The following is a 110,837-nucleotide window of genomic DNA, read 5'->3' on the forward strand; positions in this document are numbered from 1 at the left end:
AAAATAACTGAAGTATTAGATCTCAGTTGGATTAAAATAAATGTCTTGTTTAAATGAAGGTAAGGGTATTGTTAAGTTATGGTACTTAATCTACGTTTTGTCCTGAAGAGGTTTAACTTTCAATCTTAGTTTCACTCAAACCTTTATTGAGGTGTACTAAGTGAGAAGGTACTCACACATTCACGCACCCATTAGATAAAGGAATTAGAATGGAAATTGGTGGTTACGATGAATATCGTTATGAACAATTAAGGTCTGTCGGAGTCGGCAATTTAGAAAAGCGACTAAAGTACTTAAAAATCAATGAAGCAGTGGAAAAAGAGTGTCTAGATGCGTTGCACCAAATGGCGTTACAAATCACTCAGACCTCATATGGAGCACATTGCCGTCAGAATGGAAATCCAATGGATTGGATAAATATGATGAGAGGCTTTGTTAACCAATTCAAAGTGGCGCAAAGTATGCGGCACAACTGGGCTCTACCTGACAGCATTAGATCGAAAGTCACTGCTCCCGAAGCTCAAGCATTGGTAGAACAAATGGAAATGGTTACCGCACTTTCTTACTATACGTTTAATTCTAGCGCGCTTAATACCGGAATGACTGGGTACACAACCAAGGGGAAAGCACTTGATACCCGTGCGGTTGACGTCTGGAATTCTTACAAAAAGTGGAGACAACACTCAACGTCACATGTCGATGTTCCTGTGTACCGTCAAATTACGATACCAAACCCGCAGAATTCAGCTTGGTGGAAGTATGCGGATGACATCGTCAACGGTGCTAATCCCAAAGGGCCAGTCGGAACCATTAAAAGTAGCCGTTATTTGTCCTGTAGTTTTCATAAAGGTTTTATCGAAGGAGCTTGTTTTCCCGTTTACAAAAATACAGAGGGAATTCTGAATTTTGTTATTCGTCGGGCTCAAGGTGTCAATATTAGTGCCTTTAGTGGTTACAATAGTACCAACCTTGCTAATCGCTTAGATGAAACTGCCGTTAGGCTTCTGAACTTAAATGATCCCTCTATTAATAGCGTTGCGAGCTATGAAAAGAAATACGTTAACGATGTAATCGAAAAGAGTAAGACTCTATATTTTGAACATCGTCGTAGAAATAAAATGAAGCAAGGGTTTGAGAACATGGCAAAGCTTATGGGGTTTAAGAGCAATGATTCAGCCATTGCTGTTCAAGCCGAGTTTTTATTACCACCTTCAGCTCAACTATCTGTAGACCGTATAGTCAAAAAAACAGCCTACTCAGGCGCAGCCAATGTACCTGTATTAGAAGTACATTGTACCTACGTAAGAAGCACAGAAAAGTCCAATGGCTTACCGCAAGTTCTGGCTCCGAGCGAGCAATCTATGTTCCTTGGTCCGACTAAACTTTACCCCGCAAATAGTTGATTTCATGTAAGCATGACAAGCTAAGTTGGGTAGAGTGTGTCATTGAAGGTCGGTAATTGAATCTCCAATGCTCAATGTCTTCGCAACAGCTTCGTAATAAACAAAAGACCCTAAATAAAAACCTCTGTTCACGCTTAGCGTAATCAGAGGTTTTTGTATAGCAGCCTATAAGCAATTAGCAATTTATCAGCGTTCGAGGTGTGTAGGCTTAATCTAGGCGCAAGGTCACTCCAGAGTAATTTGTGTACCCGCGAAGTAACACGTGATAGGTGACGCCCGGCTGAGCGCTGACACTGCATTGCTCATTATTACCGGTACGATAAGGGCGACAATCATAGCTTGAGGTGCTTGGTTTACTGCCTGCTTTAACATATAGGTCTGCATCGCCAGCTCCACCAGATATTGCGACCGTAACGTTGGATGCAGAATCTACGGAGAATGTGTAGAAGCTTTCAGAGTATTTGTTACCACTCAGGTTCGAGATAGGTGTCCCTTTGGTGAGTACATCGTCACCTGGAACCGTGGGGCCGCAGCTTGCGTTGACGCCAACACTATTAAACGCATCTTCCACGTCGGCAACCGTATAACCCATATCTGCAGCCGCTTTGGCTACACCACATGCACCAGCATCAAAGGTACTGTTTGCCGTCCAATACAGTTGGTTGGCGACCGTGAAGATCTCAAAACCCTTACGCACATCCCAGCCAGACTTGTTCGCTAAAAGGTAAAAGGCGCGGTTATAAACACCGCTAGATAAGTGAACGTTCAGACCGTCGTAGTATTCAGAGGCATGATCAATCGAGCGACCATCTTTTGATGGTTGATCAAAGTAACGCAAACCACCTTCTGATTTGAATATATCGCTACCCACAATCCAATCCACATTGCCACGCAAATAGTATTCAGCCGCTTCGCCCGCAATATCGGAGAAGGCTTCGTTAATACCACCCGACATGTTTCTGTAAACAAGCCCCGAGTTCTGCTCTGTGAATCCGTGGCTGACTTCGTGAGCACTCACGTTAATATCGACCAATGGATAAAAAGTGCTGCCACCATCGCCAAAGGTCATTGATGAACCGTTCCAAAACGCATTCTCGTAATTCGAGCTGTAGTGAACACGCATCGTCAGCTGGAAAGTTAACGGCGAGGTATTCATCCACTCTTTGTACATATCAAACACGACATTACCGAAGTAGTGCGCATCGTTAAGAGGCGAGTAAGCACCGTTAATGTATTTATGATCGGTGTAGTTAGTTCCGTCGGCACAGTTGTAGCTGTAGGCGGTGCTGCCAGATGTTCCGTGGTTCAAGTTGACCGTCTTAACTGAATCGTTTTCTAACTTACACGTGGTGCCTGTTTTGTCGATGGGAAAGCTAGGGAAGTCACTGCCATATTCATATCGAGTGGTTTTGAGGTTACCACCGGGGCCAGTACCAGACGATTTAGCGTGGTTTAATCCATTCCATTTTTGGATTACCTCGCCAGTCATGGCATCAATAAAATAAAAAGGGCGCTCTGGATAAGAGGAAGCGATAAAGAAATCGACCAGATACACCACTTGCGCGGTTTGGTTCTCGTCCAATCTCACCATGAGTTTTGCATTTTTGTTTTCAATCGACTTTTTGCCGACAGTAAACGTGCGGTGAGAGGAGATCGCAGCTTCAATCGCTTGTTCCTGATTCAGTTTTGGCGCGATGCTGGATAAGTCTCCACTGATCCCTTGTGCCATTGAGCCAAATACCTGAGTGGGTTGGTTTTTGGAAAGGGTGGCGACAACGGAGGTATCAAAGACGGGTAAACCTAGGTGAGTTTGCTGATAGCGGACTTTCGTTTTCCCATTGGGCAATACCACCCGTTTTACTTCAGAAAAACCTAATTCTAGTGGGGCAACACTCTTCGACTGCGCGACGAGGCTTTGTTGTAGCAGTGTATCGTTATCGACTCTGACCATTTCTGCAGCGTGTGCAGTAAAGCCGAAAGACGTACCTAGAATGGCTGCTATTTTCCAGCTTAGTTGACGTTGTTGGTTCATTTTTCGTTCCTGATTTTAATATAAACTCCTTCTTCCCAACGGCTCTATAGGAAGTCTATATGCAACACGCTAATGCCATGTGTTGCGAATCAAGATTGGAAGAGCATTTCGGCTTATGACAAGTTTTTATTAGAGATTAAATTTTAGAGTATGTAATTCAAATTTTACAAAAATTCTTATTGATCAAATTGTTTTTATAAAAAATAAGTTTGTTATTTATCGTAAACGTATGATAGGGCGTGATTTATTAAAATCCGTTTTGTTTGAATTGATAGAATAAATTTCTTTAAGTTAATCTCGATATTTTTCTGTTTTTATCTTAATTACAAATGAGTAAGTAACCGAGTTTTTGGAAGTGTAATATTGTCTTTATTATCAATAGTAAACTTGTTTTAACAATACCACTAAATACAGAACTCATCTTTTCTACATTTGATCTTGTTAGACAGAAAAAGATCTACATTTTCTTGTTCAATCACAAACTAAGAACGATAAATCATTGTTATGAAAGAACGGTGTCGCTTAAAATAGGCTGTATAAGAAGTCAGACAGAAAATCGGTATTTAGATACAGAAATGTTCTGGATGATAGCCGTTAAGTAGCTTCAGGAGTATGGTGTAATGACAGATGGAAACTCAATTATAAACCTTGGCGATTTAGCAAAGCCTGCAGCTATATTGATAGAAAAAGTATCAAATGCTGTGGGTGTATTGTACGAACCGAGAAGGATAAAAAAGCAAGCCGCTGCTGAAGTAGAAGCTGAAAAAATCAAAGTACTTGCTAGTATTGAGCTAAGTGACATTCAACAACGTGGAATTGATCGTTTAGTATATCAAGAAGCTAAAAAGCAACAAAACATAGAAGATATTACAGCTCAGGCAGCTAAACAATTAAGTGATGAAGCTGATGTTGAGGGACTTGAAGAAGATTGGGTCTCACATTTCTTTGATAAGTGTGAAAAAGTATCAGATGAGCAAATGCAATCACTTTGGTCTAGTTTATTGTCAAGTGAAGCTACAAAACCTGGTACTTACTCTAAACGAACGGTAGATTTTATCAGCTCTATGGATAAAAAAGACGCTGAACTTTTTACTAAGTTTTGCCAATTTACATGGATGGTCGCAGGACCTATTCCATTAATATTTGATCCATCAAACGAAATATATACTAAACAAGGTATTACGTTTGCAAGCCTTAAACATCTGGACAATATCGGGTTAATATCTTTTGAATCAATGTCAGGTTATAGAAATAGCAGGTTACCAAAGGTGGTTGGTATTTTTTATTTTGGGGAGCCTACGGTACTAGAATTCAAAAAAGATAATGATAATGAATTATCTATAGGTAAAGTTCTATTCACTCAAGTGGGTAAGGAATTAGTTTCAATTTGCCAAGTAAATAAAAATGAAGAGTTCAAAAAATATGTAATTGAACAAGTTGAAAAACAAGGTGTAATTGTGCGTAAGTCTACGTAATAATTCGTTTAAAATGGCAAGGAACAAAAAGTTGGCTCTTGCTATTTTATTGCTAATTTTAGTTAACTATTTATTGCCTATTAACAAGGCGTTATGCTTCTAATTAATATATATTTTAATGTTAGAGGAATCTAAATTGAGTGTTGAAAAACCATATGTAAGTCTTAAAGCTTTTCTCTCAAAACCTGATATTGAATATGATGGTCTTGAAACTTTCCTATCTTCCAGAACTTATCAAAGTTTTGACTTAAATGGAAGTGAATATTTGTCTGGTCGCTATATGTAAAAGAACCAGAAGAAAAACAACCTACTTGGACACCATTTATTAATACGGGTATTACTGGGCATTTAGATTTATCAAATAGGTCAAGTTCAGCGGTTCTATTAATAGAAGTTAATGACCGAGTGGTAGCATATACATTTGGCTATGGGCGATTTATGTTAGACCAAGATCATTTTTTACCTGACCTTGGTATAAGAACAGCTTTAAATACCTTGAGGCATGATAGTTTAAAGAGCGTTGATATTTTTACTGTCGATCGTTCTGCTGTTCAAAAAAGAACGCAGGCAGTTAGAAGTTCTTCTGTAGATGTTTTTGGTATCGATGTATCCAAAGATATATTGAGGGCAGTAACTGGTAATGCTAAAGCGGGTATTTCTTTTCAATCTATTTCTGGTGGTGATTATGTTTATTCATTTGGTGCGTATATTGAGTTTGATGATTTGATTGAAACATCTCAATCTTTAATTTCTTATTACACACAAGAGTCTTACAAGGAACAATTCTCATGGGTGGACAATATTCGAAGATTGAAAAGTGATACTAAAAAGAACGAGCTTGATCAGATTTTAAGGAATGCAGTTGACGCCAAAAATGCAACAAACTTAGCTATCACTGCGCCTGAAGTGGTTTCTTGGGACAATATATCTGGTTTTAGCTTTACTCGTTCTAAAGGTACGATTTATCCTGACTTGATAATTGAGGATTACTTAAATAGCCTTGGTAATGATTCAATTACATTAAGCACACTGAAGAGCCATAAGTTGTTCATTTACGATCTAGATTCAAATGAAGTTCAACACTCATTATACAAGAGTTTATACTTTGAACATTCTGATGCGAATAAAACTTTCATTCTCTTTTCTGGAGATTGGTTTGAAATTGATAATGATTTCGTTGTTGAGCTAGATCGTGCACTTTCCCTAATTCCAATATCAGACTTAGAGTTTCCGACGGTTCATAATTGGACTGATGAAGACAAAGAAAAAATTGAATCTGAGGGTGATTATAATGAGCGAGCTTCAATATTAAAATCATACCATTTACTCGACAAGAAGTTGATAAAAAGTAGAACGACAACATCAGCAATCGAACTTTGCGATTTAATGACAGACGATAAGCAACTAATTCATGTCAAACACAAAAAAGGCGGTTCATCTGGCCTAAGCCACTTATTTGCACAAGGTTATGTAGCTGCTGAAGTAACAATTTCAGATAAAGAGTTCAGAAAAAAAGCAAGAGTAAAGCTAAGAAGTATTCGTTCTGACTTAGATTCGTTAGTTCCATTGGATGGGATTAGTAGCTCAGATTATGAGGTCGTATATCTTGTATTAGGAGATGATAACTCGGCAGTAAAATCAGCGCTACCATTCTTTAGTAAAATAAACTTAGTAAAAGCTTTCGAGAACCTGACTCAAAAAGGTTTCAAGGTAACTATATGTGGTGTCCCTAAAGAAAGAATAGATCCGCCTGCTACCTCTGATGAAAGCGAAGTATAAAAATTTACTTTAGAAGAAAAAACAATTAACTTTTACTCCTTTTTCTTTATTTTTTAGACAACAAATTTTTGCCTCTTAACAAGACGTTAAAAGTATTAGGAATGTGCATTGAAAGATAAAACGGAACATAAGAAAATAAATAATCTGTCTGAGTATATAGATTATGTTGAAAGTCTTAAACTTAGGTCTGAAAATTTAGGTAATAACACTGAACTCTTGTTTAGAGGTCAACGGCAAGACTACAGTTTGCTTCCCAAACTGGCACGGCTCGATTTAAATGGGGATATTAAAAACGTCGAGCGACTTATGCTTGATGAATTTAGGCGGGCATGCTTGCCATTAGCTGAGTTCCAACCGGAAAATAATTGGGATCTTCTTGCTTTAGCTCAGCATCATGGTTTACCTACTAGGTTGTTAGATTGGACTTATAGTGCGTTAATTGCTTTATGGTTTGCAGTACAAAAAGAGCCGAAAGTGAAAGAAAGCGGAGTTGTGTGGGTCCTCAACCCAACCACATCAGACTTCAGAGATACACAACTTCAAGATGATCCTCTTTCTAACAAAGTCACTAAAATATTTAGATCTAGAGTTGTGTCCAAACGCATATCAGCCCAATCGGGAGCCTTTACTATTCACAAAATAAACAGTGGTGGTAAAGGTATCGTTAAGTTTGAAAATCACAGGCAGTTCAAAGATAAATTGATTAAAATTGAAATTCCTGCGTGCTCTTTTGCTGGATTAAGGAGATCTTTAATACTTATGGGTATTAATTATTCTACGGTTTTTCCTGATATTGATGGCTTATGTCAACATTTAGAACGTCGGTTCTCGAAATCGAAAGATGAGTGAACGTACTGCTAACAAATAGCTTAAATTGGTAACTAACCTTTGGCATTTTTTATTTATTTCAGTGATTATGATGCTGATTAATTACAACTTAACAAGGTGCTGGCGGATCCGCTCATAATTTCCCTAGTCCTGCGTTGTATGTGAGCTTTTGATATTCTAATATTCCCCATTGATATTGGGATTCGTTAATTTGATATCGCCGATGGTTTCGAACACCTCTCTCAAGACGAGGTATGGATAGAACTCGGCGGTGTTTAATGCTGTTGGCTTGTATTGCAATTAGGCAGTTCCACTACATCAAGATTTCAGTGAGTAACGCAATTAGAAGTAGGATATCTAATCGCTCAGTACAGCAAGTTCTATTGTGACGGAGTGCGATCTCATTGGTCGCGAGTAACCACGGCTCCTTTGTTCTGCTTTGGTAGAGGTGAGTAGCGAAGTGTATTTGGCTGGTTCTGATATGGTGCTGGGTTTTCTGCCATATTCGAAAACTTGTTCACGAACATTAGATCAATCAACAAGGAAGTTCCCATGAAAAATATTGCTATGGCCGTGGTTGTAACAGAAGGGAAAGTCTTAATCCAAAAGCGTTTTAGACATCGCCAAGGTATGGTATTTGAGTTCCCTGGAGGTTCAGTTGATCCGGGTGAGTCGGGTAGCCAAGCTGCAATTAGAGAGTTGTGGGAAGAAACGGGTCTTAAAGATTTACAACTTCTCGGTACTCATCAAGCTCTGAACAACTTCGGTGGTGAGATTCATTACGTCGTTTTGCGTGCAGATCTAAATAATGAACCGAAAATGGTCGACGCAGAAAGACAGCAAACTTTTTATTGGCTAGAACCCTCAGCGATACCTCTTGGTGATTTTTATCGTGCAGATATCGAGTTTATAGAGAAGCATTTGAGCCACTACACATAGTTTGAGATTGGGTTACGGATTTATAGACGAAAACTCAATTCCTCTTAATCATTACTCTTCGTGAGTTTAACGCCCACTAACTCAACGTATTTTCTGAATTGAACATAATTTGTGGGCGTTTAGCTAACACCATATTTTCTCTTCCATAGCTCAATTAAAACTAATAGTATCAGTGCTTTAATAACGCATGATTTTATGAGAGCAAGAACATGAAACACACTCCAAGTTCTTTTATGGAAATGAAAGGGAAACAACGTATTCCAATGTTGACCGCTTATACATTCCCTGTGGCTGCAAGTATCGAATCTGCTGGGATACCTATTATTCTTGTTGGTGATACTGTCGGCATGGTTGAAATGGGCTTTAGCAGTACGCGAGATGTGACCATTGAGCACATGGAATATCATGTAGGGGCAGTGCGTCGCGGTGCTCCAAATACTCACATTATTGGTGACCTCCCATACTTAACCGATCGTTCTCCTGAAGTAGCGTTAGTTAACGCTAAAAGGCTGATGCAGGCTGGTGCCGACAGCATAAAACTGGAAGGTGCAAAACTCGATGTTATTGCCCACCTTGTCGCAAACAATATCCCAGTTGTTGGTCACACGGGGTTAACTCCGCAAACGGCAACAAACTTCAAGAAAGTAGGGCAATCTGCTGAAGATGCTCAAACCGTAAGCGAAGAAGCAAAAGCGATTCAAGAAGCGGGTGCGTTTATGTTGGTGCTTGAGCACATACCTTCTTCACTTGGCGAATCGATTACTCAAGAGGTAAGTATTCCTACGATTGGGATTGGCGCTGGTGCCGATTGTGATGGTCAGGTATTAGTGATCAATGATGCACTCGGGCTTGGTAACCGATGGCCTCCATTTTCAAAACAGTACGCTCATTGCAGCCAAACTATCTTTGACGCAGCAAATGAGTTTGCTACGGAAGTAAAAACTAACGTATTTCCGAACAACCTGAGCAAATAAGCCACTTAAATAATGAATCGTAATGCATGGCATTTTCCCGTGCATTACGATAAGCATATGATGCGTATTTGGACGTTCGGTGTTGAGCAGTCTTGATTCTCTCATCAAACGTCAGTTTCAAGGAGGAAACATGACAAGCGACCAACTATTGGAAAAGGCACTTTATAGCAGTGCCAGCATCCATCAACCTCATTCTCTAAAAGCTTATTTGGCTGCGAATCACCTTAATGATTATTTCGGCACAATCGACAATGTGTGGCTTAAAACGAGTGAGCTGATAGACCAAACTGAGATTGGAGTTTTAGGTGATGACTCTGCAATGGTGCAAACGCCGAAGTTTACGGATCTCCCACGCAAAGGCGAACGCTTGCCTTTTGTTTCTCAGAATTTAATTTCAACAATAAATGGCATACAAACATTGAGGTAGCGCACAGAAACGAAACTGGGGGTATCGCGATCACGTAATCATTGATCTAGCCGAGAGTGAGATAGTGGCAAGAGTTCGATAATTCGTTGTCGGATCCAAATTAGAACTTTAAATCTAATTTCTAAGTAGTTGTTATCTCAGGAAGAGTTTTTGTGCTATGCGCCCCTATATTAAATACATTATCCCTATTTTAATTCCTTTCATTATCCTCGTAATGCCGCTATCAGCGTTTCCATTTGAAGGCCTCACGATTATTCAACAACGCGTTATCGCGATCTTTTTATTAGCGGCATTGTGCTGGGTGTTCGAGCCTATCCCGATTTATGCGACATCTGTTGTTATTATCGTTCTGCAATTATTGATGTTGTCGGATAAAGGGCTGATCTTTTTAAGGTTTGAGCATGGGGAGGAACATTTTGGTGAGCTGCTAAAATACAGCGATATTATGGCGACATTCGCTAGCCCAATCATCATGCTGTTTTTGGGTGGTTTCTTCTTAGCGATGGCCGCCACTAAGTATCGATTAGACGTAAACTTAGCTCGCGTGTTGTTGAAGCCATTTGGACAAGACCCAAAGTTTGTGATGCTCGGCTTAATGTTGATCACTGGTATCTTTTCGATGTTTATGTCTAACACGGCAACAACGGCAATGATGCTATCTATTTTAACGCCGGTACTGGCTGTGTTTGGTCCGAAAGACCCCGGTCGTGTAGCGTTTGCGCTTTGTATCCCTGTTGCCGCTAACATCGGTGGCATTGGTACCCCGATCGGCACCCCTCCGAACGCTATCGCACTTAAATATTTAGTTGGTGATAACCTCATTACGTTCGGCGAATGGATGGCATTTGGTGTGCCGTTTGTCGTTATTATGATGGCGTTAGCGTGGTTTTTAATCGGCTTTATGTACAAAGCTGACCAAAAGAAAATCGAACTAAGCATCAAAGGTAAATTCCTTAAAACACCCAAAGCCATTGCTGTATACGTCACTTTTGCGCTCACCATCATTCTTTGGTTAATGGGTTCAAGCCATGGTATGAACTCTTATACCGTCGCTCTGATTCCTGTTGCTGTGTTCTCTCTTACTGGGATCATCAATAAAGAAGACCTGAAGAAAATTTCTTGGGACGTATTGTGGCTTGTATCAGGTGGTATTGCGCTTGGTTTAGCGCTCGATAAAACTGGCTTAGCAAAGCTGGTGGTACACAGTATTCCGTTTGATGCTTACTCACCCTATGTGGTGTTGTTCGGAGCGGCGTTCTTGTGTTTGGTAATGGCAAACTTTATGTCTCATACCGCAACGGCTAACTTGTTAATGCCAATTATGGCTGCATTAGGTTCGTCTATGGCTTCACTCACGCCACTAGGCGGTGAGTTAACGTTAATTCTGGTTGTGACTTTTGCCGCTTCATTAGGTATGTCGCTGCCAATCAGTACGCCACCGAATGCGTTGGCTCATGCCACTGGTCATGTGCAAAGTAATCAAATGGCCAGAATCGGTATTATTTTGGGTGTGGTTGGTGTGCTATTGAGCTTTGTTATGGTGTGGCTGCTACATTCAATTGGTCACATAGGATAACGATACGTGTATCAACAAAAGTTAGAAGCACTTATTGAACGCTATTTTAACCACACAGAACGTCGGGTGACGTGCTGTGCCGGTAACACCATTATTGAACAATCAGCGTTAAACACTCGTTTATATTATGTGTTGAGTGGGGAACTGGAAGGGTTTTATTCCGATGCGAATACACCGCAAGTGCGAGTATTTAGCGCGGGTAGTGGGGCTTTTATAGGCGTTCATAGCTTCTTCTCAGGTAATTGGACAGCATCTTCAACGGTTGTTGCTAAAACCGATGTTGAGTTAGCGTGGATCGATAAAGACACGCCTGCAGAAGATGAAGGTAAATTTGGTCCTCTTACCGCACAGTTCACACCTGTGATTGTCAATGAGTTGTCGCGTCGTCAACGCCGCGCAACCCTGGAAGCGATAGCGAAACAAAAAGCGCTAGAGAAGTTACATACTGCTGAGCAAATGACGACCTTGGGTCAATTAGCTGCAGGGATTGCTCATGAACTTAACAACGCTATTGGTGTAGTAAATAGTAAATCTGGCCGACTTGAAACGGTCATCATGGATCTGCTTGAAGAAGTGCATCCAGAAGCCAGTCAATTTTTCGATTTTGGGTTAATGCATGGTCAGAAAACGTCATCGTTAGAAGCACGATCACGTGGGCGACAATTTGAAAGAAAATATGGTTTAGACAAAAACATTGCTCGCTCTCTTGCAAAGGCGATTCCAATTGATGCTTTATCTGCAACAGACGTTATTTCAAAGCATTGGCTGAAAAATCCAGAAGAAGCGATTCGTTTTTGGCAGATGGGCTGTGATTTACATGATTTACGTTTGGCATCTAGACACACTGTCGGCATCGTAAAATCGGTTAAACAACTTGGCAGAGTTGATATCGACACCGAAGAAGCGGTCGATATTAACGACTCCATTAACCATGCCTTATCGTTGTTACAAAGTGAGTTACGTAGAGTGTCTGTGCGATTGAGCCCTGCGGATTTACCGTCTTTTAAAGGTTCGAAAACAGAGCTCGTTCAGATTTGGGTCAACATTGTAAAGAACGCTTGTGATGCGATGTCGAATTCAGACGATGCCGCAATAGAGATTCAAACCAGATTAAGTAAGAAAAGAATATTAGTTACGATCGCGAATAATGGCCCTGAGATAGACGAGGCGACTCGTAGAAAGGTATTTCAGCCCAACTTCACTACTAAAAAAGGTGGTTTATCGTTTGGATTGGGCTTGGGTTTATCAGTAGTTAAGCGGATTGTGGCAGGTTATGGCGGAAGTATCATTGTGAAAAGTGATGCTTCTAAAACTGTATTTAGAATCAAGTTACCAATAGAGGGTGAACATGGAGAAGCTTAATTTAATCTGTGTCGATGACCAGAGAGAAGTACTGAGCGCAGTGATACAAGATTTAGAGCCGCTGGCGAGTTGGCTGAACATTGAAGATTGTGAATCAGCGCAAGAAGTGCTTGATCTCATTGATGAACTTGACGCAGAAGGCGAACACATTACCGTCATCGTGTCTGATCATGTGATGCCAGGGAAAACGGGTGTGGAGTTACTCACTGAAGTGTTCCATGACAGTCGCTTTCCGAATACAAAGAAAATTCTTCTTACGGGGCAGGCCACTCATACTGATACCATCAATGCGATTAATGCAGCTGGCATCGACCGTTACTTTGAAAAGCCTTGGCAAGCAAGCACATTGGTTGAGTGCATTCGTACTCTTGTCACTGAGTACATATTTGATCAAGGGCTTGATTACACGGACTATCAGAATGAGCTCGACCAGCAGGTTGTGTTGAGACGCTTACGCTAGTCTCTTATGTTAGCGACTTACGCTAGTTATCTATGTCAGTCGCTTGAAATTGTATGCACCGAAGGACGCGTTCTGAAGGGTTTTGTCTTTGAAAGATGTAATCTTTCGGTGCCTATATTACCTATCTCTTTGAGGCGTTCAGGTTTTAGTACTCAGTTATTAACACACTGGTTGCTGGCTTAAGTCTAAAACTCATACGCCAACGCCAGACCAAGACCAACGGATGCATTGTGTTTTCTTCACGAACGACTCCCTGAACATGCAGCGGAGCTAAAATGTGTCGCAGAATATCAGCGTCCTTTGTTAGAAAAATAAGTCGAAATTATTCAAAAGTGATTCCTAACGCGTGGGATGTGGAGTTCTAAGTCAGATCGGTACTTGCAACGTAAAGGACTAGGCTTTTCACGGCTTACTGCGTAATAATGCATTCGCCCACAAGTGGGGGTTTATAGTCAGTAGGATTTTAAAATGAGTGAGATTGCTCGCTTTATATCTGGTGAAGCGCCGGATAAATTTGGTCGAAATATAGAACAGTTATTGGCTTACAATCATTTTTGGTTGGAGCATGACCATAAGTACATCCAAGTGTTTTTCCCAATTGATGAAGGGACTAAGTTTAATCAACATGCACCGTTAGTTACTCAAGAAGATAGGGCGACTTTTGCTAACTCAGAAGAGCTTCGCACTGCTCATCTACGAGTGCTTGACCTGATGCTTGAGTTTTGGGGTATGCAGCGCAACGGGAATGAAATATCTTCATCGTTGCCACTTAGCCCGGCAAATCACGTATGGCTTAAAAATCATGACCATAACCAATTGAGGCTAACGCGAGCCATTCGCAGTTTATACTTGTTAGGTAATGAAGAAGTCGCAACTCGCTTATGTGAGTTTCTAGTATCAGCGGCGAGCGAGACAGGCTCGGTGTCGGAGAAAACCGTTCAGTATTGGCGCAATGCCTTGGGAGGTTAGGGCTTCTCTGTGCAGCTCTTTCGGCACTGCCCATAATTGATTCTCAATGCGCGGCATTTTTGTACGATGCCGCTTTCTCTATATTCAACATTTGAATGCAATTTGTGGAATATATCAAGATTAATTAAATTGATGGTAAGTTATTACTTTTCATTATGTTAGTGTTCTTTTCTTAAGGTCAGCGGATTAGGAAGAGGCTAATGAAAAAGGGATTTGTGATAGCGATATCAATCGGCTTTGTCGTCTTCTTCCTCGTTGGTCGTGAACTCCAGTGGTTCGGGTCCAGTAATTCCGAGTCGTTCCCTAAACTTCCTGATAGTCCGCAATTTGTGCCATCTACTGATTTCGACGGCGAGTGGCTAGGCCGTCGCATTAACACCACTGGCAATAATATGTGTGAACGCACAACCATCACCGGAACCATTCGTGAGGGTAAGGCTACTCTAAGGCTTACCTACAACGAAACACCGTTAGAGGGCTGGGTTACGGAAAGCGGCGACTTACGTTTATATGCTAAACATCGCCAATGGGATTATCGTTTTTCCGCACATGGCAGTGGCAATAGATTTGACGGCCGTTGGCACTTAACCAATGGCCCGTGCCAAGGAACTTGGTTTATAGAAAAGGTCGATGCTAAGTCCTAATCGCGAATCAGTGAGAACAGAAAGGGTATTAAATGAAAATTAGAACTGCAGAGTTGTCCGATATAGCCGCAATTACTTGCATCTTCAATTTCTATATTGAGAACACTAACGCGCGCTTTGAAGAAGAGAAGTTTTCGTTGGAAAATCGACAGCAATGGTTCTCTCAATTTTCGAGTGATAGTAAATATCAACTTTATGTCGCAACCGAAAACGACTCGCTACTTGGTTTCGCATGCTCTCAACCGTACAGAGCAACATCAGCATTTGAAGATACAGCCGAAGTCACAATTTATTTAGCTGAAGATGCAAAAGGTAAAGGGATAGGCTCTAAGTTGTATTCTCAGCTCTTCGCATCAATCATTGATTTCGGTGTTCATCGCGTTCTTTCCGGTGTGGCATTACCCAATGAGGCATCGATCGCACTACATAAGCATTTTGGCTTTCGAGAAGTTGGTGTGTTCAATGAATATGCAAAGAAAAATGGCAAATACATCAGTTCAATGTGGTTGGAAAAGGCTTTAGATGCGGATATGCCCCTTAAATCCTCTTAACGTTCTTGATTCAATACTTATAACATTTTTTGATGCAGTATTAGGAAGCAACTTGAAAACAAAGGACACAATATGGAAGTAAAGTTGGTCAAAGGTTCAGACCCTAAGTTCGCTGAATCGATCACCAAAACGAATATGGCGCCTTACTACGATACGCGCGGGATCGTTTGGGGTCATGAGCAGTTTTTACGCAGTTGGGACGAGTTAGATAACTATGAAGTTTATGTAGGTGATATGCGTATTGGTGTTGTCCGCTTTAGTTATACCAGTGACATCACGTTCCTTCGAGATTTACAGATATTAGCCGAATACCAAGGTAAAGGTTTTGGCTCTAAGTGTTTGGATTTAGCGATTGCACATGCGAGCAGTCAGGCATCGAATCAGTTAGTGCTGCGTGTATTCAGTGAGAACCCTGCGATTAAGCTTTACCAATCAAAAGGTTTTACAAAAATTTCTGAAGTGAAGAGGCTTGTTGAAATGGAGCTGCAATTAACTGGACTATAAAGGAAACGAAATGGTTGAACGTATAAATTATCAAGGCTTGCCATCAATTGCTGGGCCTTATGTTCACGCGACAAAGCACAACGGTACGCTCTATGTCTCTGGTTTGACTGCTTACGGCACAAGTTCACAGGATCAAGGAATTGGTGAGCAGACGAACGAGATACTTAGTCAGATCAAGCAAATACTAGAGCATGAACAGCGAGCAGTCAGTGATCTTATTAAGCTGACGATCTTTATCTGTGATATGTCTGAACTAGGCAGTCTTCGAGAATTATTGTTCGACTTTTATGGAGAGTATCTTCCAGCTTGTTCTCTTGTCCAAGTTTCTAGATTGATTCATTCTGATTTAAGGATTGAGATTGAGGCTACCGTGGCCCTATAAGCCGACCTAACAATATAAACGACGATTTGCACATCTTTAGTAATCTTTATTATCACGAGAAACCTATGAACGGCCGTATCCGATTAAATTTTGTTAAATATACTCTGCTTGAGTTCGCACTCGCTGCGTTCTTATTAGTGTATATTTATTTGTTATTTGATGTTAACCCTCAATCACTGTCTACTATCGGGTTGATGTTCAGTTCTGTAGCGGTATTAAAAGTCGTAATGTTGTGGTGGAAGTTTCGTAATCGCTCTTTAGAAATTTCGAACAATCATGTTTGTTTCGATGGCTACGCTTGCGATATTAAGCTTCAGGGAAGTATTCTTCCTTTTGGTATCGGGTCTGTTATTAAGCTTTCCTACACTAAAGGTGCGATGCAAAAACGCAATATCTACCTTTCTAAATGCGCTATGAGCCAAGAAGAATGGCTGCGTGTGTTAGCGTGTCGAACATAGTTGCACTGCTTTAGTTTGTGTTGTGCGCCAGTTTGTATTTTAGGTTCTGTTGGTGTGCTAGTATCCCGTTTTTGCACCGAGCTAGTATATGACTAACGACCATTTCCAAGGTAAATACGAAGTAGAGCTTAAGTATCGACTTAGTTCTAAGTCTGAGTTCTTGAAAACTTTGAGTCTTATTCCCCATGAAGTGATGCTCCAAGATAATCTTGAGTGCGATTGGTATTTCGATAGCCCAGACAGAAGCTTACAGGTTCAAAACAAAAGCTTGTGCATTCGCACTATGGAACCATCGGGTATTAAGCTATGGATTGTAAAAGGCCCAGAGTCCGACCGATGCGAAGCGACAAACATCACCGATGCGTCGAATGCCAAGAGTATGCTTGAAAACTTGGGTTACGAAGTGATTCTAAAAGCGCAGAAAACTCGCAGTATCTACTTTGTTGGAGAATTCCATATCACGGTCGATTGTCTTGCGGATATCGGTGATTTTGCCGAATTTGCAATTATGACGGACGATGAATCTAAGTTGTCTGTGTATAAAAGTGATCTTGAGTTGTTAGCCAATAAATTTGGGTTGACTGAATCGGCACTGCAAACTCAGTCTTACAAACAGATGTTCGAAGAAATGAACGCATAGCACAGCGCTTAAGCGTCAGGGAGAGTTATGGACACCATTATCAAACAAGCCATCGAGTTGCGAAAAGACGCCAAGTACCAAGAGTCGCGTGACTTACTGGCAACGCTACTCACTGATGAAAACTATGCGGCGAAAGCTCATTTACAGATTGCGTGGTCTTACGACAATCAAGGAAAAGAGCAACAGGCGATTGAGCACTATGTATCGTCTCTGTCTGGCGTACTTTCTTCAGTAGAGCGTTTTGATGCGTTGTTCGGCTTGGCGAGCACTTATCGAAGCCTAGGCCTTTATGCAGAGGCTTTAAGCTATTTTGAACAGACGATGGTTGAGTATCCTGATTCCCTTGAAGTTCAGCCTTTCTACGCGATGTGTCTGTATAATTTAGGTCGACACAAAGAGGCGACGTCTCTACTACTTGAGTTGTTGGTTTCTACGACCAATAGCGAGGCGATCAAAGAGTACCAACGAGCGATCTCCTTATACGCTCAAGATTTAGATAAAACTTGGTAAGCTGCTGACAATAAAGCTCATATGTTTGCTTAAACACAATGAGCTTAGCCTTGTTTCGCCTTTTTAGGACGAAACTTTCTGCCGTCCATAATATTTAAAGACATCAGTGTTAGGTTGGTCGCGCCAGCTATCAGTTCTAAAACCTGAACACCATAAAACACAGAGTCGAACTCTCCTAAACTTGCCCACTGATTTAAAAAGTACGCGGCTGGAATCAAAATAACGATCCCGTTGAACGCGATAATTGGCATGCGTTTACTCTTGCGCTCAACTATTTTGCCTTTACGTTGTTTTGCCATAGATGCACCGGTCGCACCAGTGATAGCAATGGCAGGGACAAGAACAAACAAGCCCGGAAAAACGATCATCGATTTGACTAGCTTCACTGATTCCAAAGTGCCAAACAGTTCTACAAGTAATGTGCTGGTAAAGAATGTCGCGATACACAGTGTTGCTGTTAATGCCGCTGTTTTGTGGATTATTGGTTTCATATCATTCCCGCCGTTAATTTGGTAACATGTTGTCAATTTGGTTTGAGTCTAATTTAATGACAGCATATTGTCAAAGTGAGTGTTATGGATACGAATGGAGAAGTTTTCACAAAGATCGCACTAGAGATCTTTAAGGTCAGTGGTCTATTGAATGCTGAGGGTGACAAATTAACCGAAGAATTCGGGTTAAGCAGTGCCAGATGGAAAGTGATGGGGGCGATCGAAAAGTCCGATGAGCTGGTCACGGTTTCTCAAATTGCTCGTATTATGGGGCAAAGTAGACAAGCGACACAGCGTGTTACCGACATCATGGTGAAAGATGGCCTGCTAACTTGGCTTGATAACCCGAATCACAAAAAAGCAAAGTTGGTTAACATGACTGAAAAGGGCAAGGAAGCGTATTCGCTATTAGATAAAAAACAGGAAGTATGGGCAGAAAGTGGCGCAGAAGGCATTGAAAGAGACGAGCTGGATAAGGCACTAATTACTCTGAAGAAGATGGCTACCTTCTTAGATAGATAAGAGATTAGATAAATAGAGAGTGGCAGTTGAGAAGAATACAGAAGCCTAAGCACCATTCGATACTTAGGCTTCAAGATTTAGCTTTTCTATTTAGATTAGTCGTTACGCTGAAAGCTCTTTACGAACTATCTCTGCGCCAGCACTTAGCGCATTGAGCTTCGCTGAGGCAATTTCGCGAGGTAGGGGAGCCATGCCGCAGTTAGTACAAGGATAGAGCTTGTCTGCATCGACATACTTAAGTGTTTCTCTTAGAGTACTAGCCACTTCTTCTGGTGTTTCAATCGAATCGGTTGCCACATCGATCGCACCGACCATGACTTTCTTGCCTCGCACTAGTTCAAGCAGTTCAAGTGGTACATGGGAGTTGTGACACTCTAAAGAGATAATATCGATATTCGATTGCTGCAGCTTAGGAAATACCTCTTCGTACTGGCGCCACTCAGTGCCTAATGTCTTCTTCCAATCTGTGTTTGCTTTGATGCCGTAGCCATAGCAAATGTGTACTGCGGTTTCGCATTTAAGCCCTTCAATGGCCCTTTCTAAACAAGCGATACCCCAATCATTCACTTCATCAAAGAACACGTTAAATGCTGGCTCATCGAACTGAATAATATCAACGCCTGCAGCTTCTAATTCTTTCGCTTCTTCGTTGAGGATCTTCGCAAATTCCCACGCCAGTTTTTCACGGCTTTGGTAATGGGCATCGTAAAGTGTATCTATCATGGTCATAGGCCCTGGCAGAGCCCATTTGATCGGTTGGTCGGTTTGCTGACGTAAGAATTTCGCATCTTCAACAAACACGGATTTCTGACGAGAAACTGGGCCAACCACTGTCGGTACACTTGCATCGTAACGATCTCGGATCTTAACGGTTTCACGCTTTTCAAAATCAACACCATTCAAGTGTTCAATGAAGGTCGTTACAAAGTGTTGGCGGGTTTGTTCGCCATCACTCACGATATCGATGCCTGCTTGCTGTTGTTCATGCAGAGACACACGCAGCGCATCTTGTTTGCCGTCTGTGAGTTCATCGCCTTCCAGTTTCCATGGAGACCAAAGTGTTTCTGGCTGTGCTAGCCAAGACGGCTTAGGCAAGCTGCCTGCTGTTGAAGTCGGTAATAGTGTTTTCATAATAATTCTGCCTGTCCTTAGATTCCAAAAGTGGAGCGTATGTTTCCTATTGCGAGTAAAATCGAACGATTACAGCGCGTAGTTGGCAGACCAGTTTTCTAGTACCGACTGATATGGCTTAATGAAGTTTTCTTCTGCGAACTTACCTTGTTCAACAGCTAGCTTGCTTCGTTCTTCACGGTCATACACGATTTGAGTCAGTGAGTGATCCAAGTTTTTCAAGTTTGGTTGGTAACAGTTACCTGCAACAGCATTCGCGTTGTAGATTTCAGGGCGGTAGATTTTCTGGAACGTACCCATGGTACTGATGGTGCTGATAAGCTCTAGGTTAGAGTAATCGTTCAGCAGATCACCAAAGAAATAGAAAGCCAGAGGAGCAACACTATTTGGCGGCATGAAATAACGAACCTGTAATCCCATCTTCTTGAAATATTGTTCAGTTAAAGAAGACTCGTTAGGTTGGTATTCAAAGCCTAATACAGGGTGTTGATTTTCAGTTCGGTAATAGGTTTTATTATCTGAAACACTCAAACAAATAACAGGTGGTTTCTTAAAGTTCTCTTTGTACGCTTGAGAGTTAACGAAATATTTAAACAGCTTGCCGTGCAAATCACCAAAATCGGCTGGAATACTGAATTTATCTTGGCCTTTATTGTGATCTAAAAGTAATACGCTGAAATCATAATCTCGAACATAAGAAGAGAAGTTATTCCCGATAATACCTTCAATGCGCTCATTCGTTTTGTGGTCCAGAATATTGGTTTTTAGCACTTCAATTGAAGGGAATGCTTCGCCGTTGCTTTCAATGTCCATATCAACAGAAATGATTTCAAGCTCAACAGAGTAGCGGTCGCCCTTAGGGTTATCCCAATGAGCTAAGGCATTGAAGCTATTATCAATCATCTGTAAAGCGTTACGTAAGTTCGCTTGGCGGCTTTCACCGCGAGCCAAGTTAGCAAAGTTTGTTGTGATACGTGTACTGTCTGCGGGTGTGTAGTTTTCGTCGAGGCTGATGCTCTTAATCGTAAAATTAAATTCGTTATTCATACTGTTCTGACTTCCCAATTCGTTGTCTGACTTACTCTCGGTCTTTTATATCACTGCGTTATTTTCGCTTGTAACCGTATTAAGAGTGTTGGCTATTTCGTTTAAGAATTTGTATTAAGTTATTCGCTCAGTATTTTTATACTTGGACAGAGCTTTGATTAACAATGGTATTACTTCACAATCAACATGAGGAATATTCATGATCTATCTGTTTGAAAATCAAAGCTGGTGTCAGTTATATTAATTATCGTGATGGAAATATAACCACATTAATTGTGTGTTATTTAAGACAATTAATTTAATTAAGAGATGGATGAAATGAGTGAATTGCTGTTGTTGATTTTCTACTGTGCGTTATTAGGCAGTGGTGTTGGGTTTCTAGCCGGTTTGTTAGGCATTGGCGGAGGGCTGATCATTGTGCCGGTGCTAAGCAGCATTTTACTGTATTTAGATGTTTTACCATCTGACCAAGTGGTTGTTGCTGCAATTGCCACTTCGCTGGCCTCGATTCTATTTACTTCAACTTCTTCTGCGCTAGCTCACCATAAGAATGGAAATGTGCCTTGGAATATTGCGCCTTGGATCATGCTTGGTGTTGCTCTGGGCGCACTGATTAGTGGCTTTATGGCGGCTCTGTTGCCCGAGAAAGTTGTTCGTATTGTGTTTGCCGTGAGCGTGGTTCTTATTGCGATCAAGATGTTCTTAAGCAGCAAAAATGACGCACCCAAAGAACGAAAGCTACCGAATAAAGGTGTATTAACGGTTCTGACGACCATTACTGGCGGCTTGTCTGCAATGATAGGGATTGGTGGCGGTGCATTGCTGGTCCCGCTATTAACGTTCTTTTCGGTCGATATGAAAAAGGCGATTGGCTGCGCGTCGGCTTGTGGCATTGTGATCGCGCTATTTGGCTCGATAGGTTACATCACTTCGGGTAGCAGCCACTTTGCGCTAACCGACGGTTTTGCTGGCTTTGTTTATCTGCCTGCGCTGCTGGGTATTGTGTGCACGTCTTGGTTCACCGCACCTTTAGGTGCAAAAGCAACAAACCATTTACCCGTTCCAACTATCAAGAAGATCTTCTCAGTACTGTTGGTTGTTATCGCGACAAGTATGGTGGCTCGTTAATTGAAGATCGTTCAAGTATCAATATATAGAGCAAAACCGAATAAATTGATCAACCACCAATAATGAGAAAAGGGCAGTTTCATAACTGCTCTTTTTTTGTTTATCGGTCTATGCTTATACAGCTATGTACATGAGTATATTGATAAAATCATTTGGTTATGACAATCCACTGCTATAGCTAAATGTACTTGTTCAGTTCAAGGGAATGCTAAACGTGGGTGATTTATGGATCCGTTAACGCAGGGCGTGCTAGGCGCTTCTTTGTCACAATCGGCGAGTAAAAAGCAACACTTGGTGGTCGCAGGGCTTCTAGGTTTGCTCTCTGGAATGTCGTCAGATTTAGATGCGTTTATTCGATCGGAAAGTGATCCTTTACTCGCATTGGAGTTCCATCGACAGTTTACCCATTCACTTCTATTTATTCCTATTGGCAGCTTGATTTGCGCTCTGGTTTTGTACCCTTTGATTGCAAAAAGGCGTGGTCTCTCGTTTAAACAGAGTTGGCTGTATTGCGCGTTAGGTTATGGCACACATGCTTTACTCGATTCTTGTACTACGTATGGCACTCAACTGTTCTGGCCGCTCACCAATGAACGTTATGCTTGGAATACCATTTCGATTATCGATCCTGTTTATACACTTCCCATCTTAATATTGCTTGTGTTCGCAACATGTAAGCGAGCCCCTTGGTTAGCGCGTGTTGCGTTTCTATGGGCTTTGATTTATCCGACGTTGGGCATGATACAAAGGGATAGAGCAGAAGCGATAGGATGGCTATTAGCACAAGAACGCCAACATACTCCTATTCGGTTAGAAGCCAAGCCGAGCTTTGCGAATATCTTAGTGTGGAAAGTGGTGTACGAAACAGAATCTCGATACTACGTAGATGCTGTTCGAGTCGGCACCTCCGTTAAAACTTATCCTGGTGATTCGATCGTTAAACTGAATGTTAGTCAGGATTTCCCCTGGCTTGACCTCAATTCACAGCAAGCAAAAGACATTGAGCGTTTTCGCTGGTTCTCAAATGGTTACGTGGCACAAGATCCAATGGATGATCTGCGTGTTATCGATGTTCGATATTCAATTGTACCGAACCAACTCAAAGCGCTTTGGAGTATCAAGTTGTCTCAATCTGCCGATGCAGACACACATATAAAATACGAAACCCACAGGGATAACACACCTGAGTCCAGGCAGACCTTTTTAGATATGTTGAAAGGTAAGTAAAGCTCTGAATCTATAGGATATTATAGATCCATTTTCCTATGAAAAAGGCTGAGTCAGTAGTCTGCTCAACCTTTTTTATTGGTCTATTACTTAGCTTTCTTTGCTAGAACGCTCTTTTTTGAGAATACTAAAGGTAACGACTTCTCAAATGATCTTTGAAGTATTGCGCATTCAAAGTTTCGCCTGTTGCGCCTTTCACCAAATCATCAGTGCTTAGTAGGCTGCCTTTGCTCCAGATGTTCGACTCTAACCAAGTGAAGATAGGGGATAGGTCACCGCTTTCAATCACTGAGTTCACATCAACCGTTTTCTTCATTGAAGCCATGAACTGAGCCGCGTACATCGCACCTAATGTGTAAGATGGGAAGTAACCAAATGCGCCGTCGGTCCAGTGGATGTCTTGCATACAACCGTTAGTGAAGTTGCCTTGAGTGCTTAAACCAAGGTAAGACTGAATTTTAGTGTTCCAAAGTTCAGGAACATCAGTATGTTTGATTTTGCCGTTTATCAGGTCACGCTCAATCTCGTAACGTAAGATCACGTGCGCAGGGTAGGTCAGTTCATCGGCATCAACACGGATGAAGTCTTTCTTCACGCGAGTGTAGATCTTCTGGAAGTTATCTTTCTCAAATTCAGAGCCTGAGAACTGTTGTCCTGCTAGGTTGGCTAAGTGCCCGATGAACGGGTCGCTGCGGCCAACTTGCATCTCGAAGAACAAAGACTGAGATTCATGAATACCCATAGAGCGAGCTTGACCGGCAGGTTGGCCTGCTAGGTATTTAGGTAAGCCTTGCTCATAACGTGCGTGACCTGTTTCGTGGACGATGCCCATTAAGCTTTGAACGAATTCAGCTTCGTCATATCTGGTTGTGATGCGTACGTCGGTAGGAACACCACCACAGAAAGGGTGAACACTTTCATCTAATCGGCCGTGTTCAAAGTCAAACTGAAGTAATTTCATCACTTCTAAACCAAGCGCTTTTTGTTTTTCTGCAGCATAAAAGCCGTTTGGAGCATTAAATTGCTCACTAGACTGCTTTTCGAGTACTTCATCAATAAGGCTTGGCAGCCAAGTTTTCACATCCGCAAATAAGATGTCTAATGATGCTGAACTGGTACCCGGTTCGTAGATATCCAGCATCGCATCATAAGGTGTTAAGTTTGCGGCATCGGCGCGGATCTGTGCTTCTTCACGTGATAGCTCAACCACTTCCCGCCAGTTCTTTTCAAACCCAACCCAATCGTTGTTACCACGTTGGCTGCGCCACGCATGTTCACACTTTGAACCCGCTAACGACTTAGCTTCAACCAACTTTTCAGGAAGTAGGTTGGCTTGCTGCCATTGGCGTTTAATTTCACGAAGCGATGATTGTTGTTCACCATTCAGATCTTCGTTTTCAGCGTCAGAGATCCAATCGGCCAGCTGTGGCTGAGTCATCAAGCCGTGAATATGAACCGAAAGCTCGGCCATCGCTTCGCTACGCGCTTGGTTACCACCGGCAGGCATCATGGAAGCTTGATCCCAGCCACAGATAGAGGCTAGGTGTTGAAAGCGTGAACATTTTTGAGAGTGTTCGACTAGTTTTTTGAATGCGCTCATTTGACTACTCTTAATTTGGTTTCTTTAAATGATCCTTAGGGCCGCGTCAGCGTTAAGTTTCATCTCTCATGTACTTTGATTATGGCTCTGCTTTTTAATGGCGCTGACCTTCGTAGTCGAAGATATAGCGAGAAAAGCGTGAGGCGGTACGATGCCTTGAATTTACTATTTCTTAACAAATTAAACTGTACCATTGTGCACAAAATCAGTGACTTGTATAGCTGGTGGCAATTGTTGCTTGCGAATTTTTCAGATACACGGTATTGATGATAGATCGCTTAACATGAATGACAATAATATGGATATTTTGAACTTTGAGGCATTTCTAATTGCCATCACGATTTTAACGTTAACACCAGGCTTGGATACGGCATTGGTGATTCGTAATACCAGTCGCTCTGGCTTAGCTGACGGTTGTATGACGAGCTTTGGTATCTGTAGTGGCTTATATGTGCACGCCTTTTTCTCTGCTGTGGGTATCTCTGCGATTCTTGCCCAATCCGCTGAGCTATTTCAAGCCGTAAAAATGGTGGGTGCCGTTTATTTAATCTGGCTTGGCTTAAGCAGTTTACGCGCTTTGATGAAAAATGGTGGCGGGCTGAAGGTTGGCGAGCAAACTCATCAAGCCTACAGCGCAAAACGTTCTTTGCGTGAAGGTTTCTTATCTAATGTGCTTAACCCGAAAACAGCGGTTTTCTATTTGGCTTTTCTGCCTCAGTTCGTAAACCCTGAAGGTTCGCCGTTATTACAATCTATGTTGATGGCTTCAGTACACTTCATGATTGCTATGCTGTGGCAATGTGGCTTGGCTGGTGCACTTAACTCGGCTAAAAATTTGCTAAAGAATGCGAGCTTTATGAAGTGGATGGAAGGTGTGACTGGCATAGTGCTGGTGGGGCTGGGCGTTAAGCTTCTCATGGAAAAGCCGGTTTAGTTAGTTCTGCTTCGTGATGAACGTATGAAATCCCGCGCTAGGTTATTGTGACCAATTAGCGTGGGCTTTGTCGTCATACACGGCAGGTGTCCTATTACCGTGTATGTAGATGGGTATATTAGTCAGCTAAACGAACGTTGAACTCAGCGCCTTCAAAGCCTAGATCACTCAGTTCTTGAGCATCAAAGTTGGTCGTTACATCAATGCCACCAAGATGTTCGGTCGTCTGGTTTTCGCCTTCAATACTGCTTCGTGCGCTTCGACCATCAGCACTGATTGGTTTAGCTTGGCCAATTTCGATTGTACCAGCGTATTGAGATTCTGCGTAAAAATCTCCCGACACGTAGGAGTGGAATGGACGTAAGCTATGACTTGTTGCCCATTGCATGTTTGATAGACCGGCTTCTTTAATCGCCCAACCCCAATCCCACCATTTTGTCTCTCCTGGAATGTAGCGGTGGTCCCATTGATAACGAATGTCAGCAGAATGGTCACTCGCACGACCCATAGTGAACGTATGTCCGATAGTCGGGCGGTTTCCAGGGTGCGTATGCCATGCGTTGCCACTATAGCGAAGGAAACCATTGAATTGCACGTCGTAAGCAATATCAGCGTTAAATTGGTATGGGTACGAGATAGTTGAACGGTACAGCTCGACTTTAATTGGGATCTCAGAGTGAGGAGGAACCATTGGACGAGCTTGAAGTGTTACCGTCTCACTTGAAGAGCCGCCATTCGTGTTTGCGAAGCTTTGATTCGCTTCAAACTTGATGGTGAGCTTAGTATCGCCAACTAAAGGCCATTTGAACGTATTCTCAGTGGAAACGCTTTCAGAAAAGCCGTAGCTATTTGTCTTGGACCAATTTGTCGACTCATCGACTTTTAAGTCAACGACAACTTGCTGCGCAATATCGCTATAGTTTCTAGCGGTTGCGAAAACGGTCTTTATGAGTTCACGGTCTGACTCCGTCACCTCACCGTGCGAGAAGTTGTCATCGTTAACTGTGTAGGTAAAGTTATCAACGATGATTTGTGTTTTTTCGCCACAACGGTAGCCACTACAAGAGCCGTTGTTGTTTCCTTGAATAACCCAACGATCGCCAGAACGATTTATGACCATATCTTCGCCGACATAAGTGCCGTTATTGCCGCCAACCCAAGCGTATCCAAGGTTATGAGCTAAGTAACTTAGCGGATATATAAAGTCTGTTCGATCAGTGACTAGGCCATACTCGACGTCAATTTCATCGCCTTCTGGCACCGATTTACCTGAGATGGTTGGAATCTCTGATTGGTCATCATTCGGATAACAGAAGGTTTTATCGTTTGGCGTATCTTGTTTGATTAGCCCGTGATAACCCGGCCCCATAATTACCCAGTTGTCTTTCAGGCCAACAATATCCCAAGTGCCCATGCGCGGTAGTAGTGAGTTTTTATGCTCTTCTGCTTCAAAGTGGTCTAAAGGGCGATAACCTGAGCGACAAACATCATCGCCTAAATTGTCACGCACGATTTGATCTGGGTAGATTTTCGCGTTTACTCCGGTCGATAGTACAGACAGCACTGCCGCTGCCAAGATACTTTTATTTTTACTGATCACTAATAATCCCCTCATTTTCTTTTTTATATTGGTAATGCTGTTTTGCCTTGCTTACACAGGACCATTTCACTTTTCCATAATGATAAAAATAACGATACTGAAAATGATTGAATAAATTTATTGTTATAAATCAATGGCTTGAGATGGCTTTGTTAATATTTTATGAAACTTTGATGCAATGAAGAGAGATTTTCTCGGCACACTTCATAATTAATTTAGAAAAATGAAACTTTTTTAGGATTCGATGTGCGTTAATTTGGTTTTGACGTTAAAGGTGTTTCCGTGGTTTACCATGGATTACCAAATAATAAGCGTCGTTGTGAATGATGGGTCGGCATGGGTGATGAAAATGAACGATGGACGTTATTGACCGATAATTATTCTCAAACATATTATTTGGAAATAATACTAAGTCGTTCCTATGGGTATTTAATTGGGACTAATAATGAGATCTTACTTCAATTTTTTTGCTATATCGTATTGTGACGTGACAATGTATTTCGAATCGAAAAAGTCTAATATAGAGGATTTTTCAATTATGAGACGTGTTAGTTTTAAGGATGGAAAGTTAGCTAAATAAGGGATAGAAGAAGAGGGGAGGATTTCGAACTGAGTCGAAATCCATTTTAATAAAATATGGTTTGAAGAGAATTTATTACGGGTTAACAGTAGAAGTCAGCGTTTAGCTAAAAGCTGGGTACGTCCTGTATTGCAACTCCGAATAATGGCAAATGCTTCATTGGTGCTCAAAATATCAATATTCAATGTCAATGGGTCATTGTTCAACAAAAGATATGGCGATAACAAGTTGTCATTCATTGCCTCATTTATCTTCTGTACAGACAGTAAGTCTATCGTGCCAGCAATCGCAAAACTGAATGACTTAGAGTATCCCACATTTCCCTGGAAGCGAAGAACGATAGGGTTTGGTATTTTGTCGTCTTGAATGGAGACTATATGCAGAACTTTGTTGTCCCTAATTTTAGTGAATCCATCGCTTCGTAATACGTTATCTTCAGCGAGTAAATCGATCATACTATGTTGGTAACTGTGATCTTCAAGTTTGTGAGAATCAGGAATACTCCATACGCTTGCAAACAAGATTAGTGCGGAGAAGACGGCAATAAATGGCATCATAATGACCCCCTTTCTAGGAATAGCTCGATCTCTTTACTGGCTTTGTCCAGTTGTGATGGGTTGTAAAAAATATTCACTGATTTACGAGTTACTTTATTGAGTATCGCAAGTTCAGAATAACCAGGTTCTTCACTGATATAAGCAATACAGTCACATTGATACTTGGTAAGAAGCCTTTTCAACTCTGGGGTTAGCGTCATTTGAGGGTCTTGAAATATTTGTAGTTGGCCTATCCAATACTCGGTCAGTCGGTCTGATGGTTTTACTTCATGGAGACTCTTGTCGTGAAACTTACTGAATGCCAACGCGATTGATGCTGCTAACAGCACGCTAGCAGTAAAATAGCACACAAGATTCTTTGAATAGGCAATTTTACGATAGACGGACAGTGTTTGGGTTCCATTGTGTTTTTCGCCTGAGGTCGCCTTAACTTCACTGTCAGGTAAAGGTAAAGGTAACGGCGGAGTTGTATCTTCAGGCGCAGTAATGCTTGTATCGTCCACAGTAGATTCGATACAAACACAATGGTCTATGAGGCGGTAACCGACCTTTGGAACTGTCACTATTGGTGAATCTTTGGTCCCAAGCTTAACGAACTTTTGCCGCAGCAAGCTGATACTTTTCGCGAGAGAAGTATCCCCTATGAATTCGTTACCCCAAGCGTAGTTAATAATATCTTGCTTACTCACAATATCGGGCGCGTGTTTAAGAAGAAGCTCTAAGACTCGTGTTTCTCGATATCCAATTTTAATGGAACGATCGTCGTTATAAATACGATTTGTTATAGGGTCAAATTTGATCATATAGCCAACGTTTTATTTTTATTATAATTATCTCAACAATGTTAGCGACTATAAACTGACTTATATATGAATAAAAGCCACATGTTGCTTTTTCTTGAATTTTTTTGGTTTCTTGAAAATACATAATATTTAACAATCATTAAATATAAGTAATGACTAATTAAGCTTTCGTTTTATTAGTGCGAGTTGCTATTTAAAAGGTCTTATAATATTTGGGGTAATTATTTTAAGTAATCTTTTAGTTAATTAAATTTTTTATTTACTTAGGTAATAAAAAGCCCACATTTGATTGTGGGCTTTGGCTTTTATTTTGCAATTTATCTCGATTAGGCTTTTACAGTTTTATAATCACTAGAAGAAGATAATGGTTTGAAAAACAGCTTAGTTTCTTCGATAACGACGTGGCGTAGCAAGATAAGGCCGATTAGGTTTGGAATTGCCATCAGGCCGTTCACGATATCTGCCATTATCCAGATCATGTCGAGCTTCAAGAATGCACCAGAAGCCACCAACGCAATGAAGATAATCTTGTAAGGTAGGACTGCTTTAGTACCTAGCAAGAAAACAACACAGCGCTCGCCGTAGTAGTTCCAACCTAAAATCGTAGTAAACGCAAAGAAGATTAGACCAACAGAAACCAGCATAGGGCCGAGCGTGTCTGCATTCAGACCAATAGCAAATGCATGAGTGGTCATTGCAGCACCAGAAAGGTCAGTCTGCCAAGCACCGGTTAAGATAAGCGCCAAACCTGTCATCGTACAAATAATGATGGTGTCGAAGAAGGTACCTGTCATAGAGACAAGACCTTGCTTCACACATGAATCTGTTTTTGCAGCCGCCGCAGCCATGGGTGCGCTACCTAGACCTGATTCATTAGAGAATACACCACGAGCAATACCCGATTGAATAGCAAGCATGATGCTCGCACCAAAGAAACCGCCTGTTGCTGCTGTGTTGGTAAACGCAGAGGTAACAACAAGGGTAATGGCATTCAGTAGTTGGTCTGCATTTGAAACCAGAACGCTCAAACACGCAACGATGTACATAACCGCCATGGTCGGAACCACTTTTCCTGCCACCTTAGCGATAGATTGAATACCACCAAGCGTCACTACTGCTACCAATATCGTTAGGACAACAGCAGACATCTCACGTGAAGCGCCAAATGAGATTTCAGTTGCGTCCAAGATAGCATTGACTTGTGGGAAGGTACCGATACCGAAACAGGCAACACCCAAAGCGAACACAGCGAACATTACCGCCAAAATTCTTGAGCCAACACCGTATTGAAGGTAGTACATAGGGCCGCCAACCATTTCGCCATTGCTATCGGTTCTGCGGTATTTAACGGCAAGTAGACATTCTGCGTATTTGGTCGCCATACCAAATACTGCGGCAAGCCACATCCAGAATAGCGCACCAGGGCCACCAATCTTGATTGCGGTCGCTACACCAACGATGTTACCTGTACCAATGGTTGCTGAAAGTGCAGTACACAAAGCTGCGAAACTCGATACGTCACCCGTACCAGATTTGTCTTTGCTGAATACCATTTTCAGTGCAGTTGGGAGGTGTCTAAACTGGAGTAAGCCTAAGCGAAAAGTAAAGTAGATACCTGTACCCACTAGCAGAATAAGCAGTGGTGGTCCCCAAACGAATTGGTTGATGGTTTGTAGTGTAGCTTGTAGGTGGTTCATAGATTCCCCTTAATAAATTAAAAAATTTAAGGAGAAGAGGGAAGGCAGTGCAGATCACAGGGATCGGTAGCACTACTTAATACATACGGATTTCTAGATAGAATTCTTTTGTTAATTAAGGCTTGTTGCTTTCCACTCCTCTGTCCTTTTGCCTGAGAGTTTCACTTAGCGAATCACTTACAGATAAGTAACGGGCACTAAGCTTGCTCCTTCGGCGACCGATCTAACGGTTCTCTCCAGAGGTTCCTCCAACGACAGTCCTCACTTTTCTGGATTTCTCCAGCATAAAGCACCTGAAAGATTTACTTCTTCGGCGGGTCAATCTAACTAAATGTTAAAGTTTAGTTAAAAACCACTCTCCTGCAGTCTTCATCGGAACAATTACCTAAATAATTAGGTAATCTGTAGGCGTATCCTAGATCATATAAAATGTGATGTCAGCTACAAAATATCTGTTTGCACAAATGTTGTTCAACTAAATGATCAAACAACGAGTCTCTGACGTAACTTGCTTATTTAAATGGTATAAAATAGAGAAACAAGGAGGAGTTATGACTCGACTAATAGCGATTGTTTTTTTATTGGCTTTGGCATTTGTACTATTTCGTTACCGGACAAACGAAAAACTGCAAAAATGGGTAGTGATAGTTATCGTTAGCAGCTTCCTTTTGTATACTGCCAGCTTGATGATTTCGGAGTTAACTCGTTAACCCTGCCTGTAAACAGGTGGGATGAATGTGTTAGCAGAGCTTAAGTGCTTCTGGCTTAAGCGATAGGTTTAACTGAGCCTACACTATCAGTATTGGCATTCGTGTCAGTGACCGCGTAACGTTAAACAAATTTTTGGGAGTACCCGCTAGTGAACCAGCAATCTGGACAAAGCGAACAAGATGAAGTGGTTGTTATTGAAGAACGCGATAAGCGCAGTCAGCTCTATATCGGCATTGCTGCGGTTATAGGTTTAGCACTGGGTGGCTTAATCGGTTCTACAGTTACGGCTTCAAAGTGGGAGTCCACTTATCAGGTACTCGAAACTCGTTATCAAGAACTGCATGACAGCAGAGCACAGTTGATGACATCCGTTGAAACTAAAGTGGCAAAAGTTGATACCGAAATCGATGCGAAAGTAGAAGCTGCTCTAGTGAAACAAACGGAGGAGCATCAAAAAGAACTCCAAGAATTAGCCAAGCAGTCTTCGGTTTTAGAGAAGGCGAACTACTCGTTAGAGCAACAGCTAAATGAACAGAAGCAAACGTTAGAGCAAACTCAGCAAGACAACCAGAAACTTAATCGTCAAGCTGACATGCAATCGACTTTGTTTGAGCGTTCGCGTGAAGTTTTCCGAAAAGAATTACAGATTTCTCAAGAACTTGAAAAACTTGAGAAAGAAAGAGACCAACTCGAGCAGAACCTTGGCTCTCTTAAGAAAGCGTGTGATGTTTACTTAGATGGCACATCATGGGATGCGAAATCTGACGCGTGTGAGAAGCAAGATAACGCTAACTCTCGACTGAGTGATATCAGACAAATGATTGAAGTCCACACCATGGACCTCAAGCAGATCAAAACGCTAACCGAAGAGATGGGTCTATAAGTCGAAGGCTTTACCAGCCTAACGTTAGTTTTACAGTAAATATTGAAACGCCCACATCACACACATGATGTGGGCGTTTTGCGTTTGTCGAGAGCATAGATCCGGTGCTTTCTCATTATTGATTATTTACGTGTTTTCATTGTTTGCTTAGATATTTGTGAAGAGTTACGTATATCGACAATGATATGTCACTTGTTGTCTATTAAATGACTTTGCATACATATTTTCAGATCAGAGTCGCTGCATAATAGTGTTGTTCAGGATGAACACGCAGTCGATTGCTCGCTCGCATTTGGCTGCTTTGACGACAAGGGATGGAGTGATGCCAGAGTATCTTTGTGAGAACTGCACCATAGCTTATTGTTTCGATGATTGTCGCTCTCCATTAGCGCAAAAAGAGATGATCGAAGTAGAAGAGTTGGTTCGTCGTGTCGATGTTGAACACGATGATGAAAAGAGTGAAAAGAGTGAAAAGAGTGAAAAGGGTGAAAAGTGTGAGCAGGGCATCGAGGGTAGTTATTCGCCTAATCATTCAGACATAAAAAATCCCCACAAGCCAAGCTGGTAGGGATTTTGGATAAGTTGCAGTCCTGTTCTCGCTTTCTCAAGCAAAGGGTCTTACAAAAATTTTTAGAACAGTTTCGTTTATAGAGCTGTATCGTTTCTTAGAATCCAGTTAGCTACTAGAGCAAAACCTCATTCCACTAAACGTTATTTCTCATACGTTTTGATTTCACCTGATTTCACACGAGCAACGAATGATTGCAATTCTTTCTTAACAACAGGCATCAAGAAGTATAGACCTAGGATGTTAAAGATAGACATCGCAAAGATAGCTGCATCAGAGAAGTCGATTACCGCACCAAATTGGATTGTTGCACCAATCACAACGAACACACAGAACATCACTTTGAAAACCAGTTCCGTAGCCTTTCCTTCACCGAATAGGTAAGTCCATGCTTTAAGACCGTAGTACGACCAAGAAATCATAGTAGAAAATGCAAACATGATAACGGCTAGTGCTAAGGTGTATTTGAAGAAACCTGCAGTTTCAGTAAACGACGCCGCAGTTAGAGTTACACCTGTTAAACCTGAACCATCGAATGGACCTGTGTTTAGGCCAGCGATAGTGATAACCAATGCTGTCATCGTACATATGATTACGGTATCAACGAACGGTTCTAGTAGTGACACTAAGCCTTCAGTAATTGGCTCTTTTGTTTTTACCGCTGAGTGAGCAATTGCCGCAGAACCAACACCTGCCTCGTTCGAGAAGGTTGCACGCTTCAAGCCTTGAATTAACGCACCAATGAATCCACCAACAACACCTTCGCCAGTAAATGCACCTGTAAAGATTGCGCTGAAAGCAGGGCCAACTTGATCAAGGTTAGAACCGATAACAACTACAGCCATACCGATATATAGCGCAGCCATCCAAGGAACCACTTTTTCTGTTACCGATGCAATAGAAGGCATACCACCAACAATCACAGAGAAAACTAAAGCAGCTAGTACAAGGCCAGTGATAACACCGTACTCACTTGGGATATCAAAGGCATACGTTAGCATTGCATGAGCTTGGTTAGCTTGGAACATGTTACCGCCACCAAGTGAACCCAAGATACACATCAGTGCAAAGCCGATCGCAAGTGCTTTACCCAGTCCACCCAATCCGCGCTCACCTAGGCCTTGGCTCAGGTAGTACATTGGACCACCCGAAACCACACCTGACGGTAAGATAGTTCGGTATTTCACACCTAACGTACACTCACAGAATTTTGAAGCCATACCAAGAAGGCCACACAAAATCATCCAGAATGTTGCACCAGGGCCACCAATGGCGAGTGCAGCACCTACACCTGCGATGTTACCAAGACCGACGGTTCCAGAAAGGGCAGTAGTTAAAGCTTGAAAATGGGAAACTTCGCCGTCTTCTTTTGAGTTAGGGTCTGTGTACTTGCCTCTAATGATATCTACAGCCATACCGACTCGCTTAAATTGGACGAAGCCAAAGTAAACAGTAAAGATCAACGCAGCGAGTAATAACCAGCCAACAATAATAGGGAAGTTGGCTTCGCCAACCGGTACACTTTTAAATATGAGTCCAACGAACCATCCTGTGTAGTCGTTGAAAAATCCATCAACACTTTTGCTTAAGTTACTGATAGCTTGATTAAATGATCCTTCTTCTGCAAATGCACTGGAACTAAACAATAATATAAACCCAAAAAATAATTCTCTTATGTTTTTCATGGTTTTCCCTGTCTTTTTATTAATTTATGTTTGCTTATGTTGTGTTTGTCTTATATTTCAATAGCTTATTTATTTCTTCGATAGCGACAAAATGCTCTGTAGCCAAGTCGAAATGCGAGATAAATATCACTACTAATCACGTTTTATATGGAGATCCTTTTGGCACGTGAACCAATAAGACTATGATATTCGGCTTACCACGTCTTATTGATAACCCTATACATAAAACTAATGCCGTCAAAGAAATTTTTACAATAAATTTACAATAATTCGTGTTTTGTCGTCTTTTGGGTATAAGTCGATGATTTTTGAGTTTGAAAAGGCATATAGATTGGCGGTTAAATTGATAGCTAAAATAGATGAGCTTTGATGTAACGCTTGTTTTAGGGAGGCTTTGAAAAGTCTCTTACAAGGGAAGGAGCAAGTCGGGGGGATTAAAAAAGCCCTTTATCAGAGCTTTTTATGGTTGCGATGAGCTAAACCACTCAAAGGCTATTATCGGTAGTGCGGTTAACGATGCTTTTGCTCGACTTGTGGTAGAGCTTCAGTGCAAGCAACGAACCCCAAAGTACAACTTGTCCCCATAACAGTGTCCATTGAGATGCGACCTCTTGCCACGAAGCGCCCATCTGATTCAGCGCTAAGAAACCTTGGATAGCAGGTGTGCTTGGAAACAGTTGTGATAACAGTACCAACCATTCAGGCATCATTTCAATCGGCCAGATAAAACCTGAAGAGAAGATCAGTGGCATTGAACTGATTAACACCACAACCGTGACTAACTCTCTTCGTGGCACTAACTCACCGATAAAAATGCCAACCAAACAGCTGGCCAATAAGAAGGGCAGTAACAAGGTTAAAATCTGTGAGATTGAGGCGAGTAGGTTAATCCCGTACATCGAAAAGCTGGCGCCGAAGTAGTACATCGATAATAAGTAGTAGATGCCTACTAAGGTGCAACAGCGAGCAAGGATTAGTTTGGTTGGATGAACTCTGCTCCAATAGCCGAATGTGGATTGAGCATTTTGCGTTGCACCAACCAACCCTGATGCCATGGCTAGGGTTTGCTGAAGGATCAATACAAAGACAGCGGGAACGACGTAATCGATATATCCCATTCGACTATTGAAAGTAGGTTTTAAATTTAAGCTAAATGCGCTGTAGCCTTTGGCTGCGGATTCTAAAGGTACACCTTCAACTAACAAGTGACTCACCTTAACTTGTGCGGCTAACGTGCCGCCTGCTTTTGCAAGTCCCTCAACTATGGTGCCATACACTAGGAAGTAAGATGCATCACCCGCATAAGAGAGTGTTGGGCTTTTCCCAAGAAGTAGATCTTTATAGAAGTTTTCAGGAATGACGATGAACCCACCAATTTCTTGATTGAGTACAGCCTGTTTAGCGTCTGCGATAGTGGAGTCACGGCGAACCAAATCAATTTGAGAGGTCGCATCGACCATTCGCTCTAAATGGTAGCTGCTTTGGCTCTTGTCTAGGTTTACAACGGACGCTTTCAATTGTTGGGGTACTTGATTGGCGTAAGGCAAAGGGTACAAGAATGAGTAAAAGACCACACCACCAAACACGGTCAGTAATACTACTGGGTTACGCAGAACCTCTAGGAGTTCTTGCTTCAGCAATTGAGTAAAGCTCATTGATTTACTCCTTTATGCTCTGCTTGTGTTGCTTGCGCTAAGTGCTTTTTAATCAATAAGATCACTACAAAAGCAGGAATAACATACCAAAACATTGAAGTGAGGTTCATCAGCGATTGCGCAGCGCTCACGCCGTAACTGGACTGAGCCGTTTGTATTTCGATGTAATGACTAACAGGCAATAGACTTCTCCAAACTTGGGCTGCCGTGTTCATGTCTGTGACAGGGAAGGTGATCCCCATAAACGCAAAACTTGGCGCTGTGAAAGCACCTGCAAAGCTCATTGCTCTTGCTGGATCAAGCGTCAAAAAGAAGAACAAGCAACCCATAATGATACAACTAATAACCGTTAGTAACTGTGCAATGGTTAATGCCATAAAGCTGCCGTTAAATGGCCACTCTAAAAGTCGATAGAACCAAAAGCTAAACGCAATACCGAACGCTAAAAACAGAACAACATAAGGGGTGAGTGTTAATGCTAGGGACTTAACCGGAGAATGCGATAACCACGCTTTTAGCCCACTAGCTCGCACATTTGCAGTGAGTACTAAAATCGTTCCTACCACTATCATGATTTGCCATAAAGCAGGAATAACCGCAGATACCAAGAATTGAGCATAGCTAGTGTTCTTGTTGAACAGCGGAGTGATCTGGCTTTGAACGGTGACAGCTTGCCCCAAGGCGGATTTTACCGTGGTATCTCCGTGGGAAAGCTGTTTAATCACTTCAAGTTGGGCGTTGAACGTGCCTTGAGCTTGCAACAGAGCCGAGTTCACCAGTTTACCAATCAATATAAATTGGCTGTTGTAGAACACGGAAACCTGCGGGTTTAGCCCAAGATAAAGGTCTCGGTCAAAGTGTCTAGGTATAACAACGTAGCCGTAGATATCACGCTCTATCATGGCCTTTGCGGCTTCACTTGCGGAGCTGTATTTCTGAGTGACCTGCAGGGTAGGTGAGGCATCGACTAAGCGAGTAAACTGCTGCGAAATTTGGCTGTGTTCGAGGTCAACAACTGCAACAGGCAAATCACGAGCGATACCTTGTGAAAAGATCAGCCAGATACTTGCAGCAAGTAGCAAAGGTATCCAAGTTAAGCACGACAACAACCACTTGTCTTTACGGACTATCGCCCACTGTCGAAGTAAGCTGTTTATCGTTTTGTGATGTTCTGGTAAGTGAGAATTAGCAGACATATGTCACCTAAAGCTCAACCACAAGGCTCATACCCATACGCAGTGTTTCGTTTGTATCAACTGGGCGTGCTTCTACTTCAAATGTACGTAAGTCAAAGCCTTGTGCTGCATCTGTTGAACGCCAAGTTGCGAAATCACCCATCACCGCAATGTGCGTCACTTGGAAAGTCAGCGACTTATCTAAAGCGGGCAGGTAAGCTTCAAACTGTGAGCCTTTCTCAAAGTGCTTGAGCATGTCTTCACGTACATTGAGTATCGCCCATGCATCTTTCGTATCGATCACGGTCACGACTGGGAAACCTTGTGGTGCCAGTTCTCCGCTACTAAGCAGCACTTGAGAAACCTCACCGCTGAACCAGCTGTGGATTTGTGTGTCTTTTGCGTAGGCTTCGACTTCAGCTACCGCGCCAGCGGCCATTAATGCTTTTTGAGCTGCAGCCACTTTGGTTTCATCGCGAGCCCCTTCTTGTGCTAGCTGATACATTTGGAAAGCCGCGCTTTCTGTGTATTTAGCAGCTTGCCACTGTGTTTTGGCTTCATCACGTTTTTGTTCTGCAACGACGCCATCGTTGTAAAGGTTGTTTACTCGTTGGTAGGTTTTGTCCATTAAGTCTGCTGCTGCTTTGGCTTTCAACCATTGGTCTTTAGCGGCTTGAATTTGCTGAGTACGAGCACCATTTTCTGCTTCTTGAGCCAGTGCACCAGCGGCTTTTTGACCTGCTTTTGCTTGCTCTAACTTTGCGTCAATCTCTGGGCTTAGAAGGGAGAAGATCAATTCACCTTTCTCAACAGAGTCGCCTTTGCGCACAAATACCTCGTCAATACGGCCGGGTACTTTCGAAGAGATGCTGTATTGCTGTGCATCAATTTGACCTTGAAGCTTAACTGGTTGAGGTTGGTACGCTTGGTAAAAACTGTATCCGACCCAGCCAACAATGCCGATACCAACTATAGATAGAAGAAGAGGCTTAATAGGTTTCATGAATTATCCTTTTGACTGGCTAGCGGTGTCTGTTTTTGAGTCGAAATCAGACGTAACAGAAGAAGTTAAGTAACTCGAGTAAGCGTTCATTTCGCTGGTTAGCGCTAATAGCTTGTTGAGAGAGATAAGGTATTTGAATCGCGCAGCAGATTGCTGTGTTTTGATGCTCGCAAGGTATAACTCTGCATCAACCACTTCTAACGAGTTAGAAAGCCCTTGAGTGAACGCTTTTTTACGAAGTAGTAGATTTTCTTGAGCTAATGACAAGCTAGAATTAAGGCCTTGAACCTCTTCAATCGCTTGGTTTGCTTCGAGGTAGGTCTTTTGTACCAATACGGTTAAGTCTTGTTTGGCTTGTGACTTTAGGAATTTAACTTGAGATACCGCACTGTGCGCAGCAGCCACTTTGTCTGAACGACCAGAGGTGTCGAGTAGCGGTACGTTGACACCAATGCCGACTAACCAGTCGGGCTTCATTTCACTGGCGAGTGAATCGTCTTCATAGAGACTGTAATCTCCGTAAAGATAAACCTCTGGGTAATATTTGCCTTTTTCAGCTTTGATTAAACTGCTTGCTTGTTTCTCTTTCGCATCCAGAATCTTAAGACCAGGGTAGGTCATGAGTGTTTGATCAATGAACACATCCATATGGGGCAGGCTCTTGTTGATAAACAGTTGCTCTGAAGGTTCAACTCTTTGGCTTTGACCTAGAATTTGGGTAAGAGCTAATTGAGCAATTTTAAGATCATTCTCAGCTTTAGTGCGTTCAACTACTGCCTTATCCAGAGAGGCGTCCGCTTGCAGGCGTTCTACTCGTGCAATTTGCCCTTGCTGCTCAAGCTTAATGGCAAAATCACGATGTTGAGTTAGGCCTGCTTCTACGGCTTGGCGAGTTTTCACCACATCTTCCGCTAAGATCACGGAGAAGTAATATTTGCTTAAGTCTTCGTAACGAGCCTGTTTTTCCATTAGCAGTTGGCTTTGCGCTTCTTCGCTTTTACCTTCAGCTGCAGTTTGTGCTGCGGTAATTCGACCACCTGTAAAAATTGGCCACACTGCACGAATGGAAGAGCTGAAGATATCTTGCTCAGTAATCGTTGAGGTAATGCCACCAAGCGCACTGATAATTTGAGGAGGAACAGGAAGACCAATAGATGGTACACCACTCAGGCTATCAGCGAACTGTTCACCATTGATGGTCACATCACTATCAAGGTGAGTGTAGTTAGCACCTAGCGTCACTGAAGGCAGGTTGAGGCTTCCTGTTGCATTTTGGAGATGTTGATAACGCTCAACGTTAGCTTGTTGAGCCGCAAGAGAGTTGTTGTTCTCTTGGAGTATTTGCCACGCCTCAGAAAAAGTGAGCGGGGCAGCATAGCTTGGCGAACTGATAGTACTGATAAGAATACTGGCAATCGCAAGGCATCGGAATGTCGGTTTGGTCATCTGCATTAATTACCAAATTAGAGTATTAGCTCTAATGTTAACAGGGGGATCATCATTTGTCTTGAACAGATTACCTCATATGAGCAAATAGCATAATCATTCGTTAACATAATGTGAATGCTATTAAGGATTTAGCGGCTATAGACAAAGAAACGAAAAGAGCACGACGAATCGTGCTCCTTAAGTTCAGTATAGAAGAAGTTACTACAAATGGACTGGTGCTATTTAAAGCTTGGGCAATGGTGATCGGCACGCCACACCAATTGTTTTGAACCTTGCATGGTTTGTAATAAATCTCTACCTGACATTTGCGGGAAAGCTAACAACACTTTTAGATCGAGCGGGGATGTCTCGTTCTTCTCATATGCTCTGACATGAGTAAAAGTAGATTGTAAGTTTTTGAACAGCATAGCCTTTGTAAGGCAGATTCCAAAAGTATCGCGTTTCATTGCCTGGTTTCCTTTTCAACAATGTTAATACGTTATGTTTTTTATCCTGTTTCTGTCGGACGTTGCCACTGCTCGATACTTCCTGCTCATCAATGCTTTATTCTTGGGTGCTGCTTTTGTCAGTCACCTCTTCGTTGTCTGGCCTGCCGAGTGTGAAATAGCGAGATGAATAGGGGAGAATACTTAATCCGTTTGTTCATCATTCGTAACGGCGAGCACGCAACTTTTATTTATCGATACGTCCAGTGGGTGAAGAGTTGTTGCCTTTCTGTTAACCAAAATTCCGGTTTAAAGCGTTGTCTTAAAATTGCAACGTATAGCTTGGCAATAATAAACTCCCTCATATGCAACCATTATAATTGTATTTATTTTAAACAACCTAAAAAACACCTAAAAGCTTAGTGATCCAGCTCAATATTTATTCGATTTTTTGGTTTTTTTAACTAATCCGTTCTAAAAATGAACGATTGTTCGAGGCGAGCAACGTAAAGGAATATCAATTAATAATCTGGTTAATTATTTAGTTGAGCAATAGTCACAAATTCGTATAGGCGGAAAGGTGCTCTGGTTAACTTAGTGTTAACATTGCCTGCTGAGCACTAGGGACGGGTTTATATGAGATGGAGTAGCATCAGCTTCCGAAAAAGGTTGCTGATTATCATGACGGTAACTGGCCTTGTCGAGCTGTTGATCCTTTCAGCGGCGGGTTTTGCTTATATCAAACAATCTCAAGAGCAAGAAATGGGGTTGAAAGCGTTGGGTGTGGCTGAGTTTCTTTCGGAATCTCCCCTTGTAACGCGCATTATTGAAGAAAAAGGAACACTGAATCCCGAAGGCGTCCCACATACACTTCCTGAAGAAACCCAAGCCAAATTCCGAAACCTCACTCAATTGATTGGCGCGGCGTTTATTGTTGTTGGTGACGAAAAAGGTGTTCGTTTGATTCACCCATACGACGACAGGCTCGGTAAACCAATGCGCGGCGGAGACAATCAAAAAGCATTGGTGTTCGGGGAGTCTTATGTTTCAACAGCGAAAGGCTCATTAGGTTTTTCGGTTCGTGGTAAATCGGCCGTTAAGGACGCTAATGGGAAGATAATTGGCGTCGTGTCAGTTGGTTACCTATTGGATTCTTTGCAAGATCGAATCGAACCTTACTTAGCCTTTTTGATTGTGATGGCGTTGCTGGTGGTTGCGGTCAACGCTTTGATTTCGAGTTATGTATCTCGCCGTTTTCAGCGCGCTATTTTAGGCTTTGAGCCTGAAGAGATAGGCCGACTGTATGTTGAGTTAGATGTCACCATGAGCACTGTTAAAGAGGGCATTTTAAGTATCGATAAGAACGGTATCTTACGCTCAATAAACAAAAGTGCCTGCGATATTTTATCCATCGATAGAGATAAAGCACTCAATCAGCAGCGCCTTTCTGATGTGTTAGCAGGCAGTGATTTAGAACTGCTGTTATCAACAGGCGACATCGACCACGATGTTGAGTTGTATTTAAACAATAAGCGGATCATTGCCAACCGCAGTCCGATTATTGTTGCTGGTGAAGTGGTTGGGGCGGTGTCGAGTTTCCGACTCCGCGATGAGATTAACGACTTAACGGATCAGCTTTCGCAAACCAAAGAGTACGCGGATTTGTTGCGCTCGCAAACACATGAACACCAGAACAAGTTGAATACTATCAGTGGCTTGATTCAAATGGGTGAGTTGGATTCAGTTCAGCAACTGATCGGTCAAGAAACCGCACATTATCAAAGCCTTATTGAGTTCTTGAGAGAAACGGTTAAAGACCCATTGATCGCTGGCATGTTGTTAGGCAAAACCGAACGCGCACGTGAAATAGGCTTAGAGCTGAGAGTTGAGGAGGGGTCTAGGCTAGAAACACTACCAAGTTGGTTGAATGCCGATGACGTTGTCACCATTCTTGGCAACCTGATTGATAATGCGTTTGATGCAACGATGTCGGCGATCAAGCAAGAGGGGCAAATAGCCCCAGCGCGCCGTGTGATTGAAGTGTCTATCAGTGATTTTGGCAATGAGATTATCGTCGAAGTGGAAGATAAAGGATGTGGTTTACCTAAGCACTTGGCAACCGATGCGCTGACCGAAAAAGGCATATCGAGCAAAGCGAAACAAAACCGCGGTGTTGGCTTATATCTGATTAAGCAGCTTACCGACCGTTATCAAGGGCAGCTAGAAATGGTCGATAACAACGATTTTGGTTCACGTATGACAGTGTATTTACCAAAAGAAGAACAATAGAGCACGAGTGATCATATGAAGATCAGCTTGACGGAAAAAAAATGGTTAAAGGAAGAACATAAATGAACGCAATCACGAGAGTCATGGTCATTGAAGATGATATTGCGATTGCAGAGCTTCACCATCGTTATCTAGAACAGATGGGAGGCTTTGACGTGGTTGGCATTGCCACCACACAGTCTGAAGCGCTCATGCAATTGGACATCTTAAAACCAGATTTGGTGCTTTTAGATGTGTATCTGCCAGATGGTAGTGGGATCGATATTCTTAATCACGTTCGAGGTAATAACCAAGGGTGTGATGTGATTTTGATTACTGCAGCGCGTGATGTAGACACCTTACAGACAGCGATGCGTGGCGGCGTGGTGGATTACCTATTAAAACCAGTCATGTTTCCTCGTTTGGAAGCCGCGCTGAAGAAGTATCAGTCACAGTTACAAGAGTTCGAAAGCGTGTCTGATTTGAACCAAGGTTTGGTTGATAAGATGCTGCAAGCCAATGCCAAAGCGGATTCAGGAAAAGTATCAACCTTGCCCAAAGGAATCGATGGCGTAACGTTGGATAAGATCAGAGCTATTTTTCAACAAGCTGATGCCGTTAATATTACCGCCGATGAAGCTGGCGAACGTATTGGTGCAAGCCGTACAACTGCTAGACGTTATTTAGAGTTCCTGATCACTACTGGTGAACTAACAGCAGATTTGAACTACGGTACGGTTGGGCGCCCTGAACGCTGTTATAACAAAGCCAAAAGATAAGGCAGTGCTAACAACGTCCTTTCTATTTAAGTAAAATGTAAAACCAGTTGAATAATCTGGTTTTACGCTCCTCACGCTTCATTAAACTACACTCCGCAGACCAGATGCCATTCTTTCTCGACTACAATGTTCGAGAACGCCGATTTGCTTCTTTTTCAGTCTTCGTGAAACCAATGGTCGATTATATTTTGTTCGAAATGAGTCAATATTTAATCGATTGCCTTCACAGTGGTTGATGTAAATCAAATACTCATAGACAATACTGTCCCGAATAGAGGTGATAGCATTCACCCTCGTTTACCAAACGCATTCTCAAGTGTAATAGGCACTCGCTATTGATGTAATAGCCAAGACCTATTATCTATTTTCGTATGTCGCTGATACCTTTAGCGAATACTAAAAACCTTGTTTTTATAGGAAAGATGATGGTAATACCTGAAAACAGCAGCATCGTTATTTTTGGTGCGTCGGGAGATCTAACTTACCGTAAGTTAATTCCTGCTTTGTACCACCTGTATGCTAGCAATCAACTACCAGAATCCTTTGCGATTCTTGGAGTGAGCCGTACTGAGTACAGCGATGAGTCTTACCGTGAGAAGCTGAAGAAGTCTCTTCAGGAAATGGAACAAACTGAACCAGAGACGCTGAATGCATTTATTGAACATTTGCATTACCAAGCGATCAACACTTCAGATGTAGACGATTACGCTCGTTTAGCACAACGTCTAGACAAACTTGAGCAAGACTACCAATTCGAAAACCACAATACTCTGTTCTACTTGGCAACGCCGCCAAGCTTGTACGGTGTTATCCCAGCAAACCTTGCTGCGCATGGCCTAAACGATGAAACGAACGGCTGGCGTCGTCTGATCATCGAAAAGCCATTTGGTTACGACTTAGCTTCTGCTCAAGCGTTAGATGAAGAGATCCATCATCACTTCCAAGAACACCAGATCTACCGTATCGACCATTACCTTGGTAAAGAAACGGTTCAAAACCTTCTAGTGCTTCGTTTCTCAAACGCGATGTTTGAACCACTGTGGAACCGTAACTTCATTGATTACGTTGAAATCACAGGTGCTGAGTTCCTTGGCGTTGAAGAACGTGGCGGATACTACGACGGTTCTGGCGCAGTTCGCGACATGTTCCAAAACCACCTGCTACAAGTGCTAGCAATGGTGGGTATGGAGCCGCCTGCACAAATTAACGCTGATTCTATTCGTGATGAAGTGGTTAAAGTGCTTCAGTGTCTTAAGCCATTAGAAGAAGATGATCTGCGTAAAGATTTAGTATTAGGTCAGTACACAGCATCAGATGTTCGTGGTCAGCACCTACTAGGTTACCGTGAAGAGCATGGTGTAGCGGATGATTCTCGTACCGAGACTTACATCGGTTTGAAAGCTCACATCAATAACTGGCGTTGGAATGGCGTTCCTTTCTACGTACGTACCGGTAAACGCTTACCGACACGTGTGACTGAAATCGTGATTCACTTTAAGAACACGCCACACCCAGTATTTGGTCAAGACGCACCAGAGAACAAACTGATTATCCGTATCCAACCGGACGAAGGTATTCAGATGAGCTTTGGCTTGAAAGAGCCGGGCGCAGGCTTCAAAGCAAAAGAAGTGAAAATGAACTTCTCTTACTCTGACTTGCCTGAAACTCAAATGCTAACGGCTTACGAACGTCTTCTTCTTGATGCACTGAACGGCGATGCAACTCTGTTTGCACGTACCGATGCAGTAGAAGCGTGTTGGAAGTACGTTCAACCAATCTTAGACTTCAAGCAAGATCCTCAAGCACTGTTTGGCTATGCTTGTGGTACTTGGGGCCCACAGGAAGCGGATGAACTTCTGCAACGTGATGGCCGCGCATGGCGTTTCCCATGCAAAAACTTAACAGACACGGATTACTGCGAACTATGATCAATCACAAGATCTTTGCAACGCCAGAATTGGTTGTTGAAACTCTAGCAAACGAAATGAAAGCGTACAGCGAGCAGGGCAAACCTGTTCACATTTCATTGTCTGGTGGCAGCACACCAAAAATGCTTTTCAAGCTTTTAGCTCAAGCACCATACGCAGAAGGCATTCAATGGAATAACCTTCACTTCTGGTGGGGCGACGAGCGTTGCGTTGCACCAGACGACGCTGAAAGCAACTTCGGTGAAGCGAATGCATTGTTGTTTACTCAAGTAAACCTTCCTGCTGAAAACATCCACCGCATTCGTGGTGAAGATGAACCGAAAGCAGAAGCAGAGCGTTTCGCAAAAGAGATGGCAGACGTAATCCCAACAGAAAACGGCACGCCAGTTTTCGATTGGATTCTGCTAGGTGTTGGCGCAGATGGCCACACAGCATCACTGTTCCCGGGTGTTACTAACTACCAAGATGAGAACCTGTCTGTACTGGCTTCTCACCCTGAGTCGGGTCAAATCCGTGTTTCTAAAACAGCAAAAGTTTTAGAAGCAGCAAAACGAATCAGCTACCTAGTACTGGGTGCAGGTAAAGTTGAGATCGTTAAAGAAATTCATACTACTCCTGCTTCAGAGTTGCCTTACCCGGCAGCGAAAATCCAGTCTAAAACTGGCGAGACAGAGTGGTTCCTAGATTCAAATGCAGCAAGTGCTATCGCATAAGTGCGACTAGCCGCAAGGAGATATAAATAATGAAAGGTGATATCGGTGTAATTGGCCTAGCAGTAATGGGTCAGAACCTTATCCTAAACATGAACGACCACGGCTTCAAAGTTGTGGCTCATAACCGTACTGCTGCGAAAGTAGACGAGTTCCTAGAAGGTCCAGCTAAAGGCACTAACATTGTTGGTGCTTACTCTCTAGAAGAGCTAGTTGAGAAGCTAGAAGCACCACGTAAAGTGATGCTTATGGTTCGTGCTGGTGACGTTGTAGACACGTTCATCGAAAACCTAATCCCACTTCTAGACGAAGGCGACATCATCATTGATGGTGGTAACACTAACTACCCAGACACTAACCGTCGCGTAGCGCATTGTCGTGAGAAAGGTATCCACTTCATCGGTACTGGTGTATCTGGTGGTGAAGAAGGTGCTCGTTTCGGTCCTTCAATCATGCCAGGCGGCGCGGCTGAAGCTTGGGAAGCGGTTAAGCCAATCTTCCAAGGTATCTCTGCAAAAACTGACGCTGGTGAGCCTTGTTGTGACTGGGTTGGTAACGACGGTGCTGGTCACTTCGTTAAGATGGTACACAACGGCATCGAATACGGTGACATGCAGCTTATCACTGAAGCATACCAGTTCATGAAAGACGGCCTAGGTATGTCTGCTGACGAGATGCAAGCAGTATTCGCTGACTGGAACAAAACTGAGCTAGATAGCTACCTAGTTGAAATCACTGCTGACATCCTTGGTTACAAAGATGAAGACGGTGAAGCGCTAGTTGAGAAGATCCTAGACACTGCAGGCCAAAAAGGTACTGGTAAGTGGACTGGTATCAACGCACTAGACCTGGGTATCCCACTAACTCTAATCTCTGAGTCTGTATTCTCTCGTTGCCTGTCTGCTCTTAAAGACCAACGTGTTGAAGCTGAAGCTTTGTTTGAGAAAACAATCACTCCAGTTGAAGGCGACAAGCAAGAGTGGGTTGATGCACTACGTCAAGCTCTACTGGCTTCTAAGATCATCTCTTACGCTCAAGGTTTCATGCTAATGCGTGAAGCGTCGAACGAAAACGGCTGGGACCTAAACTACGGTAACGTAGCTCTTATGTGGCGTGGTGGTTGTATCATCCGTTCTGCATTCCTAGGCAACATCCGTGATGCGTACGAAGCAAACCCAGACATCGCGTTCCTAGGTTCTGACGAGTACTTCAAAAACATCCTACAAGGCAGCCTAGTAGCATGGCGCAAAGTAGCAGCGAAATCTCTAGAGTCTGGTATCCCAATGCCATGTACGATTTCTGCGCTATCTTTCCTAGACGGTTACACAACAGCACGTCTACCAGCGAACCTGCTTCAAGCTCAACGTGACTACTTCGGTGCTCACACTTACGAGCGTACTGACCGTCCACGTGGTGAATTCTTCCACACAAACTGGACTGGTACAGGCGGCGACACTGCTTCTACAACTTACGACGTATAATCGTTAGTTAGAATCAGTAAGAACACGTTTGTTCTTTCAGCTGAAAACTAGAAAATAAAAGGATGCCAATTGGCATCCTTTTTTGTTGGCTCGCGTTTTCTTTGGTCTACACAACCAAAGCGTTACAGTTCAAGGCGTCACAGTTCAAGCCATCATGGCTTGGGGTTTTACATCGTCGTTGTATTGCTCCCGAATTGCCATAAAGCCGTCTAGGTTCTGTTTAAGCGCCTCAACACATTCTGGATCGAACATCGAACCATTGTGCGTTTCAATGTATTCCATGACTTCACTCAGTGACCATGCGTGCTTGTAAGCTCTTTTACTCATCAGCGCATCAAACACATCCGCGAGCGTTACAATTCGTGCTTCAAGTGGAATCGCAGTATGACTCAACCTATCGGGTAATCCCGAACCATCAAATCGCTCGTGGTGATGACGCACAATATTCTTAATAAACTGAATTTCATCGGAACACATAGAGCAATGATGGGAGAGGGACACCACATCGTTAATCATCTCTTCACCATACAAAGTGTGATTGTTCATGATGGCTCTTTCTTCTGCTGAGAAACGTCCCGTGCTGAACAACACGTTATCTGGGATTCGATACTTGCCTATGTCGTGGAAAGGGGCGTATAAACGAATACGATGAATGAACTGGTGTGTGATTTCATTATTACTTTGGGACATCGTTCTAGCGATCTGTTCACTGTATTTTCCCATGCGAATCAGATGCTCTTTGGTTTCAGGGTCGCGAGCATGTCCCATGTTTAAGGCGATCGCTAATGACGACTGAAAGTGTCGTTGCCTCTCAAACAGTTGAACAAACAAACTCGAGATAAGCTGAGAGATGTAGGCAATATCACTCTGGATATATTCCTTAGCAAAAAAGCCCGTTGATGATGCATTGATAAACACAAATCCAAGGTTACTTTCTTGATAGTGAATAGGCGTTGTATAACTGCTTTGGTGTCCAAGCTGAAGTAAGTGTGAAATTTGCTTGGTCGGTTTGATCGAGGTGAGATCGTGGATGATTCGTGTATCGAGAGATTCAGCCATTCGCGATAAAGTTGATTCTGGTTTTAGTTCTTGTTCTACGTAGCGATGTTCTGCTTCTTGGCACAGCGTGTCTGAAACAAAGTAATTCGATGCCCTGTTTTCGCTGCATAGTACAACGGAAAGCCGAGATAATATGGGGTAATGTTCACGAGCTAGCCGGAAAAGGTCATCAACAATGGCGATAATGTCCTTATCTTGAGCGGCTACTCTGTTGAGCTGGGAGTAGTCAAACATGTTACAAGCCAACCTTTATTTATAGTTATATCATTGTTTATTCGAGTTATTTGTTATTTTTAGTATCGATTAAAACATAGCATTGCGTTCTGATAAAATGCAATATCATTACGAGATAAATGGTTATTTCATTGCATTACCCTCATTTTTGTTAACTGGTACTTTTATCGGTTTTTGGATCTGAAAAAAGGGAAAGAGGTTGATGGTAATTCAGGCGTTAAGTGACCATTTTGAAATTAAATGAAAAGATAAATAGGATAACGAACATGCTTTATGCCATCATAAAGGCATAAATAAGGGCAATGGATGTAATGCCTAAGTGATTGAGCTAGAAGCGGTCAGTGATGACGGTGTTCTAGAGTATATTCAAGGCCGTGAGCTGCCTTGAAAAAGGTAATGTTATGACTGAAGAAGAAAGAATCGAACTGCAACAAAATAACCCTCTACACGGCTTAAAGCTTGAGACCATGATTACTGAGTTAGTGGATCACTATGGTTGGGAAATTTTGGATGCAGCAATGCGCATGAACTGCTTTAACACTAAGCCGACTGTAGCAAGCGCGGTGAAATATCTGAAGAAGACGGAATGGGCTCGTGAGAAGGTTGAAAACTTCTACCTTTACCGTTTTAAGCGCATGCCTAAAGCTTCAGACATCGAATACCAGATGCCTCCGCGTTCACGTACATTCCGTCACGGGTTAGAGCCTCGTGAGCCAATGGAATTAACGGTTGAGTCTATCCAGGCTTCTCAAGCTAAAGCAGCATCGGCATTTAAAGCTCGTCGTGGTGGCAACGGTCGTAACTTTCGTCGTTAATAAGAAGGCGTCGTTAGAAAGAGAAGTCGTTGATAACGCCGTCTAATCAGCCAAAAGCGATAAGCATAAAAGACAAAAGGAGCCTAAGTGCTCCTTTTTTAACGTGTGTACTTTATTCAAGCGTGTAAAGCTTGTTGTACTTGAGTCTTAAGCTTCGCGGTTCTTTCTTTGATTCTTCCAAAGATCGGTGACATAAACGATGGCACTGATAAGCAAGAAGAGCGCTGACACAGAAAACAGAGCGGGCATTTTGAGAATCCACGCGAATGTTGCAGCGAGAAAAGCGACAAAGCAAATGAGTCGACTTGATGACATGACATGACCGAGTTTAATGTTCATAACGCCTCCTAATGAAGTCTCACTTTCGACGGGAGAATTATCCCACTTTCCGTAAAAGAAAGGCTAAAAAACAGTCTAAATTGTTATCAAATTTACTAATTAAACGACTGCTCTCACATATTTTAGGGTGGTTATTTTATAATCAATAAAATAGCCGTGTGGTGGGTTAGAGGTGAAATTTTATCGGTGGTGCTGATAGTTATTAGCCTCAATGATCTTGTGCTTAATTGGCACCAATTTAACTATCATAAAAGAAGTAGGCAGTGATTAGAAAACTCGCAATGATCACTGTGTTTCGAACATATTGTTGTGGAATGCGGCGAGAGATCTTCGCTGAGTAATAACCTCCAACCAATGTCCCCATTAAAACCGCCATTCCAGATGGCCAATCAATCGACCCATTGACGATAAAAAACACAATTGCTGCAAGCGAGGCACAAGCTGAAACCAGCAGTTTGATCCCATTCATTACATTGATATTGGTGTAACCAGCAAGAGCCAAATAGCTTAATGTCACTATGCCTAATCCTGCGTTGAAATAGCCGCCGTAGATACACACAACGAGTAGTAATAGTGCTGAAAAAAAAGCCCCAGCGCTGGTGGCGTGTTTGTGTTTTTCTGTGGCGCGCTTAAGCCATTTGTTTAGTGTTCCGCCAAAAGTGAAAAGCAACGCTGCAAAAAGCAGTAACCAAGGTACGGACTGAGTAAATAAAGCTTCGGGTGTGCGTAATAACAAGAAAGCACCAATACCACCACCTATTACGCACAAAGCAATGGTAAGCTTTAGCTGCTTGGTACCCGATTGGACCTCATGACGCAGTGCATAAGAGCCACTGATGTAGCCTGCACATGATGCAAAGGTATTGGTCGCGTTTGCGGCTATTGGTGGGACACCAGCAAATAATAAGGCAGGGAAGGTGATAAAGCTTCCGCCTCCTGCAATAGAGTTAAGCACACCGCCAATCACGCCTGAGAGAAATAGAATCAACCAATCCATAGTTTTGAGTCCAATGCGTTAAATGACTGGTTACCTTACTTTATTTTGTTAAGAATATCAGAGCTGAGCGTGTTGAAGGTGCTAGTTTGTGAGTTTGCTACCATCTTTAACTGCTGGTTCGTATTGAAAGTCCAAATGAAAAAAGGAGCCAATGGCTCCTTTCGTTGAGGTTTAATTGATTTGGTAGAGCTTTAAACTTCCACTGGTTTTGCTCTAAAGCTCTTAAATAGTTTCACTAGGATCGGGCTAGATAGAACCAATACCGCAAGGATAGTGAATGTCATCGTGATTGGGCGCTCCCACAGGAAGCTTAGTTCACCATCGCTGATCATCAGCGCACGTCTTAGATTCTCTTCCATCAAACCACCTAAGATAAAGCCAAGTAGTAGCGGCGCTAGAGGGAAGTTAGCCAACCTCAACGCAATGGCGGCCATCGCAATAATCAACATTACAAATACATCCATGGTGTTGAAAGAGACCAAGTAAACACCTGTTATTGAGAAGAACAAAATCATTGGTAGTAATACGGTTCTCGGTACAGCCAGCAGTTTAGAGATGTACGGGATAAGCGGTAGGTTCAAGATAACCAGTACGATGTTACCAAAGTACATAGAGATGATTACCGACCAGAATACATCTGGATGCTCGACAAACAGACGAGGACCAGGCTGAATACCGTAAGCGATTAATGCACCTAGCATGATAGCGGTGGTACCAGAGCCCGGGATACCCAGCGTCAGTAGAGGAACGAATGAACCACTTGATGCTGCGTTGTTTGCCGATTCTGGAGCAACAAGACCACGAATGCTGCCTTTACCAAACTCTTTTTGTTTGTCTTTTGGTGCAAGGCTACGTTCCATACCATAGCTAAGGAAAGCGGCGATGGTTGCGCCGGCGCCAGGTAGTACACCAGTAAAGAAGCCAAGGATTGAAGAGCGGATTGAAACCGGAGCCACTTCTTTGATCTCTTCTTTGGTCACTTTCATGCTGCCGATGTCGGACATCTTTTGGCTTTCTTCAGCGCTGGTGTCTTTTTCTGGCTTAAGAATACCCATTAAGGTTTCACCCAGTGCAAACGTTGCCATTGCTAATAATAAGAAGCTGAAGCCATCCATCAGATCCGTTAAGCCGAATGTGAAACGCTCAACACCAACGCCTTTGTCGATACCGACAGTTGACAGCATCAAACCTAAGATAGTCATCATCCACGCTTTGATAACCTGACCAGGGCCCGCAAACGCTGCCACAGCCGATAGACCTAATAGCATCAGTGCAAAGTAGTCAGAAGACTGGAAGCTCAATGACACGCTTGCTAGCGCCGGAGCTGCAATCAAAAGCATGATCGCTGAAAGCGTACCGCCAGTAAAAGAGGAGTATGCAGCAAGGGCTAGTGCTTTACCTGCTTGGCCTTTTTGTGCCATTGGGTAGCCATCGAATGCTGTTACAACCGTAGAAGAACAGCCCGGTGCATTGATTAGGATTGATGACGTCGAGCCGCCAAATACCGCACCGTAGTAAACACCTGCCATCAAGATAAGACCTGACGATGGGTCTAAGCCGTAAGTGATAGGGATCATCAGAGCAATCGCTGAGATTGGACCTAACCCCGGAAGCATCCCGATAAAGGTACCTACGAAACAGCCCACAATTACCATCATGATGTTCATTGGCATCACAGCGGTAGAAAGTCCTTGTAAAATTCCGTCTAACATAATGTTATCCCTACCAAAGAGTGAAGATCAAACCAGGCTCTAGGTAGATATCTAAGCCTTGAGTGAGTAGAAGAAAGAACGCGATAACGAAAGGAAACGACGCGCCAAACAAGATAGATTTACGACGCTCACCCAATAGGTAGAAGCCCGCCAATAAGAAGAAGCTTGTTGCTAAAACGAAGCCTAAATATGTCAGTCCAACACCGTAAAACGCCATCAGTACTAAGAAACCGATGAGCAGTTTCCAGTTTAAAGGTGCGGTTTCACACTTAAGCTTTTTGTCTGGCTGACCAGTTACAAGCAGAATCAGCGACAACCCGATACCGATGAAAGTCAGCAGGGTAGGCAATGTTCGTGCGGTAAAGGGTTCGTACTCATCACCGGGAAACAAGGGAATTAGGGTAGTTTGGTAGCCATAGCACAAGCACGCCAACATAAAGATCATTGCGCCGAGACGATCACTCGACAGCAGAGATTCTTTACTAAAAAATTTGGTTGGTAAGTCCGACATATCCAACTCCATTTGGGGTGTATAGAAAGTAAAAAAGCCGTACATGAGCGAGTTAATGAGTAATGTCTGGGATCACTAACCGAAGGTAAGCGAATTACAGTGCTGCTTTAGCCACTTGCGTCTACAACGAATCGGCAAGCTTTGGTAATACGTTACGAATAAACAAAGGAGTTTTAGTAAACTCATGTACGGCGAAACAAGGAAAGAGTAAGAGGGCACTATGACCCTCTATCGTTATTGGTTACTTCAAGAACCCTAGCTCACGCATTAGGTCACCCATCTGTTTTTCTTGATCTTCTAAGAAGGCGTAGAAGTCTTTGTCTGCTTTGTAGTTGTCGATCCAACCGTTACGGTCGCGAACCACTTGCCACTCATCGGTCTTGTACATTTTGCCTAATGCTTCATTCCATTCGTCGATCTTCGCTTGGCTAGTGCCTGGTGCTGCGAAGAAACCACGCCAGTTGGCAAATACTGTCTCGTTACCGTATTCAGTCAGTGTTGGGATATTAGGCGCTGCTTCAAGACGTTTCGGAGCTGTTACTGCCAGTACTTTTACTTGTCCTGACTTAGACATCTCTAGTACTTCACCAAGACCAGTTGAAAGCAGTTGTGTCTCACCGGAAAGTAGTGCTGCCATCGCTTTACCGCCAGCATCGTAGGCAATGTAACGAACTTTCTTAGCATCAAACCCTTCGCCTTTGAATGCCGCTGCAACCACTAAGTGATCCATGCTACCTCGTGCAGAGCCACCAGCAATTTTTACTTTACGCGGGTTACTTTCGAACTCTTTTACTACGTCTTCCCAAGTGTTGTATTTAGAATCAGCAGACGCAACGATCGCACCATAGTCAGCAATTGTTGCAGCAACCGGTGTTAAGTCGCGGAAAGATTGAGGGAAGATACCCGTTAGTGAGCGAACAACGATAGGAGTTGAGTTCACCATCAATGTGTCTTCTTGACGTTGTGCAGTTTCGATTAGGTGAGCAATAGCTTTACCGCCGCCGCCACCAGATAGGTTTTGGAAAGAGACATTTTCTACGATGTCTGATTTCACCAGTACATCACCAGTACCACGAGCTGTCATATCCCAACCGCCACCAGCGCCGCCAGGGATTAGGAAGTGGATTTTTTCTACGTCTGCAGCAAAAGTGTTGAAAGAAAAGGTTGCTGCGATGATAGAAGCCGCAAGAGTAGGTTTCAGTGCCTTGAACATGGTTCACGTTCCTTATGTAGGGGATCTCTTCAATGGAGAGAAACTTATGTTTATATCCAGCTACTAAACACACGAGTAGGGTGTTGCTTAGTAGATGAAGCTAAAGTTAACGGCGTGTTAACGAATTGTCTCCAATGCGGCGATATTGAGGATAAAGAACATTGGGTGAATAAAGTTCATAAAGTTCACGGCACGGTGAGGGTACCGCTGCTTTTAGATACAGATAAAAAAAGAGAGCCACTTGGGCTCTCTTTAACAGTTTGTAACTTATGACATATTTAGTGTTTTACGATCATGATGAGTTGGCTAGTGTCGAGCTCTGTAGGAGTTCTGTCGCGGTATCGAAGTCAAATTCCTCTAGCGAGCTTTCCAACCTTTTGAACTCAGAAGGTGTTAACCCAACCACCACACCGTCTTCAATGTTAAGAATGATGTTGAGTGCTTCTGTGTCATCATTGGCAACAGCTTTTAACAACTGATGGTACAAATCGGTATCTGGCTGAGTTGTTGCTGAGCCAGTACCCATAACTTGTTCATTGGAGTTCTCGGTTGTGGTTGCTGTTTGGAATAATGCGTTGGAGATCCCCTGACTGATTTCAATCGTGGTTTTGATGACGCTCTGTTTTAGTTCGTCATCGGTAAGTTCGGACTCCAATTTTTCACACAAGCTATGTAAATCGCTCGCACCGAGATTACCAGCCACACCTTTAAGGGTGTGTAAGTAACGCTGCTGAGCAGTGCTTGATAGCTCTGCAGTTAAGGTATCTTCGTCAGAATATGCTTCAACAAATCGCTTCAATAACTTCATGTAGAGCTTGTGATTGTTACTTGCTCGCATCAACCCCATGTTGGTATCGAGACCATTAATGATAGGCAACGCCTCTGGTTCACTCTCTGAACTGTTGTTATCTGGTGGAGTTGCGGACGGCTCTTGCAGTAAAACATTGAATTGCACGGGATTAGAAGGTGAAACCCAGTTGGCTAAGGTTGCGAACATAGAGCCAACATCAATCGGTTTCGCGATGATGTCACTCATACCACAGTTGAGCGCTTTCTCTTTATCTCGTTCCATCACATTTGCGGTCATTGCGATGATAGGGGTTTGAGTGTCTTTTATCTCGTTACGAATATGCTCTGTCGCCTCATATCCGTCCATAATCGGCATTTGGCAATCCATCAAAATACCATCGAAAGGAATCTCGTCAGTGATGGCTTGCTGATAAAGCTCGATGGCTTGTTGTCCATTCTCTGCAATGGTGATTTTAATCTGCTGCCCTTCTAATAGCTCAGTAGCTAGCTCTTGGTTTATCTCGTTGTCTTCAACCAACAAGATGTTAGCGCCTGCCAGTTGTTGAACATTAGCAAGCTGGTTCTGTTGTTCCAATTCGCTGCGAGATACACGATCTGAGTCCAGTCCATAAAGGGATACGATAGAGTCATACAGGTGAGATGAAGTAATCGGCTTATCCAAAATACTTGGGACGTCGAATCCTCTCTGGGTAATCGCCTCGGCTAACTCTTCACGACCATAAGCGGTGAGCATCATTATTTTCGGCTCTTTACTCAATGATAAGCCGTGATTGAGCGCTTCTAACAGGTCAACACCATCACGTTTCGGCATTTTCCAATCTGAGATAATCAGATCAAAGGGCTCGTTGTTAGCATCTGCAGTGTGGAGTTCAACTAAAGCTTCATCAACAGAGGCACTTAACGTTGGAGTTAACTTGAGAGACTCGAGAATATCGCCAACGATCAAGCGCGCACTGGAGTTGTCATCAACAACCAGCACTTTCAAATGATTGATCGAAGCGGGAACCACTACTCGGTTTTGGGTAATTGAGTGACTAACGCGAGTCGCAATCGTAAATGAGAAGGTTGAGCCTTTACCAAGCTCAGTCGTCACTTGGATGTCTCCGCCCATTAGTTGGCTAAGCTCTTTACTGATTGCCAAACCTAAGCCAGTACCACCATATTTTCGGGTGGTAGAGCTATCAGCTTGAGTGAATTTGTTGAACAGCTTAGCGGCTTGTTCTTGTGTCATACCAATGCCACTATCTGAAACAGCAAAGTTGAGCTTGATGTCATCGCCATTACTTTCTTCAACAGAGATTGAAATCTTGACTTCGCCTTTCTCGGTGAACTTAACGGCATTGTTACTTAAGTTGATCAGTATCTGTCCCAGCCTTAATGGGTCGCCAATCAGATTGGTCGGCACGTCTCGGTCTACTTGGATAAGCAGCTCTAAGCCACGCTCAGAAGCACGTAAACCAACTAGATTGGTGATGTTATCGAGTACGTTCTCAAGGTGGAAATCAACGTTCTCTATGTCTAATTTACCCGCTTCGATTTTGGAGAAATCGAGAATGTCGTTGATGAGGCCGAGTAGGGTGTCTGAAGAGAGTTTCACTTTGTGGATGTAGTTACGCTGCGCTTTAGTCAAATCAGTCTTCAGTGCCAAGTAGCTCATACCAATGATGGCATTCATTGGCGTACGAATTTCATGGCTCATGTTCGCTAAGAAATCCGATTTAGCATGGTTGGCTGCATCGGCTTCATCACGTGCTACGGCTAAGTTTGTGGCAAAGTGCTCAAGGGCTGAGTGAGCTTTATTGGCGAGTAAGCCCATCAACATAATGATAAAGAAGAAGATCAAACCACCAATTGCCAGATGGGAAGAGACACTTGAAGAGTCTTTTACGCTGTCGCTTTCTGCCATGTAAGCTTCGACGACTAAGTCGTGCAGTTGAGTGAAATTAGCGTTCATCTCTTTCAGCACTTGATGGCTGAGCAGTTGAGCTCTGGCTAGGTTGGTAAATTCTTCTTCGTAGAATGTGACGTGTTGATCAAATGCGGTAATTTTCATTTCTGGTGCGTATCGCGTTAGCAATTCACGCGCTTCAAGCGACACCGATTGCATCTCACCAATTAATGTAAAAACTTGCTCAGATATGATGGATTGGTCATCCGATTTAGCTAATGAAAAATCACGATTCAGCTGCTCGGATTGGCTTAATAGCGTTTGAATCACCAATAGGTTTTCACCAATTGACAGCTGAGATGAAAGGCGAGCTTGAGCATGCCCAATCTGTTCGTTGAGGTCAGTTAACAACCCTTGTTGCTGCTCATTAAGAGCCGTTGAAGCGCGCGATAGTTCTATGCCACTGCGAGAAACTTGTTTGGTGATGGATGTTTTGAGTTGTACTGCCGAGCTCGACAAGCCTTGCAGTTGAACCAAGTTGGTGTAGTAACGGTTTTGAGCTTGTTGGACGGTTTGCAGTAATTCAGAGCCTTTAGGATCTTTGACTTCATTTGAAAGCTGCGAGATTAACGAAGCGATCTTCTGAATCTCAATCTTCGTTAATGTGTATATTTTTGGCGATCCGGTTAAAAGAAACTCTTTTTCTAAGTTTTGTACAGTGGCACTGAGTGTTGTCAGTCCGCCGATTTTCATCACTCGGTTAGCTTGTCCCTCACTTAATACTCTAAGCTGCTTCACGTCTTGGCTAACGGTATTAATAGTGTTTTTGTGGGAGCTTTGCATCTCAGTGAGAAGATCGGTCGCTGCCAGTGACTTTCGATTCATGCGGTCGCGAGCTGTGTCACTTAATTCAATTAATTCAGTGTATTGACTGAATTGGTCTAGATATTTATTGAGTGACAGTTGTGCATGCTGATCGTCGTTATGCGCTGCAAAGGTTTCGACTAGCTGTTTCGTCAGCTCGGCTTCTTTGTTAAAGAGCTGCGCCGATTGAGGCTTTCGCTCGTTACTAAAAGAGAGTTCGTGGACGCGAAGCTTATCAAGAGAGGTAAGCAGCTGAGTACTTACGGCGTAGTCCTCGATACCAACAAAGCGATTGTTTAGGTTAAACCACGCAGCAACAGCCACCGAAAACAGCACTATGGTGGCGACGATAAAAGAAATTAGGATCTTTTTAGAATCAGAGGCGAATCTAGAAACAGTATTCATAAAGTACCTGTGTGTATAAAGTACCAGCGTACTTAGTGTTCTTGTTCATCAGTAAAAGAGTCTTTGATGGTGAGCATCTCGTCGAGCTTACTAATGAAGGTAGGGACTAGGTTAGGGTCGAAGTGTTGGCCAGCTTGTTCTTGTATCAGTCCAATCGCTTTTTCAATCGGCCATGCTTCTTTATATGGACGCTCACTGGTTAGGGCATCGAACACGTCTGCAATGGCAACAATGCGAGCACTTAGAGGGATATCTTCGCCTGACAGCTTATGAGGGTAGCCACTGCCATCCCACTTTTCATGGTGGTAAAGGGCGATCTCTTGGGCAAGTTTGAGCAACTTAGAGTCGTTGTCTCCAATAATATCCCCGCCAATGGTGACGTGTGTTTGCATGATTGCCCATTCGTCCGCATCGAGCTTTCCAGGTTTCCCAAGAATAGAGTCGGGAATACCAATTTTACCGATGTCATGCATTGGTGCGGCTTGGAATAATAACTCTACCCATTCTTCACTGACGTCTAACTGCTGAGCAAGAATCTTGGAGTAGTAACTCATTCTTACAACGTGCATACCGGTTTCGTTGTCCTTATATTCAGCAGCGCGACCAAGCTTGCGGATAATCTCAAGGCGGCTCATCGCTAAGGCTTCCGTTCTCTGTCTCACTTTTTGAGAAAGCGCTAAGTTCTGGTCATAGAGCGAAATATGGGTTACCACACGAGCTTTTACGATGGGCGGGCTCACCGGTTTGGTGATGTAATCTACAGCGCCGAGTTCGAAACCTTTTTGTTCATCGACGACATCGGTTTTCGCTGTAACGAAGATTACAGGGATGTCAGATGTGACTGGGTCACTTTTAAGCCGGCGGCAAACTTCATAGCCATCCATTTCTGGCATCATGATATCGAGAAGAATGAGATGGGGCTTTGGCGATGAGGCGGCGATTTTCAATGCCTTTTCACCGGATGTCGCCGCTTTGATTTTGAAGTCGTCGTTCAGGATCCCCGAGAGGGTATGGATGTTATCCGGGATGTCATCAACAACCAGAATAATCGGTTTTTCTGTCGTAATTTGATTCATTTTTCGTCCCTAAAAAATTTAATCAGATTGCTGTATTCCATGCTAATAAAGCGTAGTGGAATTTGGTGGAAATACATGATTTCCGGAGGGTTAATTGTGGTTTTTGGAATCTGAGAGTAAAAAATAGACTTCCTTAATATGAATAGATATTTTATATGTTAACCTTTATTTAACAAAGAATAACTGCATGGATTGTGTCGTAGTGCGATCAGGGTTGAATTGTTCCGTTTGCAGCTTGCCAATCCTGAGTTTTCAATGACTTTATCTATGCTGTTTGAGTAGAACCTGATAACGGCTAGGCATCACCGCTTCATCTAATAACTCTGCCAGTATGACTGTTAGTGCGAACCAATCGTCCAATTTGCTCGTGATAGTATGCGCTCTAGAGTATCGAGGCGTGCAGCTATCAAAGCGAAGCTTTTCTCTCTCCGTTCCTATTTTGGTGATAGACCCAAAGTCGATAAGATGCGCCTGTCCTTGTTCACTCATGACTATATTAGACGGCTTGAGATCACCATGAACGAATCCAAGTTTATGGATTTGGTTTATAGCGGTTTCTAGTGAGCTAATAAATTGAAAAGACGAACACTTGGGTGTGTTTGAGTCGTTTAGTATCTCCCACAGTGTTTGACCACTGATGTGGGAAAGTACGAGAAAGTCGTGTTGGTAGTTAGAGAAGTAGTCGAGATATTTGGGGCAAATGTATTGTGTATCCAAATCAGTGTTGGAATAAAGAAACTCCGCCTCTTGTTTTAGAAAGTGACGATGTTTTAGCTCTTGAGCGTACTTGATAATCACCAGTCCCCAACTAGGATGTTGTGCTCTGAAAACTCGTGAACTTAAACGAGTGAGTTCAGTGTAACCATGATGCTGGAGCACTTTCTGAAATTGTTCATCGTTCAAATTCCTCTGTTTAGAAGAGGCAAGGTCTTCGGAGAATTGAGCTCGCCTCGAAAGGGAAGGCGAGCTATCTGAAGAAGCGTTACTAGATCCCACTTGGCAGAGAAAACCCAGAGAAGAAGCCTGGAACAAATGGATTCGATTGACCTTGAGTTTTAATGGTCAGTTTCACTTTACTGTCTCCATAAACGAATTCAACTTGAGTGTTTTGAGCAGACGTAAAGTTCACGTTTGGCTCAAATAAGCGGAACCAGCTCCATGTACCTTTCACAGTATCTTGGCCTATGGTTGAGTCTTGAGCATTGAGTTGAACACCGAGTTTTTCGATAAATTTCGCGTCACCTTGCCATGATTGTTGGCTCCAAAGCGTTGGGCCGTGTCGGTAAGTGAAGATAGGTTTATCAGATATGATGGAAAACTCCGTTATGTTGGGCGTCATATCGACAGCTTTCAACTGGAAGTTAATCAAGATATTGGATGGATCGGCTAAGAACAGGGCGCTCTTTATATCATCAGCCTTATCCATCATCGTCCAAACGTCAGGTGTGATCGACAAGCCCGTACCCGGAAGTAATCCCGGCAAATAGGGCGCTTCATCATTGTTCTTGATGAAGCCATTGAGGCGAGTCTGCTGGAACTTATCGACAATCCCATTGGTCACGAAGAAGGCTTTAACGTCAGCGACACTCACGTCAGATTTTGATTTTCGATTGAACGGATAAAATGAAGCTAAACGTTGTTGATAAGGCTGATAGATCTCGTTCGACCACGCAGTATTCAGATAGTCATGAGCCAGTGACATGACGGTTTCATTGCTTTGATGGACCACTTTGTTCACGAGTTCTTCAGCGACTTCTAGGTGATTGCTGGACAAGCTCGCGAGTGAAGCAATAGGATTACCAGCCTGTAGAGTCGCAGATAGCGTATCAAAGGCGACCTTCTGGGGCTCCTTGGCCTCGTAAAACTTATCTCCCCACTTATTCGCGTTGATAAACGCTGTAAGTAGGTTGTCTATTGGCTTTTTACCTTGGTCATTAGCGGTAACTTGCTTTTTGTAGGCTTGGAAGCTGAGTGATATCTGACGAGCGGATTCCTTTTTATCAGGATCTTGAATCGGTATGCTTGCAGGTTCTTGTTTTTTGTCATCCTGAGCGGGGATTTCAAGCTCCACATAGGTGTATTTAGCAATCGTTGAATACAAGCTAACGATTGGGTTATTGCTTGCTTCAGATAGGCTAGTTAATGCATTTTTTAACTGTGTCGGGTCGGCAACTTCTTTGACTTCAACATTACGAATTAGGTCACGCCAATAGTTAATGTAGTCGTTTTGGTAAGTCTGCTTGAGTTCTCGGCTAATACGGTGGAGTTCAAGCGCGCTAGGGTACGCGCCCGCCACGCCTTCATAAGATTGCAATGCCGACATTAAAGTCGGGGAGTTCACCGATAAGTCGAGTTCATTAAAGCCGGTTGGTGTATAGATATATGGAACTAGGTAGCCGGCAAAACTTGGTGAGAATTGGAATACCGAATTGAAGTTATCACCCAGTTCACCACGAATATCGACACGTTTTGAGTAATCTGGTGAGCTTTGAATGTGTTCGTACAACAGCGTTTCAATGCCTGTCTGAGTGATGACTTTCTTAGCCAAACTCTCTAAATCATGGTTTGATTTAACTGGGGTCAGATTACGAGCAAAGATGTCATCCAACAGCACTTCGAGTTGAGCAATGTTGACGCTGTCGGCTTCGCCTTGATCTTGCAGCGTACGAATGTAGTAGTTTTTAAGCTCTTGTACGTTGGTTCTGTCTTTGCTGAAGAGTAAGCGGTAGTTATTAAGCAAAGAGAGGGTCTGTGACTGATCTTCTAAGTTCACATAGACGAAGAGATCTTTCTCGAGCGTGTTCTCCATTGAAGGTATCAAGACTTGTTGTAGCTCTGTGAAGTACGCTTCTTCGACCTCTGCCTTGATGCTCGGATTAGGCATAAACGGTAAGGTATACCAAGGTTCTGGTTGATTGTAGAGGTTGTAGATTCTCTGCAGTGAGAACAGGTTGGGGATGTTATCGGCCATGTTCTCAATGTCATAAGGCGATGCGGAAATCGCTTCTTTATAACGCTCAAGCATCACATCAGCTCGAGTCTCACGCTGATTCTGGAAATCAAAATCAAATTTAATCACCAGTAACACGGCGGCGAGCAAACCTATCCAAGAGAGCGTAAACAGCACTTGGTTAACCAGAAGAGTATTCTCTTTACGTTTGTTCACGCCGACCAGTTCGTGTTCAGCCAAGATCACATGTGTCATTAGGTATTGAGCGAACAAAGTTTGGTTTACCGGAATTTGCTCATTCTGCTGATAGTGCTCGTGACCGACAGAATAGGAGACAGTGCTTGCCAGTAAGTCTGATTGTGCTGAGCTTTGACCGTCATGAGTGAAGTAAAAGCCTCTAAACTGAAGCGCATCACTGAGTTGTTCGCCGCGGTATAGGCGGTTCAAGAACAACCACAAATTCTGCTTCAATAAACCAAACTGGAATGGGGCACTCGCGATGGAGTTTCGATAATCTTGATTCAACTGCCCTGCAAGCGCATTGCTCATATTGGCAATCAGCTCACTGATTAAGTGGTCATATTCATCATTAAACCAATCGGCGTCGATACCACCATGTTTAGAGTAAGGGGCTGTCGCGCCAAACACTTCGTCTCTCTTTGATTCGTCAAAAGCAGAGAAGAACTGACAAAAATCGCTGATGCTGCCCATATTGGATATAACGTTATATATCGGCAGGCTGACCCCAAATGCTTGATTAAACGTCTTTATCGTTGATTTGAGTTCATCAGCCTGTTGGGTGATCTGTTCATTGTTTTCCAATAGTGAGGAAACATCTGTGATAAGTAATAAGCCATTGGCTGCTTGTCTTGGACGCCACGCGGACAGGGATTGGCATAGTGTTTTCAAATATTCTGGATGTTGGTCTTCACCCATACTTATAGAGACTAAAATTGAATGCTCACTGACCCAAAACAGGATAGGGAATTCGATGTCATTGCCGAAGTCGTCGAGCTTATACGCCTCATAACCCATTTGCGTAATGATGCTTTTGTCTTTGTTTGGATTTTGGCTCAGCAATAAGTAGATCGGTTGGTCATAACGGCTCGTTAAACGAGTCTTGCGCTTTTGTCCGCTGATCATGCGCTTGAAATGGTTGGCTAGCTGTTTTTGTCGTTTCTGAATCAGCTCTTTGTCTAGTGATTCTTCTTGTGATTTTGCGCTGCGCTTAATGAGCACCCAGTAACAAATAAAACCGATAAGCGTGGATATTATGGCGACAGTCGTCAGTGCCCATACCAAATAAGCATTGAGTGGTGTTAACAGAATGACGCTAGAAGCGACAGTAAAAAAGGCAACAGAGGCTAGAGCGGAGATGCCTACCGTTTTCTTTACGTTACCTGATTTGTTTGGTTTTGCATCCGGCATAATCAGTTAGACTCTTCCTTGTTTAAGTCATGCGCAGAAGTGCGAACGATGATGGCATTTATTTGGTCGTTTTCGACATACCATGCTTTGGTTCTTCTCGCTTCTTCTGAGGTGCTCGCTCTCAATATCACTCGGTAGTATTTCTTGTAAGGCGAGATGATTGGTTCATAAGCTGATGGCGACAGATTGTTGATAAAAGCTTGGGCATTTTTCTTACTAGAGAACGTCGCTAATTGGACCAGCCAATTGGCTGTGCTCGGTGTTAGGTTAGTTCTCTGTGATGTTTCAACCGCTTGGGCTTTACTTGCATGACGAGGTGGTGATTCAAGATCGTTGTCTTGGCTAATAAATACGATGTCTTTGACTTCACCAGACAATACGTAGCGCTCGCTAAAGTTAGGCAAAAAGGTGAAATCGCGAGCTCGCTGGGTATGGGTTTTTGTATACCAAAACTCAGTGAGTCCGATACTGGTTGCTATCAGACAAAAGAAAAACAAACTGGTGATGAAGTATCGCTTACGTCGAGTTGGCTTCCTTACTTCTGGGAGCTTAACTTTAGTTCGGCAGTGAACTCCGCTCACAGTACGATACTGGCTGATGGTCTGCTCTAATTGATGGACAAATGCCTTTAGTTGCTCAGCACCACCTTCACGGTATTGTCCTTTGAACCCGATATTGATGAAGAGATAGATGATCTCAAGAAGATCTATCAATTTGTGAGGCTGTCTTGCGGCTTTTTCGGCAACAGAGAAGAACAGCTCACCACCGTTACGCATACCAAAAAGTTCACTCAGTAGGGTTTTATTTTCCCAGCCTCGTTTCTCTCCCCAATCGGTGTAAATTATGAATTCATCGATAACCACGGCATACAAAAAGCAGAGTTTGTCGATAACGGCTATAGGGTAGGTAAGCTCAGTCGCTTGAGCTTTGATGTCGTTAATGCCCTGAATAAATTGTTCACGGAAAACGGTCAAGTCATCTGGCTCAGATAAGGTTGAGATCTTGAGTGTTTTGGTCAGTAAATCACTGCTGATATTGATCAGTTGATTCTCTGCTTTATCAAAGTGACGCAGAAACTCTTCTTGAGCGCTGGTGGAGTGCACCGCGACTAATTTAGAGAAAGCCTGGTCTGACTCGGTATTGGTAGAGCCTTTTGACGCCTTATCGATGACCAGTGTTTCTTCGTCTAAATAATCCATAGCCATTATCTCAACGCGTAAAGAACAACTTCGAGAGTTGGTATCCGAGCATCAACATGCAGCGCAATGGCATCACGAGTATCAAGCATATCTAGCCAGTTTCTGTCTTTAGTATCGACCTCAAAATACGCGACGCCTTGCATCGGTTTAAGCTCACTTGGCGCAATAGGCAGTGGCGTTAACGAGATACCAGAAAGCGAGCTTCGAACCAGTTCCACAATCTTGTTGTTACTGCTGAGCTTAGCTGAAATAGGGAAAAGCTCATTTAACTCTGTACTGCTGATATCGGATTTCACACTAAGAACGAAGCGACGGTTGTACACGCTGCTAGGATCTTTGATAAGGGTGCGAAGTAAGCGACGTTTTTCAAACAGAGATATGTCCCATTTGAACTCGATGACGGAATCTTGCTGAACTAGTGTTAGTAAGTTTCTTAAGCTCGAAAACAGTGGGTTAAAGTTGTCATAAAGCTTATCGTATTTTAACGGTTGGCACTCATCAGGAATAGCTGGCGTTAACGCCATTACTTGTGCTTCAAACTGTTTCAACTTCGAATACAGTTCGTGCGTCGGATATTTGGTGTTACTAATGGTTAGTTCGAACCACGGTAACCACGTATTGAGCGTTTGCAGCCAAAGGAAGTCTTGCATCATAGACTGCGGACTTTTCTGCCCTTGGCCAGCTTCGATGCGTTTCAAAAGGTTTTGAGCACGATTACTCACCAGTGCATGAATCTCTTTGACTCGTTCGCTAAGCAGCGTCGACGCGCCGTAGTGTAAACAAGCTGGAATAAACGCACGGTCCAACATCACTTCGTCGGAATCGCTGATCTCTAAGATTTTAGCGACGGGAATCAACGTAAAACCAGACGTGTCTTCTCCAGCGAATTTGAGCCCGATATTCAGCTGAGCCACGTCGACTTCGACACTGGCGTTTTCGGAGGTAGAAGTATCGAATACATTGATTGAACGTGTGATGTAACGACTCTGTTCTTGGCCATCTTCGCTGTAGTCATTATTGCCTTGCAAAGAGATTGGCAGGGCAAGATAGACGATGGTTTCAATGGTGCCTTGTGGAATATCGACAACAATCTCTTGCTTGAGGTTGAATTGGGTCCCATCGGGGAACACACCTGAACAGCTCGGTATAGACAGCTTACCGATCTTTAAGAGGTCGTGGTTAAGCACTAGCTCGGTGATGCCAAAGAAAGGGGCAAACCCGGCCAGTGTTTCAATGTTCTGGCGAATGTAGTTTTGCACATAGCGGTCTTGTTGCTGAAAGTGCTGAGGGGCAATAAACATTCCTTCTTGCCACACTACTTTTTTGAAAGCGTCCACGTAAAATCCTTTTCTATTATTTTTATATTGGCTTTTTTATTAAAAGATTTGCCACCAGCTGGAGTCAGGCTGTATCACGGCTAACTCTGCTTTCTTCCCTGTAATCGTTAACTCTAAAGTTTGCTCTGGGTCGGAAGGCATCATCAAAACGCTCTTAGTTGTGCCATTCTGGTAATCAGCGAATTCGACCAGAGCTGCAATGTATTGCGTGTTTTTGTTGATATCTAATGTCAGCTTTTGCTCTGAGTTAGGTAATACAATCGGTAATACCTGTTTTGAAACTAAGTTAGCTGCCAGTAACTGCAAGTCATTGTTGTATAAGTCAATAAATGGCAGCTGTTTGAATAGCTGTTGATCCGTAAGTTGGTAAAGCCTAACCACAACTGGGTTGGCTTGATCGTCGTTGTATTGATTGATTGTCGCATCAGCTTTTACCGTCAGCGAGTATTGAGTAACAACTGGAGCAGGGTCCGATGACGAACATGCTGTGACCAGTAAACAAAGGGATAAGAGCATGAGCCTTTTCATTCTCTCTCCTCACTTTGCTTTTGCATGTTCTCCATAAACAGTGCTTTGAACTGACGTCTGAAATCTCCGTTGTCTTGGCGGTGTTGGAAGTGTTTGCGATAGATCTTCCAATACTTTTTATCTTTATTGCTAAAAATGCCGCTACTTACGTATTCACTAAATTGGCTCTCGAGCTGCTTTGGTGCAAATTCATTTAAGAACTGATCAACGGTTTGCTCTAATGCATCAAACAAGGCTTTTTGCTGTAGCTGCGGGTTTTGTAAATACTGCTGATTTTTCTCGGTTAGAGTAATGAGCTTGTCGATTGACTCTTCAATTCGAGTGTTGTTCTCGACATTGACTGGCAAATACTCTAATTCTGCAGAGGGTAGGGCGCTGGTGTCGCCATGAGCGATTTCATCCACTTCGATGTTGGGAACGACTTGTTCGTCGTCTAGATCCTCAAATGGGTCAGAAGAGAAAGGGTCATCACTCAACACATTCTTTGAAGAGAAGTTTGATGTTTTTTTTGTGGATGTAATTTCTGGTGCCTCATCGAGAAAGTCAGTGTCGCTGTCATCCAGTTTTAAATTGAAAGGTTCTATGAAAGTGTCATCCTGTTTGTTGTTCGTTGACTCAACCTTAGGTGTACTTAATAGGCTAACCAGTAGTGTGTAACCACCTAGTTTGATAATGTCGCCATCGGTAATAACGTACTCTTTCTCTTTTGCCAGTGATTTGTCGTTTAACGAAACACCATTGTTACTGATGTCTTTAATCACGTAACCACGATCTGTTGGGTACAGCTGACAATGAGTACGAGAGATCCATTTCGTTTGATCGGGTAGCGCAATATCACATGATGGGGAACGACCTAAGCTTCCGCCACTTTCTGGCAGATACGACACTCTAGAGGAAACAACCTCTTCAGCAGGTACAGAAATCATGTGGACACTGATGGACAATGGCTACTCCTTGCACTTGGATATGGCTGAATTAAAACTATCTAGGAAACCTGAGTAGGTTTTAAGGAATCGATTCGAAAAATAGACCCCCATATCCTTGGTATCTAAATTCGTCGAATTGAAGTAATCGAGTGGTAAAGAGGCTTTATCCAACTCTCTCTTAAAGACCAACTCATCCTCTAAAACAACATCAATTTCCCTTTGTTTTAAAAGTCTTAGTAATACTTTAGCATCTCGTGGCTGCTTAACGACGTTAAATCCATTACGTTTTAGCCAAAACCATTTGTTTGAGCCAAATTTGGCAGAAAAGTTAAGGTTTAACTTTGACAATTCATCAACCTTCGCCTCCACTCCTGGACCAAAATACCAATTCAAAGTCTGTTTCGCGATTGGAGCTGAAAGCGTTGCATACTCATCACGTTCTGATGTTTGTGTCGCAACGAAAAATCCATGCTGGCTACCACTATGAACACGCAACTGTGCATCAGACCAAGTAGTCATCGTCAGCTGATAAGGCTGTCCCATCATACCTAAGGCGCATTTAACCTTGTCTAAGGCGATTCCTTGCATTGAGGCGTTTTCATAGGTTTGGTACGGTGGCCAATCTTGTGTAGTCAGCATTAGACGAGATGGCCCAATTTTCACTTGCGCAGAGGCGCTCACCGACCAAAACGTCGAGATGAGTAGGGTGACTAACGATAATCTGATGGTAGAGGCTCTAGTTAACATCATTAGAGTTTCCTATCACTTCAGAGATTTTCAATATGGACACTGGCGGGTAATAGTCGAGCTTCTGTGCGGCTTCGATATTCACAATATAAGAATATTGGCTGAGTGACTCTATTGGTATGTCTGAAGCTTTTTGAGTTCCTTTCAAAATGTTCTTCGCTTTGTATCCCGCAAATTGACCAACGTTGTAGTAACGACTCACGATACCAAACAAAGCTTTATGTTTTCTAATCGGGCTCTCAGTGGCCGAGAATGTTGGGATACCCTTCGAATGTAACCCTGATACGACTTCCCCTCCTTGGGTGATGATGTATGAATCAGGGGGTAAGTAAGCCATATCGACACCATCACGTTTCATATTGTTTATCGTGAGGTTAATTAAGTCGCTGTTTGACTTACTTTTATCAATGTTTAATGGGTACAACATAACACGCTTATTATAAATTTCCGACAGCTCCATCATTTTATTTGCGGTGATAATCGAATTATTTTCATCAGCGTTATAGATAACCCCAAGGTTTGAGATGTTATTCAGTTTATCAATGGCTTTAAACTGTATTTCATGAGGGACAATATGTGAGACACCCGTAAAGTTTCTCTCTTTCGAAGATAAATCAGAGATCAAATTAGAACCGACGGGATCGGTAACAATACTGAATACAACAGGCGTGGAGTTATTCAGTCTAAATTCGCTAGGATCGGTGTAGGTCCCTAATAAATTCAAGGTGATAGTGGTGCCGAATGAATAAATTAGATCAGCATCTTTATATTCGAGATCTCTAATGTGTTGTTTGAGTTGCGCTTTATCTCTATTGGCATCAAGAATCGTAAATCTCACATCGATGTGTTGGGATAAATAATCCATGAAGCCTTGTTCGGCATCGGTTACGCCTCGCCATAATAAAAGAATGACGTGTTTTTCGTCACTTTTAGCGAACGAGAGTGGAGTCATTAAAATAAAGCTAAGAACGAACACTATAAATCTCATGATTGAACCCCTAGCTTTTGTTTATCCGACTTTAGAAATATTGAGAAAAAGACAATTAAGCTAAAGGAGCTCGCGAGTAGTGATGCACCGAATATAAGAATGGTTTGGTCGTAACCGAAGATACTCAAACACACCCCGGCTAGCATTGGGCCCGCTATATTACCGATACGTTCAGTCAGTCTGAAAATACCGATGATTTTTCCTTTCTCGATTCCTTGACCGGAAAGCAAGTCGATAACCAAAGGTATTTGTGGAGAGACACAGATGCCGTGAGCAATACCAATAATTATCACGATCAGCAGTAACCCCAATGTGCCTTGGAAGAAATAGAAATTAAGTAAGGCGAGGGATGAAAGTAGTCCACCAATAAAGATAAAGGCCATTTTGTTTTTGAGTTTGTCGACCAGAATGGCACTCAACGGCGAAATTAATATGATGGCGAGACCGTAAGCCATAATCACACGCCCTGAAACAGAGCTGCTTTCACCAAGGAATTGTAGGTAAACAGGGCAGATGTAGTAAAGGAATCCGGTGAGGACGATTTTCGCTGGTATCGCACTGAATATCGTGATCAAGGCAAAATATTTATTGCTCAACAGCAGCTTAAAGTCTTTTAACTTGACGGGCTTACTTGAATTACTGGTGTTCGATTTCTCGAAAAATACATAAACGAGTAACACGCTAAGTGTTGCTAATAATCCTGCAAGCATAAACGTTTCTGAATAGCCGAGCTTCTCCGCGAGAATCCCACCAATCGCGGCACCACATAAAGAGCCAGAAAAGAAGGCTGACAAGAAAGTCGCCATGCCTTTGGTGCGGTTAGTGTCGTTAGTCGTATCGGACACATAGCCTTGTGCTGAAATGAATACGATACCGTAGCCAACGGCGGTAAAAGCGCGAGCAACGAGTAACAGTTCTAGAGATTGAATGAAAGCCGTCGCGACTAAGCCGACACAGGTGATGAGACCACCTGTCATTAGCGAATGTCTTCTGCCTACTTTGTCTGACCAATAGCCCGCGAATGGCAGTGAGATCGCCCAACACAGCATGAATAGAGAAATAGGCAAACTGGTCACAAGGTTTTCAGGAATCCAGCCGGTGGTGTTTTCCAGCGATGAGACAAATCTAGGGAAAAACGCTAGCGAAGACGCTTCTGAGAACACCAGTAAAAACAGTGGCAAGCGAATGAATCGAAAGTCTTGTTTGTCGATATCTTGCGATGGCTGACTCGGGTTGAGCTTAGTGATCGCTTGATTGGTGAGGTTCAGCAGTTTGCCAATTTCATCGCGAGTAGAGATCTTTGCCAAGTGATTCACAATGTCTCGATTCACCAACATGAACACCTTCTTTACTTGGTTCCATGGCGAAATAATCATGAAGTTACACATAAACAGAATGATTTCAGCCACCACAAGGCAAGAGGCAACTAACACGGTAATCATATCCATGACGCTCTCTTTGAGCAGGTTGATGATCAGGTTGTTATCCGTGGTGACGTTTAATTGAATCGTGTGGCTGTTATTGAGCGTGAACGTAGACTCGCGAATAGAAGGGTGCTCCACATAAACCTTTGGGTAGCGATACGTTGTACCAGATTGTCCTTGAAAGTTTATAGAGAGAATTTCGCTATGATGATCAACGAAGAAAGCAAATTCTTCTTCCAAGCCATGCAGCCTGTCATCAGGTACTCCTTTATCGAGTAACCCTTTGATCATTTGATTTAATGAGTCGCCAATTAGGTTAGATTTCTGTTCTAGTTTCACTTCGTAGAGTTGGGAAAACTTGTCTAGAGATTGATACGAAACCCCAAGGTTGGCGACGATCGTTAGAAGGATAGCAAGTGAAATGATAAACACTGGGAAGTGTTTGGTTTTCAGTTTTTCAAACTTAGACAGTGAGCTTGGAGACTGCAGTGCTTTATGAGCTTGTGTAATCGTTGGCAGCAACTCATCTGAACTGGGCGCAGACTCAAAGATGGCGGTTGCACTTTTTACTCTACCAACAATACCTTCTAATAGGTATTTCAAGGCGACAAAAGCGACTAAACACGAAAGCAAAATCCAAATTGCCGAATAGAGAAACTGGAGTTTAAGTAAGAAGGTCTTTTGCTGTTCTAATAGGGTGGTGGAGTAGTACAGCTTAACTTGGCCTTCTACTAATCCAAAAGAGTTGGTGATATCAAGCGATAGTTGACGGTCACTTTCTTGATTTCCTTCTCCGGTACCAAACAGTCGTTCACCTGAAGTTGAGACGACCACCAAAGCGGTAATACCATCGACGATTTTTAAACGGCGGTCCAACATGCTTTGGATGTTTGATATTGCAGAGAGCGGCAAGCCTAAACTGATTGCTTGATTGATGTCGTTATGTGTTTCTTCCAACACAATTTCATAGATGGAATCGGAGGTTTCAGTCAGCCTTTTTTCGAAATTGAAATAGTTTAGTGTTGCATTTAAGGTGATGGAAAACAGCAAAACCGCCATGATGGCCAGCATCAACTTAACCCGAAGAGACAGGTTAAGTAATGAAGGCTTGGTCAAGGTTTGGCTGGCTTTGCTGTTCATTGGTTAAGACCTACTTAATAGATAAATCGAAGTCGGCACTGTTGTTCGTCGCGCTAACAGTAACTTGAGTAATCGGTTCGCTACGGCTGAGTCGACCAATACATTCTTCAGCTAATCTCGGCATCAATGAACGATTAATGATTTGCTCAACGGCACGGCCACCTGTTGTTGGGTCTGTATTGCGATCCACCACAAACTGAATGAAGTCAGCATCCCATGTGAAAGACGCTTGATATTGCTCTGCCAGTTTCTTCTTGATGCGATTGAGCGAGATCTCAGTAATCTTCGCTAGCTCTACATCATTAAGCGGGTAGTAAGGAACAATAGTGGTTCGCCCTAAGAAAGCGGGCTTAAAGTACTGTTGCAAGTCGGGGCGAATCGCTTCCAATAGCTCGTCGTTGTCTATGCGGTCTGTAGTCTTAGCACAGACATCACAGATAGCTTGATCGGCGGCGTTCGAGGTCATAATGATGATGGTATTTTTGAAGTCGACGGTTCGGCCTTCACTGTCTTTGATATGGCCTTTATCAAAAATTTGATAAAACAAGTCATGTACGCCAGGGTGTGCTTTTTCCATTTCATCTAACAGCAGTACTGAGTAAGGATTGCGTCGAATTGCTTCTGTTAACACACCCCCTTCACCAAAGCCGACGTAACCCGCTGGTGAGCCAAGCAACATAGAGATCTTATGTTCCTCTTTAAACTCGGTCATGTTGATCACAGTAAGGTCGTTGCTACCTCCGTAAAGTTGCTCCGCAAGTGCCATAGCGGTTTCGGTCTTACCCACACCACTTGGGCCACACATTAAGAACACGCCAATTGGTTTACGATTATCCGTTAAACCTGCACGGGATATACGAATCGCTTTTGCGAGCTCGTTCTTCGCCACATCTTGGCCAATAACTCGGGTATTGAGCTCGTCCTCTAAGGTAAGCAGTTTAGCGATTTCATCACTCATCATGTTGCCGACTGGAATACCTGTCCAATTGGCAATCACTTGTGCGATGGTGTTGTCGTCAACCATCGCATAAACCAGAGGCTCTTCACCTTGTAAATCGGCTAATTCAGTACGCAGAGTGTCGAGTTGCTTTTGTTTGGTGGCATCGACTGCATCTTGCTCTTGTTCTTCAGTGATCTCTTGCTGAACCGTCTTGATTTGGTCAACTAATTCAATTTCTTTCTCCCAACGCGTGTAATACGCCGCCAATGCTTGTTGGTTTTCTTCGATTGATTGTGTGAGCTCTTTTATCAATTCAGCGCTATTTGAGAACAATGCATCTTCTTTTTCTAACGCCGACTTTTCGTTTTCTTGGTAACGAATGGTTTGCTCTAGCGTTTCCAATACTTCTGGTTTCGCGCCTTGTGTCAGTGCGATTCGCGCACTAGCAGTATCCAGTAGGCTAATGGCTTTGTCTGGCAGTTGGCGACTCGGAAGGTAACGAATCGATAAGTTAACCGCAGCTTCAATCGCAGATTCAGCGATAAATGCGCCATGGTGAGCTTGCAGTGAAGCGGCAACACCACGTAGCATCTGCATTGCGTCTTCAGCGTTAGGTTCTTCAATGGTGACGACTTGGAATCGACGTGTCAGGGCCGGGTCTTTTTCGAAGTACTTCTTGTATTCGGCCCAAGTTGTCGCAGCGATGGTTTTGAATTCACCACGTGCTAGTGCTGGTTTGAGAAGGTTAGCAGCATCGTTTTGTCCGGCAGCGCCGCCAGCACCAATTAGGGTGTGGGCCTCATCAATGAATACGATGATCGGCACCTCAGAGCTTTTTACTTCGTTGATCACATCTTTTAGTCGGTTCTCGAACTCACCCTTAACGCTCGCTCCCGCTTGAAGTAACCCAAGGTCGAGAGAGTGGATTTGTACACCTTGCAATGCGCTTGGTACTTCATCTGCCGCGATTCTTAAAGCTAGCCCTTCGACAACCGCTGTCTTACCTACGCCGGGTTCACCGACCATAATCGGGTTGTTCTGACGCTTACGGCATAAGATATCAATCGCTTTTCTTACTTCAACATTACGGCCTGAAATCGGGTCGATATTTCCGTCGAGTGCTTGTTGCGTTAGGTTAACGGTGTATTTGCTTAATGCGTCGTTACCCGCTGGAGTGGTATCAACAGAGCCACTAGCTGAAGGATCGGCTGTGTTGCGTGCAATCGGAGTTTTCTTGATCAAGCCTTGCAGAGATTCGAGTGACACGCTGCTTAGTGTTTCGAGTTGCAGGGTGCTTACGCCCAAAACATTTTGCTGCATGAGTGCTTGGATTAGATGCAAGCTGACGATCTCTCCGTGACCGTAGTTAACCGATGCAATCATCCAAGCATCTTTGATTAACTCCGTGAGACCATGACTCAATGTAGGCTGACCTTCATTCCCTTTCGCTAACATGGAAACTTTCTTCGTTAGTTCATTAACCAAAGCGTCTAACGAAAGCTTTTGCGATTCACACAAAGCCATTAGCTTGGGATCTTTTTGCGAAATAAGCTGTAGAATCCAGTGTTCAGTCTCTATCGCGCCAACACCTTGATTCATTGCCGCACCCGCAGACGCTTCCAGCGCTTGCTTGAGTTCGGGAGAAAGTTTTCCTACTAAGTTAGTGAGAGTTACTTGTGTCATAGTCAATTCCTTGTATCTCTATAATCTATACATTCCGTATTACGAACTACAAAAGCAAAATCTTTACGGTTTCATTGGGGTTACGTTCAGGCGCTAGGTAGTCAATCTCACCCAAACGAGCAGCCATCGAAACCTTGCTTGATAAACGGGGTCTGGTTAAATATGAACGCTTAACGTTCAGGTAAATCGCAACGGGCGTGCTGTCTTTTAAGTAATGCTGCGTCAAAGACAATACGGCTTTAGCAAATTGGTCATCTTGTTGGATCTCGAGAAACTCAGTGCGGTTTTTCGGGGTCACAAAAATATTCAGATTATTGAAGTGAGCGAGACAGGTTCTCCCGACTAAAAAGCCCTGGCCTAAGCGACTATTAAAATCACGATCTGTACCGATTCGAGTCAATGAATCTGAAGGTAGAAGGCGTCGTTCAAAGGCTTTACATTCAACCTCAATCGAAAATGGGAAATAGTCATTAAGGATCTTCCTCAACGTGGTCAGACTGCGGCTTTGCTGGCTCAAAAGAAGCGAGTATTGCAGATACTCTTTGTGCTCTTTTCCAAGCGCTGCAAAGTGGCTTAACAAGGCAGTTTTTTTGGGGTTTTGCTCGCTTTCTACCAGTAACCAACGCCGTGCATTGGTTCGATAGGTAATCTCATAGTGTCTTTGATTGAACACGTCCAGAAAATCTTGCAGAGAATGATCTTCATTGTGTATTGCCGCTAACAACTCTTCGTAAATGTAATTCGGTATCACGCCTTTAACGCCAGAGAGTGCTTGTTTCGCTAGTCTGAGTTTGGCCTTATTTCCCTTTAACGAGAAATATTGAATCTCCTGAGGGTTACCCGTCGGCATCGCCTCTGACTTCAATTGAATCTGTAACGGCGTGGTACTTTGGGACTGAAGTTGTTCCAACAATCTCATCGCCTGTGAGAAGTCGTATTTCTCAGGCTGAACTGCTAAATCTTCGATGAAGTGCTTCATATCATCTCCCTATGACCATCGCTTTGGCTTATATACGTTGGCGGTGTTACCAATATTCGCTGCGTTATAGGCACAATTGACTACCGTGAATTTTTGGGTACTTTTTGACGATACCGTCTCGTCCGTAAATACGGATCTTGAGTTGGATGTATCGGTCAAAACTACAAAATTGTTGGAAGAAACGGTTTAGCACATCAGCAAATGCCAAGTAGGGGCCTGTTGCATCTAGCGTTAATTCAATCTCAGTGCCGGGCGAGAAGACGTTTTTACCTAGCACACGAATCGCAGAAACTTGCGAATCAAAAGTAACTGAGTGAATCATCTGAATCTCAGCACTTGATACCTGTTCTCGGCTGCACAAACTCAACATGTGTTTGAGGTCGGAGACTGGGTTGCTCGATTGCACCAAAGATGAAAAATTGGTGTTCAACAAGCTGATAAATTCCCAGTGGATATTCTGATCAACCTCTTTAGTGATTGGCGCTGAAGGTGGATAAATCGGTGAAAATTCACCGGGTAAGTCAATACTCTCTAGGCATTCTAAAGTACCACTCACTCCGCAGGCTTGCTTACCATTTGTGCATAATAAGCGCGTACCAAGTAGCTTGCTAAATTCAGTCGTTGGTGTATCTGAAAGTGATATCGCAATGCTCATTTCACCAAAGTGATTGTGCTTACTTTGCCAATAATCGTATCGCTGATTGTGAGCGTATTTCTCTTTAAAAAGAGGGACTAATGGGATTTCTCCATTAGGTGTGATTTCATAGACATCTTGAATCTCTATGATTTCTATATTGTTGTCGCTATGAGCATCGGCATTGACGGGAACTGAAAGGGTTCGATGGTCGTAAGAAATAGGTTCACCGGTTTGCTCAAATAGATTAACCGCAGGCATAACGTTTAGCTTGATAACATCTTTATTGAACAAGCGGATGAATTCAGACGGCAGTGAAGACATAAATAAGTTGATCACGATTTCCGACTCATCAAACTGGCTCGCGTATTTCGCGAAGTTCTTGAGCCTAAAGAACTGACGCTTCTCTTTGAAAAAGAAGAATTCGTTGATCAGTTGGTAGCCAGTGAACTGATTGCCGTGCTCGGGTAGAAATTTAAATTCTAGGTCGCTGATTCGATTCTTTAGCTGGTTGCTATCAAGGGTGACGTGTTGAGTGCATTCACTATCAGAGATTGAAATCGACAAGGTGTTGTTGAGTAGCAATTCAACGAGAGAGTCTGCGTTGTTCTCAAAGCCTTTGACGAAGAAGTCTAGGTCATTGAGCTCCAAGTGACTGAAGTGAGTTTCTGGATCACCAGTGCTGAGTGATATTTGGACAACAGCGTTACTTTGACTGGCTGATTTGGGTCTGTTGAAACTAAATGGGGCACTTAAAGCTTTAATGTTGCTTAGGCTAAACGGCGAGATTTTTAGTTCATCGACGGTCCTGAATAAACACTCGTTTTTGGTGTTGGTGCTCGAAAACAGCGAGCCTTTTGGCAAGGTATTGGATTCAATGGGACCATCCTCTGCTAACAGCTCAAGGTAGGCAACGCTCGGTACCGTTTGAATGTACGAAGGGTATAAAACGCCAAGAATCCCTTCGATGACTTCCGGTAACTGCTCCGAGAGTTTCTTTTCGACTTTCGCATTTAATAGGGCAACACCGTCTAGCAGGCGAGCCATGCTCGGGTCTTCTATTTTACCCTGATGAATATTGAGCTTTTCAGCGTGTGTAGGATACTCCTCACCAAACTGTCCCAATGAACGGCGAACAAAGGCCAGCTCTTGCTCAAAGTAACGCATAATAGGTTCAGTCATAGTTATCTTCTTCCAGAGAGGTCGTTAAGTCGCTTAATGCGATTTTTGAATCAAAGATAAGGTCTTGTTCACCATAGCTGGTTTTTACCTTAGCGATGATGTTGAAGGACAATGAGTTATCGCCTTCTTTTCGCTCGCCAAGTTCGACAGAAATGTTATGTAAGCGCGGCTCAAAGCTCTTGATCCAGTTTTCGATTCTGAGCGTGAGTTGTGTTTTTTCTAATGTCGCACTGAGTAACTGAATGTCTTCAATCCCAAACTTCAAATTGGAGCGGTTTACTTCAATTAACCTGTTGTCAATGTCTGTTAGCGAGGCCTCTGCTTCTAGCAGCTTGGTGAGATGGAACTTGATATCCTCTATCTCTGCATCTTGGTACGGTTTAGAATCGCTAACAAAGGTAGACCAGAAACTCATTACGCCACCTCATTTAGGTCGGTGGTTAACACAACTTCACCACTGAAATAGTCAAACTGGTATTGAGGCACAATACGCAAAGTGCAAGCAAAACTGCCAGCTTGAGCACTCGACTCTGTGACACTGACTTTGGCAAAGCTTAATGGGTATTTCGACAGAGTTTCTTCGTTGGCAAACGACACGTTGCTTGAGAACTTTTCTATCCAGTGCGTTAAGAACAGTTCACACTCTGTTGCGTTATTGAAGCTGCCGATCATTTCTCTTACTTGAACTTTTAAGTAATGAGCGATTCTGCAGGACATCAGTGTAGTTTGAATCTGAGTAAGGACCTTGTCGTTATCACTTTGACCACATTGCCAAATCGAGTTGTTGCCGTTGAAGTAGAATTTGTCGGTTAGGGGGCTTTTAGCGAGTGGAATAAAGCCACTTTGCGCGTAGAAGTTAGAAAGCTGCCCGAACAAGCTAATGTCTGTCACGGGTTTCTGCAGATAGCTATCGAAATAGTGGTTTGCAGGAAGGTTAATCACTGCGCCTTGCAGTTTATCGTTCCAGCGAGATTTCAAAAAACCAAACCAATTCACACGATGGAACTCTCGCATGATAGTCGTCGCCAGAACCATATTGGCTAGACCCCATGAGCCTTTTCCTTGTTCGTTATAAATAAAGCCAGCTCTTCGGTTTTTGTAGGCTTCTCTGATTCGTACTTGAGGTAGCGCCATGCCGATAAAGCGAGAGCTCGGTTTATTACGTAACTCTTGCCAAGCGGTATAATCGGGGCCTGAAAGAATCTTGTTGATACGTTCTATATCTGAGAGCCAATCAGCACCGCTTTCACCGAAAAAAGTGGAGACAGGAGAAAACAGCATGGGGCAGAGTGTCGCTTCCCCTAACTTTCCAAGGAGCTCTAAGGTAAATAAGTCGTCGTATTCAGCATCAAAATCAATATCCATTGAGATAGGGTGACTAAAAGCGATACAGCCAAACGGATGTCCCCCTAAAGTATTCAGCTCGTTGTTGCCTATCTTATTGTACAGGTCACTGGATTTGGTTGAGTATGCTTGGTTAACGTCGCTGGATATCTCTTCCCAGTTCATATCTAAAAGCTTTACATGTGCTCTTTGATAGCTAACGGGGAGGGAGGCAAGTTGTTGTAGGCTAAGCCAATTACGTTCTAGCTTTTGAAACTCAGAGTCATGGATAACTTCATCGAGTTGTAAGCTGAGTGCGTTATCGATTTTAGATATCAGCGTTGATATCAATGAAATTAGTGAGGATTTAGAGCTTAAAGAGTGTTGGTCTAGCTCAGATAACAGAGATAAAGCCTCTTTTAAAAAGGAATTATCTGTGTCATCTAATTGGTTGAATTTGTTCTGCCATTCTGTATTTAACTTCATACAAAATTTTGGCCGGATTGCTCCGGCCAAATCCCTATTAGCCAGGAATCTTAGCAACCATTCGAACTGAAGTGGTCAGTTCTTCAAGTTGTAACCAAGGTCTTAGGTGAGCGACAGCAGAGTAGGCACCTGGCTTACCAGGTTGCTCAACCACTTCGATGCGAGATTCACAAAGAGGGGTTTTTGCACGTTGCTCGTTACCAATTGCACCAGCATTGGTGTATTGGTCGATCCATAGTTGTAGCTCACGCTTAATGTCCGGAGCTTCAAGGTTCGAACCTAGCTTGTCTCGACCCATCACTTTCAGATAGTGGGCGATGCGGCTACTTGCCATGATGTAAGGCAGGCGAGCAGAGATAGCAGCGTTTGCAGTGGCGTCAGGGTCGGTGAAAGTTTTAGGCTTCTGCGTGGTTTGACCGCCAATGAACACGGCGTAGTTAGAACTCTTATAGTGAACCAAAGGAAGGAAACCAAGATCAGAAAGCTCTTTTTCGCGCTCATCCGTTAGGTTTACTTCAGTTGGGCACTGTTGCAGTAGGTCGCCAGCTTCAGACTTGTACGTTAGGTTTGGTAGGTTTTCTACCTTACCGCCATTATCAAGACCACGAATCGAAGTACACCAACCAGAAGCCGTGTAAGCTTGAGTCATTTTAAGACCAAGATCATATGCCGCGTTTGACCAAACTAGCTGATCATTACTCTTAGGTTTAGGGTTTCCATCCATATCTGTGTCGAGCTCTTCGTAAGCAAACACATCGGTACTTAAGCCTTTTCCGCCGTAAGGCAGGCGAGCAAGAGTTCGTGGAAGAGTGAGTGTTACGTAACGCGCATCATCGCTCTCACGGAATGAATTCCATGCTGCATAAGCAGGGGAGTCGAAGCCCGCAGCAACAGGTTTACCTTCAGAGAAGGTTTGGAAATCATTAAACTCGAACATTTCTGCATTTGCAGCAGCAACGAATGGGGCGTGACAGGCAGCAGCAACTTCGCCCATGTAGCGAAGCAGTGCAACATCTTCATCTTTAGCGCTGAACTCGTAGTCACCAATAAAGGTTCCGTAAGGTTCACCACCTGCTGTACCGAATTCACCTTGGTAAACAGCGTTAAACAGCGGGCTACGGTCAATTGCAGGTGCATCTTCAAATTGGTCAAGCAGCTCTTCTTGAGTGAAGTCGACCATTTTGATTTTCAGATCGCGGCCAAGTTCGCTCTCTTTAACCAGCTTTTGTAGACCACGCCAAGAGCCTTCCAGTTTTTGTAGATCTTTTTGCTGCATCACTTCAGACAGCTGCTTGGATAGCTTTTTATCAATCTCAGAAATTGCGTTTTCGATGGTTTTTGTAACGTTTTTATCCCACGTCACTGTACCTGAAAGCGCCTGCTCTGTAAGAACAGAAAACAGCTCTTTGGTGGTGTCTGCGGGAGTTTGAGTGGTAGCTTCAATCGCACGGTCTAGAAAGCTCAGTGAGCCTTCAGCAGCTTCCGGTTGCGCTTGATTTTCAGTTTCAGTACTCATTACTCAGCTCCTTCTTCTTTAATGCCAAGCTCATCAGAAAGAGCATTGATCGTGTCTGCACTTTGTAGAACTTCTTTTAGCAGTTTCTCTAGGTCGCGAGAACGATCGGCTTTAGAAAGAAGTACCTTCAGTTGATTGCGGGTTTCGACAAGTTTCTTAAGCGGTTCAACCTGTTCGATGATCGCTTCAGGTTCGAAGTCTTTCATTGAATCGAACTTAAGGCTCGCTTCAAATTGGCTATCGTCGCCAGCAAGTACATTATCTACTTTTAGAGATAATTCAGGACCAACGCGCTTCATTACTGTGTCGAAGTTGTCTTTATCAACGTTGTAGAAGGTACGATCTTCCACTTCTTCTTTGTCTTGTTTATGGCCTGAGTAGTCACCAATAACCCCAACAACAAAAGGGAGCTCTTTGGTTTCTACAGCGCCATTAGTCTCAACGTCATAGGTAATACTTACGCGGTTCTTACTTACGCGTTTATGTTGGGAATTTAGTGCCACGGTAACTCTCCTTGTTTAATTACTTAGCAGTCGAAGTGACTTTAGCTGTAGTAGCATCGAAGCCAACCTCTGGGCCTTTCTCGATCTTACCGCCGTCTGCTTCAATGTAGTAAGCCTTAGAAATCTCGGTGTAGGTTAAGCTGAAAGATTCGCTTGGAAGAGAACCGTCAGTACCAGACATGTTATAGCTAGACATACGAGCCATTTTTAGCGTTAAAATTAGGTATGGATCAGCACCAGAACCCTCACGGTTTGGTTTTGTCATCACGATTTCAACAGTGCGACCTTCTGGACCAGGCGCGTATAAGAATGTGGTTAGATGTGGTGTTGCACCATCACAGCCACGAGTCATGTTGACCTCACCAAGAGCAACCATGCCTTGGTCCGCATTGTTCGCATTACCTACATCGATACCAACACCACGCACAGCGCTCCAAGAAATACTATCAAGAGCAAAGAAACCATCTTTGCCGCCGATTTTTTCTACGGTTGCTGCACCTTTTGGTGTCGTACCATCAATTCTCATAAAAATAGAAGCCATTACTTTCTCCTTGCTGACGCATTAATGTGCTTTACCACTCAAAATCTTGCAGGCTGCTTGATGATGAGTCGGAAGTAGATTCAGATGTTTGGTTTGTATCTGTGGTGCTATTTGAACTATCGGGAACTGACGTTACATTCGCTGGCTCTTCAATAGTCGGTTTTACTGGCGGAGTTGCCTCCGGAGCAGAAGTCATTACAGGAACCGATTTGCCTGACAAATCCATCTTGTCTAGGTTGTCCATTCCCGTCATTTGATTGATTTGGGCAATCACATTTTGTTCATTGCCAATCATCTCTTGGAGCAACTCAGGAAAACTCATATACCCCCAACGAATAGATCGCTCGAGTAAAAAGGCGATAGGGCTATGAGGTTCGGTCTCTTTAAAGTATTCGGCGATCTTTCTAATTTCTTGGAAGGCATGATCGCGATTTACAATTCCGTTGATGCTCGATACGTTCTGGACGACAGCTTGAGCTTGATTCTGAGTTGCCTGAACATGTGACGTATGAGATTGTGCTTGATTTGTTGGGGCTGCTTGCCCGAAATCTTGGCTGACTGTTGTTGCTGAATTAGTCTCAGTGGCGGTTATATCACCTTGTTCTAGTGCCGCAGGTATTGAATCGCTTTGTATTATTACTTCTGACGAGGCTTGGATCACATGGAAATCGTCATCTAAAGGCCAAGGTGTGAATTTTTCACCCACCAGGAAGTGTATCGCTTTGATGAGGTCACGAACGTTAGTCTTGATGAAGTTAAAACTGATTAGGGTCGCATCTACTGCTTGGCATTTTTCCGCCAAGTTTTTCTCGATCAGTTCTAGCTCGCTGTAAATATTTGCCAGTTGAAAAAGCGTTTCAGAAACGCTTTGATCAAATGCGCCTAAAGCCGATTCTTTCAATTCGTTTATGCTGCCTTTACGTTCAGCAACCAAATAATCGCCATAGGTAACGCCAGCACAGAAGTCGAGCATTTGAAAGGGCACATAAACAGAGCTCGTATCAACGGACTCACCAACGAGTTGTAGTAAGGGCTTGGTTCTGAATTCTGCAATCTCTTTTGCTTTTCCAGCCTCATCTGAAGCTTTTAACTTAGCTTCTGGTGGCATCGGGTTTAGCGTATCCCAAAATTGGTCTACAAATTGGTTTAAAGCAGGAAGAGTGCTAGCAAGGCTTTCGAATGGGCTAGGAGTAAAAAGCTGACTGGTAATATACCAACCTAATATTTCTAAGTCCTTCGACTGAGAAATGAGTGTTTCTTCTGAGACTTTTCGTAACTCCGCCCAGTTATCCGTGTTAGCGTCAACCAGTGCTGGATCAGAGGATGCATCAGGCGTCTCAACCAACTGTCTAAATGACGACTGAGCGCTATTGTAAACGTTTCTTAAGCAGCGATAGGCACTTCGATCTAACTTCAAATAAGAGCCAGAGGGCGCTTCATCCGAGATTGGAACAAGTAGGTCGGCGATTTCTGTCATATACATCCTGTAAAAAATCTATTTGTTATTCCGATCGCACAAAGTGTCACATTTGATACATATTCCTTATGTTTCGTAAACACTTGTTAACATTTACTAATTCTAGAGCTTTTTTGTGAAAAGTCTCATGTAAAATAGATATTTACTTAAAACTATGAACTTCATCTAAAAAAGTGGACCGATGTCACGGTTTTATGAAACCCTATGAAATGTAAGGTGTTTAGCCTCCAATCATCACTGTAGGCATACCCAAGACAATCGAGCCACCGTGGCTTGTGGTATCGCCCATACGAGCGGCAGGCTTGCTCATGATGAGAACTGTCGCGCTGCCTTTGATGATGCTATCAGGGGGACCAACACAGACGCACATGTCGCCGAGTGTCGCAGCGGGCATATTACCAATCAGAACGGTCGGAACACCGGGGCCACTGATTGGTCCACCTACGTGTGGTATAGGGGGGACAGCAGGTGTTTGCATTGGGCATACATGCATGTCGGTTAGTCGTGCGGCTAATGTCATCGGTAACTCCTATGCTTTGCTTCCTTTGGCAAGCTCTAGCGCTATGCCGACGGATTTTTTGTAGTACTCGTCTGTCTTGTCCCAATTTGGTAGTGCTGCCGAGTGGTTAATCGCGCCGGCTACCGCCTTAGAGTATAGAAAAGGATCTGGAAGAACCGTTGGCAAATCTGGTGCAACAATACTGCCGGACCCGTTCCAAAATACCGCTTGCGCCAACCAGGATGGGCCGCAATTTAAATTGAGCTTGTTTGAAAATAGTTCACTCTTGCGCCTTTGCTCTTCTGATGGCGATTTGACCCATGCTTTTGCGGTAGAGATACATTGCTTTTGCATGGTAGACCACACGTCATTCCTTGCATCGAGCGTATGTGCTCCCCACCAAACTGCTTCACGAACGGGAAGTCCATGAGCAAGAAGTTGAACCAAGTCGAAGTAAAGCTCGTTCTCTAACAGAGTTTCTATGGAGTCGTTGATGCTGAGATCTTCATCGATCAGGGCTTGAGCTTCGTCTGAGCTAGAGAACCTGTCGAGTAATTGCCGGCCTGTTTGATACGGAATCTTTTTATACATATTTTCGTTCTACCTAAATTTGTGCTTTGGTCCGGTTTAAGTATTAGCAACTTGGGCCTGTTAATTCACCTTAACAATCGCACCTTTTAGCTCGCCCATAACACCACCATCGAACGTACCTTTTAGTCCAGATTTAAACTCGGCACTCAGTGAGCCCTCAGCGGAAAGGGTGGTATCTGCTTTAATCGCCACACTGAGACCTTTAATACTGTTTGAGCTTGTAGCTTCGAGGGCTGTGGTTACACCAGATATTTTGTTCGCTGATGTTGCTTTGCTGGTCACATTCATCCCTTCGAGATTGAGTGCGCTGCTGGCTTTGATGTCAATGTTGCTGGCTTCAATGCTAATGGAAGAGGAAGACATGGTAATTTTGCTTGATCCAACGGTTAGCTCAATTTTGTCATCGGCTTCCAAAGAGATGGATTTACCTTTTTCACTGATCGCTTTGTCAGAGGTCAGTGTGTAGTTGTCCTCTGTAGAGACTGTCACTTGCTTGGTCGTCTTCTGAAGCAATTCACCTTTGATGGTTTCAGTTAGGTTGTTTTCTACTTCCTTGGTGAAATCTTTGGTGGCATGCATGTACATGAGCTCATTGTCTTTCTTGTCATCAAAATAGAGTTCATTAGCTAATCCATTTAGCTTAGTGCTGATACCTGTTTTGGTTGAGTTTGCTTCTTTGTAAGGCGGCGTATTTTTGCTGTTATAGACACTGCCTGTGATGATGGGTTGGTCTGGATCACCATCGATAAAGCTCACCAAGACTTCTTGTCCCACTCGTGGGATAAATTGAGCACCATAGCCGCTGCCGGCCATCATTTGAGCGACACGTACATAGCAACTGGTTTTGTCACCTGAAGCTTCAGTATCCCAATGAAACTGGATTCGAACTCGACCTTGGTCATCTTGGTTAATTTCACCAGCGGTGCTGCCTGCAACTACCGCACTTTGTAATCCGTGTATTTTGGCTTTGTCTCTCGGTGTCGGGTAATTCGGAATTGAAGTGTCGATGAGTGAGAGGCTTGCTTCACAATGGTTGTCACTGTTGTAATTGATTCGGATCTCAGTGACGAGATAATCGCCGAGCTGAGACTTATCTAGATGTGATGCCAGTGAAAACCAAGTGCCTAACTCGAATGAATCATGCTGTGCTTCTGCGTGAACGGTTTGATAGCTTTGCTCTAACTGTTCAATTCGTCGTTTAACTAGGTTGCTGGCAAGGTCTTCCATTCCACCGGTGATACCAAGGTTTGGATAGTATTGTTTGGTTAATTTGGTGTTGTTCGCGATCTTGTGACTAGATTTTTTCTCTTTACTACTCACCAACTTGCTTTGCGAGTAGTCATAAGCAGTGAGTTCAATACTTGCACCATGAAACTGTCCTTGCGGCATCCATTTATCTATTAAAGGATTGCTGCCGGAAGGAGTCTCAATCATATCCATTTTACTGGCATCTGATTTTTGAAACGGACTCTGTGCGTCTTGGAGCATCATCAAATGATCAGAATCGCTGTGTTGGAAAAAGTAATGAACGCCTTCTTCAGCCAATAAACGAGTGACAAAGTCGAAGTCACTTTCATTGTATTGGACACAATATTCCCGTTTAGAAGAGGGCATAGTTCCTGTTTTAAAGGATCCACTAAAGCCCGCTTGCGTTAATACATCTGACACTATGTCTTTGGTTGATTGGTTTTGATACACACGAAATGAGTGAGTGTGTTTTAGCAACCAGAACCAAGGTCTAAGAGTGACGCGGTAACTTGAGTATTGCAGGTTACTGTCCATACCTAACAGCTGAACTTGCGTAACAATACCGTTGAACACTCGGGTAGCGGTTAGGTTGTCGGTATCATTGACAAATCGCGTAACCACCAGATTTTGTCCAAGCTGGTCATCGATAACAAAGCTTTTAGATATGAGCGTTAATTCTATTTTAAATGGCTTCGATAAATACTCAGAAATAGTCAAATCGCTGACTGCATGCTCATTGCTTTTAGAATCTTTTGCCACAATGGTGCTGGCAGAAGGGGAGAAATTATCCGTCATAGGCTCGCCTGATAATGCTCGAAGGTGTCTCGACATTGGGTAATGTCAATACTAACGAACTGACTAAATGTTAATGTTTTATATCTAAATTTATAGCATAAAGTAAATGATATAATAGCCGCAATAACAAAGGCGTGAGGTCTTTCTATTTTATGAAAACAAATGCCATTAATTTAATTGTGGGATTTGCATGTTGATTTATATTGTTAACTGTCATTTAAATTCAAGAATATTGCGACGTAGAGAGGGAACTAGGGGTATTTAAATTCATATATAGAATAATGTGTTGATAGCGGTGGTATCGCGTAGTAATAATAGAGATATTGCTAGCGTGTTACATCTCTAAGCTAGTGGTTATTCAAGGATAGAATAATGACAAACACAAAAATCTCATTACGGGTGACCGTTGGCGGGATGTTTTTACTTGCAACGGTACTTACGGCAATTGTTGCCGTATCACTCCAATATTACTTCAGTAAAAAAATGGCGACTGAGCATACCCTGTCAAAATTGACGATGGTGTCTCAAGACTTAAGTGACTATATAGGTAACGTCGATTCAGACGCGATCAACACTGCACGCTTGCTTTCTGCTGTGCATCGTTCTATCAGCCATCAAATATCCAGAGAAGAATCGCGTGGGATTCTTTCTGAAGCGATAAAAGATAATCCTCTCTTCTACAGTATTTATATCGGTTCATCTAACGACAACTTCTTCCAAATCATTAATTTGGAGTCTTCACCCCATGTTAGAGATAAGATAGGCGCACAGAATAGCGACCGTTGGGTTGTCATTGAAATCCGCAACCAACATCGAGGTAGAATTCGTACCACCAAATACTATGATTGGGACTTTAATCTTAGAGATTCTAGGACAGAGCCTAGCAACTATTTTCCAACCACAAGACCTTGGTATGTATCTGCCAATACAGAGACTGTCGAGAAAACTCAGCCTTATCTATTTCAACACCTTCAAATCACAGGCCAAACGTATTCATTAGCGTTTGAATCCAAAGCAGCAAGCGACACTCAACATGTGATAGGGATTGATATTGTTCTGTCTTCGTTAGCGAGTAAGTTGTCTGCGAATGCGTTGGATTTAGATGAAGACAGTAAAGTTGAGTCTTTCCTTTATTCAAGGTCAGGCAACATCATCGCGTCTAATCGCAATTATCAGTCGAGTAACACACTACCTCAAGCTAACCAAATTAACTGGTCTTCACAGCAACAAACCATAATAGACAATACATCGCCTCTATTGTTTTCAAATCAAAGTGATTGGGGACCGATGGATTTTTCAGTATCAGGGAAACCACACGGTTATGCGATTGATCTATTGAAAATGATCAGTGAGATGAGTGGAGTTCAGTTCGAATTTGTAAATGGCTTCTCGTGGGCGGAGTTAACTGGCAAGTTCCAAGAGGGAAGTATTGATGGCTTACACTCGGTTCAAAATTACGAAAGTAACGGTATCATCGGCTTATACACTGACCCGATTTATGAACTACCGTTTGCTGTGGTCACGAAACGTGATGCTCCAGCAGTAATTAACTACCAAGAGCTTGATGGAAAGAGCGTAGCCATTTTATCTGGATGGTCAATTACACCGAAATTAAGATCTGATTTCCCAAACATTAATCTTTTGGAGTTTACGGATATTGAGGCAGCGCTAGACGCTGTCGACAACGGAGAGGTTTTTGCGGTAATTGATGTTAAGCCTGTATTGTCATTTTTATTGGATAAGCTCTTCCATCGGAACTTGAAAGTAAGTGAAGCGCTGCTTGATCTAAAAACAGACTATCCTAATCAATTCCATATTGTTTTGCAGAATAAACACCAACAGCTGCTACCTATCATCAACCAAGCCATCAAGTCGCTTACTGATGAGCACAAAAAGGCGTTAGCTCAAAAGTGGTTTGATCATCAGGCTTTCAATGCAGGTACGACGATTCCTTACACGGAGCTCTATGAAAAAACCGCAACAGCGACTGTTGAAGGTGAGATGGTTGAGCTAACCCTCAATGGTGAACTTAAGCACCTATATTTGAAGAAGATCGATACGGGTGGGCATTACTCAGAGTATTTTGCGGTAGCCATCCCTGAAACTGAGATATACAGCGCAGTTAACAAGCGAGTCGCGACCTCAATTGGTGTGACCGTTCTATTAATGAGCCTTACTTTGCCTGTCGCTTGGATTTTTGGTGCGCCGATTGTTCGGCCAATACGTCAGCTAAAAGCTGAAACCAACAAGGTAAAGCAGCGTGACTATGACAATGTGACCGTACTTGATACACGTATAAAAGAGGTATGGGAGCTATCTGTCGCGGTCAAAGACATGTCTGCGGAGATAAAGCAGCACGAACAAACACAGGAAGCTTTTGTCGAATCCTTTATTAAACTTATCGCGCAAGCTATCGATGATAAGTCTGCTTACACCGCAGGTCATTGTAACCGTGTACCTGAGCTCGGATTGATGTTGGCAGAAGCGGCTGAACAGTCTCAATCAGACTACTTTAAAGATTTTAAGTTTGAAAATGACGATGAACGTCGTGAGTTTAGAATTGCAGCGTGGCTACATGATTGCGGTAAGATCACAACACCTGAACATATTGTGGATAAAGGCTCTAAACTAGAAGCGAAATATAACCGTATCCATGAGGTGAGAACTCGATTTGAGGTGCTTTGGCGTGATGCAGAAATTACGGCTTTGCGAAAGCAACTTGAAGGTGAGTTTCCAACGGAACAGATAGCCGAAGAGTTAGCGGCAACCAAGCAAAAGTTACAAGACGATTTTGCATTCATCGCGACATCTAATGTGGGTGGTGAATTTATGAGTGATGATAAGGTCGCCCGTATTCGTTCTATCGCAGAAACGACATGGACGCGTAACTTTGATGATCAATTGGGTTTATCGCCAGTAGAGGCGATGAATCGGGTTCCTAGCTCAAGCTTACCCGCTATAGAGCAGCTTTTAAGTGATAGACCAGAACACATAGTCAAACGAGACCGACCATTAGAGTTTGATCCAAAGCATCAGATAAAAATGGATGTACCTGAACATCTATATAATCTCGGTGAGGTCTACAACCTGTGTATTGCTCGTGGCACTTTAACGGCCGAAGATCGATTCAAAATCAATGAGCATATGATAGGTACCATCAAAATGCTTGAAAGCCTGCCATTCCCGAAAGAGCTTAGACGAGTGCCGCGTTATGCGTCGACCCACCATGAAACGCTAAAAGGTACAGGCTATCCAAGAAAGCTAATTGCAGAGGACCTTTCGATCCCCGAGCGAATTCTTGTGATATCGGACATTTTTGAGGCGCTGACAGCGGCTGATAGACCGTACAAGAAAGCGAAGCCAATCAGTGTTGCCATCGACATCATGCACAAAATGGCTTTGGATGAACATATCGACATAGAGCTGTTTAGGCTGTTCCTAACGAGTGGGACCCACATTCGATACGCGGAAACGTACTTGAAACCGGAGCAAATCGATTTTGTAGATATCAACAAATATCTAGAAGTGACTCGTCAGATAGCCTAGCTGAGTGCTAGATAACTTTATGAAGAAGAGGCGCACATGAGTGCGCCTTTTTTATGTCTGTATTTTGGTGGGCATACTGATATACGCCAACAACGCTTGTTTGCCTATTTGGAGGGTAAATTGTCGACATGTTCTTGCGGCTAGTTTGAGTGTAAGTACAGAAGTAGATTGGTTGTTTTAAGGTTTTATCTATATAAAGCAACTACTTATTGTTAATAGGTGCCTCGTGAATGCCTATTATGGTTGCTTAAATAAAATACTACCTTAGTCTAAATTGTCGACAATTATCTTGATTGTCGACAATTTGATCGTGTATTTTATGTTCATGTTGTTAAATTGTTGACAGTTTGAGGTCAGCAATGAGAAATGAGCAGAGTGAATATGAATACTGCGATAAAAGACCTTACCTTAAGCGCTAACACAAAACCGCGAGTGGGCGACAAAGAAAATACCAAGTCAGAAAGCCTGACGGAATACTTGGTTGAAGCGATAGTCAACGGTGACTTAGCTCCGGGCAGCAAGATCTCAGAACCCGAGTTAGCTAAACGCTTTGAGGTCAGTCGTGGTCCTTTGCGTGAAGCGATTATGCGTGTCGAAGGGCTCGGGCTCATCGAGCGAATCCCACATGTTGGCGCCCGAGTGATTACTTTTTCTGCTGACAAGTTACTTGAGCTTTACGCGGTTCGAGAGGCTCTAGAAGGCATGGCTGCAAGGCTAGCAGCAAGACACATCACACAAGATGAGCTTATCGGGCTTGAAGGATTATTGTCGACACATTCCCAACATATCGATGAAGTCGAGGGTTCTTCCTACTTTCATCAACACGGCGATTTCGACTTCCATTATCGAATCATTAAAGCCAGCCGTAACAGCAAACTCATTTCTTTATTGTGTGATGAGCTTTACCACTTACTGCGAATGTATCGCTATCAATCGCCAAGAGCACAGTCTCGGCCAAAAGAGGCGTTTGATGAACATAAATATATCCTACAAGCAATTCGTAACCGTGATGAAGAGCTAGCAGAAATGCTGATGCGACGACATATCTCTGGTAGTCGTCTGCTTATCGAGCAACAAATTCAATCCAAAGATATGGATTAAAAAAACTGACAAATAAACATTTAACAGGGAGCGTCATTATGAAGTTATCAGCAGGAGCGAAGTTCCGCCAAGCTGTGCAAGACAATGATCCACTGCAGATCGTCGGTACGGTGAATCCGTATTGCGCAATGATGGCAAAGAACTTGGGTCATCAGGCTATCTACTTGTCTGGTGGAGGTATCGCCAATGCGTCTTACGGTTTACCTGACCTGGGTATTACCACATTGAACGATGTGTTAGTGGATGTGGAACGCATTACCAACGCATGTGATTTACCTTTGCTGGTGGATATCGATACGGGATTTGGTGGAGCGTTCAATATCGCACGAACTATTCGAGCGATGGAAAAAGCGGGCGCTGCTGCTATTCATATGGAAGATCAAGTGGCACAGAAACGCTGTGGTCATCGACCAAACAAAGCGATTGTTAGCCAACAGGAAATGGTCGATCGAGTAAAAGCGGCAACCGATGCAAGAACTGATGAGAGCTTTGTGATCATGGCTCGAACCGATGCTCTGGCGGTTGAAGGGATAGATAGTGCAATTGAACGTGCGATTGCGTGTGTCGAAGCGGGTGCGGACATGATTTTCCCCGAAGCGATGAATCAGCTCGACCAATACGTGAAGTTCTCGGCGGCGCTGAAATCAGCAACAGGTAAGCATGTGCCAATCTTGGCTAACATTACCGAGTTTGGACAAACCCCACTCTACAACTGCAAAGAACTGGCGCAATCTCATGTCGACATGGTGCTTTATCCACTCAGTGCATTCCGCGCGATGAACAAAGCGGCAGAGAATGTTTACAAACACTTGTTAGTTGAAGGCAATCAAGAAGCGCTGTTGGATTCAATGCAAACCCGTAAAGAGCTTTACGAACACCTCAATTACCACGACTACGAGAACAAGCTGGATCAATTGTTTTCGAGTGAAGAATAAAACCAGTTTCAAATACTAAAACATCAATTTAATCCAATAACGTGAATGGTTAGTCAGCCACATCGGGTCCGTGAAATCGAGTGAGATAGTCGCGGTCACTGAATATTAATAGTCAGCACCAAAGAGTGCAGGGCGGCTAACCCAGAGAAGGAGTTCATCATGTCTGTATCTTTGAGTGATAAAGCAACTGTCGATAATGTTTCAGCGGTAAACCAACAAGCAAGTGCAGCACCAGCGATTGGTGGTGCTGGCCTACGAGGGCAAAGCGCGGGCTCGACGGCACTATGTACGGTTGGCAAGTCAGGAACGGGTTTAACTTACCGTGGCTATGACATAACCGACCTTGCGAATCATGCTCAATTTGAAGAAGTAGCGCACTTGCTATTAAGAGGTCATTTACCCAGCGAAAAAGAGTTAGATGACTACAAAACATTGTTGATTGGTTTACGTGGCTTGCCTCAACCGTTGAAAGAAGCTTTAGAGCTTATTCCTGCTGACGCTCACCCTATGGATGTAATGAGAACAGGCTGCTCAATGTTGGGTAACTTAGAGCAAGAATCTGACTTTTCGGAGCAACTATCAGCAACAGAGCGTATGCTTGCGCTTTTCCCTGCCATTATCTGCTATTGGTATCGCTTCAGTCATGATGGAGTGCGTATTGATACACAGGACCAAAGCGAAGCATGCTTGGGTGGTTACTTCTTGAAGATGCTAACGGACAAAGCGCCGAGTGAACTGCATAAGAAGGTGATGCACTGTTCGCTAACACTTTATGCAGAGCATGAGTTTAATGCCTCTACTTTTGCGGCTCGGATTTGTGCATCAACACTGTCGGATATCCATTCGTGTGTGACAGCAGCAATTGGCACACTAAGAGGCCCTCTCCATGGTGGTGCGAATGAAGCGGCAATGGAAATGATCCAAGATTGGAAAACCGCCGATGAAGCTGAAGCGAACATCATGAAGATGCTTGCTAATAAAGACAAAATCATGGGCTTCGGTCACGCCATTTATCGCGAGAGCGACCCACGTAACGCGCTAATTAAACGTTGGTCAAAAGAGCTATCGCAAGAAGTTGGCGACGAGCAGCTTTATGCGGTATCTGAGCGCGTTGAAGCGGTTATGAAACGTGAAAAAGGCTTGTTCTGTAATGCGGATTTCTTCCATGCTTCTGCCTATCACTTCATGGATATTCCTACCAAACTGTTTACGCCTATCTTTGTGATGAGTCGCCTTACCGGTTGGACGGCACATATATTCGAGCAAAGAGAGAATAACCGCATCATTCGTCCAAGTGCAGACTACACCGGGCCAGAGCATCAAGACTGGCTACCTATTCATTTACGTTAATCCTTCTGTCTCAAGGCGATTCATATATCGAGTTGTCCTTGAGAGCCAATGAATAGAATTTTAGATAATGGTGTATGTATGTCTGATGTAAAAATTGAGAAAAACCATAGCCTTAATAAAAATATAGGCGTTGAAAATAGCCAATACAGAAAGGTTCTACCGGGAACTAGCTTAGAATATTTCGATGCCCGTGAAGCGGTAGACGCGATATCTCCGGGCAGCTACAAGACCTTGCCATATACTTCGAGAGTATTGGCGGAGCAATTGGTAAGACGCTGTGATCCAGCAGCTCTTGAAGATAGCTTGAAACAAATCATCGAGCGCAAGAGCGACTTAGACTTTCCTTGGTATCCAGCGCGTGTCGTGTGTCATGACATTCTAGGTCAAACCGCTTTAGTTGATTTAGCGGGCTTAAGAGATGCGATTGCTGACCAAGGTGGGGATCCAGCCAAAGTAAACCCTGTGGTCGAAACTCAACTGATTGTGGATCACTCTTTAGCTGTCGAGCATGCAGGATTTGATAGCGAAGCGTTTGATAAAAACCGTGCAATAGAGGAGCGCCGAAACGAAGATCGTTTTCATTTCATTGAATGGTGTAAAACGGCATTTAAAAACGTCAGTGTGATTCCCGCGGGTAACGGAATTATGCACCAGATTAACTTGGAGAAAATGTCTCCGGTTATTCAATCTAAACAAGGTATTGCGTTCCCAGATACCTGTGTTGGTACCGATAGCCATACACCTCATGTTGATGCGCTGGGCGTCATTGCAATTGGTGTCGGTGGATTGGAAGCCGAGACAGTGATGCTTGGTCGCCCTTCGATGATGCGTTTGCCAGATATCGTGGGCGTAAAACTGACTGGTCAGCGACAAGAAGGCATTACAGCAACCGATATTGTGCTTGCTATTACCGAGTTTCTTCGCAATGAAAGGGTGGTTTCAAGTTACTTAGAATTCTTCGGTGAAGGTGCTCGTGCACTGACCATTGGTGATCGTGCGACTATCTCAAACATGACGCCTGAATACGGTGCGACGGCAGGCATGTTCTACATCGATGAGCAGACCATTCAATATCTTAAATTGACAGGTCGTGATCCTGAGCAAGTAGAGTTAGTCGAACTTTACGCAAAGCAGACCGGACTGTGGGCGGATGATCTCGATTCGGCTCAATATGAGCGTGTACTGGAGTTTGATTTGTCGAAAGTTGAGCGAAACCTCGCAGGGCCTTCGAACCCTCATCGCCGTTTACCAACCAGCGAACTTGCCGAGCAAGGTATCAGCCAAGCTTCTTGGAAAGCGCAACACGCGGAACAATATAGCGAAGAGCAAATGCCAGATGGCGCGGTTGTTATCGCGGCGATTACCTCTTGCACCAATACCAGTAACCCAAGAAACGTAGTGGCGGCAGGGCTAGTAGCTAAAAAAGCCAATCAACTTGGTTTGGTTCGTAAGCCATGGGTGAAAACGTCATTTGCTCCGGGTTCTAAAGTTGCCAAGCTCTATTTAGAGTCTGCAGGTTTGCTCCCAGAACTGAAACAGTTGGGGTTTGGCATTGTCGGTTATGCGTGTACGACTTGTAACGGCATGAGCGGAGCTTTAGATCCTAACATCCAACAAGAGATCATTGACCGCGATCTCTATTCCACAGCGGTGTTATCGGGCAACCGAAACTTTGATGGTCGAATCCATCCTTATGCAAAACAAGCCTTTCTAGCCTCACCGCCATTGGTGGTTGCTTATGCCTTAGCGGGTACGATTCGTTTTGATATTGAGAAAGACAGCCTAGGCACGGACAACAACGGTAAACCGATTTATCTAAGCGATTTGTGGCCAAGTGATGCAGAGATCGATGCGGTTGTTGGTGAGCATGTTAAACCACAACAATTCCAACAAATTTACGTGAAAATGTTCCAGCCAGATGATGAGCAGCTAAGCAGTGAGTCGCTTTACGATTGGCGACCTAAGAGTACCTATATTCGCAGGCCTCCTTATTGGGAAGGGGCACTGGCGGGTGAGCGAAGCCTTTCTGGTATGAGACCTTTAGCGATCTTAGGTGACAACATCACCACCGATCACTTATCGCCATCAAATGCGATTCTAGCTTCAAGTGCGGCAGGTGAATACCTTGCCAAAATGGAAGTACCAGAAGAGGACTTTAACTCTTACGCGACTCACCGAGGCGACCATCTAACAGCACAAAGAGCGACCTTTGCAAACCCTAAATTGTTCAATGAAATGGTCACAGAGTCAGGAACCGTGGTCCAAGGTTCATTGGCACGAGTTGAGCCAGAGGGACAAGTAACTCGCATGTGGGAAGCGATAGAAACCTACATGAACCGTAAACAGCCTTTGATTGTTGTGGCTGGCGCAGACTATGGACAAGGTTCATCACGCGACTGGGCGGCTAAAGGAGTGCGCTTAGCGGGTGTTGAAGTAATTGTTGCTGAAGGGTTTGAGCGAATTCACAGAACCAACTTAGTCGGTATGGGCGTCTTGCCTCTGCAATTCAAAGCAGGAACGGATCGCAACACGTTACAACTCGATGGCACAGAGCTTTACGATGTGTATGGCGACATCCAAGCGGGGTCAGATTTGGCATTGGTGATTACTCGTAAAGATGGTCAAAAGCTTGATGTGCCAGTGACCTGTAGATTGGACACGGCAGACGAAGTGAGTGTGTATAGCGCTGGTGGCGTATTACAACGCTTTGCCAAAGACTTTCTCGCGCAATAGGAGCCTGTGATGAACATTAAACAGATAAAAGTCCCAGCAACCTATATGCGCGGAGGGACCAGTAAAGGTGTTTTCTTCTGTTTGAATGACTTACCAGAAGCGGCGCAAGTCGCGGGGACTGCGAGAGACGAGTTACTTCTTCGTGTGATTGGCAGCCCAGATCCTTATGGTAAGCAAACCGATGGTATGGGCGGTGCGACGTCCAGCACCAGCAAAACCGTCATCGTGTCGAAGAGTGGTAAAGCTGGTCACGATGTTGACTACCTCTTTGGGCAGGTAGCTATTGATAAGCCATTTGTCGATTGGAGCGGTAACTGCGGGAACTTGTCTGCGGCGATTGGCCCATTTGCTATTCACAGTGGTTTGGTGGATTCAAGCCGTATTCCGCAAAACGGTGTGGTCGAAGTGCGAGTATGGCAAGTGAACATAGAGAAAACCATTATTGTTCATGTGCCTATCGTGGACGGTGAAGTTCAAGAGTTGGGGGATTTTGAACTTGATGGTGTGACTTTCCCCGCCGCAGAAATTCAGGTCGATTTTCTAGATCCAGCTGACGCGAGTGGGTCGATGTTTCCTACAGGAAATGTGGTCGATTTCTTAGATGTCCCGGAGTTAGGTTGCATCAAAGCGACTTACATCAATGCTGGGATACCGACCATTTTTGTTGATGCTGAATCGGTCGGATATCAAGGCACTGAGCTTCAATCAGATATCAATAGTGATCCAAACGCCTTGGCATTGTTTGAGTCTATCCGAGCTCATGGCGCAGTCGCGATGGGGCTTATTGAGTCGTTAGAACAAGCTGAATCACGCCAACACACTCCCAAGGTTGCGTTTGTTGCTAAGCCTCAAGACTATCAAGCTTCAAGTGGCAAGTCAGTTACTGTGGATGAGACAGACCTGCTGGTACGCGCTCTGTCTATGGGGCAATTGCATCACGCCATGATGGGCACAGCTGCGGTTGCGATTGCTTCAGCTGCGAGTGTTCCGGGCACGCTAGTGAATTTAGCGGCGGGAGTAGGCTCTCGTGACTTTGTGACTTTTGGGCACCCATCAGGAACATTGAAGGTAGGTGCTAAAGCGCTAGAGACAGAAAGCGGATGGACAATTGAGAGGGCGATTATGAGTCGTAGTGCCCGAGTGATCATGGAAGGTGCCATTCGTGTGCCTTTTCCCAAGTAAAGCGATTTTCGTGTTCGGTTAAATGTTCCGAACACAACGCTGAGAAAAGAGCGCAATCAAGTGCTACTGCCAAAGGGCAGGCGCTTGGAAAATGGATGAATCATGGAGGTGGCACTATGTCTGCTACAAATCGAATGACTAGAGAAACGGATTACATCACCGAGTATCAATGGGCGAGGGAAGATCCCAATTCGTTCTGGGAAACACAATCACAAGCCATTGATTGGTTTGAGTCTCCAAAAACAATATTACAAACGGACGATAACGGTATTGAACGTTGGTTTCCTGATGGGGTGATGAATACTTGCTGGTTGGCTTTGGATTATCATTGTGAAAATGGCCGTGGTGACAATACCGCGTTAATTTACGACTCTCCGGTTACCGGATCTCAATCCTCGTACACTTACAATCAATTGCGAAACCAAGTGGCTAAAGTCGCTGGGATGTTAGCCACGCAAGGCGTTACCAAAGGTGATCGTGTGGTGATCTACATGCCAATGATTCCTGAAGCGGCAATGGCAATGTTGGCTTGTGCTCGACTGGGAGCGGTTCACTCGGTTGTGTTTGGCGGATTCGCTCCTCATGAGCTTGCCGTTCGAATTGAGGATGCCGAGCCGAAGGTGTTGATTACTGCATCTTGTGGTGTTGAGATTAACAAGGTGCTGCCATATAAACCGATGGTCGATCGCGCAATCATGGACAGCCGCTGGAAGCCTGAAAAAGTGGTGGTATTCCAAAGAGAGCAGTCACTAGCCGAATTGAACAACGAACGCGATGTACTCTGGCAACAAGCCGTTGAGGATGCCTTGCCACATGTGTGTGTACCTGTTCTTGCAACAGACCCACTATATATACTGTATACCTCTGGAACGACAGGTAAACCAAAAGGGGTTGTACGTGATAATGGTGGTCATGCGGTTGCGTTGAAATACTCGATGAGCACTATCTACGATATGCCGCAAGACGGTGTGTTTTGGGCTGCTTCTGATGTCGGTTGGGTCGTTGGGCATTCCTATATTGTGTATGCGCCATTGATTCATGGTTGTACGACCATTTTGTTTGAAGGTAAGCCAGTACGAACGCCAGATCCCGGTGCATTTTGGCGAGTGTGTGAAGAATACAAAGTCGATGTATTGTTTTCTGCTCCAACCGCATTTCGAGCGATTAAGAAAGAAGATCCGGCAGGCGAGTTACTTAGCAAGTATGACTTATCGTCACTCAAGTCGATTTTCATGGCAGGAGAGCGTTTAGACCCACCAACGTTGGACTGGGTTGAATCTCAGACGAATAAACCAGTTATCGACCATTGGTGGCAAACTGAGACTGGTTGGGCTATCTCAGCTAATCCTACAGGACTTGAGTCTTTACCTGTGAAAGCGGGTTCTTCAACTAAACCTGTGCCGGGTTATCAAGTGGAGATCCTCAACGAGTTGGGTGAGCCTGCACAAGCTAACCAACAAGGTTTCGTGGCATTAAAACGACCACTTCCACCTGGTTGCTTACCGACGGTATGGCGCAACCACGATAGGTTTGAATCGGGTTATTTAAGCCAATTCCCAGGGTACTACGTCTCGGGAGATGGCGGTTACCTTGATGAAGACGGCTATCTATTTATCATGGGCCGAATTGATGATGTGATAAATGTCGCGGGGCATCGTTTGTCTACTGGTGAAATGGAGGAGATTGTTGGTGGTCACCCTGCCATAGCTGAATGTGCCGTGGTTGGTATTCACGATGATTTAAAAGGTCAGCTTCCTCTCGGATTGGTTGTTCTTAAAGATGGAGTGAAAGTGGATGGAGAAGACCTTCAAGCTGAGTTAGTGGGTAAGGTTCGAAATGAGATTGGTGCTGTCGCCTGCTTCAAGCAAGCCTTAGTAGTCGAGAGATTGCCTAAGACGCGTTCTGGTAAAATCTTACGAAGAACCATACGTCAAATTGCAGAAGGTGAACAATACGTAGTACCTTCGACGATTGATGACCCAACAAGCTTAACTGAGATCGCACAAAAGCTCGGAAAATAGGGCGAGGTTCATTTGATACAGGTTAATAGGCGATCCGATGGGATCGCCTTTTTTGTGTCTGGGGAAGAGAACCCTGGCTCACAAAGCACTTAGTATTTCGTTATGCATAAATTGGGTTATACATAGCAGGCCATTATGTTTCATCTAAACTTGCGTTTATTTATCTTGTTCGTTCGTCTGCTTAATATGGCGTCAATCCAAACGAAGAACGAAGCGAGACTCCTATGACATTCACTAAACCTTTTCTTTTAGCGACACTGATTGTGACTCTTTCTGGCTGTGCATCACCGGCAATGGATAACGAAAATGAGAATGCTGCACGAAATCGTGGTGCGGTAGGCGGTGCGTTACTAGGAGCGACAGCGGGTGCACTGACTGGAGATGCAAGCTTGGCCGTTAAAGGTGCTGCGTTGGGTGGTGTTACTGGTGGTGTCGCGGGTTCAATGAAGGATACGGATGATGCGAGAAATGCTCAGCGAACTCAAGTGACTGCTGATGGCTTGTCGCAAGATAACCGCACTGATGCGGAGAAGCGAGTCGCTGAAGTTGAAGCGGAAATTAAGTTAATTGAGCTGGAGCAGCAGCTTGCTGAGCTCAAGGAAGGCAAAGACGAGAAAAAAGGCGACGGTGCATAACGCTCGACTCTTGCCCAATAGGGTTAACAACCATCCCATCTCAACGCGAATGACCACAACAACGTGGTCATTTTTGTATCTAAAATACACGGTTCAAACAACGAATTAATTCAATCACTTGTATAGCTAGTGATGGCAAGTAAACTAGACTCTGTTTAGATAATTAATTGGGCTGAGAACCGTACTCATAATGAACGTCACACTTAGAGCTGCAAAGCACACCGATCTAGAGCAACTTAATGAATTGATGTTTGATCTTCACCATCACCATCATATTGCTTGTCCTGAGCACTTTAAGACGGCTGAAGAGATCGAGCAGGAGAAGAGTATTGCAAGATACTTGGATGACCCTGAATGCTTGGTGTATGTAGCATTAAAAGGTGAGCTGATTGTTGGCTTCATTTCAGGGCATTTCTGCGAGCTTATCTCCACAGTGAGCAAGCCGGTTCAGATGGGGAGTGTCGATGAGCTTTTTGTTTTACCGGAATACCGAAAAGCGGATGTTGCTCAGGCGTTGTTTGAGCGTATCGAATCCACTTTCGAAGACTATGGTGTAACGCAAGTGTTCGTCGAGGTTTGGGATTTTAACTCTCCTGCCAAGGACTTCTATCAAAAAATGGGGTTCACACCTCACATTCAATGGATGAGAAAGGCTTTGCACAAAACATAGACAGCGATTTTGTGTGTGTTTCATTACAATAGTTCAACTGCGATAGCAGTCTCCATTTCTTCTATTATTTGTAGGTAAATTCGTTGGCTATTCGATATCTATTGATTTTTATTATTTCTCTGTTGAGTACTACTCCCGCTTTGGCAAACAACACCTTGCCTGATCATATTGCGGGCGCCTTGTGTGTAGTACGTGCTGACAATCAAATTGTGCTAGTTGATGAGCTGATCACGGGGCAATTGTCTCTCCCAGGAGGCACCGTAGTCGCCGGTGAATCACCTGCTATCGCAGCGCAGCGCGAAACCTGGGAAGAAGCGGGGCTATCCGTAACGGTTGGTGATGTACTTGGTTACACTGACAGCGCTGTTATTTATGATTGTATCTCAGATTCTGAGGTGATCAGTTATCAAGCTCGAAACGAAATAGGTGGCTTTGAGTTACCTATTTGGTTTGCTCCGCATTATGGCGTCGAAGTGAGCAGGGCGATGTTGCTTCCTCCTACTGCGCTACCAGCAAATGAATACCGCTACCCGGAACAGTGGTCTGAGATTAATGAGCTGTTTCTTTCGGCGACAAATCAGCCTGTGACTTATGTGACGGAGCTGGTGGGTGCCGCGCCAAAAGTTCATCAAGTTGAACTAGGTTGGATTGTTTCGCTGCAAAACATGTTCGATAACCTACCTAGTATCTTTTCTAATACGGTTCTATTGACCGATCTACTCGCAAAACCGTGGGCTTTCATTGTGATTTTGCCATTAATCGCTTGGCATTTTGGTCGTAACTTTGCGTTGAAGTTCGGTTTCACCTTGATATCAGTGACACTGCTGACTTTGATAGCGCACCAAGGGTTTGGTTTCCCACGTCCACACGCTTATCTCCCAACATTGAAATTAGTGATGAGCAGTGGTTATAGTTTTCCAAGTTTGTTGGCAGCGCTTTGGGTGAGTTTAACTTTGTTGGTGCTGTGGAAGCTAAAATGTCTTTTTGAGCAGAAGTCGATACTGATTGTACTTGCCGGGCTACTTTGGATTATGCTGTTTAAAGCTTATACGGGCAGTGCATTTTTCAGTGATGTGTTGATGGGCGGTTTGTTAGGCGCCTTAACGACTTGGCATATAGTGAGACTTGATAGTAAACCCGATGTTGATATTAGTGTGCTATTAAGCTCCAAAGGCGTGTGGTGGGGCTTATGCCTACTATCAATCGTACTTACAGTTATCTGGCCACTGCCAACGTTCTCATTCTGGGTCGCTATTTTAATGACCATTGCTTGCCTGGTGACGTTAACGGACTCTAAACCTTTAACCGGCCAGTTCTCATTTAAGATTGTTCTTGGTGTTATGGTGATCTTGTTAGCGGGAAACCTATTGATTAGCTGGGCTGGTAGCTTTGTTTCTTTTAGTGGTATCGCTTCATTTATTGTTGAGACATTACGCTTCCCAATTTTGATTTTGTTTGGTGTTGTGGCATTTCGTTTGCCTTGGGCAAGAAAATAGCGAATGACCTGCTAAATAAAAAAGGCTGTGCACTGCACAGCCTTTTTAGTCTCAATGATTTGGCATCTAATCGTTACGAGTTGAAGATAAACTTTTCAATCGCTACCGCTACACCATGGTCGTCGTTGCTTGCAGTGATATGATCGGCGATTTTTTTGGTTTCTTCCATTGCGTTCTCCATTGCAATGCCAAGGCCCGCGTATTCAAGCATATGGTGGTCATTCTCAGCGTCGCCCATACAGATTACTTCTTCGGCTGTAATGCCTAGGTGTTTGGCAATGGCTTCAATACCGACACCTTTGTTCGAGTTCGGATTTAGGAACTCTAAGAAAAAAGGTGCGCTCTGAACAATAGTAAACTGATTCTTAAGCTGTTGTGGCAATTTACTGATGATGTCTGTCAGTTTCGTTGGCTCAGCAACAATCATGGTTTTAATGATTTCGTGGTCGTCTTCCAACTGAGAAAAATCGAATTCGGTAATATCTAAGCCGTTAATGCGCGCCTCAATGCCGGTGTATTCGTTGTTCTCTGGTGTAATTAAACCATGAACTTTGCTGAATGCATGGACATAGCCACCAAGCTGCTCGGCAAGTGCAGCGATTTCTTTTGCTGCTTTACCATTACTGATCTCGCTATGAATGATCTCTTTTGTTGATACATTCTGAACCATAGAGCCATTGTAGAAGAGTACAAAGTCATCCTCGCCGTTAATTGAAAGCTCATCGAGTTTGCTTTGCATGCCTTCTAAAGGGCGGCCAGAAGCCAGAACGACTTTCACACCCGCAGCGCGAGCTTTAGCAATTGCGTCTTTGTTCTCTTGAGAAATCACTTTGTCACTGTTGAGAAGTGTACCGTCCATATCAAGAGCAATCAGTTTGTACATGTTGTTCCTTACTAAAAATTAAAAGCTAACGAAATCTAATGGGCGAAAGGATAAGGGAACTTGAAACTTCAGGCTAGGGCTTTGATCAACTGATTTATCAGTACTCATTTGTTTGACCAAATGGGGTAAGTGCTTTAAGGTCTGCGGTTGATTAATTTCATCAAATGATTGAGCTGAGGGAAAGTTGTACAAGATTAACGAAATGTTTGAAACCATCCAGGGTGAGGGCGTGTTTACCGGCGTTCCTGCTGTTTTTGTTCGTCTGCAAATTTGCCCTGTAGGCTGTTCTTGGTGTGATACCAAACAGACATGGGAAGCTTTGCCAGAAGACGAGACTAGCCTTGGTGATATCATGGTTAAGACAGAGGATTCACCGACTTGGTCTTCTATTGATGCTCAAGGAATCGTCAATGAATATATCAAGCAAGGTTACACGGCTAAACACATTGTGATTACAGGTGGTGAGCCATGTATTTATGATCTTGTCCCTCTTACTGAAGCATTTGAGAAACACGGCTGTCGCTGCCAAATTGAGACTAGCGGTACATCTGAAGTCAAAGCGACACCTGATACTTGGATTACGGTGTCACCTAAGGTGGCAATGAAAGCGAAACTGGAAATCTTAGACAGCGCTTTACAGCGTGCTAACGAGATTAAGCACCCAGTAGGAACAAGTAAGGACATCGAGCAACTTGATGGTTTACTGGAACGAGCAGAAGTATCTGACGATACTGTTATTGCTCTACAACCAATTAGCCAAAAAGATCGTGCGACGAAGCTTTGTATTGATACCTGCATTGAGCGCAATTGGCGCTTATCAATTCAAACTCATAAGTACTTGAGCATCGCATAGTTTGTGACTTTGTAGAGTACTTACCCGTTGTAGAAAGCTCGTCAGTTTTAGGTAGGAATGGAAATGAAAAAAGCAGTTGTAGTATTTAGTGGTGGTCAAGACTCAACCACGTGTCTAGTTCAAGCATTAAAAGAGTATGATGAAGTTCATGCGATTACGTTTGACTATGGTCAGCGTCATAAACTCGAGATTGAAGTCGCTGAATCACTAGCTAAAGAGTTAGGCGTGAAAGCGCACAAAGTGATGGATGTGACTCTATTAAATGAGCTAGCTATTAGCTCTTTAACTCGTGACGATATTCCGGTTTCTCATGAACTGCAAGAGAACGGTTTGCCAAACTCGTTTGTTCCTGGTCGCAATATTCTTTTCTTAACACTGGCTGGCATTTACGCGTACCAAATTGGCGCTGAAACGGTGATTACCGGTGTGTGTGAAACAGACTTCTCTGGCTACCCTGATTGTCGCAATGACTTTGTAAAAGCGATGAACTCTGCGTTAGTACAAGGTATGGATAAGCAGCTGGACATCAAAACGCCACTAATGTGGCTAAACAAGGCTGAAACTTGGGCCTTAGCCGATCAATACTCAGCACTTGAGCTAGTGCGCAATAAAACTCTGACTTGTTACAACGGCATCATCGGTGATGGTTGTGGCGATTGTCCAGCGTGTGAATTACGTAAAGTCGGTCTCAATGATTACGTCGGTGACCGCGAAAGCATCATGGCTGAGTTGGTTCGCAAACAGGCTGAGAATAAATAACTTCTGGTAAATCAATAGGCTCGTTATAGGCATCGATGATGCAGTTTCGGCCGTTGCTCTTTGCTTGATACAACGCTTGATCAAGAACTGAATACAAGTCATCAAAGTCACTTAATGCGTTTGAGGTTGCTAAGTAAGCAAAACTCGCGGTTACATTAAGTGGCTTTTTACTTTCTGATAAGAAGACCGTGCTTGATATGGCGTAGTGCAACTCTTCAACACGCTCTCGTACTTCAGCAGGTTTTATGTCGGTCAGCATGATCACAAACTCCTCACCACCTAAACGACCAAACAATTCACCATTCATTAAGTGTTTTCTTATTTGCTGACTAACATGAACGAGTGCTCTGTCGCCAGTAGGGTGGCCATGTTGGTCATTTATCTTTTTAAACTTATCTAGGTCGAGCAAAACAAGAACGTGTTGCTTGTCCTTGCCTTGACAGCGTTTTACTCGCTTAATTCTTCGTAATATTTCGGTGCGACCGTACGCTTTTGTCATTGCGTCAATGGCTGCTTTTGCACGAACGGTTCTGTTTACCAATACTGTAAAGCTCGCTGCACATAACAATAGGATCACGGTGATGTTGTACATCCACCTTTGATGTTCCATCTTTTCAATTTGAATGCGGTCGAGTTTCGTCTGATGTGCCAGAAAGGAGCTTTCCAACTCTTGTTCATATTTAGCGTGAGTTAGGTCTAGTGCTTCAAAGGCTAACCGGTTATCAATATCTCGTGCTTCCATCTGTATGGACGAGTAACGTTGGTAAAAGTAAAACGCTTGCTGGTAATCGCCCAGTGATTGATGAATATCAGAAAGCTGAAGAAGGGATTCTGCGATGTACTTATGCCTTGTAACTTGTTCGGCTAGCGCTAGAGCTTGTTGGGCATAATTGAGTGCTTCTTTCATTAACTTCCGATCTTCGAACATATTGCTGATTGCTAAGTAAGCGTTGATTCGAATGACATTATTGTTGAGCTCGCTGGAAGCAGAAAGAGCGTCGACTAAATAGCTTCTTGCTAGATCATACTCATTGGTTTGTGTGTACGCTTTACCCAAACCAAGGTTGGTTAGAGCGATGCCGTAGTTATGATATGAGGTACTCAGTAATACTTTAGCTTGCTTAAAATGGGTAATCGCTAAATCATTTTCCCCTTGATTCAGATATAGGTCAGCTAAGCTGTGGTGTACTTGAGCTTTCATTAAATCTGAAGCATCAGCTCTGAGTGCTAGCGCTTCTTTCAAATACTGCGCCGATTTATCGTATTGCTTTAGTTCTTTGAGCAAATTACCCACATCATTGTAGATTCCAGAAATATCATGCCCTTGTGGAAATACGTTAATCAATGCTAGATAGGTGTTTAGCGCTGCTTGATAGTCACTACGGAAATGGTGATTGTTGGCGATGACTCGATAAGTCCCGAATTTTGGCAATACAGGGTCGGCGATGTTATGCAGATCGGATTGAAGAGCTGAGCAGTAATAGTTCGCTTGATGGTACTTCGCTTGCTCGTTCAGGGATCGGCATAGTTGGTATTTCAGTAGCGCTCTTCCGGTTAAATCGCTGCGCGATTGCATCTTCGCTAACAGGGTCAAAAAGCCTTGCTGTGCCTCTTCATATTGACCTTTGCCGTCTTTCATCAGCGCAGAAAGAAACGCATTTTCAATTGCCTGGTATTCGCTGTCATTGGAAGCTATGCCATAGAAGGGTTGATCGCGATGACTCATGTATTGATAGAGGAGAGATGATAGGTAAAGCTTATCACCGTAAACAGTCGAGCTCGTATAGCGTGTTTGCAGCATGTTTAACGCACGTTCAGGAGAGTGCTTCAAAATTGATAGGTAAAGTGCATTCCAATCAGCGTTTGGAGTGCTTATATCAGATGCGCTTGGCAAAGTGATAGGTGAGTCTAAAGAGAGACTTGGACTAACTGGTTGGCTGTGTGTAACAAAACTAACCAAAAATATAAAGCTAAGGAAAAGAGAACGTGTCACAAGAAGCTATCAATTAGATAAAGAACGATATTCTATGATTAGTTTGATCTTGCTTCAATTTTTGAAGGGTGTTTGTGGCAGGGGTTGCGAACGGGATCTCTAATTTATTTAGTTTTATCAGAGAGATATCGGCCGTACAATTTGCACGGCCGATACTTGAAATTAGATGTATAATTTCGCTAGGTCAGAAGGCTCAAGCTCTTTGCCTTCTAGAGATTCGTTCCAGTTAACACCGACTAGTACGCCATCTTCAGCAAGAGTTAGTAGCCAATCTTCGACAAAGATGTCTAGAGGAATTTCTAGTACTTCAAAGTCAGCCCACTCTTCAACGTTGTGAGTTTGAGCATCTTCTTTTGAAGACCAGAAAGGCATCACTTCGCTGTTTTCGAATTCACTTGAGTCACATGCTAGCCAACCTTCTTCGTTGCGAAGGCCCCATACCAGTTTAGTTTCTTTTGTTTCAGAAACGAAAAGTTCTAGATTTGCTTGAGTATCAGCTGTTAGTTTGCTCATGGATTAATTCTCTATGTTGATAACGTGGCAAGATTAACATTATAGACGGCTTAGGTATATGCTATTCAAGGAATTATAACCATACTGAAACGTGAACTTAAGATAACGTTTCAGTATGGTTAAAGTAGGGAGGGTTACTTCTTAATCTTAGTGAAAATATGCCATTCTTCTTTGATATTGCCTTTAAACCCGGCAACGGAAGCAACGACTTTACGGTGAAGGGCGTGGTTGATTTCAGTGTCATTGCTACTGAACTCAGAATCACCATGACCAACGATATTGACTCTAGAAGGTTGGATACCGTTACTGATAAGTGCGCGTCTAACGTTGGCAGCACGTTCTTTTGACAGCATTAAGTTGTGTTCGGCATTGCCAACCTTACTAGCGTAACCTTGCAGTTCAATGGTGGTGCTTTCGTAACGTTTCAAAAAGGCAGCCATTTGGCGTATCTGATTGAGGAAAGCAGGGTTAATTTCTGTAGAGTTATTGGCGAAGAGTATATGGAGCTCTTTCTTCTCCGACGACTCGAAATATGAACCACAACCGTCGTTATCTATTTCTGCACCAATCTGCGTATCGGCACACAAATCACGCGCATTGATTACGCCATCGTTGTCGTCATCTTGTAGATCGTAAATTTGAGTGACAGGCGGAAGCGCACGATACTCAAATTCATCTTCATTGTTGTCAGCTAAAGCATGGGTAGATACAACCATGAAGCAAAGCGATAAAACTGTGTTTGTTAGCTTCATTAATATTCCACCTTTTCATTCCATTCTTCAGGGATCTCTACTCGTAAGCCAGTAAGTAGATTACCAGTTGCGTTCATAACGCGATATTTTGCGTATTGCTCGTCATACTTGGCATCTAAATAGCCTTTACGAGCTTCAAACAATTCATTCTCTGTATTGAGCAAGTCGAGTAGGGTTCGTTTACCGATGCGGTATTGTTTCTCATATGAAATAACCGTATCTGATGCCGAGTCTACGTGGTCAGATAGGAATTCTTTTTGCTGGACCGTCAAATCCAGAGCACTCCAGGAAAGGCGTAAACTCTCTTCGACATTGCGGTACGTGCTCTCACGAAGATCCTTGGCTTTGTTCAGTTGGTACGCGGCACTTTCAGCGCGGTCTTGATCTGAACCACCATTATAAAGATTGTATCTTAAGCGAACCATCGCGGAGAATTCATCACTACTCCCTTCTGTACCTCCGGCATCATCACGCCAGGTTTGCGCTGCTTCAAAAGACACTGTTGGGTAGTTGGTGCTTTTCGACTGCTTATACTGAAACTTTGCTGAATCAACGTCGGCTTGAGCTATCTTGATCACAGGGTGTTGATTGAAGGCTTTTGCTAGGGCGCCATCAACAGTGTATGGAATAGCACCAGCATCGGCGCGAGGAAAGGTTAGACCTAGCGGAGATTGTCCGACAAGTCGCTTAAATTGAGTGTGAGTGTCAAACAAGTTATTTTGAGCTGCGAGTAAGTTACCATGTGCTTTAGCAATACGAGCTTCTACTTGAGACATATCTGCTGTCGAGCCAATTCCTGACTCCACGCGCTTACGAATATCACTGTATATCTCTTTGTGTGTCGCTAGGTTACTTTCAGAGAGAGAAAGAACTTCATAGGCCTTAACTGCATCAAGGTAGACTTTCGTTACTTCTAATGCGATGTCTTGCGCGTTAGACAGTAATTGATAGCGAACAGACTCAGCGTCTGCTGCAGTACGGTCGATATCATTTGATGTGTTTGAGCCATCCCATATCAATTGGGTTAACGTAATTGTCGCTTCTTTGCGAGTGAGGTCAGTTGTATCGGCGTTCGTGGCAAGGTCCGTGTGCTCATAACCAATACCTCCATCTAAATCGATACTTGGTCGGTAGGCTCCCCCTGATGCATCATTCAAGTAACGTTTACTAATATACTCGTTGTAAGCACTTTTGATTTCAGGGTTACTTTCTAAAGTAAATGCTACAGCCTGCTCTAAGGTTTGTGCGCCAGCCGGCAAACTCAGCGCTATCGCTAATCCTAATGTTGTTGCTTGAATGCAATTCAATTTCCATCTCCCCAAATGGACTGACACCGAAATATGAGCTTTACTTGATAAAGACACAAAATTTAGGTGAACCGCCAAAAAAATAACGTTCGCTCTAGAAGCTGCCGTAAATGGTTGTAAATTTGTTAACCGATCATCGTGCGTTTTATTTTGATTTTGAGCACTGAAATCTTTTATTTGTATTCGAATTATCTTTCGCTAACACAATAACTTATATTGATGTTTTAGGCACCTGAATTGTTACTTGTTGTGAGCATTGTCATTACCTTGCGTCTAAGGTTGTTAAATAATGAAATCATAACTATGAATGATGTGTTTTTAGATGTTATATTCTAACTAATATTATAAAAAGATGTCACTATTTTGACGTTGATGACAAAAGATGGGTTTTAGGGGTTAATATGGACATGACGACTTTGAATTTGGCTGGCGCACTAGCACTGGGCCAGCGCATTGTTATTTCAACAGATGGCGCGATTAAAGTCCTAGAAGAAGGCGAGCCACTTCAGGCGGGAGATGTCATTCTTGAATCTCTAAATGAATCAAATAGCCCTGATGTATCCGTGAAGCGTTTCTCACCAGAAGATGGTGAGATTGAACTCGACCAAGATATTGCTGATATATTCGCAGCCTTAGAAGAAGGTCAAGACCCTGCAGAATTAGGCGAAGAGTTCGCAACCGCTGCTGGTCAAAATGGTTCTAGCTTAGGTACTAGTGGTACAATTGAGCGAGATGGCGAAGAAACGATCCCTGGTACTGATTTCGTCACTACAGGTTTCGAAGCGTTGGGTATGTCTCGTACACAAAGCTTGAGCCTACTTGATGCTTATCGCTCTATCTCAGAATCTTCAACTCAATCAAATAGCGCCCCTCTATTTACAGATTCCAACAATGTCGTTGTTGGAGATACTGTCACGTTCACAACGGATGAAGATACCCCAGTCAGCGGTATATTGAGTGCTTTTGACGGCGATAATGACGCTCTTACGTTTAGCTTGTCACAATCTCCCGACAATGGATCTGTTGTTTTAAATAGTGACGGAAGCTGGACTTATACTCCAAACGATGACTTCAATGGTGATGATAGTTTCTCTGTTGTGGTATCCGATGGCCAAGGTGGTACTGATACTATTACCGTAAATGTTGGTGTGTTGCCTGTTGATGATGCGCC

General features: G+C 43.4%; 93 protein-coding genes, 1 pseudogene and 1 riboswitch. Of the genes and pseudogenes, 44 read left to right on the forward strand and 50 right to left on the reverse strand.

Going from position 1 to position 110,837, the window contains the following annotated elements; translation table 11 throughout:
- Positions 1 to 209: 209 nt before the first annotated feature.
- Positions 210 to 1,403: a hypothetical protein gene (locus OH460_RS19900; protein WP_269999252.1), complete on the forward strand. Its 1,194-nt coding sequence runs from the start codon at positions 210 to 212 to the stop codon at positions 1,401 to 1,403.
- A 208-nt stretch (positions 1,404 to 1,611) separates the two neighbouring features.
- Here the strand turns inward: OH460_RS19900 and OH460_RS19905 are convergent, their stop codons facing one another.
- Entirely contained in the window at positions 1,612 to 3,435 is a 1,824-nt protein-coding gene (locus tag OH460_RS19905) for a M4 family metallopeptidase (protein ID WP_269999253.1), read from the reverse strand.
- Between the two features lie 620 nt (positions 3,436 to 4,055).
- Here OH460_RS19905 and OH460_RS19910 point away from each other — a divergent pair.
- From OH460_RS19910 to OH460_RS19925, 4 genes are all read left to right on the forward strand, one after another.
- Positions 4,056 to 4,910, forward strand: a complete 855-nt coding sequence (locus OH460_RS19910) for a DUF2806 domain-containing protein (protein WP_269999254.1) — start codon at positions 4,056 to 4,058, stop codon at positions 4,908 to 4,910.
- 136 nt (positions 4,911 to 5,046) lie between these two features.
- Positions 5,047 to 5,196, forward strand: coding sequence for a hypothetical protein (locus tag OH460_RS19915; RefSeq protein WP_269999255.1), 150 nt, complete (start codon positions 5,047 to 5,049; stop codon positions 5,194 to 5,196).
- A 38-nt stretch (positions 5,197 to 5,234) separates the two neighbouring features.
- Positions 5,235 to 6,689 carry a DUF6119 family protein gene (locus tag OH460_RS19920; protein WP_269999312.1) on the forward strand — a complete coding sequence of 485 codons (1,455 nt, stop codon included), beginning with the start codon at positions 5,235 to 5,237 and terminating at the stop codon, positions 6,687 to 6,689.
- 108 nt (positions 6,690 to 6,797) lie between these two features.
- A complete protein-coding gene (locus OH460_RS19925) occupies positions 6,798 to 7,538 on the forward strand; it encodes an FRG domain-containing protein (protein WP_269999256.1) in 741 nt (246 codons plus the stop codon).
- Positions 7,539 to 7,918: 380 nt separating this feature from the next.
- On the opposite strand, the gene OH460_RS19930 is transcribed toward OH460_RS19925, so the two are convergent.
- A complete protein-coding gene (locus OH460_RS19930; protein WP_265133099.1) occupies positions 7,919 to 8,059 on the reverse strand; it encodes a hypothetical protein in 141 nt (46 codons plus the stop codon).
- Between the two features lie 10 nt (positions 8,060 to 8,069).
- Here OH460_RS19930 and OH460_RS19935 point away from each other — a divergent pair, with 10 nt between their 5' ends.
- The 14 genes and pseudogenes from OH460_RS19935 (at position 8,070) to OH460_RS20000 (ending at position 17,913) form a co-directional block, all read left to right on the forward strand.
- The gene (locus OH460_RS19935) at positions 8,070 to 8,456 is read left to right on the forward strand and encodes an NUDIX hydrolase (protein WP_269999257.1); all 387 of its coding nucleotides are present in this window, start codon (positions 8,070 to 8,072) and stop codon (positions 8,454 to 8,456) included.
- A gap of 209 nt (positions 8,457 to 8,665) precedes the next feature.
- On the forward strand, positions 8,666 to 9,430 hold the full coding sequence (gene panB, locus OH460_RS19940) for a 3-methyl-2-oxobutanoate hydroxymethyltransferase (RefSeq protein ID WP_269999258.1): 765 nt from the start codon (positions 8,666 to 8,668) through the stop codon (positions 9,428 to 9,430).
- Between the two features lie 130 nt (positions 9,431 to 9,560).
- A pseudogene (locus OH460_RS19945) lies at positions 9,561 to 9,776 on the forward strand (hypothetical protein); the annotation flags it as partial.
- Positions 9,777 to 10,014: 238 nt separating this feature from the next.
- Positions 10,015 to 11,433 (forward strand): SLC13 family permease, encoded by a 1,419-nt coding sequence (locus OH460_RS19950; RefSeq protein ID WP_016791670.1) that lies wholly within the window; start codon positions 10,015 to 10,017, stop codon positions 11,431 to 11,433.
- Between the two features lie 6 nt (positions 11,434 to 11,439).
- Positions 11,440 to 12,795: an ATP-binding protein gene (locus OH460_RS19955; RefSeq protein WP_269999260.1), complete on the forward strand. Its 1,356-nt coding sequence runs from the start codon at positions 11,440 to 11,442 to the stop codon at positions 12,793 to 12,795.
- On the forward strand, positions 12,782 to 13,255 hold the full coding sequence (locus OH460_RS19960; RefSeq protein ID WP_017070648.1) for a response regulator: 474 nt from the start codon (positions 12,782 to 12,784) through the stop codon (positions 13,253 to 13,255). The genes OH460_RS19955 and OH460_RS19960 overlap by 14 nt, the downstream gene beginning before the upstream one ends.
- A gap of 468 nt (positions 13,256 to 13,723) precedes the next feature.
- Positions 13,724 to 14,224 (forward strand): opioid growth factor receptor-related protein, encoded by a 501-nt coding sequence (locus OH460_RS19965; protein ID WP_269999261.1) that lies wholly within the window; start codon positions 13,724 to 13,726, stop codon positions 14,222 to 14,224.
- 200 nt (positions 14,225 to 14,424) lie between these two features.
- Positions 14,425 to 14,868, forward strand: coding sequence for a hypothetical protein (locus OH460_RS19970; RefSeq protein ID WP_269999262.1), 444 nt, complete (start codon positions 14,425 to 14,427; stop codon positions 14,866 to 14,868).
- Between the two features lie 32 nt (positions 14,869 to 14,900).
- Complete coding sequence (locus OH460_RS19975; protein WP_269999263.1) at positions 14,901 to 15,419, forward strand: GNAT family N-acetyltransferase; 519 nt, start codon at positions 14,901 to 14,903, stop codon at positions 15,417 to 15,419.
- A gap of 72 nt (positions 15,420 to 15,491) precedes the next feature.
- A complete protein-coding gene (locus tag OH460_RS19980) occupies positions 15,492 to 15,923 on the forward strand; it encodes a GNAT family N-acetyltransferase (protein ID WP_269999264.1) in 432 nt (143 codons plus the stop codon).
- Positions 15,924 to 15,933: 10 nt separating this feature from the next.
- Positions 15,934 to 16,305, forward strand: a complete 372-nt coding sequence (locus tag OH460_RS19985; protein ID WP_269999265.1) for a RidA family protein — start codon at positions 15,934 to 15,936, stop codon at positions 16,303 to 16,305.
- A 65-nt stretch (positions 16,306 to 16,370) separates the two neighbouring features.
- Positions 16,371 to 16,763, forward strand: a complete 393-nt coding sequence (locus tag OH460_RS19990) for a hypothetical protein (RefSeq protein ID WP_269999266.1) — start codon at positions 16,371 to 16,373, stop codon at positions 16,761 to 16,763.
- Positions 16,764 to 16,851: 88 nt separating this feature from the next.
- Positions 16,852 to 17,403 carry a class IV adenylate cyclase gene (cyaB, locus tag OH460_RS19995; RefSeq protein ID WP_269999267.1) on the forward strand — a complete coding sequence of 184 codons (552 nt, stop codon included), beginning with the start codon at positions 16,852 to 16,854 and terminating at the stop codon, positions 17,401 to 17,403.
- 27 nt (positions 17,404 to 17,430) lie between these two features.
- Complete coding sequence (locus tag OH460_RS20000; RefSeq protein ID WP_269999268.1) at positions 17,431 to 17,913, forward strand: tetratricopeptide repeat protein; 483 nt, start codon at positions 17,431 to 17,433, stop codon at positions 17,911 to 17,913.
- Between the two features lie 44 nt (positions 17,914 to 17,957).
- Here OH460_RS20000 and OH460_RS20005 read toward each other — a convergent pair whose 3' ends face one another.
- Positions 17,958 to 18,404, reverse strand: coding sequence for a hypothetical protein (locus OH460_RS20005; RefSeq protein WP_269999269.1), 447 nt, complete (start codon positions 18,402 to 18,404; stop codon positions 17,958 to 17,960).
- Positions 18,405 to 18,488: 84 nt separating this feature from the next.
- Here OH460_RS20005 and OH460_RS20010 point away from each other — a divergent pair, with 84 nt between their 5' ends.
- Positions 18,489 to 18,926 carry a MarR family winged helix-turn-helix transcriptional regulator gene (locus OH460_RS20010; protein WP_061032661.1) on the forward strand — a complete coding sequence of 146 codons (438 nt, stop codon included), beginning with the start codon at positions 18,489 to 18,491 and terminating at the stop codon, positions 18,924 to 18,926.
- A gap of 102 nt (positions 18,927 to 19,028) precedes the next feature.
- Here OH460_RS20010 and OH460_RS20015 read toward each other — a convergent pair whose 3' ends face one another.
- Both OH460_RS20015 and OH460_RS20020 read right to left on the reverse strand, forming a co-directional pair.
- Positions 19,029 to 20,057, reverse strand: a complete 1,029-nt coding sequence (locus OH460_RS20015) for a methionine synthase (RefSeq protein ID WP_114633623.1) — start codon at positions 20,055 to 20,057, stop codon at positions 19,029 to 19,031.
- Between the two features lie 69 nt (positions 20,058 to 20,126).
- On the reverse strand, positions 20,127 to 21,104 hold the full coding sequence (locus OH460_RS20020) for a DUF1852 domain-containing protein (RefSeq protein WP_061032659.1): 978 nt from the start codon (positions 21,102 to 21,104) through the stop codon (positions 20,127 to 20,129).
- Between the two features lie 318 nt (positions 21,105 to 21,422).
- Between OH460_RS20020 and OH460_RS20025 the strand changes: the two genes are divergently transcribed.
- On the forward strand, positions 21,423 to 22,232 hold the full coding sequence (locus OH460_RS20025; protein ID WP_269999270.1) for a sulfite exporter TauE/SafE family protein: 810 nt from the start codon (positions 21,423 to 21,425) through the stop codon (positions 22,230 to 22,232).
- A 225-nt stretch (positions 22,233 to 22,457) separates the two neighbouring features.
- On the forward strand, positions 22,458 to 23,459 hold the full coding sequence (locus OH460_RS20030; protein WP_269999271.1) for a metal-dependent hydrolase: 1,002 nt from the start codon (positions 22,458 to 22,460) through the stop codon (positions 23,457 to 23,459).
- Positions 23,460 to 23,586: 127 nt separating this feature from the next.
- On the opposite strand, the gene OH460_RS20035 is transcribed toward OH460_RS20030, so the two are convergent.
- A complete protein-coding gene (locus OH460_RS20035) occupies positions 23,587 to 25,059 on the reverse strand; it encodes a carboxypeptidase M32 (protein WP_269999272.1) in 1,473 nt (490 codons plus the stop codon).
- 298 nt (positions 25,060 to 25,357) lie between these two features.
- Between OH460_RS20035 and OH460_RS20040 the strand changes: the two genes are divergently transcribed.
- Positions 25,358 to 25,993, forward strand: coding sequence for a LysE family translocator (locus OH460_RS20040; protein WP_269999313.1), 636 nt, complete (start codon positions 25,358 to 25,360; stop codon positions 25,991 to 25,993).
- 118 nt (positions 25,994 to 26,111) lie between these two features.
- On the opposite strand, the gene OH460_RS20045 is transcribed toward OH460_RS20040, so the two are convergent.
- The 4 genes from OH460_RS20045 to OH460_RS20060 all read right to left on the reverse strand — a co-directional run bounded on the left by OH460_RS20045 (position 26,112) and on the right by OH460_RS20060 (position 31,230).
- Positions 26,112 to 27,593 (reverse strand): aerolysin family beta-barrel pore-forming toxin, encoded by a 1,482-nt coding sequence (locus OH460_RS20045; protein WP_269999273.1) that lies wholly within the window; start codon positions 27,591 to 27,593, stop codon positions 26,112 to 26,114.
- A 675-nt stretch (positions 27,594 to 28,268) separates the two neighbouring features.
- The gene (locus OH460_RS20050) at positions 28,269 to 28,730 is read right to left on the reverse strand and encodes a hypothetical protein (protein WP_061032645.1); all 462 of its coding nucleotides are present in this window, start codon (positions 28,728 to 28,730) and stop codon (positions 28,269 to 28,271) included.
- Complete coding sequence (locus tag OH460_RS20055; RefSeq protein ID WP_269999274.1) at positions 28,727 to 29,533, reverse strand: winged helix-turn-helix domain-containing protein; 807 nt, start codon at positions 29,531 to 29,533, stop codon at positions 28,727 to 28,729. The genes OH460_RS20050 and OH460_RS20055 overlap by 4 nt, the downstream gene beginning before the upstream one ends.
- A 326-nt stretch (positions 29,534 to 29,859) precedes the next feature.
- Positions 29,860 to 31,230 carry an alanine/glycine:cation symporter family protein gene (locus tag OH460_RS20060; protein ID WP_116871972.1) on the reverse strand — a complete coding sequence of 457 codons (1,371 nt, stop codon included), beginning with the start codon at positions 31,228 to 31,230 and terminating at the stop codon, positions 29,860 to 29,862.
- Positions 31,231 to 31,360: 130 nt separating this feature from the next.
- Positions 31,361 to 31,480, reverse strand: a riboswitch (glycine riboswitch).
- A 609-nt stretch (positions 31,481 to 32,089) separates the two neighbouring features.
- Between OH460_RS20060 and OH460_RS20065 the strand changes: the two genes are divergently transcribed.
- Both OH460_RS20065 and OH460_RS20070 read left to right on the forward strand, forming a co-directional pair.
- On the forward strand, positions 32,090 to 32,824 hold the full coding sequence (locus OH460_RS20065; protein ID WP_048606944.1) for a chromosome partitioning protein ParA: 735 nt from the start codon (positions 32,090 to 32,092) through the stop codon (positions 32,822 to 32,824).
- A gap of 322 nt (positions 32,825 to 33,146) precedes the next feature.
- The gene (locus tag OH460_RS20070; RefSeq protein ID WP_269999275.1) at positions 33,147 to 33,392 is read left to right on the forward strand and encodes a hypothetical protein; all 246 of its coding nucleotides are present in this window, start codon (positions 33,147 to 33,149) and stop codon (positions 33,390 to 33,392) included.
- A 143-nt stretch (positions 33,393 to 33,535) separates the two neighbouring features.
- On the opposite strand, the gene OH460_RS20075 is transcribed toward OH460_RS20070, so the two are convergent.
- The 6 genes from OH460_RS20075 to OH460_RS20100 form a co-directional block, all read right to left on the reverse strand.
- On the reverse strand, positions 33,536 to 35,077 hold the full coding sequence (locus OH460_RS20075; protein WP_186170417.1) for an alanine/glycine:cation symporter family protein: 1,542 nt from the start codon (positions 35,075 to 35,077) through the stop codon (positions 33,536 to 33,538).
- Between the two features lie 485 nt (positions 35,078 to 35,562).
- On the reverse strand, positions 35,563 to 36,732 hold the full coding sequence (locus OH460_RS20080) for an ABC transporter permease (RefSeq protein ID WP_269999276.1): 1,170 nt from the start codon (positions 36,730 to 36,732) through the stop codon (positions 35,563 to 35,565).
- On the reverse strand, positions 36,729 to 37,928 hold the full coding sequence (locus OH460_RS20085) for an ABC transporter permease (RefSeq protein WP_269999277.1): 1,200 nt from the start codon (positions 37,926 to 37,928) through the stop codon (positions 36,729 to 36,731). Before OH460_RS20085 ends, OH460_RS20080 begins: the two co-directional genes overlap by 4 nt.
- 7 nt (positions 37,929 to 37,935) lie before the next feature.
- Positions 37,936 to 38,910: an HlyD family secretion protein gene (locus tag OH460_RS20090; RefSeq protein ID WP_186170415.1), complete on the reverse strand. Its 975-nt coding sequence runs from the start codon at positions 38,908 to 38,910 to the stop codon at positions 37,936 to 37,938.
- A gap of 3 nt (positions 38,911 to 38,913) precedes the next feature.
- On the reverse strand, positions 38,914 to 40,362 hold the full coding sequence (locus OH460_RS20095; RefSeq protein ID WP_269999278.1) for a TolC family protein: 1,449 nt from the start codon (positions 40,360 to 40,362) through the stop codon (positions 38,914 to 38,916).
- 215 nt (positions 40,363 to 40,577) lie between these two features.
- Positions 40,578 to 40,805 (reverse strand): hypothetical protein, encoded by a 228-nt coding sequence (locus tag OH460_RS20100; RefSeq protein WP_061033495.1) that lies wholly within the window; start codon positions 40,803 to 40,805, stop codon positions 40,578 to 40,580.
- Between the two features lie 615 nt (positions 40,806 to 41,420).
- Between OH460_RS20100 and OH460_RS20105 the strand changes: the two genes are divergently transcribed.
- The 5 genes from OH460_RS20105 (at position 41,421) to gnd (ending at position 47,950) form a co-directional block, all read left to right on the forward strand.
- Positions 41,421 to 43,073, forward strand: a complete 1,653-nt coding sequence (locus OH460_RS20105) for an ATP-binding protein (protein ID WP_443088691.1) — start codon at positions 41,421 to 41,423, stop codon at positions 43,071 to 43,073.
- 62 nt (positions 43,074 to 43,135) lie between these two features.
- Positions 43,136 to 43,831: a response regulator gene (locus tag OH460_RS20110; protein WP_239936299.1), complete on the forward strand. Its 696-nt coding sequence runs from the start codon at positions 43,136 to 43,138 to the stop codon at positions 43,829 to 43,831.
- Positions 43,832 to 44,256: 425 nt separating this feature from the next.
- Positions 44,257 to 45,759, forward strand: a complete 1,503-nt coding sequence (zwf, locus tag OH460_RS20115) for a glucose-6-phosphate dehydrogenase (protein ID WP_061033492.1) — start codon at positions 44,257 to 44,259, stop codon at positions 45,757 to 45,759.
- Positions 45,756 to 46,472, forward strand: a complete 717-nt coding sequence (gene pgl, locus OH460_RS20120) for a 6-phosphogluconolactonase (RefSeq protein ID WP_269999315.1) — start codon at positions 45,756 to 45,758, stop codon at positions 46,470 to 46,472. Before zwf ends, pgl begins: the two co-directional genes overlap by 4 nt.
- Before the next feature lie 29 nt (positions 46,473 to 46,501).
- Positions 46,502 to 47,950 carry a decarboxylating NADP(+)-dependent phosphogluconate dehydrogenase gene (gnd, locus tag OH460_RS20125; protein WP_017059712.1) on the forward strand — a complete coding sequence of 483 codons (1,449 nt, stop codon included), beginning with the start codon at positions 46,502 to 46,504 and terminating at the stop codon, positions 47,948 to 47,950.
- A 144-nt stretch (positions 47,951 to 48,094) separates the two neighbouring features.
- Here gnd and OH460_RS20130 read toward each other — a convergent pair whose 3' ends face one another.
- A complete protein-coding gene (locus OH460_RS20130) occupies positions 48,095 to 49,255 on the reverse strand; it encodes an HD-GYP domain-containing protein (protein ID WP_269999279.1) in 1,161 nt (386 codons plus the stop codon).
- A gap of 389 nt (positions 49,256 to 49,644) precedes the next feature.
- On the opposite strand from OH460_RS20130, the gene OH460_RS20135 reads away from it, so the two are divergent.
- Positions 49,645 to 50,058: a VF530 family DNA-binding protein gene (locus OH460_RS20135; RefSeq protein WP_102431182.1), complete on the forward strand. Its 414-nt coding sequence runs from the start codon at positions 49,645 to 49,647 to the stop codon at positions 50,056 to 50,058.
- A 147-nt stretch (positions 50,059 to 50,205) separates the two neighbouring features.
- Here OH460_RS20135 and OH460_RS20140 read toward each other — a convergent pair whose 3' ends face one another.
- The 28 genes from OH460_RS20140 to OH460_RS20275 form a co-directional block, all read right to left on the reverse strand.
- Positions 50,206 to 50,397, reverse strand: coding sequence for a hypothetical protein (locus OH460_RS20140; RefSeq protein WP_017066914.1), 192 nt, complete (start codon positions 50,395 to 50,397; stop codon positions 50,206 to 50,208).
- Positions 50,398 to 50,635: 238 nt separating this feature from the next.
- Entirely contained in the window at positions 50,636 to 51,394 is a 759-nt protein-coding gene (locus OH460_RS20145; RefSeq protein WP_269999280.1) for a sulfite exporter TauE/SafE family protein, read from the reverse strand.
- Positions 51,395 to 51,585: 191 nt separating this feature from the next.
- Positions 51,586 to 53,106, reverse strand: coding sequence for a tripartite tricarboxylate transporter permease (locus OH460_RS20150; protein WP_061033486.1), 1,521 nt, complete (start codon positions 53,104 to 53,106; stop codon positions 51,586 to 51,588).
- A gap of 10 nt (positions 53,107 to 53,116) precedes the next feature.
- Positions 53,117 to 53,617 carry a tripartite tricarboxylate transporter TctB family protein gene (locus OH460_RS20155; RefSeq protein ID WP_004738327.1) on the reverse strand — a complete coding sequence of 167 codons (501 nt, stop codon included), beginning with the start codon at positions 53,615 to 53,617 and terminating at the stop codon, positions 53,117 to 53,119.
- Between the two features lie 241 nt (positions 53,618 to 53,858).
- The gene (locus tag OH460_RS20160) at positions 53,859 to 54,830 is read right to left on the reverse strand and encodes a tripartite tricarboxylate transporter substrate binding protein (RefSeq protein WP_105057210.1); all 972 of its coding nucleotides are present in this window, start codon (positions 54,828 to 54,830) and stop codon (positions 53,859 to 53,861) included.
- Positions 54,831 to 55,122: 292 nt separating this feature from the next.
- Positions 55,123 to 58,797 (reverse strand): response regulator, encoded by a 3,675-nt coding sequence (locus tag OH460_RS20165; RefSeq protein ID WP_269999281.1) that lies wholly within the window; start codon positions 58,795 to 58,797, stop codon positions 55,123 to 55,125.
- Positions 58,798 to 58,829: 32 nt separating this feature from the next.
- Positions 58,830 to 59,873: a response regulator gene (locus OH460_RS20170; protein WP_269999282.1), complete on the reverse strand. Its 1,044-nt coding sequence runs from the start codon at positions 59,871 to 59,873 to the stop codon at positions 58,830 to 58,832.
- A gap of 261 nt (positions 59,874 to 60,134) precedes the next feature.
- Entirely contained in the window at positions 60,135 to 60,776 is a 642-nt protein-coding gene (locus OH460_RS20175) for a protein kinase domain-containing protein (protein ID WP_269999283.1), read from the reverse strand.
- An 82-nt stretch (positions 60,777 to 60,858) separates the two neighbouring features.
- Positions 60,859 to 64,251 carry a type VI secretion system membrane subunit TssM gene (gene tssM / locus OH460_RS20180; protein WP_269999284.1) on the reverse strand — a complete coding sequence of 1,131 codons (3,393 nt, stop codon included), beginning with the start codon at positions 64,249 to 64,251 and terminating at the stop codon, positions 60,859 to 60,861.
- 2 nt (positions 64,252 to 64,253) lie between these two features.
- A complete protein-coding gene (icmH, locus tag OH460_RS20185) occupies positions 64,254 to 65,450 on the reverse strand; it encodes a type IVB secretion system protein IcmH/DotU (RefSeq protein WP_269999285.1) in 1,197 nt (398 codons plus the stop codon).
- Positions 65,451 to 65,455: 5 nt separating this feature from the next.
- A complete protein-coding gene (gene tssK, locus OH460_RS20190) occupies positions 65,456 to 66,787 on the reverse strand; it encodes a type VI secretion system baseplate subunit TssK (RefSeq protein ID WP_116871984.1) in 1,332 nt (443 codons plus the stop codon).
- 39 nt (positions 66,788 to 66,826) lie between these two features.
- Positions 66,827 to 67,315 (reverse strand): type VI secretion system lipoprotein TssJ, encoded by a 489-nt coding sequence (tssJ, locus tag OH460_RS20195; protein WP_269999286.1) that lies wholly within the window; start codon positions 67,313 to 67,315, stop codon positions 66,827 to 66,829.
- A complete protein-coding gene (locus tag OH460_RS20200; protein WP_269999287.1) occupies positions 67,312 to 68,259 on the reverse strand; it encodes an FHA domain-containing protein in 948 nt (315 codons plus the stop codon). The genes tssJ and OH460_RS20200 overlap by 4 nt, the downstream gene beginning before the upstream one ends.
- Positions 68,260 to 68,262: 3 nt before the next feature.
- Positions 68,263 to 68,991, reverse strand: a complete 729-nt coding sequence (locus tag OH460_RS20205; RefSeq protein WP_269999288.1) for a transporter substrate-binding domain-containing protein — start codon at positions 68,989 to 68,991, stop codon at positions 68,263 to 68,265.
- A complete protein-coding gene (locus tag OH460_RS20210) occupies positions 68,978 to 69,976 on the reverse strand; it encodes an ABC transporter substrate-binding protein (RefSeq protein WP_269999289.1) in 999 nt (332 codons plus the stop codon). The genes OH460_RS20205 and OH460_RS20210 overlap by 14 nt, the downstream gene beginning before the upstream one ends.
- The gene (locus OH460_RS20215) at positions 69,973 to 72,540 is read right to left on the reverse strand and encodes an MFS transporter (protein WP_269999290.1); all 2,568 of its coding nucleotides are present in this window, start codon (positions 72,538 to 72,540) and stop codon (positions 69,973 to 69,975) included. Before OH460_RS20215 ends, OH460_RS20210 begins: the two co-directional genes overlap by 4 nt.
- Positions 72,541 to 72,550: 10 nt before the next feature.
- Positions 72,551 to 75,163, reverse strand: coding sequence for a type VI secretion system ATPase TssH (tssH, locus tag OH460_RS20220; RefSeq protein ID WP_269999291.1), 2,613 nt, complete (start codon positions 75,161 to 75,163; stop codon positions 72,551 to 72,553).
- A gap of 46 nt (positions 75,164 to 75,209) precedes the next feature.
- The gene (locus tag OH460_RS20225; RefSeq protein WP_269999292.1) at positions 75,210 to 76,142 is read right to left on the reverse strand and encodes a type VI secretion system baseplate subunit TssG; all 933 of its coding nucleotides are present in this window, start codon (positions 76,140 to 76,142) and stop codon (positions 75,210 to 75,212) included.
- 64 nt (positions 76,143 to 76,206) lie between these two features.
- Positions 76,207 to 77,958, reverse strand: coding sequence for a type VI secretion system baseplate subunit TssF (gene tssF, locus OH460_RS20230; protein ID WP_269999293.1), 1,752 nt, complete (start codon positions 77,956 to 77,958; stop codon positions 76,207 to 76,209).
- On the reverse strand, positions 77,951 to 78,373 hold the full coding sequence (tssE, locus tag OH460_RS20235; RefSeq protein ID WP_269999294.1) for a type VI secretion system baseplate subunit TssE: 423 nt from the start codon (positions 78,371 to 78,373) through the stop codon (positions 77,951 to 77,953). Before tssE ends, tssF begins: the two co-directional genes overlap by 8 nt.
- Positions 78,373 to 79,767 (reverse strand): type VI secretion system contractile sheath domain-containing protein, encoded by a 1,395-nt coding sequence (locus tag OH460_RS20240; RefSeq protein ID WP_116871994.1) that lies wholly within the window; start codon positions 79,765 to 79,767, stop codon positions 78,373 to 78,375. The genes tssE and OH460_RS20240 overlap by 1 nt, the downstream gene beginning before the upstream one ends.
- A gap of 37 nt (positions 79,768 to 79,804) precedes the next feature.
- Positions 79,805 to 81,283: a type VI secretion system contractile sheath large subunit gene (gene tssC, locus OH460_RS20245; RefSeq protein ID WP_086713377.1), complete on the reverse strand. Its 1,479-nt coding sequence runs from the start codon at positions 81,281 to 81,283 to the stop codon at positions 79,805 to 79,807.
- On the reverse strand, positions 81,283 to 81,786 hold the full coding sequence (tssB, locus tag OH460_RS20250; protein WP_009846607.1) for a type VI secretion system contractile sheath small subunit: 504 nt from the start codon (positions 81,784 to 81,786) through the stop codon (positions 81,283 to 81,285). Before tssB ends, tssC begins: the two co-directional genes overlap by 1 nt.
- A gap of 19 nt (positions 81,787 to 81,805) precedes the next feature.
- Positions 81,806 to 82,327: a type VI secretion system tube protein Hcp gene (locus OH460_RS20255; RefSeq protein ID WP_086713379.1), complete on the reverse strand. Its 522-nt coding sequence runs from the start codon at positions 82,325 to 82,327 to the stop codon at positions 81,806 to 81,808.
- A 31-nt stretch (positions 82,328 to 82,358) separates the two neighbouring features.
- Positions 82,359 to 83,804 (reverse strand): type VI secretion system protein TssA, encoded by a 1,446-nt coding sequence (locus tag OH460_RS20260; protein WP_269999295.1) that lies wholly within the window; start codon positions 83,802 to 83,804, stop codon positions 82,359 to 82,361.
- Between the two features lie 220 nt (positions 83,805 to 84,024).
- Positions 84,025 to 84,324: a PAAR domain-containing protein gene (locus OH460_RS20265; RefSeq protein WP_269999296.1), complete on the reverse strand. Its 300-nt coding sequence runs from the start codon at positions 84,322 to 84,324 to the stop codon at positions 84,025 to 84,027.
- A 9-nt stretch (positions 84,325 to 84,333) separates the two neighbouring features.
- Positions 84,334 to 84,894 carry a DUF6931 family protein gene (locus OH460_RS20270; RefSeq protein ID WP_116871996.1) on the reverse strand — a complete coding sequence of 187 codons (561 nt, stop codon included), beginning with the start codon at positions 84,892 to 84,894 and terminating at the stop codon, positions 84,334 to 84,336.
- A gap of 60 nt (positions 84,895 to 84,954) precedes the next feature.
- A complete protein-coding gene (locus tag OH460_RS20275; protein WP_269999297.1) occupies positions 84,955 to 86,937 on the reverse strand; it encodes a type VI secretion system Vgr family protein in 1,983 nt (660 codons plus the stop codon).
- A 372-nt stretch (positions 86,938 to 87,309) separates the two neighbouring features.
- Between OH460_RS20275 and OH460_RS20280 the strand changes: the two genes are divergently transcribed.
- The 10 genes from OH460_RS20280 to OH460_RS20325 all read left to right on the forward strand — a co-directional run bounded on the left by OH460_RS20280 (position 87,310) and on the right by OH460_RS20325 (position 102,606).
- A complete protein-coding gene (locus tag OH460_RS20280; protein ID WP_269999298.1) occupies positions 87,310 to 90,483 on the forward strand; it encodes an HD domain-containing phosphohydrolase in 3,174 nt (1,057 codons plus the stop codon).
- Between the two features lie 381 nt (positions 90,484 to 90,864).
- On the forward strand, positions 90,865 to 91,584 hold the full coding sequence (locus tag OH460_RS20285) for a GntR family transcriptional regulator (RefSeq protein ID WP_269999299.1): 720 nt from the start codon (positions 90,865 to 90,867) through the stop codon (positions 91,582 to 91,584).
- Positions 91,585 to 91,622: 38 nt separating this feature from the next.
- Positions 91,623 to 92,519, forward strand: a complete 897-nt coding sequence (prpB, locus tag OH460_RS20290; RefSeq protein ID WP_061033476.1) for a methylisocitrate lyase — start codon at positions 91,623 to 91,625, stop codon at positions 92,517 to 92,519.
- 159 nt (positions 92,520 to 92,678) lie between these two features.
- A complete protein-coding gene (prpC, locus tag OH460_RS20295; protein ID WP_269999300.1) occupies positions 92,679 to 93,869 on the forward strand; it encodes a bifunctional 2-methylcitrate synthase/citrate synthase in 1,191 nt (396 codons plus the stop codon).
- Between the two features lie 78 nt (positions 93,870 to 93,947).
- Positions 93,948 to 96,602: a Fe/S-dependent 2-methylisocitrate dehydratase AcnD gene (acnD, locus tag OH460_RS20300; RefSeq protein ID WP_269999301.1), complete on the forward strand. Its 2,655-nt coding sequence runs from the start codon at positions 93,948 to 93,950 to the stop codon at positions 96,600 to 96,602.
- Positions 96,603 to 96,611: 9 nt separating this feature from the next.
- The gene (gene prpF, locus OH460_RS20305) at positions 96,612 to 97,784 is read left to right on the forward strand and encodes a 2-methylaconitate cis-trans isomerase PrpF (RefSeq protein ID WP_269999302.1); all 1,173 of its coding nucleotides are present in this window, start codon (positions 96,612 to 96,614) and stop codon (positions 97,782 to 97,784) included.
- Positions 97,785 to 97,900: 116 nt separating this feature from the next.
- Positions 97,901 to 99,805 carry a propionyl-CoA synthetase gene (locus OH460_RS20310; RefSeq protein ID WP_269999303.1) on the forward strand — a complete coding sequence of 635 codons (1,905 nt, stop codon included), beginning with the start codon at positions 97,901 to 97,903 and terminating at the stop codon, positions 99,803 to 99,805.
- A gap of 224 nt (positions 99,806 to 100,029) precedes the next feature.
- Positions 100,030 to 100,440 (forward strand): glycine zipper domain-containing protein, encoded by a 411-nt coding sequence (locus OH460_RS20315; protein WP_008220839.1) that lies wholly within the window; start codon positions 100,030 to 100,032, stop codon positions 100,438 to 100,440.
- Positions 100,441 to 100,630: 190 nt separating this feature from the next.
- Positions 100,631 to 101,110: a GNAT family N-acetyltransferase gene (locus OH460_RS20320; protein WP_269999304.1), complete on the forward strand. Its 480-nt coding sequence runs from the start codon at positions 100,631 to 100,633 to the stop codon at positions 101,108 to 101,110.
- A gap of 83 nt (positions 101,111 to 101,193) precedes the next feature.
- On the forward strand, positions 101,194 to 102,606 hold the full coding sequence (locus OH460_RS20325; RefSeq protein WP_269999305.1) for a bifunctional NUDIX hydrolase/phosphatase PAP2 family protein: 1,413 nt from the start codon (positions 101,194 to 101,196) through the stop codon (positions 102,604 to 102,606).
- Between the two features lie 73 nt (positions 102,607 to 102,679).
- On the opposite strand, the gene OH460_RS20330 is transcribed toward OH460_RS20325, so the two are convergent.
- Complete coding sequence (locus OH460_RS20330; RefSeq protein WP_269999306.1) at positions 102,680 to 103,489, reverse strand: Cof-type HAD-IIB family hydrolase; 810 nt, start codon at positions 103,487 to 103,489, stop codon at positions 102,680 to 102,682.
- A 184-nt stretch (positions 103,490 to 103,673) separates the two neighbouring features.
- Here OH460_RS20330 and queE point away from each other — a divergent pair, with 184 nt between their 5' ends.
- Both queE and queC read left to right on the forward strand, forming a co-directional pair.
- The gene (gene queE / locus OH460_RS20335; protein ID WP_333482714.1) at positions 103,674 to 104,342 is read left to right on the forward strand and encodes a 7-carboxy-7-deazaguanine synthase QueE; all 669 of its coding nucleotides are present in this window, start codon (positions 103,674 to 103,676) and stop codon (positions 104,340 to 104,342) included.
- Between the two features lie 63 nt (positions 104,343 to 104,405).
- Positions 104,406 to 105,101 (forward strand): 7-cyano-7-deazaguanine synthase QueC, encoded by a 696-nt coding sequence (queC, locus tag OH460_RS20340; RefSeq protein WP_269999308.1) that lies wholly within the window; start codon positions 104,406 to 104,408, stop codon positions 105,099 to 105,101.
- Here the strand turns inward: queC and OH460_RS20345 are convergent.
- The 4 genes from OH460_RS20345 to OH460_RS20360 all read right to left on the reverse strand — a co-directional run bounded on the left by OH460_RS20345 (position 105,061) and on the right by OH460_RS20360 (position 109,624).
- On the reverse strand, positions 105,061 to 106,902 hold the full coding sequence (locus OH460_RS20345; protein WP_443088692.1) for a diguanylate cyclase domain-containing protein: 1,842 nt from the start codon (positions 106,900 to 106,902) through the stop codon (positions 105,061 to 105,063). The genes queC and OH460_RS20345 overlap by 41 nt on opposite strands.
- A gap of 354 nt (positions 106,903 to 107,256) precedes the next feature.
- A complete protein-coding gene (locus OH460_RS20350; protein ID WP_269999310.1) occupies positions 107,257 to 107,607 on the reverse strand; it encodes a DUF2750 domain-containing protein in 351 nt (116 codons plus the stop codon).
- A gap of 134 nt (positions 107,608 to 107,741) precedes the next feature.
- The gene (locus OH460_RS20355; protein ID WP_061033465.1) at positions 107,742 to 108,359 is read right to left on the reverse strand and encodes an OmpA family protein; all 618 of its coding nucleotides are present in this window, start codon (positions 108,357 to 108,359) and stop codon (positions 107,742 to 107,744) included.
- A complete protein-coding gene (locus tag OH460_RS20360; RefSeq protein ID WP_061033501.1) occupies positions 108,359 to 109,624 on the reverse strand; it encodes a TolC family outer membrane protein in 1,266 nt (421 codons plus the stop codon). The genes OH460_RS20355 and OH460_RS20360 overlap by 1 nt, the downstream gene beginning before the upstream one ends.
- 443 nt (positions 109,625 to 110,067) lie before the next feature.
- Here OH460_RS20360 and OH460_RS20365 point away from each other — a divergent pair.
- Positions 110,068 to 110,837: Ig-like domain-containing protein (locus OH460_RS20365; RefSeq protein WP_269999311.1), on the forward strand; the 770-nt coding region annotated here is incomplete at its 3' end.

It is taken from the genome of Vibrio sp. Makdt (genome assembly GCF_027587015.1).
Taxonomy (GTDB): domain Bacteria; phylum Pseudomonadota; class Gammaproteobacteria; order Enterobacterales; family Vibrionaceae; genus Vibrio; species Vibrio chagasii_B.

Bases quoted from the DNA above. Each gene is read 5' to 3' on its own strand.
- OH460_RS19900 (WP_269999252.1), top strand. From the start codon at position 210: ATGGAAATTGGTGGTTACGATGAATATCGTTATGAACAATTAAGGTCT.
- OH460_RS19905 (WP_269999253.1), bottom strand. From the start codon at position 3,435: ATGAACCAACAACGTCAACTAAGCTGGAAAATAGCAGCCATTCTAGGT.
- OH460_RS19910 (WP_269999254.1), top strand. From the start codon at position 4,056: ATGACAGATGGAAACTCAATTATAAACCTTGGCGATTTAGCAAAGCCT.
- OH460_RS19935 (WP_269999257.1), top strand. From the start codon at position 8,070: ATGAAAAATATTGCTATGGCCGTGGTTGTAACAGAAGGGAAAGTCTTA.
- panB (WP_269999258.1), top strand. From the start codon at position 8,666: ATGAAACACACTCCAAGTTCTTTTATGGAAATGAAAGGGAAACAACGT.
- OH460_RS19950 (WP_016791670.1), top strand. From the start codon at position 10,015: ATGCGCCCCTATATTAAATACATTATCCCTATTTTAATTCCTTTCATT.
- OH460_RS19960 (WP_017070648.1), top strand. From the start codon at position 12,782: ATGGAGAAGCTTAATTTAATCTGTGTCGATGACCAGAGAGAAGTACTG.
- OH460_RS19965 (WP_269999261.1), top strand. From the start codon at position 13,724: ATGAGTGAGATTGCTCGCTTTATATCTGGTGAAGCGCCGGATAAATTT.
- OH460_RS19970 (WP_269999262.1), top strand. From the start codon at position 14,425: ATGAAAAAGGGATTTGTGATAGCGATATCAATCGGCTTTGTCGTCTTC.
- OH460_RS19975 (WP_269999263.1), top strand. From the start codon at position 14,901: ATGAAAATTAGAACTGCAGAGTTGTCCGATATAGCCGCAATTACTTGC.
- OH460_RS19980 (WP_269999264.1), top strand. From the start codon at position 15,492: ATGGAAGTAAAGTTGGTCAAAGGTTCAGACCCTAAGTTCGCTGAATCG.
- OH460_RS19985 (WP_269999265.1), top strand. From the start codon at position 15,934: ATGGTTGAACGTATAAATTATCAAGGCTTGCCATCAATTGCTGGGCCT.
- OH460_RS19990 (WP_269999266.1), top strand. From the start codon at position 16,371: ATGAACGGCCGTATCCGATTAAATTTTGTTAAATATACTCTGCTTGAG.
- cyaB (WP_269999267.1), top strand. From the start codon at position 16,852: ATGACTAACGACCATTTCCAAGGTAAATACGAAGTAGAGCTTAAGTAT.
- OH460_RS20000 (WP_269999268.1), top strand. From the start codon at position 17,431: ATGGACACCATTATCAAACAAGCCATCGAGTTGCGAAAAGACGCCAAG.
- OH460_RS20005 (WP_269999269.1), bottom strand. From the start codon at position 18,404: ATGAAACCAATAATCCACAAAACAGCGGCATTAACAGCAACACTGTGT.
- OH460_RS20010 (WP_061032661.1), top strand. From the start codon at position 18,489: ATGGATACGAATGGAGAAGTTTTCACAAAGATCGCACTAGAGATCTTT.
- OH460_RS20015 (WP_114633623.1), bottom strand. From the start codon at position 20,057: ATGAAAACACTATTACCGACTTCAACAGCAGGCAGCTTGCCTAAGCCG.
- OH460_RS20020 (WP_061032659.1), bottom strand. From the start codon at position 21,104: ATGAATAACGAATTTAATTTTACGATTAAGAGCATCAGCCTCGACGAA.
- OH460_RS20025 (WP_269999270.1), top strand. From the start codon at position 21,423: ATGAGTGAATTGCTGTTGTTGATTTTCTACTGTGCGTTATTAGGCAGT.
- OH460_RS20030 (WP_269999271.1), top strand. From the start codon at position 22,458: ATGGATCCGTTAACGCAGGGCGTGCTAGGCGCTTCTTTGTCACAATCG.
- OH460_RS20035 (WP_269999272.1), bottom strand. From the start codon at position 25,059: ATGAGCGCATTCAAAAAACTAGTCGAACACTCTCAAAAATGTTCACGC.
- OH460_RS20040 (WP_269999313.1), top strand. From the start codon at position 25,358: ATGGATATTTTGAACTTTGAGGCATTTCTAATTGCCATCACGATTTTA.
- OH460_RS20050 (WP_061032645.1), bottom strand. From the start codon at position 28,730: ATGATGCCATTTATTGCCGTCTTCTCCGCACTAATCTTGTTTGCAAGC.
- OH460_RS20055 (WP_269999274.1), bottom strand. From the start codon at position 29,533: ATGATCAAATTTGACCCTATAACAAATCGTATTTATAACGACGATCGT.
- OH460_RS20060 (WP_116871972.1), bottom strand. From the start codon at position 31,230: ATGAACCACCTACAAGCTACACTACAAACCATCAACCAATTCGTTTGG.
- OH460_RS20070 (WP_269999275.1), top strand. From the start codon at position 33,147: ATGCCAGAGTATCTTTGTGAGAACTGCACCATAGCTTATTGTTTCGAT.
- OH460_RS20075 (WP_186170417.1), bottom strand. From the start codon at position 35,077: ATGAAAAACATAAGAGAATTATTTTTTGGGTTTATATTATTGTTTAGT.
- OH460_RS20080 (WP_269999276.1), bottom strand. From the start codon at position 36,732: ATGAGCTTTACTCAATTGCTGAAGCAAGAACTCCTAGAGGTTCTGCGT.
- OH460_RS20085 (WP_269999277.1), bottom strand. From the start codon at position 37,928: ATGTCTGCTAATTCTCACTTACCAGAACATCACAAAACGATAAACAGC.
- OH460_RS20090 (WP_186170415.1), bottom strand. From the start codon at position 38,910: ATGAAACCTATTAAGCCTCTTCTTCTATCTATAGTTGGTATCGGCATT.
- OH460_RS20095 (WP_269999278.1), bottom strand. From the start codon at position 40,362: ATGCAGATGACCAAACCGACATTCCGATGCCTTGCGATTGCCAGTATT.
- OH460_RS20100 (WP_061033495.1), bottom strand. From the start codon at position 40,805: ATGAAACGCGATACTTTTGGAATCTGCCTTACAAAGGCTATGCTGTTC.
- OH460_RS20105 (WP_443088691.1), top strand. From the start codon at position 41,421: ATGAGATGGAGTAGCATCAGCTTCCGAAAAAGGTTGCTGATTATCATG.
- OH460_RS20110 (WP_239936299.1), top strand. From the start codon at position 43,136: ATGAACGCAATCACGAGAGTCATGGTCATTGAAGATGATATTGCGATT.
- zwf (WP_061033492.1), top strand. From the start codon at position 44,257: ATGGTAATACCTGAAAACAGCAGCATCGTTATTTTTGGTGCGTCGGGA.
- pgl (WP_269999315.1), top strand. From the start codon at position 45,756: ATGATCAATCACAAGATCTTTGCAACGCCAGAATTGGTTGTTGAAACT.
- gnd (WP_017059712.1), top strand. From the start codon at position 46,502: ATGAAAGGTGATATCGGTGTAATTGGCCTAGCAGTAATGGGTCAGAAC.
- OH460_RS20135 (WP_102431182.1), top strand. From the start codon at position 49,645: ATGACTGAAGAAGAAAGAATCGAACTGCAACAAAATAACCCTCTACAC.
- OH460_RS20140 (WP_017066914.1), bottom strand. From the start codon at position 50,397: ATGAACATTAAACTCGGTCATGTCATGTCATCAAGTCGACTCATTTGC.
- OH460_RS20145 (WP_269999280.1), bottom strand. From the start codon at position 51,394: ATGGATTGGTTGATTCTATTTCTCTCAGGCGTGATTGGCGGTGTGCTT.
- OH460_RS20150 (WP_061033486.1), bottom strand. From the start codon at position 53,106: ATGTTAGACGGAATTTTACAAGGACTTTCTACCGCTGTGATGCCAATG.
- OH460_RS20155 (WP_004738327.1), bottom strand. From the start codon at position 53,617: ATGTCGGACTTACCAACCAAATTTTTTAGTAAAGAATCTCTGCTGTCG.
- OH460_RS20160 (WP_105057210.1), bottom strand. From the start codon at position 54,830: ATGTTCAAGGCACTGAAACCTACTCTTGCGGCTTCTATCATCGCAGCA.
- OH460_RS20165 (WP_269999281.1), bottom strand. From the start codon at position 58,797: ATGAATACTGTTTCTAGATTCGCCTCTGATTCTAAAAAGATCCTAATT.
- OH460_RS20170 (WP_269999282.1), bottom strand. From the start codon at position 59,873: ATGAATCAAATTACGACAGAAAAACCGATTATTCTGGTTGTTGATGAC.
- tssM (WP_269999284.1), bottom strand. From the start codon at position 64,251: ATGCCGGATGCAAAACCAAACAAATCAGGTAACGTAAAGAAAACGGTA.
- icmH (WP_269999285.1), bottom strand. From the start codon at position 65,450: ATGGATTATTTAGACGAAGAAACACTGGTCATCGATAAGGCGTCAAAA.
- tssJ (WP_269999286.1), bottom strand. From the start codon at position 67,315: ATGAAAAGGCTCATGCTCTTATCCCTTTGTTTACTGGTCACAGCATGT.
- OH460_RS20205 (WP_269999288.1), bottom strand. From the start codon at position 68,991: ATGATGTTAACTAGAGCCTCTACCATCAGATTATCGTTAGTCACCCTA.
- OH460_RS20210 (WP_269999289.1), bottom strand. From the start codon at position 69,976: ATGAGATTTATAGTGTTCGTTCTTAGCTTTATTTTAATGACTCCACTC.
- OH460_RS20215 (WP_269999290.1), bottom strand. From the start codon at position 72,540: ATGAACAGCAAAGCCAGCCAAACCTTGACCAAGCCTTCATTACTTAAC.
- tssH (WP_269999291.1), bottom strand. From the start codon at position 75,163: ATGACACAAGTAACTCTCACTAACTTAGTAGGAAAACTTTCTCCCGAA.
- OH460_RS20225 (WP_269999292.1), bottom strand. From the start codon at position 76,142: ATGAAGCACTTCATCGAAGATTTAGCAGTTCAGCCTGAGAAATACGAC.
- tssF (WP_269999293.1), bottom strand. From the start codon at position 77,958: ATGACTGAACCTATTATGCGTTACTTTGAGCAAGAGCTGGCCTTTGTT.
- tssE (WP_269999294.1), bottom strand. From the start codon at position 78,373: ATGAGTTTCTGGTCTACCTTTGTTAGCGATTCTAAACCGTACCAAGAT.
- OH460_RS20240 (WP_116871994.1), bottom strand. From the start codon at position 79,767: ATGAAGTTAAATACAGAATGGCAGAACAAATTCAACCAATTAGATGAC.
- tssC (WP_086713377.1), bottom strand. From the start codon at position 81,283: ATGAGTACTGAAACTGAAAATCAAGCGCAACCGGAAGCTGCTGAAGGC.
- OH460_RS20255 (WP_086713379.1), bottom strand. From the start codon at position 82,327: ATGGCTTCTATTTTTATGAGAATTGATGGTACGACACCAAAAGGTGCA.
- OH460_RS20260 (WP_269999295.1), bottom strand. From the start codon at position 83,804: ATGACAGAAATCGCCGACCTACTTGTTCCAATCTCGGATGAAGCGCCC.
- OH460_RS20265 (WP_269999296.1), bottom strand. From the start codon at position 84,324: ATGACATTAGCCGCACGACTAACCGACATGCATGTATGCCCAATGCAA.
- OH460_RS20270 (WP_116871996.1), bottom strand. From the start codon at position 84,894: ATGTATAAAAAGATTCCGTATCAAACAGGCCGGCAATTACTCGACAGG.
- OH460_RS20275 (WP_269999297.1), bottom strand. From the start codon at position 86,937: ATGACGGATAATTTCTCCCCTTCTGCCAGCACCATTGTGGCAAAAGAT.
- OH460_RS20280 (WP_269999298.1), top strand. From the start codon at position 87,310: ATGACAAACACAAAAATCTCATTACGGGTGACCGTTGGCGGGATGTTT.
- OH460_RS20285 (WP_269999299.1), top strand. From the start codon at position 90,865: ATGAATACTGCGATAAAAGACCTTACCTTAAGCGCTAACACAAAACCG.
- prpB (WP_061033476.1), top strand. From the start codon at position 91,623: ATGAAGTTATCAGCAGGAGCGAAGTTCCGCCAAGCTGTGCAAGACAAT.
- prpC (WP_269999300.1), top strand. From the start codon at position 92,679: ATGTCTGTATCTTTGAGTGATAAAGCAACTGTCGATAATGTTTCAGCG.
- acnD (WP_269999301.1), top strand. From the start codon at position 93,948: ATGTCTGATGTAAAAATTGAGAAAAACCATAGCCTTAATAAAAATATA.
- prpF (WP_269999302.1), top strand. From the start codon at position 96,612: ATGAACATTAAACAGATAAAAGTCCCAGCAACCTATATGCGCGGAGGG.
- OH460_RS20310 (WP_269999303.1), top strand. From the start codon at position 97,901: ATGTCTGCTACAAATCGAATGACTAGAGAAACGGATTACATCACCGAG.
- OH460_RS20315 (WP_008220839.1), top strand. From the start codon at position 100,030: ATGACATTCACTAAACCTTTTCTTTTAGCGACACTGATTGTGACTCTT.
- OH460_RS20320 (WP_269999304.1), top strand. From the start codon at position 100,631: ATGAACGTCACACTTAGAGCTGCAAAGCACACCGATCTAGAGCAACTT.
- OH460_RS20330 (WP_269999306.1), bottom strand. From the start codon at position 103,489: ATGTACAAACTGATTGCTCTTGATATGGACGGTACACTTCTCAACAGT.
- queC (WP_269999308.1), top strand. From the start codon at position 104,406: ATGAAAAAAGCAGTTGTAGTATTTAGTGGTGGTCAAGACTCAACCACG.
- OH460_RS20345 (WP_443088692.1), bottom strand. From the start codon at position 106,902: ATGCTGCAAACACGCTATACGAGCTCGACTGTTTACGGTGATAAGCTT.
- OH460_RS20350 (WP_269999310.1), bottom strand. From the start codon at position 107,607: ATGAGCAAACTAACAGCTGATACTCAAGCAAATCTAGAACTTTTCGTT.
- OH460_RS20355 (WP_061033465.1), bottom strand. From the start codon at position 108,359: ATGAAGCTAACAAACACAGTTTTATCGCTTTGCTTCATGGTTGTATCT.